The organism is Chitinophaga sp. OAE865 (assembly GCF_040546735.1).
In the GTDB taxonomy this organism is placed as follows: Bacteria; Bacteroidota; Bacteroidia; order Chitinophagales; family Chitinophagaceae; genus Chitinophaga; species Chitinophaga polysaccharea_A.
The window spans coordinates 822,400-937,742 of record NZ_JBEPOF010000001.1; the positions used below are offsets into that span (position 1 = coordinate 822,400).

Below are 115,343 nucleotides of genomic sequence, written 5' to 3' on the forward strand. Positions count from 1 at the left end.
CGGCAATGATATGCGTCAAGGGGGAATATGATATTTGTCAGGAACGCGGTGTTAATCCTGAAGATTGGCAGTTCTGATGATCTCGTCCATATCCAGTAGGCGGATCTTTTTACCTTCCAGCTCTATCATGCCGTCTTTTTTGAATTCAGAAAGCAGACGGATAGCGGATTCTGTGGCGGTGCCTACCAGGTTGGCGATCTCTTCACGGGAGAGGCGGACGCTGAGGGTATGGCCGTCTTCTTCAAGCCCGTAAGTTTCCTTTATAAAGAGCAGTGTTTCGGCAAGGCGCTCTCTTACCGGTTTTTGCGCAAGGTGGGTGATTTTCAGTTCAGCTTTGCGCAGCTCGCTTGATAAAATGCGCATCATTTCAAAAGAAAGGGATGCGTCTTTTTGCAGAATATTGAGAAACAGATCTTTAGGTATAAAACAGATGGAAGAGTCTTCCAGTGCAGTAGCCGTAGCCGTATATCTCTCATTACTCAGCAGGGCTTTGTAACCCATGATATCCCCGGCTTTGACCAGGCGTATAATCTGTTCCCGGCCGTCATCTCCGCTGTGCGACAGTTTTATTTTGCCATCGTTTACGCAGTATACGCCAAAAGGATAGGCGCCTTCGTGGAAAATCACCTGGCCTTTCCTGTATACAGAGCATACTTTGGCATCCGCAATCTGATCGAGATTGCATTGTTCCGCCTTGCAGAATATTGACGAGAAACGATCCTTGCAATGATGACATGAAGGATTGTGGAACGGTGTAGCCATAATCAATTTGCAAAAGTACTAAATTACGGCTCCTTAACCAAAGCAAAAGCATTCGTGGCGCTTTATTATTATATTATTTATAAACCATATGAGGTGTTAACCCGGTTTACGCCGGAAGGAAACAAGGCCTGCCTGGCAGACTATTTTAAAGTGCCTCCGGATGTATACCCGGTGGGCCGTTTGGACTATGACAGTGAGGGGTTGCTGATTCTTACAAACGACAAAGCGTTGAATCAGCAGTTGCTGTTGCCGCAACATGCCCATGAGCGGGAATACTGGGTGCAGGTGGATGGCGCTGTTACGCGGGAAGCTGTACAGCAGCTGGAGGTTGGTGTGGAGATCAATGTGGATGGTAAGCTATACCGCACCAAAAAGTGCCGGGCAGAGATATTTGATGAAGAACCGTTATTACCGCCACGTAATCCACCCATCCGTTTCCGTAAATCTATTCCCGCACCCTGGATCAAAATGGTACTGCAGGAAGGTAAAAACAGGCAGGTGCGGCGTATGACAGCCGCTGTTGGTTTTCCTACGTTGAGGCTTGTCCGTTACCGAATCGAACTTATCACGGTTGCAGGCATGCAGTCGGGCGACATTATGGAACTGGGCAGGGAAGAGATCTACCGGAAATTGAAATTGAAGGCACGCTGACTATTGTATGCCTGGCGTAAAGAGATCCTCCCGGTTGACTGCGGCTCCTGCTTTTTGCTTTAAGCTTTATGCTTTCAGCTTTTTTAACTAGGTTTGTCACCTACAAATTTGTATTATGCTGAAATCAATGACCGGCTTCGGAAGGGCAGAAAGCGCAAGAGGCGAAACTAGTATCGTAGTGGAGATCAAATCGCTGAATGGAAAGCAGTTTGAGGTGAATCTGAAGTTTTCTCCTTTGTTAAGACCCTATGAATTTGACATCCGTACCCTTATGCAGCAAACCTTGCAGCGCGGAACCCTGGATGCAACAATCAATATCCGCCAAAATGGCGCCACCCGCCCGGTTGTGATTAATACAGACCTTGCAAAATATTACTATCAATCTATTACCATGCTGGCCAACCAGCTGGAGCTCCCCCAGGGAGATATGCTCAATGTACTGATGAAACTGCCCGAAGTGGTAAGTCCCGCTACAGAACAAATGACCGAAGAAGAATGGAAAGATGTGGAAGACACATTGCGTGAAGCACTGATAGACCTTGATACGCATCGCCAGGATGAAGGGCTGATGCTGGAAGCCGATCTGCAGCAACGCATCGATAATATAGACGTATATATGCAGAAGGTCCGCGAACTGGACCCGCTCCGCAAAGACCGTATCCGCCAGCGTCTTGAAGGGCTGCTGGCTGAGCATGTTGGAAAGGAGAATGTAGATGCCAACCGCCTGGAACAGGAACTGATCTTCTACCTGGAAAAACTGGATATCTCGGAAGAACTGTCACGCCTGGAAAACCACCTCCGGTATTTCAGGGAAATTCTGAAAGACAGCGATTCTGCCAAAGGAAAGAAACTGGGCTTTGTATTACAGGAGATAGGCCGTGAAATCAATACTACCGGCTCCAAAGCCAATGATGCCGGTATACAGCAATGGGTGGTGCTGATGAAAGATGAACTGGAAAAAGCCAAAGAACAAGTATTAAACGTTTTATAGTAAGGCGAACACCGTATGAACAAACTTTTCATGGTCACAGCAGGCTTGTTTCTTTTGGCTGCAGCCTGTAAGCCACCTAAAATGGACACTTACGAAAAGAACCTGGAAATTCCCGGGCATGAGTGGACATATGATTATAAACCATCTTTTGAAGTAAAAATACAACCGGAAGATACTGCGTACCTTTACAATATCTGTGTAAACGTCAGGCATACAGACGCCTATCCTTACAGCAATATATGGATGTTGATAGGCACACAGTATCCTGGCGACAGTACAGCAAAGGAACAACGGGTAGAACTGCCGCTTGCTGATGTAACCGGCAAATGGTCCGGTTCCGGCCTGGATGATATTTATGAGCATCGTATCTTCATCCAGCAACGTGCTATTTTTAATAAACCGGGTACCTACAGGTTTACCTTTGAACAAAATATGCGGCAAAATCCGCTCCCCTATGTGATGAATGTTGGCTTGCGGATTGAGAAAGCCGGCACAAGGCCATGATGAAAAGAATTTTCAATAAAATGCAGGAAGGAAAGTCCGTTTCCTTCGTTTATTTTTTAGTAATGGCGTATACAATTGCCGCACTGGTATGGTGGGGCATTTTGCTGTTCAGACAAAGTGAACAGATCCGCGCCTTCGAACAACAAAACCTTTCCCTCAGGGTAGATAGTCTTGCCCAACCGGTGGAGCACCAGCTGGAACTACAGCGGATCAATAAAGAAGAGCGTATGCGCGCTTTCAAATACCTCGGTGAAGGCCTTATCTTTTTAGGGATCATTTTACTCGGTGCGCTCTTTGTATACAGGGCGGTGTGGAAATATATGAAGCTCAGCAGGCAACAGCAGAATTTTATGATGGCAGTTACACATGAACTGAAATCGCCTATCGCTGCAGCCAAGCTGAATCTCGAAACTATCCGCAAACACAGGCTCGATGAAGAAAAGCAACTGAAGCTGATCAATAACACCATCCGGGAAACCAACCGTCTCGACCAGCTATGTAATAACATCCTGCTGGCAGCGCAGCTGGAAACACACAAGTACCAGGTATTTAAAGAGCCCCTGGATTTTTCAGCGCTGGTGGAAAACAGTATCAAAGATCTCGGCGGCCGCATTGGCACCCACCAGATCATAGCAGACATATTACCGCACGTGTGGATGGAGGGTGATAAGCTGACCTTACAAATTGTGCTGAGCAACCTGGTGGAGAATGCAGCAAAATATGCCCCTAAAAATACCACTATCTTTGTAAAACTCTTTGAAAGCAACCAGCAGCTGAAATTACAGGTGATCGATGAAGGCCCGGGAATCCCGGAAGAAGAAAAACTCAGGATCTTCCTGAAATTTTACCGGGTAGGTAATGAAAATACCCGGAGAGCAAAAGGCTCCGGCCTCGGCCTGTTCCTCACGGCCAAGATAGTGGAACAGCACCGTGGCAACATTGAAGTGAAAGATAATGTACCCACCGGCAGCTGTTTTGAAATATCATGGCCTGAATATTCCGTGCAAACGGCGTAAATTAGATAACGGATTGATGAATACCGGGATCCGGATTCGATGTAAAATCAAACAATAACACATGAAGGAAGCGACAAAGGCATCAATACTGCTGGTGGAAGACGAGGAAAATCTCCAGGAAGCCCTGAAGCTGAACCTGGAGCTGGAAGGTTACGAGGTTACCGCAGTGGACAACGGCACAGCTGCACTGAAAGCAGTTAAAAACGAATATTTTGATCTCATTATACTGGACATTATGCTGCCTGAAATGGATGGTATCGCCGTATGCGAAAACATCCGTATTCAGAATAATGAAATCCCCATTCTTTTCCTGAGCGCCAAAAACAGTAGCGCCGACCGCGTACTGGGCCTCAAAAAAGGAGGCGATGACTACATGACCAAACCCTTTAACCTGGAAGAACTCCTTTTAAGGGTGGAAAAGCTCATCGTAAAAAATAAAAAGATCCAGGACAAAGACAGTGTACCCAATGTATACCGCTTTGGTGATAACGTAATAGATTTTGCCGCACAGGAATGTGTAGGTAAAGATGGTAAACATTATGAACTGAGCAAGAAAGAAGCCATGCTGCTGAAGCTGCTCATCGAAAATAAAGGGGAAGTGGTTACCCGTGAGAAGATCCTCCAGGTGGTTTGGGGTTACAACGTGTATCCTACCACGAGGACCATCGATAACTTTATCCTCAATTTCCGTAAATATTTTGAAGAAGACAGCCGGAACTCCCGCTACTTCCACTCCGTAAGAGGTGTGGGCTATAAGTTTACGGAAGCCTGATACCAGCGCTGGGCAAATGCAGCAGTAGATAAGTATAATCATCTCCGCTGTATTTGCTTAAAGCTGAGGGCCCATTTTCCCAACAGCCACTTTTCACCCCATTCTCCCCAGTTTCCGGTAAAAACCCGCCTCATAGTAAATCCCACTTTCTATTGGAGATTAATTAGCCGATATTTATTGCGCTTATAAGAGTAGAGAAGTATACTTCCTATAAACCTAGTTAGTGGCACATTATACTGATATCGTCTTTGCTGCGGAGTGGCCTTTCTGGCTGTTTTTTTTGTTAAGTCTCGTTACCCTAATAGTATTTTTTACCCTGCGGGAAAGAAAAATCAGGAGAGCCTCAGCGAAAGAAATCACCAAAACCCATGCGTTGATTAACCTGGAACTTCATGCTTTCCAGGCGCAGATGGATCCGCATTTCATATTCAACAGCCTTAATGCCATCCACCATTATATTCTTACCACCAGTACAGACATGGCGTCCCTGTATCTTACCCGGTTCTCCCGGCTCATGCGGTTGATGATCGGCAATTTCAATAAGGAATGGATTTCCCTCCAGGACGAGCTGGATGCCCTGGAACTGTATATCCAGCTGGAACAGTTGCGTTTTGATGAACAGTTCAACTACCAGCTGATTGTAGGCCCGGAAGTGAATCCGCAGTTCACCCTAATTCCTCCCCTGATCATCCAGCCCTATGTGCAATACGCCATCTGGCACCGGATCCTGCTACGACCCGAAAAATCTGGGGGGCAACTCAGGATCACCCTCTCAAAAGAAAACGACCGGCTCCAGATCCAGCTGGAAGACAATGGCATCCTGATCACCGAAATGCTTGATGGCACCGGCGAGCGGCAGGCCTCCGGGATAGATATCGCCTCGGAGCGGCTATATATGATGAGCGAAAAATACCAGATGAAAGCCAGTATAAAGTCTTTACAGGTATATAATGAAGAACGGGAACCTTCCGGTAACCGCCTTATTATCAGTATGCAACATGTAGCCGCCCGTCAATCCCTGGCAGGCTAGGCTTTAATTGGTAATGTCCTGTAAATTGCTTAATTTCTACATGGATAATGGAATCAAAGACCATATACTTTTACCCGCAACATAAAATCTGAACTACCTTTCATAATCTGATCCTACATGCGTACCATTATCGTGGACGACGAGAAGCACAGCCGGGATGCACTGCATATGATGTTGGAGAGGTATTGCCCGCACGTTACCGTACAGGCTCTTTGCAGCAGTGGCCCCGAAGCCCTGACTGCCATTGAACAGCTACATCCCGATCTGGTATTCCTCGATATCGAAATGCCGGGAATGGATGGGTTCCAGGTACTGGAAGCCTGTAATTACCACTCCTTCGTTGTTATTTTCATTACTGCTTATGATCAGTACGCCCTCCAGGCTATCCATCACAGTGCATTGGATTACCTCCTTAAGCCTATAGACAGCAGTGAGCTGAAAGATGCAGTAGAGAAAGCCGGTACCCAATCCACCATTGTAACAGCAGGGAAAGTAGATAACCTTCTTCATTTCCTGCAGGAACACCTGAGCCAGGACGAACGGTTGGCGCTGCCCACCTCAGACGGTTTGCGTATGGTTACAGCCAGAAATATCATTTATTGCAAAGGTGCAGGCACGCAAACCCGGTTGCAGTTACAGGAGCCGGAAAAGCCGGTGATGGTATGCCGCACCCTGATGGAAATGGAGCAATGGCTGGCAGATAAAGGATTCTTCCGCGTACATAGCAGTTTCCTCATCAACCTGTCTTTTATGGAAAAATATATTAAGGGAGATGGCGGGGAGATTATTATGAGCGATGGTTACAGCGTACCACTGGCGCGGGATAAGAAACAGGATTTCCTGCAGCGTATCGAAAGACTATAACCGTTTGATATAGTTACAACTGATCCATCCGCTTTTACCATCTGCCAGCTCAATTTTACAGAACTCGCGGGTAGCATCTGTAATCCGCACTTTCATGCCCTCTCCCACCTCAAAGGCATCCCGGCTGTTTTCATCAGGGGAGGTTTTTGCCCTGATATTACCGTTCATTACAATACCTGCTTCATGGTTGTTGGACCACAGGTAAGTATCTACAGACATGATGAGGTACAACGCACATAGCACACCCAGTACATAAGCGCCCCAGCGTAAAAATTTATTCCTCCACCCGGGAAGGTATACATTGAGCACAATAGCGGCAACAAACAACCAGAAAAGGATAACCGTACCTGTTGCCCAGCCGTTGGCTTTATGGAGATGTTGTAGTTGTAACCACCACTGCTGGAAAAACACCATCGGCAGTTCTTCCACAAAGCCATTTACTTTCTGGTTGGCTATGGCAAGGTTATGTTTTACAGCCCCATCGTTGGGTGATAGCTGCAATGCCTTCTCGTAGTTATAAACCGCCTGCCCGGTTTTTCCTGCTTTGTACCAGGCATTACCTGCATTGAAGTAAAGTGCTTTCTGCATATGGCCTTCATCCAATAATTGCTGGTAAACCCTGGCCGCTTCTGTGAACTTGCTTTGATTAAAGAGCTTGTTCGCTTCTTCAAACCGTTGCTGCTGGTTCTGCGATGGCGTTTGCGCATGGCTTACTGTAAACGTCAGCACGCATATTGCAGTTAATAGTACCGGTTTAATTTTTCTGTAGTTCAGCATTTCGCCTTTCGTTAAGTAATTAATTCTTTAACGCGTCTTCCAGGTTGGTGATAATGCTCACCGCCTGTTCGTAAGTTCCCTGCATTTTCCGGTTATCCTGCCCCGGTGCATACAAGGCCACTTCGCAGTTATCGATCAGGTTAAACAGGTCGTGCGTATTACTGCCATTAATATGGCGGGCGCTCAGTTTATCCTGTATCAGTTGTTTGCTCAGATCGGCCATTGGTATTTTCAGTTTGGAACTGAGGTAACCCCAAACAGCACGTGATGTTTCTTCATAAAAAGCTTTATCCTTGCCTTCTTTCAGGTAACGGGCAGCCAGTTCCAGCCTTTTCAGCGCTACTTTATTAGCGTAGCGGTGTTTCAATACTGCGGCGTTGGTAGTATTGTAGTCCCTGCGACGCTTGTAAAAAATAATACCAGCGGCTATCAGCAATGGTAATAACAGCAACACATAGAACCAGGGGCTGAGGATAAACCAGCTGTGATTCCGTGTCCAGTCGAGGATACCGGTTTCATTTTTTACCAGCTCATTTTTGCCGGCGCTGAAATCCTGTTTATCCTGCTTAATATGTTTGCCCTGTTCAATCTGGACGTTGAAAGGCTGGGAGCGCAATGTTTTATAGCTGTTGGCTGCCGGGTCGAAGTAAGAAAATTCCACCGCAGGTATGGTATGATCGCCGGCTTCCTGTGGCATCAGCACATATTCAAAGGTACGGCTGCCTGACAGCGGATTGCTGTTTTTCTCTATATCGTCGGTTACTTTCGGATCATATTTTTCAAAGCCGGTAGGCGTTTCCACCTTGGGGGAGTTCAGCAGGTTCACATTACCCTGCCCGCTGATGGTGACCTTCAATGTGAGGGCATCATCGGTGGTAAGTTTCTTTTTATCCACCACGGCAGTCATGTTAAAGTTGCCTACGGCACCATTGTAACTGATCGGGCGCCCATCTAGGGGAACGGGTTTAACCGTGATCTTTATCGGGTTGCTCTGGATTTTGTAAGGAACATCCTGGTATTCCACTTCCGGGCGATTGAAGAAATCGTCAAAGAAAGGATCCCTGAATGCAGGATCGTTGAAGAAGTCTTCAAAAGGATCCCTACCCCTGCTGCTGCCTCCTTTTTTACTTACCATTTTCACCAGGCGCACCTGGTTGTCCACCTCCACAGGGTCCAGTTCCAGGGTGCCCGACTGCAGCGGGAACAGCAATGTTTTCCGGATGGTGAACACTTTATAGGGAATACCATTCACCCTTTCTTCAGTGGCCTGTGGTGGATTAGGCAGTTCAATATCTTTGGCGGAAAATCCTTTAAAAGCCGGTACTTTGGTAACGCTTGAATTTGTAGGGAGACGGGTAAAAAGTTTATACGTGGCCGTTAGTTGTTCTCCTTCGTATAAATTGGTTTTATCTACTTCTACTTTCAGGAAAACATTCTTCTTCAGTTTTTCATTGATGTCTTCTCCTTTTTTGAGGATACCTTCCATATCATCATTGCCACCGGAAGATCCGCGGTGTGGTGGAAAGCCGGACGACGGAGACGCTGCCTGCTGCTGTTGTTGTGCGCTGCCTTTCCTGACTTCAATTAAAACCGGGTTTGATTTAACGAGATTGCCATTTACACGCGCCTGCGCGCCGGCAATGGTGAAACTGCCCACGTGTTTAGGTTGCAGCAGGTAACTTAACGCAATATACTCAGAACGTTTTCCATTGAAAATGGATTGCCCCTGCATCTGGGAAGGTCCCTGCAGTACTTCAAAGTCTTTGAAACTGGGGGGCGTAAAACTTGAGATATTCACACCATTCTCCAGCATAAACTGGATCTGGAATGGTTCATCCAACGTCACGGCATTATTGCTCACAGTGGTAGTAAAGCGGAACTCCTGTGCCTGGGCACAGGCTACCGATCCTATACAAATCAAAATGGCGTAAATACACTTCCTTATGCAAAAACTGTACATCATAAATTATGTCAACAAATTTAACCAAAGCCGCGCCGGAAGCGCTGTAAGACCCCGTTAAAAGTTAGTTAAATCATTCTAATATGTTCTTATTTTGTTATCCTGATAAAGAACATTTTCTGCCGGCTGAAGAATCCAATATAATAAGATGTTTAAATATCTCCCAGCATGGGTCTCAGTATAATCTCCTCCACTACAGTTTGCTTTGCCATGGTCCAGGCAGCCCATATTACAGTGGCAATATCTTCGGGGGGCATCATTCTGTCGGGAGGGGCCTCAAAGCCTTCCCAGGAAGCGGTTAAGGTAGGGCCGGGACTAACTGCTGAAACCCCGATATAGTGTTGTTTCAGCTCTTCCCGCAGGTTTTTCGTAAAGCCCAGCAAGGCGTATTTCGTGATGCTATAGGCCCCGCCATTGGGATAGGCCCGGTAGCTGGCGGTGGAGCACATGTTAAAAATATATCCCTTACGCCGGGTGATCATAGCGGGTAATAATGCGCGGGTGAGATGATAAGCGCTGTATACATTTACAGCCATCATCTTTTCAAGTAACCCCTCTTCTTCCTGGTGAAGCGCCCCGGGTACGAAAATGCCGGCATTGTTCACCAGGATATCCACCTGCGGGAATGCAGCAGTCACTTTATTGGCAAATGCCAGCACCTGCGATTGATCTCCCATATCCACCACTTCCGTCAATACCGTTACTGCAGGGTTTTTCCGCTGGATATCCGCTTTGGCCAAAGCCAGTGTGTCTGCATGTCTCGCACAAATCGCTACATTGAATCCTTCCAGCGCCAGTTTTTCTGCTATAGCCTTTCCGATGCCCTTGCTGGCGCCCGTAATTACTGCATTCATAGTTTCTTTCATTAATGCAGTAAAATAAGGAATTTACTTTGGAATACACCAGCGCGATTCTCCCATCTCTGTGGTATTTTGTACCTTTGCGGCGTCATGAAATACAAACATCTTTTCTTTGACCTGGACCATACACTCTGGGACTTTGAAACAAATGAACAGGAAACACTGCTGGAGCTGTACAACAGCCATGGCCTGGAAAGCAGGGGGATACCATCTTTTGAAGCATTCTCCGTTTCTTACGTGGAACATAACGAACGCCTGTGGGACCGCTTCCGCAAAGGATTCATTACCCGCCGTGAGCTACGCGACAAACGCTTTCGTCTTACGCTGGTCGATTTCAAAATAGGAGATGAAAAACTGACACAGAAGATCAGCGATGAATTCCTGGAAATACTACCTTATAAAAAAGCATTGTTCCCTGAAACGAAGGAAACGCTGGAATACCTGGCTGCAAAGGATTATCCCATGCACATGATCACTAACGGCTTCGAGGAAACACAATTGCTGAAAATGAAGAACGCGGGGATTGATCACTACTTCACGCACGTGGTTACGTCGGAAGCGGCAGGCAGCTTAAAACCCTACCGGGAAATTTTTGACTACGCTATCACGAAAGCCAATACCAGCGCAACAGAGAGTATTATGATAGGAGATGCCATGGAGCTGGATATCAAAGGGGCCCATGGTGTGGGAATGGACCAGGTATATTTCAACCCTGGCAAACCGCCGGTCGACTTTCAACCTACTTATGTGATCGGGCATCTGGGGGAGCTGAGAAATATTTTGTAAGAAAAAAGGAGATGTGGACTACCACATCTCCTTTTTTCTTTATACCGGAACAAGTGAGGCTCCTGTATTAACAGGCATTCATCACTGTGCTTTCGCTTTTGTTTTGTTTGCCGCAGCCATTCTCAGGCTGGCAGTTTTCGACGGCTGCTTACAGCAGCTTTTACCTTTAGCGGTGGTTTTACAGGTGGCAGCGGAACAATCTTTTTTGGATTTGGGAGCTGCTTTGGTTTTCTCCTGTGCCAATGCTACGCCAGCTATCAACAGTAATGCGGCTGCGCCGGTAAAAGCTTTCTTTATCATGAGAATTGCCGTTTAGCTTTTAAAGATACTAGATTTTGGCAACAACTGTAACACCGCCCTGTACCACCTGTTCCAGCTGAACGGTCACTTCTGTACCGATAGGCAGGTAAAGGTCTACCCGGGAGCCGAACTTGATAAAGCCCATTTCCTCGTTCTGGCTTACTTCCATGCCTGGTTTCAGGTAGTTTACAATCCTGCGGGCGAGTGCGCCGGCAATTTGTCTTACCAGGATATCTGTTTTGCCGTTGCCGATTACCACGGAATGCCTTTCGTTTTCTGTGGATGATTTCGGATGCCAGGCTACCAGGTATTTACCGGCGTGGTATTGCGACAGCTTCACGTTACCGCTGATAGGGTTACGGTTTACATGCACATTGGCAGGGCTCATAAAAATAGACACCTGCAGGCGTTTATCCTTGAAATACTCCGGCTCATATACTTCTTCAATTACCACTACTTTACCATCGCAGGGAGAAATCACCAGCGAGTCACCAGTTGTATATTGCCGGGAGGGAATACGGAAGAATGAAACGATGAACAGGAAGAACGCAAGGGAAATAATGGATACTGTCCAGCACAGTGCCGGCGCGTTACTGAACCAATAAAATACTGCTCCGTTTATTAACGCCAGTACCAGGAATACAAGGGAAATAGTAGCAAATCCTTCACGATGGATCTTCATTGTTTTTTTATTAGATGATTGATGTATGTGTTTATATCTGGGTGCAAAGTTACTTTAATTCAATTTTTTTCGAATACGAATGTTTTGTTAACGCATCATAAAAAACTGAACATAAATCCAGGCGAAAGGAGCTGCCAGCAGTAAGGAATCGAACCGGTCCATAAAACCGCCATGACCGGGCATGATCTTACCGGAATCTTTTACGCCGGCCATCCGTTTCAGCTTCGATTCTATCAGGTCCCCGATGGTGCCGAATATAGCGGCAATGAGAGCCAGTACAATCCAATGCTGCAGGGCCAGGTACCGGTAGCCCCAGAAATGTCCGTAAACGCCGGCCGTGGCCACCGCGAGGATCATTCCGCCCACTGTGCCTTCAATGGTTTTCTTGGGTGATATAGCCGGGGCAAACGGAGTGCGCCCGATCAGGGAGCCCACAATATAGGCCATGGTATCATTGATCCAGATGAATATGATAAGCAGTAGGGGAATCAGCCAGCCGGGTGCAGTACCCACATTTTCGGGGGTGTAATGAATATTGATGGCATTTACCCGGATATGGATCAGCAACCCAAAGGGAATGATCACATATAGCAACCCGATGGCCGAGTAACCAATATTCTTTAAAGAAAAGTCCTTACTCATCAGCACTTCTCCTAAAGGCATCACCAGCAGGAAAATTACGGCCGTCCACCAGCCCAGCAGTCCTGTGGGAATACCGCCTATTGCAAAATTATCTCCGGTAAAAGTAAGCAGGATAGCCGCTCCCGCTATGGTAGCGCCCCATTTGTGCCAGGATGAAACACCGGTATAGTCGGGGTCAATCCCGCGAAGCAGCCTGAAATATTCCTGGAGGGCAAAACAGCCGATCAGGAAAAAAAGCAGGAAAAAAGTATAGTCGGCCCATAGGATCCCTCCCAGCATTACTGCCACAAACACAAGCGCCGAGGCAGTGCGGGTGAAAAATGTCTTCATTATGGTTGTATCTGTTGATTAAATTCTACCCGCAAAAGTGGATAAAAATACCCTACAGAGCAAATTCCCTTCAGGGAAGCCACCTGGAGGGCACTATCTGCGGGATCTCACTATTCTTCTTCCTCCAGCTGGTTCGGATCGCCGGTAGGAAGATTATTGTGATTATGCACCAGGTCTTTGGCTATTTTTTCCTGTGACTCATGCACATATAATTCCACCTGTCCGGGCAGGGTGATATTATAAGACGAGGATTGCCGGTTGAGTAAAACCGCTTCAATATCATTATCCAGTAACATTCCCTTTACTATTTCGGCTTCAAATGGCCGGTCGCTTGAGAAAATTTTCACCCAGTCTTTTTCCATAATATTTGCTTTAATGTCTTTATAAAGATTAAAAATTTTCGTCTGCTCCAATTTCTTCAACCTCTTCCCCGTCTTTTCTCTTCTCCGGGTCTGTCATCACCATAGGGACCGATTTCCTGCTTAATGCCCAGAACAGCCCGATGGTTACAGGAATGCTCAAGGCTACATAATACCATTCCACGGGCGTATTTTTCATCGGGTCTTCTTTTACCATGCCATGCTGGAACAGGTAAAGCATTGTTACCTGCAGCCCGTTGTTCAGGATATGCGCCAGGATGCTCAGCCAGAGATTGCCGCTGAGAACATAAATAGCACCCAGTGTGAACCCCATTACCACGCGGGGCAGAAAGCCCAGCATTTCGCCATGGATAGCGCTGAACAGGATAGATGTAATAAATACGCTCAGCCACACCTTTCCTGTAGCTTTGATGATAAGCCGCTGAAAAACACCGCGGAAAAAAAGTTCTTCTGCTATGGCCGGCACAATGGCCACCAGTACCAGGTTGATGAACAGATCCTGAAGGGTAGGCATTTTCAGCATAACGCCCAGCAGCTTTTCAGCCATATTCTGCAGGTCGCGGGCCGATTGTGAAATTGGCCAGGTTTCGTTCCACTGGCCCAGCAGATTGGCAAAAGGTAAACAGCCGTACATGACCAGTAATGCCAGTATTACCTGCAAACCGGAAGGCGTTTTCAGGCCCAGGTATTTTACCGGATAAGGCTGCCACAGGTAGGCAAAAAGTGCCGCCGGCACAAAGAAGGCTATGATAGTGTAAAGGAATTGTGTTATTTTCAGATAGCCGATCGAGTTAGGATCGGTAAGTGTGCCCGACTGAAGCGCTTCCAGCGTTTGACCGGTTACACCCGGTGTAATCGCCTGAAGCCCATAAAGGTACAGGGCAAAGAACCCAAAGGCAAAGCCCAGGAATGTTACAAACTGCAATGAAACGGGTGACTGCTTCAGATAACCGGACATAAAAAGATACTGTATTTTTTGCGTAAATTTACAGCGCGAAATTAAGTTTTTGCAGATGCTTACGCTTACCGCAGCTGCTGAACGATAGCCGTTACTGCAAAGAAATCCTGCTTGTAAAAGAAATAGTATATAAAATATTAAAATAATAACTCCGGCAAAAGCTGCTCTGGTTATATAAATTATGGTGAAGATAGGAAATATTGAACTGGGAGAATTCCCTTTATTACTGGCGCCCATGGAAGATGTGAGCGATCCGCCTTTTCGCGCGGTGTGCAAAGATAATGGGGCTGATCTCATGTATACAGAGTTCATATCTTCTGAAGGATTGATACGGGATGCTATCAAAAGCCGGAAAAAACTGGACATCTTCGATTACGAACGACCGGTAGGTATCCAGATTTTCGGGGGAGATGAAGAATCCCTGTCGCTGGCCGCACAAATTGTGGAAGCCACCAATCCCGATCTGCTGGATATCAATTTTGGCTGCCCCGTGAAAAAGGTAGCATGTAAGGGCGCCGGCGCCGGTATCCTGAAAGACATTCCTAAAATGGTTAAACTTACCGCCGCTGTGGTAAAGGCCACCAGGTTGCCGGTAACCATTAAAACCCGTTTGGGCTGGGATGAGGAAACAAAAAATATTGAGGATGTAGCCGAAAGGCTCCAGGATGTAGGCATTAAAGCCCTTACCATTCATGGCCGGACACGGACCCAGATGTATAAAGGCAGCGCCGACTGGACCCTTATCGGAAAAGTAAAGAACAATCCACGCATACAAATCCCTATCTTTGGTAACGGTGATATATGTACGCCGGAACAGGCAATCGCCGCCAGGCAGAAATATGGCGTGGATGGCGTAATGATCGGAAGGGCCGCCATCGGGTATCCGTGGATTTTCAGGGAGATCAAGCATTTTATGAAGACCGGCGAACATTTAGCCCTGCCAACTGTTTTGGAGAGAGTGGAAGTCTGCAAAAAACACCTTCACCAGTCAGTTGCCTGGAAAGGAGAAGTGGTAGGCATACTGGAAATGCGCCGGCATTATACAAATTACCTCAAAGGGTTACCGCATATAAAAGAATTCAGACAACAATTAGTAACTTACAATACATTAGCTGAGATTGAGGAAGTACTAGACGCGGTTGTGTTACAATACAAGGACCATATATTCGAAAGGGCCGCTCCACAGTTAGCTGCACACGATTTTCTGCCGGCTGATAATGAAATGGCCGGTTGTAACGTTTACGGATAAACGGATAAACCCCGGGGATATAAAAAAATAAAAATTACTTTCACATGACCACAATTAAAAATCTGAAAAATGAAGTCTGGAAAGACTTACAGATTAAAAACAAATCTGCCCTGCGTAAAAAATACGCTGTTTCAAACATGGGGAGAGTGATCAGTTATCATGAAAGTACCGAAGATGGTAAGCTGCTCACGGGGTCTACCGTGGAAGGCTATACGGTATTAAACGTAAAGCCGGCAGACAGCTACCAGTCACTCTACCTGCACCGGGAAGTGGCCAAACTTTTCAGTAAAAAAGGAGGACGGGCACATAAGTATGTGATTCACCTGGACTACGATAAAAAAAACAATAAAGCCTCCAATCTTCAATGGGCCACCAAGGAGGAAATGGAAGAGCATCAGCAAAAGAGCCCGGCTAAGCTGGCCTACAAGGAAAAGCAGCGTAATCGTGTAAAAGGGCTGAAATTAAACGTTACCAAAGTTAAGAGTATCAAACGCCTGCTCAGTAAACCTGGCAAGAAAACAATGAAGCAGATCGCCGAACAGTTCGATATCAGCGAAATGCAGCTCTACCGTATCAAAAGCGGGGAGAACTGGGGGCACGTAACACTGGATTAAAGCCTGGTTTGCCAGGACTGATCATATATGATGTTGTCTGACAATGGCCATACTAATCGTATGGCCATTGTTACTTGGCTTAAGCCGGCTTTACGTATAGCGGCTCCCGTTAGAGTACTCCCCGTATCATTTCTCCTAACACTTTCCGGTAATGTTTGCTATCCTGCAGTACTGGTTCATAACCCAGCAGTATCACCTGTTTTCGTGCACGCGATAACGTTACCAGCAGCTTCCTGTCTACCTCTATATCTTCTTCCTCCCATTGAAACTGCCCCAGGCATTGCAGTGTTTGCACCTGCGCAGCATGATATACTGCCAGCGATACAATGATAATATCGTTTTCGGAACCCTGGAACCGCTCTACAGTATCAATATTAATATCCTGCAGCACTTCATCGTCTGCAATCAGCTCCCGGATAAGGCTGATCTGTGTGCGCCAGGGCGTTACTACCCCTACGGTGTCTTTACTAAAGCCGGCGCCGTAACGGGCTTTCAGATGATGCAGCAGGGAAGCTACCCACTTTGCTTCGGTTCTGTTCATTTTGGAGCTTGCCTCGTATGGGCTGCCAATAAATATTTTTCTTCCTAAAGACAGGATCCGCTCCCAGCCCAGGTGTTCATGAACGGGAAACGGGCCAAAACCGGCTTTCTGGTCTTCCTTGCCGGAAGATAATTGTCCTGCGTAATAGTGATTGACCAATGCTGCAATGCTGTCGTGCATCCGGAAGTGCGTGTTCAGCATGCCCCAGGCATGACGCCAGTGACTTGTTTTGCAGCGTTGTATCAGCCGCTCAAAAATAGATGTCCGCAGATCACGGATGCCCAGCTCCTGCAAACAAGGGGCTTTCACCTGGCAAAACCAGGCTTCCTGCGCTACAACCGGGGGTAACTGGTTCTGATCACCTATCAGGATAAATTTCCGGAAAGGCATCAGCAGTCCCAGCAACTGCGGCTCTGTTAACTGAGAGGCTTCATCTACAATTAAGGTATCGGAAGGAATCCCCATCATCGTGAGCTGCTCCAGCCGCGTAGCCATAGTAGCCACAGTGGCTACAAATACCCGGTGCCCGGTAATATAATTCCTGGCATCGTCCAGTGATCCTTCCATGCAGTATTGCCGCAACATAAGCGCAGCATCGGAATTTCGCCCGCCCATACGCAGGTGCCTGATATCTTTTGCCGCCAGCTTATGGCATATTTCTTCTACTGCCTTGTTGGTAAAGGCAACAATGATCACATAGTGATCCCGTTTTACCATCTCTTCTACTATGGTGGTAAGCATAGAAGATGTTTTACCGGTACCTGGTGGTCCCTGCAACAGGTAATAATCCTGCGCTTCCAGGGCCTGTTTCACTATCTGTTCCTGGTTAGCGTTAAACATGGCCGGTGTGGGGTGCTGCAGAGGGTACCATCGTGGCGTGGTAAGCCCCAGCAGCATATTGGTACGCTCCCGGTACAACGGGGAGATCACATGAAAAAGCGATGCGGTGGCTGTCCAATAGTTGGATTCATAAATGTCGTGTTCAATGATCCATTCATCAAATTGCCGGAAGAAATCAAGGGTCATCTGACGGTTATTCAGGGAAAATGCCAGCTGGTTTTTTCCCAGATCCTCTATCCTGCCTTTCAGCAGCTGTTGTTGTAAAGGTTGTAATTCCGTACTGGTACGCGGATAAATAATAGCCGTATCTCCCTTGCGGAAATTGTGGCTAACGGGCACGACTATATCAAAAAGCACGGAGCTGTTAACGGAATCAAATTCCCGGAACCGCAGCCCGGGGATGATATTGAAGCGCGACAGCTTATCTTTTTCCTGTTGCAGCCACAGCGCAGCAAAACCGTCGGCATCTTCCTCCCGGTTAATTTCCGAGAACATGCCACACTTTGCCTGCAGGTATTCCCTTAACATAAAGGCAAGGAACTCGTGGTAATAAGCTTTGGCTACAGGGGGCGCTGTTTGCCATGCCTGTTCAAAGGTGGTGAAATGAGCTGCACTGAAGGAAGGCAGGCCCTGCGCAGCTGCCGTAGTAATAGAGGAAAGTACTTCAAACTCCCCTCCTGCAAGTCGCAGCAGCATGGCTACTACCTCATTGCGTAACAGCAGCAGGTCGTTTTCCGTATGGTGTGTACTGCTTACATTACGTAATGGAGAGGTGGTTGCGGCGGAGTACAGTATGGCTGAACCGCCTTTCCGATGCCGTCCAAAGGCTGAACGCAGCAGGAGGTTATACCCTACTACCTGCATTTCATGATTCTTCCATGTATTGAAATCGGGGCATTTCCCGCTTTTTAGCTCAAAAATTTCCTTCCGGTATTCGTCGCTATCGTCTTCTGCCATCAGGTCCAGTCGCCCTTGTAATCCGTATTGGGCGGAGAAGAAGGTGGGTTCTATTCTCACCGGTTTATCCTGCAGCTCCTTTACCGTATTGTGCAGGTTACCCCAGTGTTGCTGCCGGATATCGCGGAACATTTCATTGATCTTCTCCCGGCCATAGGCGGCTGCCTGTAGTACATTTTCAGCCACCGCCTCTACAAACGAGCTTTTGAAATCTATGTCCCGGTTGCGGAGCATTTCGTCCAGCAGGGCATTTACCAGGTTCCCCTTGAATGCTGCGGGGCTGGAGGCCTGGGGAGTAAGTTTTTTAACAAGATATAATAACCGGTTGGGTCCTTTATGGGTAAAACACTCGGCCAGGTCGCTGATGTCTATGAGGAGGTCCGGTTCCAGCACTACCTGGCTTTCGCTGGTAGTCGTATATTCGTGACCGTTAATACTCTGCCGGCAGTGAAGTACATGAATGGTGTCGTATGGGCGCAGTAAGCCATGCAGGGATACAACCGCGGCAGGATCCATGTGTTCCAGCAGGAGCTGGAAATCGCCCTGTTCATCATTTTTAACATCCAGCAGCAAGGTATATTTACCCAATGTATTGGTATTGAGCGCGCCAACGGCGGTTACCATGCATTTCAGCAGGGCGAGGCTGCCCGGGCGGTGCTGCCAGGCAAGCGATAGTTTGTGTGAGCCCGCAGGGGCATATAATGCAGTAAGTTCAGGCGGCGGCGTGGCCTGGTAACACCATGCTACAGATTCGGTAAGGGCTTTGATACACAACAGGTGTTCTGCTTCCTGCAGGGGAAACATTCCCCTTGTAGCTTTGTTGGTGAGTATACGGAGCGCAGTCAGCTGCTGGTGGATATCCGGGGGAACAGTTTGCCGGTCGAAATAAAACTGCATGCGTGCAAACAGGTTCCCGAAAGAACGGGTTTCTTTCCGGGTCAGATCCCGGAAAAGGATTTCCAGTATCTGTTTATAGTGACGGGTTTTATCTTCCGTATCTGCTATACTATGGGCTTCTTTTATCCTCGCGTAAAACGCAGCTGCTGTGTGTAATGCCTGCATGCTGCAAGATAATGAATCGTTGCCGTTTGCATGGATGCGGCATTTGTTATACCTTTCTTACGATTTATAATGTAATCTTCATTTTTTATGTCAGCCAAAAAAATAGCCATTATAGGTGGAGGAAATCTGGGCTCGGCCATTGCCCGGGGATTGTTGAAGAGCGGATTTTCAAAGGCCGGCGATATCATTGTTACCAAGCGTAACACCACTACCCTTACAGATCTGCGTGACGCAGGTGTGCAGATAGAAACGGATAATGATATTGCCATCCGCGGAGCGGAAATAATTGTGGTAGCGTTAAAGCCCTACAATGTGCGGGAAATATTGCAGGAGTTCAAAGGTTCCTTTGACCCCGCAAAGCATATACTGATCAGCGTGGTGACCGGTGTAAGCATCGACGATCTGGAGCATGTGGTGCCCGGTATGCCGGTGGTAAGAGCCATGCCTAATACGGCTATAGCCATACAGGAATCCATCACCTGTATTTCTCATAAGCATGCCACAGAAGAACAGATCCGGTATGTGAAAACCATGTTCGACCAGCTGGGAGCTACGGTAATGATAGATGAGAAGCTGATGGATGCTGCCACCGTGCTGGGGGCCTGTGGTATTGCCTTTGCGCTTCGCTTTATCCGTGCAAATATCCAGGGAGGTATTGAAATAGGTTTTGATGTGCGCACCGCCAGTTTAATTGCTGCGCAAACGGTAAAAGGGGCAGCGGAACTGCTGATCCGGGAAAACCGTCATCCTGAAGAGGAAATTGATAAGGTAACTACGCCCAAAGGCTGTACTATTGCCGGTTTGAACGAAATGGAACATCAAGGCTTCAGTTCTTCCCTGATAAAAGGAATAACAGCATCTTACGATAAAATTGTAAAAGACTAGTCTTTACGGGGATACTCGAAGAAGAGGAACTTCTTTTTTGCCAGGTCAAAATCTTTCCAGCTATCGGTATCTGCCTGGATGCCAAAGATGCCGGTAGTAGGTACATTGTCGATCCTGATCTCTTCAGTGAGGTAATTGGCAAAATCGGTGATGCCGGGGTTATGGGCAAAGATGGCCACAGCGCTGAAGTCGTCGTCAATTTTGGTGATTACCTTGAGGAAAGTGGCAGCATAGCAGAGATAAAGTTCTTCTTCCAGCAGGATAGCCTGTTTGGGATAGTGCCATTCACTGGCCATTATTTTAGCGGTAGACCTGGCTCTTTTCGCAGGGCTGGAAATAATCAGTTCCGGCACCATACCCCTTGTAACGAGGCGTTGTGCCATTTCGGGCGCATTTGCTTTTCCCCGTTTATTGAGGGGCCTGTCAAAATCATCCATGTCCGGATCGGTCCAGCTGGATTTAGCATGACGTATAAGTAGTAATGTTTTCATGGGCTGAAAACCTATAATTAACTATAACGAAAATACAGATTTTACAGGAAGTTAACTTGTTAGACTTATACTGTCTGAACGGGCGGGGTTATTTAAGATAAAATTAACATGAAAACAAATAGTCATTCAAATAATAAGAGATCTGATCGTCCGGTTCAAAAGATGGACTTTTTGAATGCCGGATGACCAGATCCCTGGCTATTTACACGATTAATATCCTCTTTCGTTCTTACCTTCCATATAGTTCATGAATGCTTTATTCACAACACGGTTACCGCCCGGAGTAGGGTAATTACCGGTAAAGTACCAGTCGCCCAGGTTATTCGGACAAGCTTCATGGAGGCTTTCGATAGATTGGTAGATTACTTCTATTTCCGCTTTAATACCGCCCGGATTAAGGATTTCGGCAATTTTAGCAGAAATCTGTTCGGGGGTAAATGGCTTATAGATGTTCTTCACTACGTTTTGCGCGTGAAGGGTATTGGTGCGTTGCAGTTCTTTGCAGAGGCCGTAGGCTTCATTCAGGATATGTTCTTTACCATGATCTTTCAGGAGGCCGATGGCAGCCTGGAAGGCCACAAAATCACCCATTTTGCTCATATCTATACCATAGCAGTCAGGGTAGCGGATCTGTGGAGCTGATGATACAATGATGATCTTTTTGGGGCCCAGGCGATCCAGCATCTTCACAATACTTTCCTTCAGGGTGGTACCGCGAACAATTGAATCATCTATCACTACCAGGGAATCAATGCCTGGCCTTACCTTACCATAAGTGATATCGTACACGTGCTGTACCATTTCGTTACGGCTGGAGTCTTCAGTGATGAACGTGCGCATTTTCACATCCTTGGTGGCAATCTTATCGATACGGATACGGCGGTTCACCATTTCGGAGAGCTTTTCCTCATCGAAATCGTTACCCCAGGAGAGGATACGCTCTACTTTTATTTTGTTGAGATAAGCTTCCAGTCCTTTTAACAGGCCATAGAAGGCTACTTCAGCGGTGTTGGGAATAAAAGAGAAGATAGTATTTTTGAGGTCATTGTCGATGGCCTTCAATACGGTGCCGGATAAGTGTCTGCCCAGATCAGTACGTTCCCTGTATATTTTCTCATCATTACCACGGGAGAAGTAAATCCTTTCAAAGCTGCAGGCTTTGCGTTCTTTGGGTTCGAGGATCTGCTCAATACTGTAGTCGCCGTTGTTTTTCACGATCAGCGCTGTACCGGGCATCAGCTCCAGCACTTCATTTTCACCTACGTTAAAAGTGGTGCGGATGGCAGCCCTTTCAGAGGCGGCCACGATCACATCATCGTTAATATAATAGTAAGAAGGACGGATACCATGCGCATCACGGATCACGAAAGCGTCTCCCGAGCCGATCAGGCCGCAGGTGTGATAGCCGCCATCGAACATGGAAAATGACTGTTGCAGGATCTTTTTGATATCGAGGTCGTCGCTGCCTTCATTGTCTTCTTTGGCGAGGAAGTGATGCACTACTTCCAGCATAGCCGCCAGATCGCTGTTTTTATGTACTTCTCCGGGTTGAGCCTTGGAGAATTCAAACAGCTCATCCGTGTTTATCAGGTTAAAATTCCCTGCCATAGCCAGGTTGCGGGCAGGAATGGTATTGTAACGTACAAATGGGTGGCAAAGTTCCACGTTGTTTTTACCCTGGGTGGCATAGCGGATATGACCCATCATGAGCTCACCGAGGAAACGTACATGGCCTTTCATCAGGCCCGGGTATTTGGTGATTTCCGGTTGATATTTTTCTATCTCCTGGATCTCATCTCGCACTTTCCCGAAAATATCCCCGATAGCCTGGGGAGCCGCACTGCGGATACGGTGCATAAAGGGAACGCCGGGCTCGGTGTTTAGTTTCACGGTAGCTAAACCAGCGCCATCCTGGCCTCTGTTGTGTTGTTTTTCCATGAGCAGGTATAGTTTGTTCAGCCCATAGAAAACACTCCCATATTTTTGTTGGTAGTAGGAAAACGGTTTTCTTAACCTTATAAATGCCAGACCGCATTCATGTTTGATCGCATCACTCATGGCAGAAAATTGAAGTCGCAAAGGTACGCCAAAAAAGGAGAAAACCCGAAAGCTGTTGGTAAAGCTATCAGCCTTTGCCTATTCTGTATCAGAGCAAAAAAAGCGGGGATAAAAGCTTTCGCCCTTCTCCCCGCTTTAATGAATAGCTTTATGATTTTTATTGTTTGGCCAAGCCAGCCATCCATTGGCTGATGTGGTTACACTCTTTATATTGATCATCCACATGCACATAGAAAGTGGGGATCTTTTCGATGAGCCATTTGTTAATGGCTTCCGCGCGTTTGATATCCAGTGTTCTTTGCTGGATGCGCGAATAATCGTCGGTAAGATTTTCCCGGTGAGGCTGGGTGCGTGTTTTCAGGTAAACGATCCGTACTGCTGCACGGCCATTTTCGTCTGTAAACTGCACCGGTGCTGAAATCTGGCCTGGTTTCAGGGTATCCAGCATCATTACAATATCCCTTTCTGTAGGATCATCCAGCTGATCAATAGTGATCAGGGTACTTCCATCTCCGGTTTTAGACTGCATCATACCGCCGTCGAATTTGGCACTTGGCGCATCACTGTATTTTGCTACAGCTTCAGAAAAGGTGATTTTTCCCGCCAGGATACTTTTACGGATGGAATCCAGTTTAGCAGTATTGGCAGCCAGGTCCGATTTGGTTACAGCTGCTCTTACAAGGATATGCTGTACCGTAACATTATCGCCGGAGCGTTTCAGCATCATGATCAGGTGGTAGCCGTGCTGCGACTTCACAGGAGAAGACATTTCCCCTTCTTTCAAACGGAAAGCAGCTGCCAGGAAGTCGGGATCCCAGGTGTTTTTATCGTTACGGTTCAGTGTGTATACGCCTTTGTTATCCTTTACGCCCGGATCTTCGGAGTACAGGATAGCCAGGGAGCCGAAATCTGATTCTTTATTCTGAACACGTTTTTTGAAATCGAGGATACGATCTATGGCGTACTGGTCCATTTCGCGGGTAGCCTTTGGCTGTAACACCAGGGTACCTATTTCCAGTTCGGACTCGTAAAAATGGAGACTGTCTTTAGGAATAGCATCAAAGAAGCGTTTTACTTCTGAGGGTGTTACCTTAACCGGTTCAACGATCTTGTTGCGCATTGCCTGGGCCAGTAACCCTTCTTTAATAGGCTGGCGGAAGCGTTCGCGGAGCTGGTAAATGGAATAGCCGGTAATTTCCTTCATTTTCTCTTTACTGCCATACATTGATTCAAAGTACCGGATACGGTTTTCCATCTGGGCTTCCACATCGCCATCGCTCACGGGTAAGCTGTCTCTTTCCGCCTGTAACACCATCACTTTCTGGGAAATCAGCATTTCCAGTGTTCTGCAGGCTGCGTCCGGCGGCAGGTTGCCATCGGGCGAGTTATGCTGCTGGTCGCTGAGCGCTCCGTCCATATCGGATTTGAGGATAATTTTATCTCCTACAACCCCAATAATCTTGTCTGCCACCAGTTTTTGCTGGGCCGTAGAAGCCTGCCATAACAGCAAAGCGCCTGCGGATAATGCTAAAAGTTTCTTCATACAAAAGCGGTAAAAACCAAAAATAACCATTTAAAAGTCAGTAGTATAGGGAAAGTCGATGGATTTAACAAAAGTTTAGATAAGCTGCCGCCTTTTAGCCATAAGCATCTTAGCCAAAAAAAGCGAAGAAAATAACGATGCCAGGTTTTGCACGATGGATCATTATTTTCTTCGCTGTATGTTATCTTAAAGCGGGGTAGCAGAAGGCTACCAGCTTTTATAAAGTTCTCTTCACTTCTACTTCTTCGAACCCTTCGATGTAATCGTTAGGTCTCAGATCGCTGTATCCGCGCACGCTCAAACCACACTCCATATTGGCGGCCACTTCCTTCACGTCATCTTTATAACGTTTCAGGGAGCCGAGTTCGCCGGTATGAACCACGATACCGTCGCGCACCACGTTGATACGGGTGTTTCTTGTCAGCTTGCCATCAACAACGAAGCAACCTGCCACGGTAACCTTCTCGAATTTGTAAGTTTCGCGCACCTGTACGTTGCACACCACTTTCTTCTCGATTTTTGGTTCCAGCATACCTTCCATGGCGCTCTTGATTTCATCGATCGCGTCATAGATGATGGAGTAGTTACGGATCTCGATATTTTCTTTTTCCGCAAGCTTAGCTGCCTGGGAAGAAGGACGTACCTGGAATCCGAGGATGATAGCATCGGAGGCGGTTGCCAGCAATACGTCGGATTCTGTGATCTGACCTACGGCTTTGTGAACAATGCTGATCACGATTTCTTCGGTAGACAGTTTCTGCAGGGAGTCGCTCAACGCTTCCACGGAACCATCAAAGTCGGCTTTGATGATGAGGTTCAGCTGTTTGAAGTTACCCAGTGCCAAACGGCGGCCGATTTCATCCAGGGTGATATGTTTCTTGGTACGGATACCTTGTTCACGAACGATTTGTGCCCTGCGGTTAGCTACTTCTTTAGCTTCAGACTCATCGGAGTACATCTTAAATTTCTCACCTGCCTGTGGCGCTCCATTCAAACCGAGTACCTGTACTGGCATGGATGGTCCTGCTTCTTCCATTTTCTGGCCGCGTTCGTTGAACATGGCTTTGATTTTTCCGAAGAAGGAACCGGATACGATGGTATCGCCCTGACGGAGGGTACCATTCTGTACCAGGAGGGAGGCAACGTAACCGCGGCCTTTATCCAGGGTAGCTTCCACGATACTTCCGGAGGCTTCACGGTCGGGATTGGCTTTCAATTCCAGCAGTTCTGCTTCCAGCAATATTTTTTCGAGGAGCACATCGATATTTAACCCGCTTTTCGCAGATATTTCCTGGCTTTGGTATTTACCGCCCCAGTCTTCCACCAGGAGGTTCATGCCGGCCAGCTGTTCTTTGATCCGTTCAGGATTTGATCCTTCCTTATCCACTTTATTGATAGCGAATACCATTGGCAGACCAGCGGCCTGTGAGTGGGAGATGGCTTCTTTGGTTTGTGGCATGATGGCGTCATCAGCAGCGATCACGATAACAGCGATATCCGCTGCTTTGGCACCACGGGCACGCATTGCGGTAAACGCTTCGTGACCGGGAGTATCGAGGAAGGTGATCTTTTTACCGCTGGCTGTTGTTACCTGGTATGCCCCGATGTGCTGGGTGATACCACCGGCTTCACCGGCTACTACGTTCGCACTGCGGATATAATCGAGCAGGGAGGTTTTACCGTGATCGACGTGACCCATGATAGTTACGATCGGTGCACGTGGAACCAGGTCTGCAGGGTCATCTACTTCATCTTCATCATCAGTTTCCTCCGCATCTTCCAGCCCAATGAATTCAACTTCGTATCCGAATTCGCCGGCAACCAGTTCTATTACTTCCGCATCGAGGCGTTGGTTGATAGATACCATGATGCCGAGGCCCATACATTTAGAGATTACTTCTGCGAAGCTTACATCCATCAGGTTGGCCAGTTCGGATACAGAAACGAATTCTGTTACCTGGAGTTTGCTTTCTCCGTCGCCCTGGTTAATTTTCTGATTGGCTCTTTCCTCGCGTTTTTCCCTGCGGTGTTTGGCTTTCACGTTTTTACCGCGACCGCCGCCACCGAGTTTGGCCATTGTTTCCTTGATCTTATTCTGGATCTCGTTCTTATCGATTTCTTTTTCTTCGGTAGTACGTTTATCCTCGCCGCGGTGCTGACCTGGTCTGTTGAAGTTGCCGCCCTGGCCTGGTCTGTTATAGCCACCGCCTTGTCCGGGTCTGTTACCTCCTCCACCTTGTCCGCCGCCCGGACGATTGTAACCGCCGCCCTGACCGGCTGGTCTGTTAGCACCGCCTGGACCACCCTGTCCGGCAGGCCTGTTATAGCCTCCGCCCTGGCCCTGTCCGGCTGGTCTGTTGTAGCTACCGCCGCCGGTACCTGTGTTGGCACCGCCGCCTGGCCGGTTGTGTGTCCGGTTATCGCCCTGGGGACGATTACCGCCCTGGTGTCCGCCGCCGCGGTTATCATGATGGGGGCGGTTGCCGCCTTGTCCGCCATGCTGATGTGGGCGATGTTCGCCGGGAGCGCCGCCTTCTTTGCGGTCGCCTTCTTTAAAGTCTTTAGGCTGAACAGGCTCAGGTTTCTTTTCTACGATGATACGCTTGCGTTTGCGTTTCTCGTCCCTGCTAAAGTTGCTGTTCTTATTATTATCGCGTCTGTCAGACTGAACTGGCAGCTCAATTTTACCGATTACTTTAGGGCCGGTTAATTTTTCGGCCTGGATATTTTCAATCACAGCAGCACCTGAAGCCTCGTCCTGTCCCTGTGAGGCGGCCGGAGGAGGTGTAGGTGGGGTGTTTTCGGCAGTAGAGGGTTTGCGATTTTCCGGTTTTACAACATTTTTAACAGGAATTTGCGCCGGTTCTTTGACTGCAGCGGGTTTTGCCTCTTGTAATACTTCTTCCACTTTTTTAACTACAGGTTTATCTTCAACCGGTGCGGCTTTTTCCGTTTTGTCTGTCGTATCGGTTTTGTCTGTTTTCGCTACTTTCTCTGCCGGTGTAGTGGTTTCGGCTTTAGGAGCCTGCTCCACTTTATCAGCCTTGTCAACTGTTTTTTCAGTTGGCGCTGCAGTTGCCTCTTGTGCAGGAGCAGGTTTAGGCTCCGGTTTTTCAGCAACTGGAGGAGCAGGGGTAACCACAGGTTTTTCTTCTTTTACCGTAGGTTTTTCTGCTGCCTGTTGCGGAGCCGGGGTTTCTTCCTGGTCCTTTTTGGCAACTGGTTTTTTATTGCGGTTTAGTGCGTCCAGATCGATAGTGGTGATTACTTTAGGGCCGTTTATTTTCGGCGACTCAGCTTTCTTCACTGTGTCTGGTTCTGCCGGAGGAGGCGTTGCCGGCGCTTTGGGAACTTCCGCAACAGGGGGAGCTGTAACAACGGGTGGTTCAGGCTTCGGTTCAGCTTTTTCCTTTGCGGGTGGCGGAGTTGCCGGGGCAACGTTCGCCTGTGGTTGTGGTTCTGGTTTAAGGGTTTCCTTAACCGGTTCCGGTTTAGTTTCAGGCTTTGCTTCCTGTTTGGGAGCAGCAGCCGTCTCTTCTTTTTCTTTAGTGGTATTCTTTTTAGCCGCCGCTTCCGCTTCCTCCTTTTCTTTCTTCTTCATCGTTTCTAACACGCTTCCTTTAGGCAGGGCTATCTGGTCGCTTTTGCGCTTGTTAGCCTTGTCCTGCTGGAACTCCGACTGCAGTGCTGTGTACATAACAGCCGTAAGACGGGCATTTGGAGAACCAAAGCCGTCCATATCAAAGCCTTTATTGCCAAGGAAATCGATGAGGGTTTCCTTACCAATATTAAACTCTTTGGCTGCAGCCAGCAATCGTGGTGTGTTGTTTGTTGTTTCAGGCATATCGTATTTCGGGCCTCCCCTGTTTCCCGTTTCTTCAAAACGGGATGTTTTTTTACGTTTAAACAATAACTCGAAAAAATCAATTCCCTTTCTAATAAGGCCTTTACCTGGGAAGGGTTGTGGCTCGGCTTTATTCTTTGTCAAACTCTTCCTGTAATATTCTTCTTACATCCTGCACTGTCTCTTCTTCCAGATCGGAACGGCGAACCAGTTCTTCAACGGTCAGCTCCAATACGCTGCGGGCAGTGTCACAACCTATTCGTTTAAGCTCATCTATTATCCATTCTTCGATTTCATCCGAGAATTCTTCCAGATCGATATCAAATTCTGACTGTTCCTGTGCTTCATCACGGAATACATCAATTTCAAAGCCAGTCAGTTCGCAAGCCAGCTTTATGTTTACTCCTTTTTTGCCGATAGCCAGTGATACCTGGTCGGGATTAAGGTAAACGGAAGCGTATTTGTTCTCATTATCCACTTCCATGCGGCTGATCCGGGCAGGTGTTAACGAACGCTGGATCAACAATTGAATGTTGGTGGTAAAGTTAATGATATCTATGTTTTCATTTCTCAGTTCGCGTACGATTCCGTGTATACGGCTTCCTTTCATACCCACGCAAGCTCCAACCGGGTCTATACGGTCATCGTAGGATTCAACAGCCACTTTGGCTCTTTCACCCGGTTCGCGAACAATTTTCTTGATAACAATCAGCCCGTCAAAGATCTCAGGCACCTCAATTTCCAGCAATTTAGCCAGGAAGGATGGATGTGTACGGGAGAGAATGATGAGTGGCGCGTTGTTTTTCATTTCAACTTTCTTCACCACCGCTCTTACGTTCTCCCCTTTCTTGAAATAATCTGTGGGGATCTGTTCAGATTTAGGCAAAATTAACTCATTCCCCTCATCATCAAGCAATAAAACTTCTTTTTTCCAAACCTGGTATACTTCGCCATTTACAATTTCACCTGCTTTATCAGCATATTTCTTTACCAGGATGTTCTTTTTGAGGTCGCCGATACGGGCGGATAAAGTTTGCTTTGCCGCCAGGATAGCCCTGCGGCCAAAGTCCATGATCTCTACTTCCTCATATAAATCCTCTCCTACCTGGTAATCCGGCTCTACCAGGATTGCTTCAGAATAGGCGATCTGAGCGTTGTCATCTTCTACTTCCCCATCATTTACAATGGTTCGACGGCGTAATATTTCAAGGTCACCTTTTTCGGTATTTACAATCACGTCAAAATTCTCATCTGAGCCATATTTTTTCCGCAGAAGCGTTTTGAACACATCCTCCAGGACCTTCATCAACGTAGGACGGTCAATGTTTTCCGCCTCCTTGAACTCAGTAAATGACTCAATCAGGTTAATACTAGCCATGTTTAGTTGTTATATTTTAAAACACGATGCACACCTTTGTGTGCTTTATTTCATTAAGTTTTAAATCAGTTGACTTTTTTTCTTTCTTCTTCCCGATCAGTTCCTCGATGTTAATAGCATCCTCGGTAACCGTTTGCAGGGTACCCTCCTTTACGGAGCCATCCAGCAGCGTAACTTCCACTTTCCGACCAATATTTTTAAGGTATTGTCTGTGTAGTTTGAGCGGTTCATCCAGGCCTGCGGACGAAACTTCCAGGGAGAAATCATTATTCGGGAACAGCTCAGCCGCTTCCAGCAAAGGATATAACTGGCGGTTGAATGATACCAGTGTAGCCACCGGCACCCCTTTATCCCCGTCTAAAAAGAGCTTGATATTGTTAGTGGGCTTAATTCTGATGTCTACCAAAAAATTGTCGGGATCATTCACCAGCAGTCCTTCTGCCATTTCCCGGATCGTTTTTATCACGTGTTCGTTTGCCATACAAAAAGCGCGAAGGGGACAATATCTCGTCCCCTTCGTTTGAATCATTTTTCCTCATACAAAAGTAGGATTTTATTTTGATTGAAAAACTATTTCTTTAACTTGTATTTAAATATTTATGGGAGATGCACCACCATCTTTCATATATATTTTAAAAATATCTGACGTGGCAACCCCTTTCTGGCGAAAAATAAATATTGAGCTGCTGGCATGGCCCCTGGGCCTCACCCTTTTGTATTTGATGACTCCTGATGAAAATGCCGGCAGTTTATGTCTGTTTAAAAATATTGGGATTCCTATTTGCCCTGGCTGCGGATTAGGCCATGGGATCCATTATTTTTTACATGGGCAGTGGAGCGCTTCCATCCATCATCATTGGTTTGCTCCCCTGGCAGTAGCTGTGCTGCTGTACCGTATAATACAACTGGCAAGGGATCAATATGCTGATTTCAAACAATTATAAACCCAACACGATGAACGATTTTTCATTTGCGATGCTCCCCGGGATCGAAACCGAGGAAATGATGTGGCTACAGGAGCTTACCAAGAGCTACTCTGCGGAGAACAAACAAAGATTCCTGGCAGTATACCAGGGCAGACGCAAAGATCCACAAACAATTCTTATCTGCAGCCTTATCGGTTTCCTGGGCTTTGCGGGTGTTCAACGCTTCCTGCTGGACCAGGTCGCCATGGGAATTGTATACTTTATCACCCTTGGTTTTTGCGGTATCGGTACTATTATAGATGCCATCAACGCCCGAAAAATGGCGTGGCAGTTCAATAAGAAAGAAGCCCTGGCATCCGCGGCCCTGCTCGGACTTTAATCTCCTCCCGAAAGTTAAAAAAACCTTAAAATGAAGTGATTTTCAGGAAGTCGGAATGTATATTCCGCTACCTTCGTGTCATTATGTTAAGATTTTTTGTTTCTATATTTCTGGCCTGGCTGCTCTACAAACTGGTATTCGACCTGATCATACCAGGCTACAGGGTTACCAAGCAGGTACGCAGACAAATGAGCGATATGCAGGATCATATGCGCCAGCAGTATGAACAGCAAAATGGCGGGCAATCCGGCACTCCGCCCCCTCCTCCTCAGCAACCGAAAAAATCTGATAAAGGGGATTACATCGATTTCGAAGAAATTAAATAGAAAAGGGCCGGTAGATCACCGGCCTTTTTTATAAAGCCTTTTGGGGCTGAAAAATATCCATGATCGTCCGCGGCGCCTGCAGGTGGATGGTTTGTAATCCGACTGCCTTCGCCCCTTCTATATTCGGTAACGTATCATCTATAAATAACGTTTCCTCCGGTAACAGCCCGTTTTCCTCCATTACCATGAGGTATGATTCCTTATCCGGTTTGCGGTGACCCATGAGATGGGAATAGTAAGCCTTATCGAAAAAGCTGCCCAGCGAAGGAATGCCCCTGCTCTCCTGCAATAACCGGTTGAAAGCTTCCAGGTGGATGGCATTGGTATTACTCAACAGATACAAATTATAATGCTGCCGCAATTGTTGCAGTAGCTGCAGTCGCTGTAAAGGAAAATCCAGTAACATAGCATTCCATGCTGCTATTATCTGTTCGTGGGTAACCCCCTCAGGTACATGCTGCTGCATTTGGGCCAGAAATTCTTCCACTGAAACATGCCCTGTTTCCAGGCCGTTAAATAAGCTGGAGCCATGAAACTGTGAATACAGCTCATTAAAATTCTTTACTCCCAACTGGGTAAATGCCTCACCGGTAAGCTGGTAGTTGATGTTCAGAATAACGCCGCCTAAATCAAAAATAATATTCTTTATGCCTTGCATGCGGCAAATTTATTAATGATAAACGAAATTTTTTTAGGTTAATTCAATAAAATAATTAATTTTGCCGTCCCCTGAAAAGGGGAATCAGTTCTTCGGAACAGGTCCTATAGCTCAGTTGGTTAGAGCACCTGACTCATAATCAGGGGGTCCCAGGATCATGCCCTGGTGGGACCACGCAGTAGAAAAGGCTTTCAGCGGATTAGCGCGGAAAGCCTTTTTTTCATTTGATACACTTACCAGCAATTGCGCCAGTTTGGCGGCGGTTTCCGCATCAATGAGGGAGGACGCCGGCAGCCGCAGCTGATGTAACGGCAACGCCAATACGTTGCTGAACCTGGCATATGGGTCGCCAAAAGCAGACAGCATCCTTCTCTCAATATCTTAACAACCGGAATTCCCCCTCACTAAATTTCTTAACAGGTGTTTATTACGCAAATAGGATACATATTCCACCTCTACATTTGAGGAAATCTTTTGTTAACCACAAACCTTATATATGACAGTTACATCCATTAATGCCCTCAAAAGCCTGAGTACCCCGCAGGCAAACACTATTTACCATGTTTTAGGTTATGAAACAGCTAACGACGGTGGCGGTGGAGAATTCTACTGGGACAGCAGCGATACCACGTCTCCTGAAAACGGAGGAACAATTTTCATTGCCACAACAGGGCGTTGGAAAAGACTATATGATGGAGAGCTGAATGTGAAATGGTTTGGCGCCAAGGGAAATAATTCAGGCGACGATTATCCGGCAATCAGTAAATGTATCGACTATGCCAAACAGGTATTTACCAATGGGGGTAAATTGTTATTCCCCCGTGGACGCTATCGTATTTCTTCAACCCTGAATATTACTAATGGAGTTTTCTGGCAGATTATCGGAGAAGGAGCTACCATTGCTCCGGCCAGTGCTATTACAGCTATCAATATACAGCTCAGCCGGTCTACTTACACTGGTTTAAATATCAGCTATGAGTCCCTGAATTTCGAGCAGATAAACGAAAACTGTGTTGCCATCTGGCTGCATAAAGGTGGCAGTACAGAAAAGGATCAGGTGAACAATACCACTTTTGAGTCTTTTACTATTATTGGTGCTCATACTGGTATCAAATCTACTCCCAATACCGGCCTGATTTGGCAATTGGATTTTAAGTCCATTTTCTTCGATATTTATGAAGGCGTTTCTCCAATAAAGGCAATTGGATTCGATATTGCCAGTGGTTTTAACCAGGGAGGCAGCACCACAATCAGGATCTCAAAATGTTGTGTCCAAAGTTTTATTGTAAACAGGTTGAATAGTGATGGAGAGCCGATTTATCCCAAAGGGGTTGGATACAGAGGATATAGGCTTTATTATTCTACAGATGTTTATATTGTCGATTCTTCCTATGATGGTTATTTGGGCACAACCATTCAGCTGAATCTAAATGGACAGGTCATGGATATTTTCTCGAAAAATATACATATCGATGGATTCCATTGTGAGGCACTGACCAATACTTTAAATGCCAATAATGGCGTGGCGCCGTTCCGAATCAATAGCACGGGATTCCTTGATATCAAGAATGTGGTAATATTGGATTCTTTTATGAACTGCGGAGGCCCCACAGCAGCAGGCGCATTGTTCCTTTTCTTTGGCGGTGGCGTTTTTAATTTTGGAACGTATAACGATAACCACATTAATTCTGCAGATAATACCCCCGTTTACATTATTACCCTCAGTAACCTGCTGGATGGTGATGATGTTACCAATAAAAGATCACAGATCAATTTATCCAATTCAATTCAACCATCCCAGGTGCACCTGTTAAACAGGAACTATAATAGTATCCATTTTGATACGATAGAGGTAAATGGATTGGTTACTTCTGTTACAGGAACAGCCCCGGTTACAATTTTAACAATACCCACTACACGAGCTTCTTTTATGATTGCTGTAAGGGGGTTTTCACAGATAGATGGAACATCCTATTTTATCGATTATTTGGTAATATCCCGCTCCCGAAACAATGTGGTAAAGATAAAATCATTGCTTAACGATAATAATAATTATGTAAGTGTGGTTAATGCTTATAGTGTTACACCTGATGGAAATATTCAACTTGCCAGAAATATTTCCACAGGCTTTTGGGTGACAGCTAAAGTAGTAAACATGATCTGATGAGAAGCCAGGCAAGGCTATAAGTCTTTGCATGGCTATCTATCTTCCCTCTCTAAATTAATAAGTGGTGTCTGTCTGTGCGCTAGGGTTTAGCTATATAAAAAGATGAAAAATTTGATGAAAAGAACCAGTAAAAAGGATAATAATTGCATAGCACCTTTGGGAGGTGGTTAATGCCTGATAAATCCATTCCATCGCTTGGTGATAAGGAGCCCCTGTGGCATTAAGGGGTTTCTTATTTCCATACCAGAGAAAGATAAAAATTTAAGCCCTTACCGTGCCGCATTCTTTATCATCTGCTCAATGGTTAACTCCAGTAAGTGTATCGGCATGGTTAAATTACACGCATGGGGTCCTTCAATAGCAACATCCCTGTCTGGCTCACCAAATTGATAATAATATTTATGTTTTAGAGCAGCGGACAAATGCCAGAAGCATTGATTATGGTATATTTTATCACGCCTGAACTCAAGCACAGATCCACCCTCTTTCATAAATAAGGCATTTGTTAATCCGGCGCCATGTATACTCGCAAGCATAGATGAATGATAGGTTTCTATTATTTGCTCCTTCAGGGACATATCCTCATAAGCAATTATCCCGAAACCATAACTTTTAAACAAAGCCGTTACTTCCTTTTCGTTGAGTACTTTCCGGTATGCAGCCCCTGCTCTGCTTATGTATTGGCGCTTATTTTGGCTGGCATCCAAATTTAAAGTTGTTTCCAGCCGTTTGCGTATTTCTGGAATCAAATCATCATGACAGCGCCCCGTTAATACACTATGTGTCACCAGGTCCAGTTGATCACATTGTATTCTTTCTCCCGGCGCAATCCATTCAATGTTTGCCGGGAATAATTGCAGCAGGTTTAAACTCTCTACCCCTACTCTTCTTACATACGGAGTATCGGGAAGTAATAAAGTATAACCAGAAAGACGTGATGAAACAGCCAGAAGTCTCGGAAGAAAATCGACAAACCAATGGTAGTGGGCAGTACTCCATTCATCAAAACAAAGCAGGTATCTTCCACTTTTGGGCAACCGTCTTTTCTTTTTTGTATAAGCAATTTTTAACCGCCGTATCAGTGGAATAGGCTTAAAAATATGTGGTAGTATCAGGGACTCAGTTACCACCTGCATCTTTGAGTTAAAAAGGCGCCCGTAATGATCAACTATAACATTCGTATAGCTCAAGAGACGAATATCCTTTGTATCATAAGTGAATTCTGCTTTGCAAAAGTCCAGTTCACCTGGTATATAATTGGTTGGAAATTCCCTGGTTATTTTCCTGGCCGGAATGATTAACATTATATGTACTGTTTTTTTCCATTAACAGCATTAGTGGCTTCCGCTTATTATAGCAATAATGCTGTCGTAGTTTTAATCATTGCAAAATTACTTTAAACCATGGAAAGATCTATTTCTTTTACGAAAAAACAGGCACTAATATTAGCCAGATAAGATTAATTCCTCATGTAAAGCGATGCTATTATGAAAGTGGCTGGATGTAGAATACCTGTCTGCGAAAATGATTGTCATAATAGAGTAGCTCCTTTGTTTAATAACAGACCGGGGAGCCATTAAAATTTACATCGTAACCGCTTTCTTTATTTTCTCCACTTCAGCATTATAATCTTTCATACGTAACGACAGGTAATAATGCCACAATATCATTGTAGCAACGGTGCGGTAAGGCTGCCATGAGGCCGATATCTTAAGCAATTGTTCCGGGGCAGTGTCTTTGGGAAGTTTTTTCACTTTCTTAAGTGCATTTACAGCTGCGAGGTCTCCAATCGGGAAAATGTCTGCCCGCTGAAGTACGAACATCAGGTAAACATCAGCGGTCCAATTGCCGATCCCTTTCAGCGCCACCAGGTTTTTACGCACTTCTTCGTCAGGTAGGCTTTCCATTGCTGCAGGACTGAATTCCTTGTTCTGAATGGCCTGGGCCAAGGAACGGGCATACGACATTTTCTGACGACTAAAATAACATGCCTTTAGTTCCTCATCTGTTAGTTTAAGTAGCCTGACCGGTGTTATTTTAGTGAGCTTTTCCCGTAATTTATTAAGTGCCGCCAAGGCGGAGGCCAGAGATACCTGTTGCTCCAGTATGATATGTACCAGGCTTTCGAATGTATTAGGCCTTGTCCACATTGGTGGGTAGCCATACGTTTTTACTATGAAGGCTAACTCCGGATCCTGCCGGCATAGCTCATCACAGATGGAGTGAAAGTTTTCCGTTGAGAAAGTATGCAACACTTGTATTGGGTTTCCGGAAAGATAGTATAAACTCCGAACCTCAGCAAGTAACTAGAATAATGTTGGGTTGACTTTATTTTCTAACTGAAGTAAAAGATTCTTGTTAGCCAGTCCTCCTGCAAACCCGGTTAATTTTCCCGAAGCTCCTATAACCCGGTGACAGGGAGCAATAATAGAAATAGGATTTTTGTTGGCTGCACCTCCCACAGCACGCACAGCTTTCGGCTCACCGATTTGTTTTGCGATCTGCCCGTAAGTTCTCGTTTCACCGAAAGGTATTGTTAGCAATGCCTGCCATATCTTTTTTTGAAATTCAGTTCCCGAAAAATCCAATTCAATGGAAAAGGAAGTACGTTTCTGCGCAAAATATTCATTGAGTTGTTCTTCTGCCTGGCAGAGTACAGGATGATGTATATCAGGTATACTATTGCTGACAGGTACACGGCCAGGAAGATCATTTTCCCACAACACCGCTGCCAAACCTTTATCACTCGCTATCAGTGTTAGCTGCCCAACTGGAGATGCCATTGTTTTATGATAATATGTCATTGTTTTATTTTTTAGTCAGATAGATACTGTTTCTGTTCAGTACACAAATTTACTGTTGGCATGTACATAAAAGAACCCGTTTCTTGCGCCTCACATTAAATTGCCATCTGGGGAACATATCCTGCCCTGAAAGCATTCACTATAGATGGTGGTGTTAGAACAGATAATTTGCCGCCTTCAGGTACATGTATTTCTGTTGCATAACCAAAAGGAGACCATAAATAAAGTAATCCTTTTCTAAGAAGATAAGGGGCTCCTTCTATATTCACAAAGGTGCCATCAGGCAATGTCTGCGGGTTTTCTTCATAAGTAACTTTTAAATGATGTTTATCTATTCGTTCTGTATGAAGAATATTATCTATTTCCCCGATTGGCGTTTTTTCGTTCAAACCTTTATCAGGATTACCTTGTAGCCACAGTAATTTAAACTGCTGAGCAGCTGCTTTACGGCATTCAAAACAGGGCCGGTGACCTGCAGCAAAAGAGGTGGCCTCATCCATAAAGAAAAGCTCTGTATACCTGTTGGGCGCCATTACTGTTCTCCTTCTGTTTTTAAATGCCAGTACGCAGGTGATCCAGGTTTTTATCTTATATGAACGGATAATTTCCTGGTTTTCATTGTGTAAAACTCCCCGGTTACCCATGAAAAGGCCCCTGGCGGACGTTCTAATGATATTGCCAAATGGATCAACTCTGTTTTGTAACATGGTGATATGTTTTGCTGATCAGGAGATTAAAATTACGTTTTCCAAAACGAATAAAATATATAATGATAATTAAGAGATAACCGGATTACTAACGTTAACGGTAATACGAAATATATCTTTATACTTCCTTCTACCGCTGTCAGAATTGCTATACGATTTATCACTATTATTTAATTACACATTGTTGGGAATAATATTGTTAAATTACTAATTAATTTAGTATTATTGCTAAATAAATTAGTTTTGATATTAAAACAGCTGTTGACTATGCCCGCAGAAAGAGCAGCTATCATTGCCGGCCTGCAAAGGGATATTCTCCTTTTACAAGGCTTTAAACAAGCCAATAGTACGAGTGTGGATATGGGGCTTGGGCGGATCACAGCAGCTTTTCCAAATGAAACATTTCCAACCGGTGTGATACATGAGTTTGTGAATACTGAAGCAGAACATGCTGCTGCTACCGCAGGATTTATAAGCGGATTGCTGAATACATTAATGAAAAGTGGCGGCGCCTGCATATGGATCAGTACCTGCCGTACACTTTTCCCTCCAGCATTGAAAGCTTTTGGTATTGCGCCTGAACGGATCATTTTTGTAGACCTGGAACGTGAAAAAGATATATTATGGGCAATGGAAGAAGCATTGAAATGTGAAGGATTGGCGGCTGTTATCGGAGAGGTAAAAGAAATCAGTTTTACCGCTTCAAGGCGCTTGCAGCTGGCCGTAGAGCAAAGCAGGGTTACAGGATTTATCCTTCTCAGGAAAGCTGCCACTTTGAGTAATACTACCGCCTGTGTTGCCCGCTGGCGTATTACCCCATTGGCAAGTGAACAGGAAGAAGGCCTGCCAGGTGTAGGATTTCCCCGTTGGAATGTGGAATTGCTGAAGATCCGTAATGGTAAGCCCGGCGAATGGCAGATAGAATGGTTTTCCGGCGGGTTCAGGTTTGCAGATGAACAATTGCCAATGGTGCAGCCAGTGTTGATCCGCAAAATCGGGTAGTATGTCGAGGCGCTTTATCTCTATATGGTTCCCCCACCTGATGACGGACTGGTTAATCCGTTGCCGGCCGGCTTTGAGGGATCAGCCTTTTGTGTTGGCCCTGCCCGATCATGGGCGCATGATTGTTACAGCAGCCAGTATGACTGCCCAGGCACAGGGGATTACCAAAGGAATGGCGGTGGCAGATGCCCGGGCACTCATAGGCAGCCTGCAGGTAATTGATGATAAGCCAGGACAATCAGGCCGTATCCTGAATGCTCTCGGGGAGTGGGCTATCCGTTTTACACCTGTAGCGGCAACAGATCTTCCCGATGGGCTTATACTGGATGTTACAGGCTGCGCACATCTCTGGGGTGGCGAACAGTTATACATGGAAGATATAGTGAGCAGGCTTACTCGCATCGGGTACCAGGTACGTGCCGGAATGGCCGATACCATAGGAGCCGCATGGGCTGTAGCCCGGTTTGGGTCAATACCTGCAATAGTACCTGCCGGAGAACAATCTTCAGTATTAATGGAAATGCCTCCCGCTGCATTGCGACTGGAGCCAGGCATCTGTGAACGATTGATAAAATTAGGGCTACGCCAGGCAGGAAGTTTTGCAGGAATGCCTCGTGCCGTACTGCGCCGCCGCTTTGGCCAGGAGCTACTGATGCGTCTTGATCAGTTTACAGGACTGGAAAATGAAGTGATTCAGCCCTTGCTGCCGGTTGAACCTTACCAGGAGCGACTGCCATGCCTGGAACCTATTGTTACCCGTACAGGTATTGAAATAGCGCTTGGCCGATTATTGGAAACCCTTTGCCGGCGACTTTGCCAGGAAGAAAAAGGGCTACGTCGCGCGCTGTTTAAATGCTATAAAATAGATGGTGGTGTTGAACAATTGGACATCGGTACAGGACATCCATCACATAATGTGAACCACCTGTTCAGGCTGTTTGAACTCAGTATAGCAGCGATTAAACCGGATCTTGGGATTGAACTGTTTATCCTCGAAGCTCCTGTAGTGGAAGATGTGCGCCCGTTACAGGAAACATTCTGGAATGCTGCAGGAGGACTGGAAGATGTAAACATTGCTGAACTGATCGACCGGTTAGAGAGTAAAACCGGTAAAGGAACAGTTCACCGCTACCTGCCTGCTGAACATCACTGGCCGGAATGGTCTGTTAAACCAGTGAACAGTCTTAGCGAAAAAACAACAGCTTTATGGAAAACAGGCCGCCCCCGCCCTATTCAGCTGCTTCCTGAGCCCGAACCTATAGAAGTAGCGGCGCCCATACCTGACTATCCGCCTATGCATTTCCGTTATAAAAACAAAGTGCATACAGTGAAGAAAGCAGACGGGCCTGAGCGGATTGAAAGCGAATGGTGGTTACGGGAAGGGCAGCACCGGGATTATTATGTAGTGGAAGATGAAGCGGGCAACCGTTACTGGCTCTTCAGACTGGGGCATTATACCGGGCATAAATCTTATACCTGGTTTATACATGGTTTTTTTGCGTGAGAAAATGAGGAGATATGAGTTATACGGAATTGCAGATTACCACTAACTTCAGCTTTTTAAGAGGTGCTTCACATCCGGAAGAATTGGTGGAACAGGCTGCAATACTGGGTTACAAGGAAATAGCCATCACCGACCGAAATAGTCTGGCGGGTATTGTCCGTGCCCACGCTGCAGCAAAGATGAGGGGTATACGTATTATACCTGCATGCAGGTTGGATCTGCTGGATGGACCATCATTACTGGCCTATCCTACAGATGCGCAGGCGTATGGGCGCCTTTCCACGTTACTTACCAAAGGCAACCTGAGAGCAGAAAAAGGTTTGTGCTATTTGTATAAAGCAGATGTATTTGAGCATGCTGCCGGAATGAAATTTATTGCTCTACCCCCCACTACGCTGGATGAACGGTTTGAATTCGATATTTCTTTTATCGGGGCCATGAAAGAATATAAGGAGGCGTTGGGAACAGATCTGTATATCTCAGCAACCCGCTCTTACCAGGGAGATGATTTTAAAAAATTATATCGCCTGTCACAGTTATGCTCAAAGTATAACATTCCTTTAGTGGCTACAGGCGATGTGCATTATCATATCCCTGAGCGCCGGCAGCTGCAGGATATTGTAACATGCATAAGAGAAAAATGCACCATTTATACAGCAGGTTACCGGTTGCATGAAAACGCTGAAAGATATTTAAAGCCTCAGCAGGAAATGATACGGCTCTTCCGGCAATATCCTGATGCCATTTTACGTACAACAGAGATAGCAGAGAGTTGCCGGTTTTCACTTGATTCACTTAAATATATTTACCCCGAAGAAATCACCAGCGATGGCCGTACCCCGCAGGAGGAACTTACTCATTTGGCATGGCAGGGAGCCAGGGAATACTTCGGGGATGATATCCCCGAAAAAATCAGCAAGGCTATTATTCATGAACTTTCGTTCATAGAAGAGATGAATTACGCCTCTTATTTCTTAACCGTATATGATATTGTACGATTTGCCCGGCAGCAGAGAATCCTTTGCCAGGGCCGGGGCTCAGCAGCAAATTCCACCGTATGTTATTGCCTGGGTATTACGGCAGTAAACCCTACAAAAATTGATTTGCTCTTTGAACGTTTTATTTCCTCAGCCCGGAATGAACCACCCGATATTGATGTGGATTTTGAACATGAGCGGCGTGAGGAAGTGATTCAATATATCTACGAAAAGTATGGCCGCGACCGTGCTGCTATTGTGGCTACCGTTACCCAGCAACGGCAGAAAGGCGCTATCCGTGATGTAGGTAAAGCAATGGGATTATCTGTAGACACCATTAGCCGTCTTTCCGGTTCAGTATGGGAGTTTACAGATGAGCCGGACGCGGAAGCTTTGTCTGAACAGGGATTTGACCCACGTGATCCGCACCTTCAGAAAATGCTGGAGCTCACACGGCAGTTTATCGGGTTTCCCCGTCAGCTGGGTCAGCATACCGGTGGATTTGTTATTACAAAGGGAGCGCTCTCCAACCTGTGCCCTATTCTGAATGCGCGAATGGAAAACAGGACCTGTATTGAATGGAATAAAGATGATATTGATGTACTTGGATTTCTTAAGATAGATGTGCTGGCATTGGGAATGCTTACCTGTATCCGCAAAGCTTTTGATTTGGCAGAAAAACATCATGATCATCCCCTTACCTTGGCAACTGTCCCGGAAGATGATGAGAAGGTATATGAAATGATAGGCCATGCAGACACCATTGGTGTATTCCAGATCGAAAGCCGTGCGCAGCAATCCATGCTGCCACGGTTAAAGCCTAAAAAGTTTTACGACCTGGTCATTGAAGTAGCTATTGTACGCCCCGGGCCTATCCAGGGAGATATGGTGCATCCTTATCTCCGACGCCGTAATGAGGAAGAGAAACCGGATTATCCTTCTCCGGAGCTGGAGGAAATTTTAAAAAGAACATTGGGCGTCCCATTGTTCCAGGAACAGGCTATGCAGATAGCCATCGTTGCTGCCGGGTTCTCTCCTGCTGAAGCCGATGAGCTCCGCAGAAGTATGGCCACCTTCAAAGCGCCTGGCCAGGTAAGCCGGCTTCGTGATAAATTGGTAAACGGTATGGTGGCCAAAGGATATGAGGCGGAATTCGCCCAGCGTGTTTTTAAACAGCTGGAAGGTTTTGGCAGCTATGGTTTTCCTGAAAGTCATGCTGCCAGTTTTGCCTTGCTGGTATACGTTTCCAGCTGGCTCAAATGTCACTACCCCGATGTTTTTGCCTGCGCGTTGCTTAACAGTTTACCAATGGGTTTTTACCAACCTGCACAAATTGTTACTGATGCAAGGAAACATGGAGTAGATGTAAAACCGGTAGATATAAATCTTTCCCTCTGGGATAATACACTGGAAGAAAAAACTGGCGATTATTGCCCCCTGCGCCTTGGCTTTCGCCACATAAAAGGAATCAGACAGGAAGATGTAGAGCAACTTATAGCCTGCCGCAATACCGGCTACACCACCATCCATGCATTGAGAGAAGCAGGGGTTAGCCTCATCACCCTGGAAAAACTGGCGGATGCAGACGCTTTCCGGTCTATGGGGCTTGATCGCCGTAAAGCCCTCTGGGAGGTTTCAGCACTTCATGACCGTCCTATTGGTATTTTCACTGGCCAACCATCTGAAAGCGCTGTAGAAGCCCCGGTACAGCTACCTGAAATGTCTGTTTCAGAACATGTAGTGCAGGATTACAGTACTACTTCCTTATCTTTAAAAGCGCACCCCGTAAGCTTTATAAGAGAAAAATTACAATTGTTGCATATCCTCTCTGCAAAAGAGCTGGAAGGCGTAGGGAATGGCATGGCTGTAAAGATAGCTGGCCTTGTGCTGGTTCGCCAAAGACCCGGTACTGCAAAAGGTGTTTGCTTTATTACTATCGAGGATGAAACAGGCTGCAGTAACCTGGTGGTGTTTCAACAGCAGTTCACCAGGTATCGCAAGGAAATCCTGCAGGCCAGGCTCCTGATGGTGGAAGGCACGCTGCAACGGGAAGGAGAAGTGGTTCATGTTATTGTAACGTGCTGCTACGATCTGTCTAAATTCCTGCGCCAGCTATTGCCTTCCAAAGCAACTGGCATGGCAATGCAACCACCTTCAAAAACAGATGAAATAGCAGCAACGCTCTTTTCTGAAGCAAGAAATTTCAAGTAAAATTTGTATGGCCTATTACGCTCCCTCCACACTCAACGCATGCCGGAATATCCCGAGCGGATCCCATTTCCCCTTTACGCGTTGCAGCCGTTTGTAATTATCCTGGTAATAGAATACATGCCACGGCATCCCTGATTTATTGAATTGCCCATCGGCCAGATCCGCGTCAGGATGGGCAATCAGGCATCCGCCTGCCTGTCCGCCCGGTACAGGCAATCCACTTGTTTCGGCAAACAGTTCCTGGTATACCCCCCGTGCCCATGCCAACGATTTTGCTTCATCAGCCGGATCCATCCACCCTGCATTACAGGCGGTAGCCATAATGGAATCCCGTTGAGGAAATGCTGTAGCATCTGTTGTTACCGCATTCATTTTGCCACCGAAAGTAGCCAGGCCTACAGCGCCTCCGGGTACATCATTATGTGTTGTCAGATAACGGTATATAATTCCCGTTTGTGCCGGTGTATAAGGCGTCCGCAACAATGCATCCTTAACCTTAAAGGCCGCCCGCTGTTCTACAAAAATATCCGGAAACGGCTGTAATGCAAATTCCAGCCAGCGCATGGGTTTTCGTATGGCCCTGCCAGTTATACCAAGATTAGCGGAGATCGTAGCCGCAAATTCTTCTGTTATTTCTTCCGGGCAATCAGATAGTACGGCTTTCAGCATAATTTTACCGGTTACTTTGTTAAGCAGGTATAGTGTCGCAAACAGGTTGCCCGCTTCTGTGTCTGCACCGCTATGCGTTTTACTCCATTCCCCGAAATTGTCGAGCAGTTGTTTGAATACCCGTTCATCTATCTGCTTCCAGTCCCACTCCATTTCCATTGTTTCCAGTACTTCCGGCGATTTAGGCAATAACAGCGAAGGATCGCGCTCCTGCACACCGGCAGCGCGAAACCAGTACCGGGTCACAATTCCGAAGTTGCCGGTACCTCCACCAGTATGCGCCCACCAAAGCTCGCGGTTCGGATCATCCTCTTCTCTTGTGGCAATTACTTTCTCTACCTGTCGCTCATTGTTCACCCAAAGTATTTCCACTGCATACAAATAATCTGCTGCCAGCCCATGCTGGCGGTGGAGAAACCCAAAAGCACCTCCGGATATATGTCCGCCTATACCAATAGCCGGATGCTGCCCGGCAGGCAACAGGGTTCCCCACTGGCGGTCCAGTGTTTCGAGTACTTCTCCTACTGTTGAGCCTGCGGTTACTTCAATCGCGTTCATTTCTTCATCATAGCGTATGCCTTTTATCGGGGAAATATCAATCACTATCTCAACAGCCGGATCCACTACAAAATTTTCAAGGCAGTGGCCGCCACCCCGAACCACTACACGCTTATCATTGTCCACTGCATATTGCAGGGCTTCTTTCAGTTCTTCTGTAGTACTTACAGGAATAATTCCGGAAGGATGGCCCTTCCATCTCAGGTTAGCACCACGGTTGTTCCACTCTTCATATCGGGCATCTGCAGGAGTAATGATATCAATGTTCATAATGAAGGTTTAAGATGATCGTGAAGACAGGGATCAGGACATCTCAAATATAACAGTTAAAAAATTCCGGTAAAAAGAAACACTGATTTTTCTTCCAGGGGAGAGGTAGCTATTATAGGAGATGGTGATCATTGTACGCCATTGCAACGGCATCTTCCAAAGCCACATACATGGCCCGACGACTGCTGTGGGGAATGGTATAACCAGGCACTTTGGGTCAGCGCGCCGCTGGTATCGCCCAATTCTTCTGCCGGTTTCATTTCAAATGAAAAAAAGACCCCCTGGAAAATCCAGGAGGCCGTTCCTATTATTACAAATCCACGTTAATTAGCTGATTACCGTTATCAAAGGTTGCCTGTTGAACTGTGCAACTTTCTGCGGGAATCGAGGATCCTTGCGGATCAAAACGTGATATAGGTGAAAGGAAAGAATAACCGGTTGATGCTAATGGTACCATACTACCGTTGACGGATACACGTTTTTGGCCATCAAATCCGTGGAGTAATAATTTAATGTGATGAAACCGGGAAACATAACTGCCATCAGCTTTCTCCAGGATGATTTTTTTATCGGCAGGATGATAGCTGATCTTCCGCTGATAATACACTCCTTTCTCATTATCAAAACTTTCCCCGTCATCTTCATAATAAACAAAGGAATTTTGCTGATCTCCTTTGTAGATGTGCAGAAAAAGTGTATCTGCTGGCTTTTCAGAAGTATTCTGTATTAATGATTGCATAGGAATAATGCTGCTTTCTTTTACATATACCGGCAGCGTTTTTATGTCCAGGGCCGTAATCACCGTTTGTTTACCTGTGGTAGTGCTGTCATTATAAAGGTTGTACCATTTCCCTTCGGGGAAATAAATCGAACCAAATTCCTTTGTACTCTCAAAAGGCGCTATCATAAAGGCATTTCCGTAGCCATATTGGTTCTGGAAACGCGTGTCATAAACGTTGTTGTCGAAAGTATGGGTGAGCGCCAGGGTGCGCATAACGGGCATACCTGTACGGGTAGCTTCATACATGGAACTGTATAGATAAGGCAGCAAACGGTAACGCAGGTTAATGTAATTGCGGGAAATTTCCAGTACTTCTTCCCCGTAGGCCCATGGTTCCGACGATTTGGTATTTACACCTGTATGATTACGGTAATACGGAATGAATGCTCCTATCTGCATCCAGCGGGCATACAGGCTCACGGTGGGGTTCCCGGTAAAGCCGCCAATGTCCATACCGGAGAAAGGCATACCGCTGATACCCAGGCTGTTCAATAAACGGACACCCAGCAGCATATGGTCTTCTTCGGCCCTGTTATCGCCGGTCCAGATGGCGCTGTAACGTTGAGAGCCTGCATAAGCCGCCCTGGTTAACAGGAACGGGCGTTTCTTTAATTCTTCCCTGGCGCCTTCATAACTGGCGCGCACCATTTCCAGGCCGTATACATTGTGTGCCTGCTGGTGTGTTACGGGGTGTCCTTCATAATCAAAGATCACATTATTGGGCATTTTCTGCCCCCAGGTTGCTATTTCATTCATATCATTCCATATACCACGTACCCCATCCTGCAGGTATGATTTTATTTGTCCTTTCCACCAGCTGCGGCCTTTTACACTGGTAAAGTCAGGGAAGTGGCACCAGCCGGGCCATACCTGGCCGGTATAGTTTTTTCCGTCATTGTATTTTATGAAGATGTTTTCTTTCTTCCCGCTTTCGTAAGCTGCATACCCTTCTTCTACTTTTATTCCGGGGTCTACGATCACCGTCATTTTAAAGCCCATGTCACCGAGCTGCTTTGTTAGCTGTTGCGGATTAGGGAAGCGGTCTTTGTTCCAGGTGAACAGTTTGTAGGCATCCATGTAGTGGATATCGAGTGTAATGCCATCTGATGGGATCTTTTTCTCCCGCAGGGTTTGTGCTATCCGCAATACTTCAGTGTCGGGATAATAGCTGTACCGGTTCTGCTGGTAGCCAAGGCTCCATAATGGAGGCATAGGCATGCGGCCGGTGAGTGAAGTATAGGAAGTAATGATATCCGCCATTTGCGGATGATAAATGAAATAATAATTCATTTCTCCTCCCCTGGCGCCGAAAGAAGAAAAGCGGTTGTTGCTGGCGCCGAAGTTAAAGTCGCTCTGGAAGGTATTATCGAAGAAAATACCGTAATTAAGATGGTGATGTATACCCACATAAAAAGGGATGGTGGCATAAATCGGGTCCTGGTTGGTGGCATAGCCAAATTTATCCGAGTTCCAGTTCGTATAGGCTTCACCTTTACGATCGAGGTTACCGGTTTTTTCACCAAGACCAATAAACCGTTCTCCATCCTGCATCTTTTTGTAGGTGGTTACTTCATCGCCGATCCATGAGGTGGTTAATCCTTCTTCATCTTCATTAATTACTTCTCCCGAAGGGGTAAGAAAATGAAGGGCAAAAGGATTTTTGGAGATGCGTAGTTGCAGGGAATCGGTGATTATATTGATTTCGTTGTTGTTTTGTGTAGATTGTAGGCGGGTGGTAGCAGGTTTTGCTGTCACCGCGTAAGAAAAATCTGCGGTAAGCGGGTGCTGATCCATTCTTACACGAATTACAGAGGGGCTATATACAGTGATTTCCGCGAAGGCATTTTCTGCACTGATTTTTACTTGTTGCCCTGAGATGCTGACCGTGTTTACTTTACCGATCTTTTTTACCTGGTTTTGTGCCTGGGCAGTCAGGCAGGAAAGCATTAACAGCCATCCTGAGCGCCTTAGCAGAGCTTTTGTATACATAAGAAAGATTGATTGGCTACGCAAAGAACTCCCCTGTCGCATTAGCAGTGTAATGCGGAGCAGATACAGATATCAACAGGGAGAGGGTTTTGCTGCGGGGCAGGACTGGTTAAACCCTGCCCGCAACAAAAGAATAATTATCAGTAACCCGGGTTTTGTACCAGGTTTGGATTTACAGCAAGATCGCTGGTGGGAATCGGGAACAGCAGGTATTTCGGATCGCTGGCGCTTTTCAGCTGCCATGCATCCAGGTATTTACCAAAGCGGATCAGGTCTTGTCTTCTCCAGCCTTCCCAATACAACTCACGACCTCTTTCTGCCAGCATTTTGGTGAGATCCATTGTTAACAGTGGAGTAGCGCCGCGTTTAACACGAAGATCATTTACTATCAGAAGTGCTGCGGGAGCATTACCGGTTCTGATAAGGGCCTCCGCTTTCATGAGCAATGCATCCGCGTAGCGGAAAAATACAAAGTCGTTGGTTGCTTCACTTCCGCTGGAACCCATATCAGGCGGATATTTTACCACCCTGATACCAGACATTTCCACCTGGTCGCCGGTAGCCCTGAGCTCTACTTCACGGGTAAAAATGAGTGGGCGCTTGCTCCTGTCGAGGATCTTTTCTCCGTTCTGGTTGTATTGCTGACCAATCAGGAAGCCTACTTTTAAACCAGAAACATTGGTTACACCCGGATAGTCGCCACCTCTGCGGGTATCTGTTGCTTCAAATGAATCATAGAAATCAGACAAAGTGGTAAACCCGTTCCATCCGCTTGGGTTCTGGCTGTAGTGCAGGGTACACATCCAGCGGCAGTATACGTTATTGCCGTTACGGATATTGCTGATACCCGGGCCATTCTGTTGGGTAAAGATATTTTCTTTGGATTTCGCATCGTTGTCCTTTGCGAAATTGTCAAAGTAGTTAGTTGTAATAGTATAGCCGCTGGCGGTCAGTTCATCTGCCAGTGTGATCACCTTTTGCATATCTGCTGCATCAAAGGTGGGTGCTTTCCTGTTCAGGAAGGCGCCTTTGTTCAGGTATATTTTCATCAGCAGGAAGCGTGCTGCATCCTTACTTGCCACAAAAGCGTCTTTGGCAGTAACCCTGTCTGGCAGATTGGGCAGGATGGCATTCAGTTCTGATATAATGAAATCCAGTCCGTCTGCTGCCTTAAATACTTTAGGTGGTTTCAGCAGGTTCTCGCCTGGTTCACGGTAAGGCACCTGGCCGTAAAGGTCAATCACCGCATACATGGAGAAGGCGCGCAAGAAACGTGCTTCTGCTTCCTGCCTGGGCGTAGGATGGAAATTCAATACGTTGGTGGCACTGAACTGTTCCAGCAGCAGTGCACTGAAAGTGTTTTGGATATGTGAGTGGTCCGGGGTCCATTGATGTTGGTGCAGGGCGCGCCAAACGCCGTTGTCGTCCCAGTCGCCGCCGCGGGTGGGGCCTACGGCTTCATCTGTACTTATTTCACACATGCCCCACGTTTGGGAGAAGTCCTGGTAGGCATTCTGCAGGTTATCATAAGCGGTTCCCAGCAATTGGGATGCTTTGATAAGTGAGTCGGCCTGTTCCTGGTTCAGGTTACTCCCAAGGTCTTCATTCAGGCTGCAGGCCGTAAAACCAACGGTGCAGGCTACTACTATTGCTGTTTTAATGATATGTCGAGTCGTCATTGTGATCTTTTTTAAGAAGTAGATTATAAGGTAAACTGTACACCGAGCATAAAGGTCCTGGCAGTTGGATACGGAGAGTATTCAATACCGAAGGAGCTTACGCCATTAATGTTTTTATCTGTATTTACTTCCGGATCAAATCCTGTATATTTTGTAATAACGAAGAGGTTCTGGCCGGTCACTGATACGGTGGCAGCTCTGAACACTTTTCCTACCGGGCCCAGGTTGTAGGCGATGGTGAGGTTATCCAGTTTAAGGAAGTTACCGTTTTCAAGATAACGGGAAGAAGCAGCAGGCGAATTCGTTTGGGCTTCTCCGTTACCTACCAGGGCTTTGGCAATATTCCTGGAGCCCAGGTTACCAATGGGTAATACAGTGTTGGCGGTGTTGTTATATACCTGGAAGCCGAAGGCGCCATGTGAGCTGGCTGCAAGGCTCCATTTTTTATAGGCTACTGATGTGTTGACACCCAGTAATACTTTCGGATTAGGGTTGGTCATATAATAAAGGGTGTTTCCATTATCTGAATACACACTCATCCCTTTATCATCAAAACCTTCAAATCTGCGGAGATAGAAAGTGTTCAGCGGGTAGCCGTTGGCCAGGCGCTGTGAAGTTACACCGGATACGCCTTGTCCGTCGATAGAACCTGTATTAACAGTAGGGCCGGAATAACCCGACATTTCATTTTTCAGCCAGGTAGCGTTTACGCCCAGGTTCCACAACCAGTTTTTCGATTGGATGATATCGCCTCTTACAGACAGTTCCACGCCGGTATTCATTACCTTACCCGGTAAGTTGATCCAGTAGCTGGAGGCCGGGGCCGGTTGGATGGCAGGGAAGCTGAACAACAGGTTGGTGGTGTTTTTCAGGAAGTAATCCACAGTACCGCTTAACCGGCCTTTGAGGAATCCGAAGTCCAATCCGACGTTCAGTTGTTTGGATTCTTCCCATTTCAGGTCGGGGTTAGGTACGTTGATCAGGCTGGCTTTACCACCGGAAGCAAGGAAATACTGGGCTTGTGCGGCGCCGGCAGGAAATTCCTGGTTACCGGTAATACCATAACCAGCTCTCAATGCGAGGTTACTGAAAAGATTGCCGCCTTTCATGAACTCTTCACTGGAAACATTCCATTTGGCGGCAAAGGAAGGGAAGTATCCATAACGGTTGTTTGCACCAAATTTACTGGAGCCATCTGCTCTCATAGTGGCCGTAAGGAGATATTTGTCTTTTGCGTTTACTGTTACCCTGCCGAAGAACGACTGCAGCTCAGAACTTGGGTTACGGAAAGAGTTGATATTGGTATTTACCTGTGTAGGAGTCTGGAAGATGTCTGTATAATCTACGGCATTAGTGGGAAAACCTTTGGCGCCGATGCCCACGCCGGAGTATGCGAACTTCTGGTATTCATAACCCACCATGGCATTCAGGTTCCAGCCACCGGAAAATTCCTTGGTATAATTTAATGTGTTGTTGAATAACTGCGTAGTCAGCTCAGCGGTGTTGTAGGCAGCTATACCTACGCCTAATACCTGGTCGATGTTAATAGAGGAATCCAGGGATGCCCTTCTTTGTCCTACCTGGTGATTTACGCTGTACATCATGCGGTATTCCCAGTTGTCGTTGAATTTGAAATAAGGAGAGATGCTGGCAAGTATATAGCTGATGTTAGCTTTATCGTTGTATCCTTCCGACATGTTCATTGGATTGATCGCCTGGTTTTTAGCGAGGATGTTCAATGAGCCGTCGGGTTTGGTTAATGGAACTGTTGGGTTCCATTGCAGGGCCTGACCGATCAGGCTTCCGGTGAAACCGGCGTTATTGGAAATGGGAGCCAGTTGTTCACTGGTTTGCGCCGCCATAATGCCGTAATCGATACCCAGTTGTTTGCTTTCCAGGAATTTATTCTGTCCACTGAGGGAAGCGGTATATTTCTTCATGCCAGTTTTCTTCACAATACCCTGTTGGTCCTGCATACCGAAGGAGGCCCTGTAGCGGCTGGTTTCATTACCACCGCTCATAGCCACCTGTACGTTCTGGGTAACGCCGGTTCTGAGAATGGAGCCAAGTCCATCGGAGTTACCGCCGCCATCGCCGGTGAGGTTGTATTCCTTCAAGGCAGCACGGTATTCATCTCCATTCAATACATCAAGTTTCCTCATTATGTTGCTCATGCCTACGGAGTAGTTAACATCTACCACGGTAGGACCGGCTGTTCCTTTTTTGGTATTGATAATGATTACGCCGTTTGAGCCGCGGGAACCATAAATGGCGGTGGCGGAAGCGTCTTTCAATACTTCCATGGTAGCAATATCGTTACTGTTGATAAAGTTAAGCGGGTTAGCGTCCGGTGTTTGTCCTAATCCTGTGAGGTTCAGGGAAGGGCGTGCCACGCGGCCATCCAGCGGAACTCCATCCACCACATACAGTGGCTGGTTGCCGGTGCGAACAGAAGATACGCCCCTGATCCTTACTGTAGCCGAGGCGCCGGGAGCGCCGTTGTTATTTAATATCATTAAGCCTGATACCTTACCCTGGATCAGCTGATCGGGGGCGGAGGTGATACCCTTATTGAAATCGGCGGCTTTCACCTGGGCAATAGCGCCGGTAATGTCCTTTTTACGGGAAGTACCATAACCTACTACCACTACATCCGTAAGGGTTGTATTTTCCTGAGCCAGTTGTACGTTTACACTTGTTTTGCCGGTAATGCTCACTTCCTGGGCGGTATACCCGATGAAACTGACGATCAGCGCGGTAGCTTCCGGAGGCACGGATACTTTAAAAGCGCCCTCAGCATCAGCAGAGGTACCGCTTTTAGTGCCTTTTATCTGAATAGTGGCGCCCGGGATAGCCACCCCGTTCTTGTCTGTGATCTTACCGGTAATGGTCTTATTCTGCGCGGCGGCAATACCTTGTATTGCCAAAAGCAATGTGCACAAAAAAAGATGCTTGATGGATCTTGTTTTAAACATAAAGTGGATTTTTTGGGCAGTCGTGTATACTGCTTCCGTGGATTAAATGTTTTTCATTAAATTTTTTGTGAACGGAAAATAAGGTGTTGCTTGCCGGGTATGCCCGGCAGTTTTGTCAACGTGGATAATCTTTGTTTTTTGAACCGACCCTGGTCGTTCTGTCTTCTTTTAGTGGTTTTTAGTTCTCCAGTTAGAATTTAGAGTTTTGGTATTATCATTCTACTGATCCAAAGTAAAAAATGAATCAGCAGGGCAACAAGTTTTACAGTCAAAATATAGAAAATAAAGGCGAATAATCCAAAATTATCTGCTAAATAATATTGATTATCAGCCGGTTATGTTAGTATATAAATATTTAACATATTAATAGTATGAGACGGTTTTCAGCGTTTTTACAGGGCTCTAATGTTCATAATATGCGCTTCGAACTCTTCACTGGGGATCCGTGCGCGCTTTTTGATCCGGGTTTTATAGGCGTAAATAGTATTTACTGAATACTCAAGTATGCGGGCAATTTTTTCATTATCACTGATACCGATCCGGATCAGCGCAAAAATCCGGATGTCAGTATTCAACAGTTCGTTTTCTTTCAGCACTACCTGGTTTTCTTTATCAAAAAGTGCATTAAACTCTGCCACGAAGTGTGGGAATATTTTAAGGAAGACCCGGTCGAAATTGGTGAAAAGTTCGTCCCTTTCCTGGCGGATGTTAATATTATTTACAAGAAACCTCAGTTCTGCCGGTTTATTGTCGGTTAACTTCTGTTCAAGGTTCTGTTTCAGCTTCTCTATTTTTCCAATGTAGGTAGCATTAATATTAAAGCAATAACCTACATACTCCTCCTTAATTTTATTGGCCTCCAGCAATTGGCTGTTGATTTCCTGCTGCTTCAGGTTAGCTGCGGTAATAATGCGTTGTGCGGTTTTGAGTTTTTGTACCTGCCGGAATACAGTGATGGCTAATATTACCAATGCCACCAGCAACAGGGTAACAATAGCGGCATAAATGAGTAAGGACCTGGTTCTTTCTTCTGCTGTATTGATCCGTTCATGCTCAATAATGGGTAAAATACTACTTACCATTACTTTTCTTTGCCGGGCGCCATAAAACACGGCTTCCGAAATAGCCCTTTCAATACAATGGGAGGCGTTCTTTACATCGCCCTTTTCAAAAAGCAGGGTAGCCAGGCTGTAGGCGGCCATGGTTTCTTTCGTGGAGGTCAGGATATCCGCAATCGCGGATCTGATCATCAGGCAAATGGCGGTATCCTTGTTACCGGCGGCATCATATATGGAGCCCAGGGTACAGGCCGATATAGCCAGTTGCCGCCCTGAAAGTCCCGGCTGGTCCAGGTTGGGGAAAATGGCCAGGGCGCCCGGGATATCCCCCAGTTTGAATAACTGTAATCCTTTGTTATACTTATACTCAAATGAACTGGGCGCCATCAGGTGAAGCGCGGAATCAACATATATGCTGGCCTGTTTAATATAAGCGGGGGTATAATATTTATCCTGGTTATAATCAGCCAGGTCAAAATACAGGCGGCTCTTCATCAGGAAAAATTCAACCCGGATACTATCCGGCGCTCCGGCAGGATCAATGGTATTAATAAAGGCGAGTGTTTCGGTAAACATGCCTGACGACAATAAAACATATCCCAGCTTGACCCGCGCATCTGCTATCAATACCGGGTCGTGCAACTGCTCCGCCAGCACCTGCAACTGCCGGGCATATGTAAATGCAGAATCGAAGTTGAATACCTTGTAGGCGGTGTAAAGTTGCCTGCAGATAAGATATTGCTGTGCAATATCATTGCCTGCCGCCTGCCGGGTGCTTTTTATACTGTCAATTCCATGGAGTTTGATGGAATCATAAACAGCCGATTTTGCCATCGTCCTGTTCAGTTCCTTCAGCAGGCTGTCGGCCGGTGCTTTACCATAGGCATTTATAGAAAAGAGTAAGCATAAAATCAGATAGCCCGGAATGCGATTCATAATAAGTCAGAATGATAAAAGGTCACAGGTCACCGCTAAATTTAAGCGACTTTTTTGATATAATACCCGGGAGCTGACTAAAAAGTAAAATGAAGGCTTGGGGAATCGCTTAAATAATAAGAAGCCTTATATAAACCGGACGGACCACTACTTCCGGGGTGGCCTTCTTACTTCTTTTATCCTCTTTTAATACTAAAGCACCTTTTTCAGGGTATAATTATGCCCGCTTTGTATAGTTTTCTGATCGGCATCCAGCAATAGCAATTCGTTATCATTTACCTGCTGGTAATAACGTTGAAGGTTTCTGTCTTTATCAGGATTCAGATGGATCACAGTAGCTCCGGGATCAGCCGGGGTTCCGTGCACAATTGTGTAAGTGCCTTCGCTGGGAAATGTCTGGTTTTTCCCCTGGTAGGTTTCTTTCAGGATGAAATGGTTCTCCGGCAGCCTTTGCAGCGTAAGTTCTGTTACAATACCTTCACAGTCTGCACATGGCAGGGTGCCTGAATAGGTAACCGTTGTTGCGGTGTCTGAAGCGGGATTCACTGCTGTATTATCCGACTGGCCGGCTGTTGTACCGGAACTCTGGCAGGCAGCAAAGACTACAGGCAGTAACAATAATGGCAAGTATTTCATAGAGCAGTTTAATGATCATAACAACAGATGCCCGTTATTGTTTTTTAGGGGATGACCTCGAAGAGGAAAAACTGGTTTTCTTCTTTCTCAGAAAAATTATTATCCGCAACAAATATCAGGCTCCGGTGCCCGTTAGGCAATACAGGGCCGAAAGTAACGCCTTCAATGTTATCTATATATTTTCCCAGGCTTACGAAGTCCAGCAACAAAGTTTTGGTAGCCGCTTTAAAACGGGTATCTGTCTGCAGGGAATTAATATTGCTTATATCAGTGGCATTATGAAGGTCCGTGATATATACCTTGATAGTACAATCCCTTACACCACTGGAAAAGGATCTTTCAATAGTTAATAATTTATTATCTCCCAATACCAGGATATCCGAAATACCATTCACTTTAAACGCATTTTCCGGAATTGCAGGATATGCTACAGGCTCCAGTTTATACGCATATTGCGCTACCGGCTGCAGTGTATTGTTATCAAATTTGAGGATACGGGTATAAGCGCCCTGCCCTGGCTCTGCTCTTGGTCCGTCTTCATAACGGGGTTCTTCCTGGCTTACATACAGGTATTTGTACCCTGGCGTAAATCCCAGGCCTTCAAATACGCCGTTTCGCCGTGGCCCGTTATCAGTAGCCTGCATCCTGAACTGGGGCGGCAGTGCAAATGAGTCGATGTATTGTCCTTTCATACTGATCTCATAAATACCGGGATTGGTAAGAATGGTATCTTTCTCAGTTACAATGCGTTCCCCTTCACTGCTCCATACCAGCAGTCGTTTTTGGGCGTTGTAACGCATGGCTTCCGGATCAGGAGTAAGCCGTGGATTGGTTTTGGTATCGGGATAAGGTTGTCCACCCGTCTGCAGTAAAGTGGTTACGGCAGTAAATTTCACACTGTCGAACGATTGATCGGAGAAATAAAGCCGGGCTGTATAAAAACGTGCAGGGCTCAGTGCAGAGCGGTCGTCGCAAATAAGATAATACTGCCCTGCTGTGGCATCATAGTCTATACCAGATAAACCGCCGGTAATGGTTCCATTGAAAGGAAAGTTATGTGGGACGATATATTCGCCGATAAATTTTAACCGGCCAATGCCACCGGCATCAGTACCAGCCTTCCGGGTGGATGAACAACTGAAGAAGCCCGCCAGCATAGGCAGGACCAGGAAAAGCAGGTGTTTTTTCATGAGAGCAAGTTAGGAAATCTCCTGCATTCAGATGACCGCCTTGCATGAAGGATCTGTTATATGTACGGGAAGACGGACCAGGAGAACCAGCCTTTTTCCATCTGACCAACTATGTATAGTGTACTTAAGATTTTATAAACAAAGAAACAACGGGCAATACCTGCGTAAAATATTTTAATGCAGTAAAGAGAGATGTGATAAATAAAAAATTCCCTGTTCAACCAAAGACTTATAGCCGGTTAAACAGGGAATAATGAGTTGCAGCGTAATCCTATAAGGCCCTGCCTCTGATTATATTTACAAGGATAGCAATAATAGCCAGCACAAGCAAGGCATGTATTAAACCACCTGCTGAATAAACAAAGAATCCAAGTATCCATCCTATAATGAGAATTACGGCAATTAAATAAAGAAGGCTGTTCATGTCTTAAGGATTTGATTCAGTTTTTATACTAGAAAATTTATGCCAATAAAATAATGTCTTTATATACAGCTGTTTTTCGTTGCAGACAACGCTTTGTTGTGGAACCTTCTCCACCATCCGAGAAAAAAAAGGACGGGAAATAGCAGGCTCTCCTTCCGGAAACACTTTATGACAAAGGATTTTGAAGTATGGACACATTTTTGAAAATAAAATAGATATATCTCATACGACTATTTTTTTTAACCATAAATTTTTGATCATGCTACAAGAGGAAAAGTTAGTCACACTTTTAAGCGATCTCGTAAAAATCAATAATGACCGGATAGAAGGATATAAGCAGGCACAAGACGCAAGTGATGATGCAGATGTGAAAGCGCTGTTTCAACATATGATCAATGACAGCTTGAAATATGTAGCAGAATTAAACCTGCTGCTAAGGGCACAGGGGGCAAGTGAAGAAACAGATACTACTATCAGCGGAAAGTTATACCGTACCTGGATGGCCATAAAAACCACTTTTACGGGTACAGACAGGTATTCTCTTTTCTCTTCCTGTGAATATGGGGAAGACGCTGTGCAGCGGGCCTATTCAGATGCCCTGAGCATGGACGTGGCCATGCCCTACAGCATGAGAGAAATCATTGGTAATCAACAGGCAAATCTCAAGGAAGCGCATGACACTATTAAAAGCTACCGCGATGTGGTGAGCCAGTAATACTCTGTGCAGACGGTAACGGCCTGTTCTTTTTGTTCAAATCAACACATTAAGCGGTTGTTCAGGATGGCCATATTATTTTTGAATTCATGAAATTCCAATCATACTTATATTGATAAGTAATATGGCAACTACGGGATTTTCGGTACAGGGCTGCTTCCTCATCGTTTGAAGCAGCCCTTTTTATATAATGGATGTAGCAAATCCGGTTACTTCAGGGCCTTAAAAAGACCATATAAGCAACTGTTTTGTTCAACGGGAACATGCCTGTTCATTTTGTTCAGTTTGTCCTGATCCTTCTGCAATTAAAAGATCTATATTATTTTTGACAGGATTGAGAGAAGTATCTCTTGTATTACTTTTAACCTCCCCATGAAAAACAACAATAACTATCAGGTGGCCTAACCAACCACCTTTTTTATTTCCCCTGAAAAAGAAGCATCCCAGTCTTTCCAAACCGGCTCAAAGCCCTGTTCCTTCAGCATTCCAGCCACGTCTGCTGCGCTTCTGTCATCGGATATTTCAAATTGCTCCAGCGACTGCGGATCTACGGTATACCCACCGGGATTGGTTTTAGAGGCTGCGCTCATGGCTGTAATTCCCAGGTGTACAACATTGTTCCTGAACTGTTCTTCTTCCCGGGTAGATAAACTCAGCTCAACTTCCTGGTTAAATAATCGGTAGGCGCAGATAAGCTGTACCAGCTCCCGGTCACTCATCACCACTTTGGGCGTTAGTCCACCGGAGAATGGCCGCAGCCGGGGAAAGGAAATGCTATACCTCGTTGCCCAGTATTTTTTTTCCAGGTAGGCCAGGTGCAGCGCTGTAAAGAAACTGTCTGTACGCCAGTCTTCCAGCCCTATCAGCACTCCCAGCCCCATTTTATGAATACCCGCACGTCCCAGCCGGTCGGGGGTATCCAGCCGGTAGTCAAAGTTGGATTTACGCCCCCTGGGATGGTGCTTTTTATAGTCGTCCCGGTGATACGTTTCCTGGTACACCAATACCGCATGCAGCCCCAGTTCTGCCAGTTCGCGGTAATCCTGTTCATCCATCGGCTGTACCTCCATCGATATATTGGCAAAATGTGGCCGGAGCAGCTGCAAGGTCTTTTTGAAATAGTCGGTACTTACCAGCTGATGGGCCTCCCCTGTTACCAGCAACACGTGCTCGAAACCCATCGCCTTGATGGCAGCCGTTTCCAGTAATATTTCCGCGGGACTGAGGGTTTTGCGCCGGATCTTATTATCAAGACTGAAGCCGCAATAGGTGCATATATTCTGGCATTCATTAGAGAGATACATGGGGATGTAAAGTTGCATCGTATTCCCAAACCGCTGCCGGGTAAGCACGTTACTGATAGCAGCCATCTGCCCCAGATAAGGCGCTGCTGCCGGGGAAATCAGCGCTGCGAAATCGTCCAGGGAACGGCGCTGGTTATGCAGGGCCTGTTCTACATCCCTGGCTGTTTTAGCATAAATACCGGCTTTTACCTCATTCCATTCATACTGATCAAATATGCTTTTAAACATAAGGAAGGTTTAATAAAATGATTAAATAGGTCAGGCTTCATCCAGGAATGCGATCAGCGGGCTGGATGCCACCGCATGTTGACTGCTGGCGGGCAGGCCGGCTTCATACGCCATACGCCCCGCCTCTACTCCTGCCTTAAAAGCAGCAGCCATTTGTATGGGGTTCCGGGCAATGGCAATGGCGGTATTTACCAATACCGCTGCTGCGCCCATTTCCATGGCCTGGGCGGCCTGGGAAGGACTGCCAATGCCTGCATCCACTATCACTGGTATGTTGCTTTGTGCAATAATGATCTCCAGGAAGTCGAAGGTCTTCAATCCCTTGTTACTCCCGATAGGCGCACCAAGAGGCATTACGGCAGCAGTGCCTATATCTTCCAGCCGCTTACAGAGCACGGGATCCGCGTGCACATAGGGAAGCACCACAAATCCCAGTTTTACCAGTTCTTCCGCCGCCATTAAAGTTTCTACCGGATCGGGCATCAGGTACCGGGGATCCGGATGGATTTCCAGTTTGATCCAGTTGGTTTCCAGGGCTTCACGGGCCAGTTCTGCAGCGTATACCGCTTCTTTGGCGGTGCGCACACCGGATGTATTGGGAAGCAGATGTATCCTTGAATGCGACAGATGACGCAGCATATTATCTGCTTTATTATCCATGTCTATCCGCTTCAGCGCTACGGTAACCAGCTCGCTGCCAGAGGCCAGCAGCGCGTTTTCCATCATCTCAGGGGAAGAAAATTTCCCGGTACCGGTGAATAAACGGGAATGAAATTCCCGTCCGGCAATAACTAATGGCTCCATGTGGATAATTGTTTTAACTGTTGGTGAATGAGATTAACAACGGCCTGTTTATCCGTTGCATGTGTAATCACTCCGCTGACTGCGATACCGTGAATGCCGGTTTCCATCAGCCCGGCAATATCTTCCGGCATAATACCGCCAATGGCGATAACGGGAATGGATATATGTTTTTCTTTCAGGGACTGTAATATAGACTGGTACCCACTAAGTCCCAGTATGGGGCTTAAGTTTTGCTTGGTAGTGGTAAACCTGTACGGACCTACGCCTACATAACTGGCGCCGTCCTGCTCATGCTGCAGGATATCTGCAAGAGTATTGGCGGTACCGCCAACAATCATATTGCTGCCGGTAATAGCACGGGCGGCAGCTACCGTCATATCCAGTTTCCCTACGTGTACGCCCGCCGCTTCTACCGCCACTGCCACCTGCGGATAATCATTGATGATAAGTGCGGCCTGGTAACGGTCGCAGATTTTTTTTGCGGCTTCTGCCACCGGCATTACTTTATCCGGTGTTTCGTTTTTAATACGGAGCTGAATCCATTTACAGCCTGCATCACAGGCTGCCTGTATATTATCTGTATGTGATGGTTGTGATATGTAATGTAAGTTGCTGATCATATGTGATGATATCCTGTTAATGATGAATGACTGGCCAGTAATTTTTCCGTATATGCTTTGCCGTTAGCGCATGCTTCAGGCAATGATACCCCCTTTGCCAGACCTGCAGTAATAGCGGCAGATAGTACACAACCGGAGCCATGCTTGGGGAATACTTCCTTCAGTACCGGTGCAAGGGTGTGGATCACATCGCCGGTATAAAGTATATCATAACCCGGCTTGCTCTTATGGTGGCCTCCTTTTAGTAACACTGCACATCCTGCAGACAATTGCCGGGCTGCCGCTTCTCCGTCTGTAAGGCCTGACAGCAACAGCGCCTCGTCGTAGTTCGGCGTTAGCAGGTATATTTCGGAGAGCAATTCTTTCCAGGCCTGCTGATGAATACTGCTATGAAAAGAGAAGCCTGCAGATGCTTTCAGTACCGGATCCACAATGATGCGGATGCCAGGGCATAATTGTTTTATCTGTCGTACCAGTTCAAGCAGCGACTGTATATCCGGCATGATCCCGATCTTGCAGTATTGCAGGCGGTTGTTGCACAGCAATGGTTTTGCCTGGGCCAGTATATGCGTAACCGGTAGCCACTCTACCGATATAAACTGCTCCGGTGTCTGAACCGTGATGGCTGTGCAAACACCCATTCCGTTTACCATGTGTTGTTCAAATGTTTTGATATCTGCCAGTAAACCCGCACCACCGCTGGGATCCAGGCCGGAAAAGCTCATTACATTAGGTCGTTCCTGTTCCATATTTGTTGTATACGGCAGTAATTTTCCACGGCCTGCGCCGGTGCTTTCCAGACAGCTCCGAGCAACGCTGCGCCATCAAACTGCCGGTTTTTTAATAAGTGTACATTAGTATGATCCACACCGCCTAAAGCAAGCACCTGCCGGTTGTCTTTTTTCGGGAGCACTCCTTCCAGCCGGCCATGATAGCCAGGTTTGGAGATACTGTTGAATACAGGGCTCAGCAATAATGTTTTGAAGCGTATGTCCGTTAACGTTAGCTCTTCTATGGAATGTATACCTGTGCTGTTTTCTTTAAAATTTTCAGGAGATGTATACCAGTGCTGTTGCTTCCCCGGGCCGGTAGCAGGAACCGCTTTCCCGGTGCCTGTATTTTCCCTTTCTGTTAACATTGCATCGCCACCGGAAATAAAGGGCTGCATCAGCCGGCGGGCAGCCCCGCTCCAATGCACACCAGCAAGTTTATACCTGGAAGCAAGCAGTGGCTCATCCCTGATCAGCAGCCGGTTGTAATATTCAGAAGGGATCGCCTCCAATAAGCCGGCATACTGTTGGGTGGACCATCCGGGTTTCCTTAACAGTACACGTGAGGCGCCTGCCGCCAGCAACGCGCTAACGACAGACGCTTCTTCGTATATACGTTCAGGTGATGTGATTATCCAGATCAAGGCATTAATTTTCTTATGAAATTTCAACGGGAAGTATTACAAATAGATCTCTCCTCCCTGTTCTGCAAAGGCCGCCGCTTTTTCTTTCATGCCGGCGCTCATGGCGTCTTCCTCTTCCAGTCCTTTCTGCGCGGCAAAGTCACGTACTTCCTGCGTGATCTTCATAGAGCAGAAGTTGGGTCCGCACATAGAGCAGAAGTGCGCTATTTTGGCGCCGTCTGCCGGCAAGGTTTCGTCGTGGTATGAGCGGGCCGTTTCAGGATCGAGAGCCAGGTTGAACTGGTCTTCCCAGCGGAATTCAAAGCGAGCCTTGCTAAGGGCGTTATCCCTGTGTTGTGCGCCGGGGTGGCCTTTGGCCAGATCCGCAGCATGGGCGGCAATTTTGTAGGTGATCACGCCTTGCCTTACATCTTCTTTATTTGGTAATCCCAGGTGTTCTTTAGGTGTTACGTAGCATAGCATGGCGCAGCCAAACCAGCCTATCATAGCGGCGCCAATACCTGAGGTGATATGATCATAACCAGGTGCTATGTCGGTAGTTAAGGGGCCCAGCGTATAAAAAGGCGCTTCATGGCAATGCTCCAGTTGCTTGTCCATATTGGCTTTGATAAGGTGCATAGGCACATGTCCGGGGCCTTCAATCATCACTTGTACAGAATGCTTCCAGGCAATTTTGGTAAGTTCCCCGAGTGTTTCAAGTTCTGCAAACTGGGCGGCGTCGTTGGCATCGGCAATGCTGCCGGGGCGTAATCCATCTCCCAGGGAAAAAGAAACATCATAGGCTTTCATGATCTCACAAATTTCTTCGAAATGTGTATACAGGAAATTTTCTTTATGATGCGCCAGGCACCATTTAGCCATGATGGAACCCCCACGGGATACAATACCGGTTACGCGTTTAGCTGTTAATGGTATATACCTGAGCAATACGCCGGCGTGGATGGTGAAATAGTCAACGCCCTGTTCGGCCTGTTCTATAAGTGTATCGCGGAAAATTTCCCAGGTGAGGGCTTCCGCTTTTCCATTCACTTTTTCTAATGCCTGGTAAATAGGTACAGTACCAATAGGCACAGGTGAGTTGCGGATGATCCACTCCCTGGTTTCATGGATATTTTTGCCGGTGCTCAGGTCCATAATAGTGTCTGCGCCCCAGCGGCAGGCCCATACTGCTTTTTCCACTTCTTCTTCTATACTGGACGTTACAGCGGAGTTGCCGATATTGGCATTTATTTTCACAAGAAAGTTGCGGCCAATGATCATTGGTTCACTTTCCGGGTGGTTGATATTGGAGGGAATAATGGCCCTGCCGGCGGCAATTTCCTGGCGCACAAATTCAGGCGTAATAAATTTCACGGGAGTATTGGCGCCGAAGCTCTGGCCTTTATGCTGATGCCAGAGGGCATTGTTTTGTTCAAACAGCTGGTCGGCCAACTGGTTTTCCCGGATGGCGATGTACTCCATTTCCGGTGTGATAATACCTTGTTGTGCATAATATAACTGGGTTACATTCTGCCCTGCCTTGGCGCGCAGGGGTTTATTGGTGTGGCTCATCAATGGCATTTTACCGCCATCCTTCATCAGTTCCCTTACAAACGGGCTGGAATATTCGGGGAGTTGTTCCACATCTTTACGGCCGCTGATCCATGTTTCGCGGATGCGGGGAATGCCGGTGCTAACATCTATATGGATATCCGGATCGGAGAAAGCGCCGCTGGTATCATATACTACTACCGGGTTGTTAGGAACAGCCTCACCTGCTTTTCCATGAATACGTGTATCCGTAAGCGTTATTTGCCGCATGGCTACCTTTACAGGGTGGATGGTTCCGTTTACATATATTTTCTGCGAGGCAGGAAATGGTGTGCGGCTGAGCGCCACAGGTTGATTATGCATGATGTCTGGTTTTTTAGAGATAGAAATACCTGTCCGTAATGTTGTATTACGGAAAAGACTATACGAAAAATAAATGCAGGGTTTAACCGCCCTGGGTAGCCCGGATAATAGTAATGTTATCGGCTGCGGACAGTGATTGGTTTTCCCAGGATGATTTCGGTATCACCTGGTTGTTGACGGCTACTGCAATGCCTTTTTGAGCAGAGATCTGAATAAACTGTAAGAGTGCAGCAATGGTTGTCCCTGGCTGCACCGCATAAAGTTTATTGTTTACATGCACTTCCATGTTAATTGGAATTTAAGTGAAACAATAAACTTTAAGGATGTGGAAGATGAGAAAGGTTCAGTTACTTTTCCCTACGGCAGTATGAGCTGCTTCAGGTACTGAGGGTATCATCTCAGTTTATCCGTTTAAACTTATATCGGATAAACACCCCTAAAGTGTAGATGTAAAAGTAATGGAAATATTTAAAAATTGCATTACAAATGATGAATTGTGTATTTTTAAATTATGGTACGATTCAGTTTACTGTGTTTATTGATACTGGCGGTTGCCTGTAAGGGGAGCAAGAAAGAAGTGGAGAAGGAAGAGTTACAGGACGACAGCAGCCTGGTTAGTATGATCGCAGACAGCAGTAATGCCGGCATTACTGACAGCATTGCTGCTGTTGCGGATACGCTGCATATTGATGCAGCTAAGCTCATAGGAAAGTGGATACAGCCCGTAGCGGGCCTGGATAGGGAAACTCAGGGTTTTCAGCTAAGAAAGAACGGAACTGCCAGATCCATTAATATGTACACACTTGTATACGAAAAATGGGTGCTGACACACGACACCTTATTGTTATGGAATCACTCCGAGGGCGTAAAAGACACCTCCACAATTGTGGACACAACTATTATAAAAGAACTTTCTGATACCTCACTGGTACTGTTTCCGGTGAAAGCCGCCGAAGGCTACGTGGAAAAATACCATAGAAGCAATTAATTATAAAGCTGCCAGAGCCCTACCAGGCAGGCTACCACGGCCATAAATACGCCGGCAGCAGCCAGCTGCATGTCGTCAATATTTTTTCTTCCTATATACAGGGAAACAAGACCTATTACTATAGCTATTGAACCGGCGGTAACTGCATAGGAAGGAGTATGGGTACTGAAAGCGAATGCTGCCGACAGTACACCAATGATGAGCGCTGATATACAGGCCGTTTTTGTTAATGCTGTTGAGTGTTGCATATGTATTCGAATTTTAAAAGACAGGTGAAGGAATAATTGTTTTGTAAACAGGTACCTATTTATGTTGACTACTGATCTTTTCCTTCATCACGTTATCATGTTCCCAGGGCACTTTTAACAGGGATCCTATTTCCTGGTAACGGGCGTCCTGGTATTCATCCAGTCCGTATCTGATCGCCAGCGTATCCGGTACTTTTACAAAAGTGCCAAAGAGGCGATCCCATATAGAGAATATATTAGCATAATTAGCGTCTGTTTCCGGCTGGTAATGGCTGTGGTGTACCTTATGCATATCAGGCGATACAATCACCCAGCTAAGCGCATTATCCAGCCATTTGGGCAAATGGATATTGGCATGATTGAACTGCGACATAAAAGCCGACAGGCTTTGGTACAGCATTACCATCCAGAAGGGTACTCCGAGGATCATAATAGCGGCAAAAAGGGCTATTACTCTCAGGAGGCTTTCCACCGGGTGATGTCTCAGGGCGGTGGTGGCGTCTATCTGTGTATCTATATGATGGATCTTATGGAACTGCCACATCCAGGCTGTTTTGTGCTGCACCCAATGTATGAGCCATGCCCCGATAAAATCCAACAGTAATAGTGCCAGTATGGTGTGCAGCCACAACGGAAGCGGCTTCAGGTAAAGAAGGCCGAATTGCTGGCTGCTTGTCCACCTCGAGGCCTTAACAATCAGGAATGCCAGTCCGGTGTTTACAATCACCGTAGTTAATGTAAAAAAGAGATTGGTACCGGCATGCCGGTAGCGGTTGCTGCCAAAACGGAACCGGGGCGCCATACCCTCAATGATCCATAACAACAAGAGTCCGCTTATCAGGATGGCAGTACGGTATACTGATGGAATATTTTCAAAAAAACTTACCATGTGCTGGTAAAATATTTATAACGGTGTTTTACGCTCTGATGTGGTTCTCCTTAACCAGGCCAACAATATCTCTGCAGTGGATATGGGGTAAGTGGATTTATTTATAATACACAGTAAAACATTTATACGTTACTGTTATTATCCTTGCGTTACTGTCCTGGATCTCTGATGGATTTCATCATTGATCCCGGATAAAAATTACGACTATTTGGGGAATATAAAAAGGGCTCTTTCAGGCCACAGACAAAGAAAAAAGCAACCTCTTTGTCAGAGATTGCTTTATGTATAAGATTTTAGCTATAAGTATTTGTCATTTTAGCATTTGCTAACACCTGGTTTTAGTTGTTCAGCATAAGCGGCATTACCAGCATCAGGAGATCTTCATTTTCTTCTTTTTCGGAAGGCCTGAGGATACCTGCTTTGGTCGCGGTAGCCAGATCGATGGAGATCTCATCCCCTTCGGCTGCATTCAGCATTTCGATGAGGAACTTCGCATTAAAGGCTATCTGCATATCATCACCGGTGTACTGGCAGTTCATGCGTTCGTTACCTTCAAAGGAGAAGTCTACATCCTGGGCAGACAACTGGAGTTCGCTGCCGGTGATGCTCAATGCCACCTGGTTAGTGCTTTTATTGGCGAAAACACCTACCCGTTTCAGGGCATTCTGGAAATCGCTTTTTACCACGGTGAGACGGTAAGGGTTATCTTTTGGTATTACTACCTTATAGTCCGGGAACCGGGCGTCAATGAGGCGGCAGATCATCTGTGCGCCTTCGTGCTGCACAAAGAAATGGTTCTGGCTATAGGCAACTTTAATTTCAGTATCGTTATCAGGCAGCGCTGCTTTCAGCAGGTTCAGCGGTTTTTTAGGTACGATGAAACTATCGGCCTGCGGGCATTTTGCGTCTGTTCTTACATATTTTACCAGCCGGTGTGCATCGGTGGCAACAAAAGTAAGGCTGTCTGGCGCCAGTTCGAAGAATACGCCTGTCATAGCCGGGCGCAGATCGTCGTTGCTCACGGCGAACAGGGTTTTATTGATGGCAGTAACCAGGCCGGTAGCGGCCATTGTGAAAGAGGTAGTGTCATCGGCAGCCGGTTCTTTCGGGAAGTTTTCCGGGTTTTCCCCCATCACTTTGTATTTACCATTGTCTGAAGTGATTTCCACCGCGTAGGAGTTCAGGTCAATGTGGAAAGTCAGCGGCTGGTCGGGCAGATTTTTGAGAGAGTCCATCAGGATCTTCGCCGGGATACAGATCCGACCGCTTTCCTTGGCTTCCACCTCCAGCTTCACCCGCATAACAGTTTCCAGGTCAGTTGCAACTACAGTCAGTTCGTTTTTGTCAATCAGGAACATAAAGTCCTCCAGTATAGGCAATACCGTATTTGAATTGATAACCCCGCTGATCTGTTGTAATTGTTTTAATAAAGTAGAGGAAGAAACAATAAATTTCATGGTTTATATAAGTTTGCTTATCATTTTTTGTTGAAGGGTATAACCTTTAGGGCATGCTGCCCTGATTTCACCTGTCCCTCACATAAAAGGTCAAATGTAATGTAAACAAAGATAGAAAGTTTTGTTGTTCTCCGTAATTTCATCACATCTTATACACTAAGATAACGTGGTTTTACACAACGATTTGCAGTCATTCATATATTTCTGTTTAATATAATACTAAACGGAAGTAATAAAAAACCCCCTCTTGATTAGATGAGATGCAATAACCTGTATCATTTATTAGCGGAAGTGAAAAGAATTTCCCTATTCTTTTAAATTATCTTCAAATCGGTTACTTTTGCCGCGCTGAAAAATTATTACAAACCAACAAAAAAAAGCAGGTTATGAAACTGTCTCATTTAGCCGAAACGTTGATTGGATCCGAAATCATCAAGTTAGCAGCTGAAATAAAGGAGAAACAGGCCAAGGGTGAGAAGATATACAACTTCACAATTGGGGATTTTGACCCGAAGGTATTTCCTATCCCGGTTGAATTTGAACAGGAAATCATAACAGCCTATAAGGAACATCTGACCAATTATCCTCCTGCCGATGGTATTGCGGAGTTAAGACAGGCAGTAGGTGGCTTTATAGCTGAGCGTGAGGGTCTCTCCTACGATCCTGCAAAGGAAATCGTTATTTCCTGTGGTGGTCGTCCCATCATTTATGCCACCTTCAGAACCATTGTTGACCGTGGCGAAAAGATAGTATATGCTACGCCATCCTGGAATAACAACCACTATACCCACTTCCTGGAAGCGGAGCATGTAGTGCTGGAAACCAAAGCGGAAAATTTCTTCATGCCTACAGCAGCTGAACTGAAGCCGCTTCTGAAAGGCGCAACACTCCTGGCTCTCTGTTCTCCGCAGAATCCAACGGGTACCGCTTTCGGTAAACAGCAGCTGGAAGAGATCTGTGACCTGGTACTGGCTGAAAACAAAAGCAGAGGCGCAAACGAAAAGCCCCTCTATGTGTTGTTCGACCAGATGTACTGGGTGCTCACTTTTGGTGAAACCCACCACCATAACCCGGTTAGTCTCCGTCCTGAAATGAGGGATTATACCGTGTTCATTGATGGTATGAGTAAGGCTTTTGCTGCTACTGGTGTTAGAGTTGGCTGGGCCCTGGGACCGGCTCATGTAATTGGTAAAATGAAATCCATCCTCTCCCACGTTGGGGCCTGGAGCCCGATGGCAGAACAGAAAGCTGCCGCCCGCTACCTGGTTCAGAAAGAAAATGTGGATAAATACCTGCAGCACTTTAAAGGTGAAATCGAAGAACGCCTGGTAAAGATCTACGAAGGCTTCGATAAACTGAAAACTGCCGGCCATAAAGTAGAAGCCATTGCCCCGCAGGCTGCTATTTATCTCACCGTTAAGTTTGACTTGGTAGGCAAACAAACGGCTGATGGTACTACCCTCGCGGATCAGGCTGCGGTGACCTCCTACATCCTGAATGAAGCTAAAATAGCCCTGGTGCCGTTTTATGCTTTCGGATCTGCTAAAAACTCCCCATGGTACCGCCTGAGCGTGGGCACCTGCGTGAAGGAAGAGATCCCTGGCATGTTTGAGAAATTGCAGGCAGCGCTCGAAAAACTGAAATAAATGTCGCGGACTTTGTCCTGAAGCATGATTAGCTGATTTTACTGATTAGTCTGATTTAATCGGACTTCATTTAATATTCAGGGGGAGACGGAAGTGAGGTATTCACTTCTGTTTTCCTCTTTTAACTTCTCCTGAAGAACTGGCGAAACCAGTGTAACCAGCCGGTTTCGTCTTCCACTATTTTATACATCCCGAAAATAAAAACCAGTACCGTTAGCTGGTCTATCTTCCGTTATGATGCGATGGAGGTAAAAACTGTAATTAGCGTAATCAACTGGTTCCATCTTCCACAGAATCAAAAAAAGCAGCATAGTCTGTCGCTTTCATCTTCCCTAAAACAACAACCTATATAATCAATTGCTTACATCTCCCTGATTCCCCGAAAATCAAATCAGTATAATCATCATAACCCTGAAAAAAGAACAATAGCCGAAGGCCATCCCTCCGCTTGGCCCTGACTTTCTGACTTTTTTCTTCAAAAAGTTAAATGGATGTTAAAAGGTCAACTTTAGTTACTATTTCAAAAAAAGTCCCTAATTTTGACTCTGAAACTAAAAAAGTCAAAAAGTTAATGCATACAGAAGCTAAAGATGAAATGAGGGATAGGATCCTGGAGGCGGCTCTGAAGCGTTTTACTCATTATGGCGCTTCTAAAACTACGATGAACGAAATAGCAGATGATCTTCACTGCTCTAAAGCGTCGTTGTATTATTATTTCCCGGATAAAAAGGCAATGCACATTGCCGTACTGGAAAAAATTGCAGAAGCATATTTCCAGCAAATGGAAAAAGAAGCAGTACAGGTGAAATCGGCCGCTAAAGCCCTATATAATATCATCGATCTCCGGAAAGATTTTATCAGCAAATTCTGCCGGCTCGAATTATTCCAAATATTACAGGACAACTCAGCGCTTTTCCTCGCGGAAAAGAAAAAAGCAAAACAACGGGAATTTGATATTCATACCGCTATTATCAAAGCAGGAATTGAATCGGGGGAATTTAAAGTAAAAGATCCTGCCCAGGTTGCGGAATTGCTGGTGCTCACCACTATGGGATTACGTTTTTCGGTGCCGGATCATATCCGGGAAGATATGGATATGGATGAAGAAATGATGGACCAGGTGATAGAAAAACAAAAGCAATTACTTGAAATTTTCATAAAAGGAATAAAAGCTTAAACGGAAATCATGGTGGTGAGAGAAAGGATATTGGAAACAGCACTGAAAATGTTCAGGACTTATGGTGTGAAAGGAGTAACTATGTTTGATATCGCCCGCGATTGCGGGATCTCCAAAAAAACAGTTTACGAGCATTTCCAGGATAAACAGGCGCTGATAGACGAAGGGATGCAACAGTTGCTGACAAACCATATTAACTACTTCCATGAATGTTTGCAAACCACAGACAACGCTATAGAAGAACTGGTGCGCAACATGAAGTACATTACCAATATGGCTAAAACAATGAACCCGGTAATGCTGCATGAAATTCAGAAATACCATCCGGATACCTGGCGCAGTATTGAAAGTTTCAAGTCGGATAATGTGCTTTGTAACATCAAGAAGAATTTAAAGAGAGGAATGGCGGAAGGCCTATACCGCCAGAACCTTCACATCGATATTGTAGCACGCATGCGCCAGCTGCAGCTGGAGGCAGCTTTCGATCCGGAACAATACCCCGCAGATCAATATGAAATGCACGAGGTAATGGAACAGGTAACCGCCCACTTTATACTGGGCATCGCTACCATCCGGGGACATAAACTGGTAAACCAGTACCTGCAAATAAAAGAAGAAGAATAAAACTACTACGCTAACAGATTTATTTTTATGAAGCGATTAAAGTTAACGCTTGTCCTCCTCATGGGGATAGGGGTATATAATGGCTATGCCCAAACGCAGCTAACCTTACAGGAAGCGCTGAAGTTTGCATTGAACAATAATAAACAACTGGCCAGAACCAAAATGGACGAGGAAATGGGAAAGTTCAAAACCCAGGAAGTCCGCTCCCAGGCCCTGCCTCAGCTGAATGGTAACGCCTCCTATACAGATAACCTGATGCTGCAGAAATCGCTCATACCAGGTGCTGTATTTGGTAAGCCCGACAGCTCTATACTGGTGGCTTTTGGGGTGAAGTATAATGCTACCGTTGGCGCAGAGCTTAGTCAGCAGATCTTTAACCAGGCTGTGTTCACCGGCCTGAAAGCCTCCAGGGCAGGAGAAGAATATTATAAGATACAAACAGAACAATCTGTTGAGAATGTGATCTACAATGTATCGCAGCTTTATTACCAGCTGCTGGTAACACAGGAAAAGATCATCACTATCAATAGCAATATCGAAAAGCTTACACAGCTGGTAAGCGCCACTAAATCTCAGTTTGATAACGGACTGGCAAAGAAAATTGACCTCGACCGCATCAAAGTGAACCTCATCAACAATATGACGCAACGCACGCAGTTGCTGAACCAATATGCCACGCAAACCAATAACCTGAAAAAGGTAATGGGTATGCCGCTTCAATCCACTTTCCTGCTGCCGCCGGCATCCCTGAAAGACATTGAAGCCAAAGCCGCAGGCGTATTACAGTACGATGATATGAACCTTGCCAACAGAACGGAATACAGGTTACTGAAGAAACAGGAAGAGCTGCAGTTGTTCCAGAAGAAGGCTTACCAGGCGGAAAATTATCCATCATTGTCGCTTTTCGGAAGATATTCCTATAACGGGATGAGCCAGCAATGGGCCTTCTCAAAAGACCCTTCCAATTCTACCAGCTGGTTTGGTGCAGCTGCCATCGGCATATCCCTGAAAGTGCCCATCTTCGATGGTTTTGGCCGCCGCTCCAAAGTAAGCCAGGCTAATGTAACCCTCCGTCAGCTGGGCAAACAACTGGAAGATACTGAGCTTACCCTCAACACAGATTACGAAAATGCCAAGCTGATGATCCGTAGCAATTTATCTACCATCACCACGCAAAAGGAAAACATGGACCTCGCCAACGAGGTGTATTATTCCACACAGAATAACTACAAGCTCGGACTGGCAGGTTTAACGGATCTGCTGAATGCGGAAACATCCCTGGCAGATGCACAAAACAGTTACAATGAAGCCCTGCTGCAATACAAACTGGCAGAGCTGGAAATCATAAAAAGCAAAGGAAGTTTAAAAGAACTCCTAAACTAAACGTATAAACGAAAACAAGGATAGAACACACAAACTATTTGCAGATGAAAAAGTTTATAATCTGGGGCCTGGTGACAATAGGTGCAGTAGTACTGATCATGTGGAAACTCAACGCCAATAAAAAAGCGAATGAGGCTAAAACAGAATTCGTAAAACAAAGCAATATCGGCGACATCCCTGTGCTGGTACAGAAAGTATCCCGCAACGATTTTTCCCAGGGATTCCTGGCCAACGGTAATTTCGCCCCAGTACGCGAACTGACGTACCTCGCGGAAACGGCCGGCCGTATTACCAAACTGCTGGTAGATGAAGGCAGCGTGGTAAGACAAGGCCAACCCATTGCCTATATTGATGGTCAGCTGCTCAACACCGACCTCGAATCTGCAAAAGCAAATCTCGACCAGCTGAAGGTAGACAAAGAAAGATATGAAAGCGCTTTCAAAACAGGAGGTGTTACCCAGAAACAGATGGATGATGCCCGCCTGCAGTACGATATCGCAAAAACACGCTACGAGGCCGCCAGCCGCAGGGTAAGCGATACTTATGTGAAAGCTCCTATCTCCGGAATCATCAATAAAAAATATATAGAACAGGGCGCTTACCTTTCTGTAGGCAACAAAATGTTCGACATCGTAGATGTGTCCAGGCTGAAACTGGCGGTATCTGTACCGGAAGGACAAGTGGTGACACTCAAAAAAGGCCAGAAAGTACAGGTTACTTCCAATGTTTTCCCTGAAACACAATACGAAGGTACCATCACCTTTATAGCAGCAAAAGGTGATAACTCCCTCAACTACCCGGTAGAAATGGAAGTAAATAATATTGAAGGAAAAGATCTGAAAGCCGGTATGTACGGCACAGCGCACTTTGTGGATCCGAATGCTGTTCAAACAATTTTCATTGCACGTACTGCATTTGTGGGCGGTGTGAACAGTAATACGGTATACGTAATGGAAGGCAATGTGGCAAAGAAGCGTAAAGTGGTGGCCGGCCGCATTGTTGGCGACCAGGTAGAAATACGGGAAGGACTGAAAGAAGGAGAAACTGTGATCACCAACGGTCAGATCAACCTGACAGAAGGTGCGGCAGTAACAGTTCAGAATGATAAAAAGTAAGCAGGGAAATGTATCTGGTGTTTGACCAAATTTTTGCAACATGAAGATTACTGAAGTATCAATAAAACGACCTACGATCGTGGTGGTGGTGTTCACCATCCTCACCCTCCTGGGCGTGATGAGCTATAAATCGCTGAACTATGAGCTGCTGCCAAAGTTTAGTTCCCCAATGGTAACCATTTCCACGGTATACCCGGGCGCCTCCCCCAACGAGGTGGAAAGTACAATTACCAAGAAGATTGAAGATGCCGTAGCATCTATGGAAAAGATCAAAAAGATCATCTCCAAGTCTTCTGAAAGTCTTTCTGTTATTACCGTTGAACTGAACAGTGATGCAGACGTGGACATTGCGCTGCAGGATGCACAACGTAAGGTAAACGCTATACTGGCCGATCTGCCAGGCGATGCCAAACCGCCATCACTCAATAAATTTTCCCTGGATGACCTTCCGATCATGACACTGTCTGCCACCGCAAAAATGGACGACAGGCAGTTTTATGACCTGGTAGATAAAAAGCTGCAGCCTTTATTATCCCGTTTACCGGGCGTGGCCCAGGTTTCGCTGATAGGTGGCCAGGAACGCGAAATACAGGTAAACGTAGATCCGAAGAAGCTGCAGGCTTTCAATTTATCTATCATGCAGGTGCGGCAGTTGATCACCAATGCCAACCTCGACTTCCCCACCGGTAAGGTGAAAACTGCCAACGAACAGATCCTGATCCGTTTGGCGGGTAAATATAAAAATGTTGACCAGCTGCGCAACCTGGTGCTGAAAACAACGGAAGATGGTACACAGGTACGGCTTGCGGATGTGGCGGATGTACAGGATGCCCAGAAAGATGCAGAACGTATTGCACGTGTAGATGGCACAGGAGCGATCGCGTTGCAGGTGCAGAAACAAACGGACGCCAACGCGGTAACCGTGAGTGAGGAGATGAAGAAGACCATCAGCAAAATAGAAAAAGACTATGCGGCGAATGAACTGAAGATGACGGTGGTTAATGATTCCTCTGATTTTACGCTGGAATCTGCCGATTCGGTTATACATGACCTTATCCTGGCGGTAGCCCTGGTGGCCGTTGTTATGTTGTTGTTCCTGCATAGCATCCGCAGTGCATTGTTTGTAATGATATCCATCCCCGCTTCCCTTGTTGCTACATTCATCGGGATGAAATTAATGGGCTTCTCGCTCAACCTCATGTCGCTGTTGGGTTTGTCGCTGGTGGTGGGTATTCTTGTGGATGACGCCATTGTGGTGCTTGAGAATATTTACCGGCATATGGAAATGGGTAAGAACCGTGTTCGTGCTGCCTTCGATGGGGTTAAAGAGATAGGCTTTACCGTTACCTCCATTACGTTGGTGATTGTGGTGGTGTTCCTGCCTATTTCATTAACCAACGAACTGGTGTCAAAGATTGTTCGTGAGTTCTGTGTGGTGGTGATGATTTCAACGATGCTCAGTTTACTGTCGTCCTTCATGATTGTACCGTTGTTGTCGTCCCGTTTTGGCAAGCTGGAACATATCACCGGCAAGAACCTTTTTGAGAAATTCATTCTCTGGTTTGAGGCACAGCTGCAGAAATTCACCAACTGGATGACCGTTATCCTGAAGTGGGCGCTGGGTCATAAAAGGATTACCATCGCGCTGGCGGTTGTTTTATTGATTGCCTCTTTTATGTTGATAGGTAAAGGCTACATTGGCGGTGAGTTTATCCCTAAGGGCGACCGCGGCCAGTTTATCGTGATGCTGGAAATGCCGAAAGATGCGTCTGTAGAGCAAACCAACCTGGCTACCCGTACAGCAGAAAAATATCTTAATAAAAAGCAGGAAATCACCCGTTTGATCACCACAGTAGGGCAAACAAGTGAAGATGGTTTCGGTAACTCACAGTCGACCGCTTATAAATCAGAAATCACTGTGATGCTGGTAGATCCTGAACACCGTGCGGATGCTTCAGATATTTATGCGGCTAAGATCAAGAAAGAACTGAAAGCCATTTTACCCGGAGTAAAAGTAAAAACTACAGATGTAAGTATCCTGGGTACTGCAGAGCGGGCGCCGGTAGAGCTGGTGGTAATGGGTACTGAGCTGGACAGCGTAATGAATTACGCCAAAAGGGCAATGGATACTCTCAAAACCATCAATGGGGCTACGGAAGTAAAATTGTCTGTAGAAGATGGTAACCCGGAAATTAATGTGCAGGTAGACAGGGATAAAATGGCTGCACTTGGCCTCACACTTGATGCCGTGGGTGGTACCATGCAAACGGCTTTCAGCGGTACTGCCGATGACTCCAAAGTTAAATTCCGTCAAGGTGATTATGAGTATGATATCAACATCCGTTTTGATGATTTCAACCGTAAGAACCTCGAAGATGTTTCCAATATACAGTTCATTAATGATAAAGGGCAGCTGATCAGGTTGTCGCAGTTTGCTGCGATCACAGAAGGCTCCGGCCCCAGTCACCTGGAAAGAAGGGACAAGAATACTTCTGTATCTGTACAGGCACAGGTGATGGGTCGTCCATCCGGTACGGTTACACAGGAGTTTGCAGATAAGCTGGCAAAAATGGATAAGCCTGCCGGTATCAGCTACCTGTTTGGTGGGGATGCCGAAAACCAGGGTGATTCATTTGGTACAATGGGTGCGGCATTACTGATCTCTATCGTGCTGGTATATCTTATAATGGTGGCGTTATATGATAACTACATTTATCCTTTCGTGGTGTTGTTCTCCATTCCGCTGGCCATCATTGGTGCATTACTGGCACTGGCGCTAACCAACAATACACTGAACATCTTTACCATATTGGGTATGATCATGCTGATAGGTCTGGTGGCAAAGAATGCGATCATGCTGGTAGACTTTGCCAACCAGATGAAGGAGCAGGGGCAAAGTACTTACCAGGCACTGATCCATGCCAACCATGCACGTTTGCGCCCTATCCTGATGACCACTATTGCGATGGTAATTGGTATGTTGCCAATTGCGTTGGCAACAGGTGGTGTGGCTTCTACTAAAAATGGGTTGGCGTGGGTGATCATCGGTGGCCTGATGAGTTCCATGTTCCTCACCCTGATCGTGGTACCGGTGGTATATATGATTATGGATATGGGTATGGCCAGGCTTGGAATTGGTAAATTATCTGCCAAACGTTATATCAGGCAACGTATGGTGGCTTCTTATGAAGAGGTGCCTTTAAATGAAATTCATTCGAATTAAGATATGTTACTAACAGTGTAACAGTTGTAGGTTTAGGTAACAGCCGGAGTAGTCATACTCCGGCTTTCTTTTTCTTTGATATTAACAAGAAATTCTTTCCTTTTCACATTCCCGTATGTTTTTCTGCGGACTATATTTGCAGCAAATACTCTTTATGAGAAACTATGTTCCCCTGTTAATATTACTGTTGACCCCTCTTTTTATTCATGTCCGGCAAACGTTTAACGGATTAACCCTTCCGGAAAGTGCAGTTGCTTATAATGGTGGTTATTTCGTATCGGGTATTGGTGCTAAACTGGCGCCGGTTAAGGATGGGGATGGTGTTATTTCTCATATAGGCAGTGATGGGAAACTGGTGTTAAAATATTTTGAAGATACACTTCATGCTCCTTCGGGCTTGCAGCTTATGAATAACATACTCTATGTGGCTGATCTTGACCATTTGAAAGGATATGATGTTGTAACGAAGAAAAAGGTATTTGATTTAAATCTGGAAGGAAAAGAAGGAATGCTTAATGATGTATGCCGTGTGAATGACAGCTTATTGCTGACAACGGATTCATTCAAAGGGCATGTATTGATGGTGAATATTTTTACAGGCACTTATACTGTGCTGAAAGGGAATATGGCTGCGCCAAACGGGGTTTGCTATGATGCGGCCGCTGACAAAGTATACGTGTGTGCAATGGGGCCCAATTATGACGGAGCTGGCAAGGTATACGCTAAAAAACTGCATGACGGTAATGCTGCTTTTGAGCCACTGGAAGGAGCTCCTGTTGGTTTGCTGGATGGAATGATATTGTTAGATGATCATCGTTTGCTGATATCCGATTGGATAACGCTCAGTAACCCAACAGCAGGAAAGCTGCATGTATATGATCTCAATAAAAAACAATATACCACGATCAATACCCAACGCGCCCCGGCAGATATTGCCCTGGATGCAAAACAGCAGGTATTGCTGATGCCGCAGATGCTGGATAACCTGCTGAGAATAATTCCACTGAAAGAGTATGGATTATGAGAGGTACCGGGAAGCGATTTACAGCCACTCCCCGGTGACAGATCATTTTCTTGCTAAAAGCAGCATATGCGAAACAGGAAAAGGGATAGGTAAGGGTACACCATTTTTGCACGGGCGCATCAATTGTACCTTACCTTCCAGCCTGTTATTTACAATCCATTCATTACGCCAGGTAGTAGAGAGGTTATCCAGCCGAAGGCCGGCTTCTTCGAGAGCAGTTTTCCAGTCTTCGTAATTCCAGAAGCAAAATGTTTCATGCATTTCACTCAGCCAGTTATCATGATAATCTTTTTTGAAAAGAAATTCACATGCATTTTGCATGGATAACTGCGCATAGGTTTGACCTTCAATGGTTACCCATTCATGCGGCAGCTGAAATCCTTCGTGATGGCGAAAATCTTTCGCAAATTGTTTAAACAGCGCCATAGTAGACAGTTTCCCCAGCCATGCGGCCAGTTCCTGCGTAGTGGCATTTTTGGGTAAGGTTAGATCATTTTCCCCATCGGCTTCGTTGAGCCAGAGGAGGATAGTTTCTTCTTTGTTTTCCGGGCCTACAACATCGCGGTTAATCCAGACGCCGCCGGGTACCAGTTCATTATAACGGTTGCGTATAAACGCAAGCAGGTCTTCCCTGCTGCCATATGATTCAATTTCATGGGTAAGCGAGGAGGTATGAATGGTATTCATGCTGCCTGCTTCAAATACGAGGCTGGTCACTGCATTTTTTTGTGAGAAGAACACTGATGGGTTGGCGAATTCACCATTGTGTTTTCTTTGAAGACAGATATCATACAGGTGCCGGGATACTTCAATCCCGTAGAAGTCGCATTCATGCAGGCGATCATCCCCGCAGGCCATCTTAATCCACGAACCCACCGCACAACCGATATCACCGATATTGCCGGGTTGTATGTAAGGCGCCGTTTCCCGGTATTTCTGCACCGCGATGTCGTCCATTTGTTTTACGTATACGTTGTAATCACGGGTAGCGGTTAGATCGCCGTCGGCCCCGATGATGGGATCTTTGAGAATTTGCTGCACCTTCTCTCCTACATTGTAGAGCGACCATATTTTAAAAGATGCCGGGTGCATCTGGTCGAGAGCAGTTTTATTTTTGCGCCAGTCGCCGGCTTGCGCTACCAGTTTTACCACGTCCCATGGCATGGGCTGTGTGAATTGCCTGCTTACCGGGTCCCACTCTGCCGGCAATATGGTGAAGCCATGCTTTATGTACATGTCTTTAACGGCGGTGGAGCAAATAACCAGTGTATTGGCAGGGGTAATTGAGTGAATGCCTTCACTGGAATGCCGTATTGTTTTTATTGTATATTCCGTGAAGTCACTGATCACTCCTACATCGTCGATCCCGTATACATATACCGGAACATCCAGGGAGTTGGAAAATTCCTGGATAATCATAGCCCGGAGATAGAATGGTACCGGGTTTCGTTTGGTGCCCAGGTGATTGGCGGAGGTAACTGCGAAAATCACGCCTTCTATATCCTGTGTGGCTAACGGTTGGCCATATACGTCTTTTTCGCCTTCCAGTTTGCATTTGATCAGGCGGTTCAGGTATTTGAACTGAAAATCTGTGAGCAGGTGATGCCGGCCGGGTATGAGTAAATACATGGCATGAAGTTAAGGAATGCGTTGATTTTTTTGTATACAGGTTAATCAAAAATAACAGAGGGTGTATCGTGGATCAGATACACCCTCTCTGAGGTAACATGCTTGGAAGAAATAAGAATAATTTACAGAGCTGCTGTTTTCCTAACCTCCTCGAAAGTGTAGCTAAGCGTTACTTCACCATTTTCGAATACGGTATGCAGAAGATCGGCGGATGCCGGGGCTTCTCTTTCGGTTACAGTTTTAAATGTGTTATTATCTTTAATAAGCCTGAGTTTTCCGGCTTTGGATTTTTTGAAAGAAGTACGCAAATGGCCGCTGGCATCCAGTTCTACAGGCATTTTTTGTACGTTGATGGATTTTCCGTTTACAATAGCGTATGCGCATTTGAGAGCAAATTCCTGCGTATCGCGGTTTACGCGTTGAAGCAACGCGCCACCCATGCCCAATACCAGGTTTTCTGCGCTGATGCCGGCCTGCTTTAATGCTTCGAATATGCCGGGAATAGAGGAATAGCTGATGCCGTCGCCCTGGATCACCCGTACCTGTGGGGGCAGTACTCTATATCCCTTTTCGTTGACAGTGTAACCGAATTTGTCCATGAGGATGGTAAAGATGCGGAGCAGGGTTTGTACCGGATCTCCGCTGTCGGGGCGGATCACCAGGGTACCCTCTCTTTTCAGGATCTGTTCTTTTAAAGCAGTGCCCCAATATTCTTCACAGGCTCTGAAAATATTGTAGGAGTCTGATACGCAGGCAATGGTACCGGTAGGATAACTATCCAGTATGTGTTTGAATATTTCCAGTTCTCCTTCTTCCCCCAGGAGCGTAACTACAGAATGTTCTGTGGCGGGGATAGATAAGCCCGGGGCCGCAGGCGCATTGTAATATTTTTTTGCAAATACGGAACCTGGAATGGTATCGCTGCCGGTAAAGCTTACCAGATGGGCACTTCCGCCGATACCGGCGCTTTCCACGGAGCTGGCGCCACGGAAGCCAAAGTCGTTCAGCACAAAGTCGATGCCCGCAAAAGCCTCAGCACTGGCAGTTTCGTCATAATATTTCCTTACCACTTTTTTTATTTCCCTGGATACGGAAGCTACGGTGCATGGGTACCATACCTGCATAAGTAATGTTTCAAGGAAGTTGGTGAGCCAGAAACATTCAGGGTCGGTATTTTCGATGGTCATCAGCACATTTCGTACAGGCACTACTGTACCTTCTGCTACTGCTTTGATGCGCACCGGAAGTTTACCTCCGTATTTATCAATAATATATTCAAAGCGGCTGCGGTCAAATACATCTTTCCTGCCAAACACCTCTGTGAGTATGGTTTCGGCCTCGTCCAGCTTTTCTTTTGTGAATACTACTCCGCTCAGGTATTCTTTTAAGAAATATTGCAGGCCATAAAAAACGGTTTCATCAAATTTGCCGCCCCGGCTTTCCAGGTAGGAGTATATAAATTGAGTGCCGGGGACATATAATTTATGGTGGGAGTATTTATAAGCATCGGCCAGGAGGATAAGATTTTCCTTTGTCATATCTCAATATTTTAGTCTTAGGCAATATATTTTTCAGTCAGTTTTGCCAGTAAGGGAATATGGGTATCATTGATCTCTCCTTTGGCAATTAAATTGGGTATATCTGTCACCGTTACCCAGCGTACTTCCTGCAGATCGTCGCCAGCGGCGGGCTCGCCATAAAGCAGGTCGGTGCTGAACAGGGTGGTAATAATTTTATTCACTTCGCTGCGATAGCGCCAGTCGTTTACTTTCAGGGAAGCTACGTATTGCATGGGACCTGTTTCCACGGTGCCGCATTCTTCCTGCAATTCCCTGGTGGCGGCCATTTCAAAGTTATCGTCTGTTGGATCGGAAAACCCGCCTGGCAGGCGCCATACATTTTCATTGGGTTTGCGGCCCAGCAGCAGTTCAGTTTTGTTATTCCTGAAGAGTGCGATATCTACAGTAGCATATACGGAAGGAAAAAGATTATAGGTATTGTAGATGATACCGGCACGGAATTCTTCTGTATCAAACACCTTATCAGATATAGCTTCCCGCATGGCGGTAGCGTTATAGTCCTGTACCGGAGGAAGGGCCTCAGTTTTAAATTTACCGGAATAGGTGTCCATAAAACTGTTGCGGCTGCCGTACAATAAGAAAGTTTCATGGGGAAAATTACTGTGAAGCAGTTCATCCAGTTTTTGTGACCATATGGTATCACTTTTCTGATCGCTCAGGGGGAGCACAATAATTTCGGGGAACTGTTGTTTGATCATCCGTTCGCGGGTATAGTAATCCAGCGGATTTTTTCGGCTGCCCCGTACAGGACTAACGCCAAGTATAATGATCACACGGTTGTGCTTTTGTTTCACCTGGCGGATGAGCTCCAGGTGCCCTTCGTGGAGGGACGGTGTCTGGAACCTGGCGATAATAACTCCTGTGGGCTTTGTGTTTTGCATGTTGAGCTATTTTGTGTAATTGTTACACAAATATAGAAACCCTTTTCGGATTTCCAAAATATTTCTTGTAAAAAATACACAAAATAAGAAACAGGCTAGTGATCAGATGCTAAAACACTGCAGCTACTCTGATGCATTTGCATTACAGGATTGCTGACGGCTTGCGAAGAGGCTCTAAAACACTGTAACCAGCCGCGTTCCATAATATGGTTGTTGTGGCGGGCTGTCTCATGTACTGGCCACAACCTTTTCATCGCATCCTCATTGTAGAGGGACTGGTATTAGCTATGCCGGAACCAGGTTTCTGCCTTGGAATGCGCAGCAGCATTGCGGGAAGCGGCCATGCCGGAGCCCAATACCTGCGTTGAAATACAGCCCCGGTTATACTTCCGACATCTCTCTGTCTGCAACAAACAGGGCAGTGGTGCTGCAATGCATCTATATCTCAAACGTCATTCCTTCTTTTTTCAGTTTAAAATACCGGGCTTCATCGAAGCTGAAAAGTTTGGCTGGCCTCCCCTGTGATACCTGTTTTTGCTTTTCGTTATGTGCAATCAGTATTCCCAGGTGATTGATCTTCTTCTGGAAGTTACGACGGTCGATAGGCCTGTCAAGCAACGTTTCGTAGAGTTTTTCCAGGTCGGCGATGGGGAATTTGTTATCCAGCAGTTCAAATCCGATAGGTTCATAGCGGATCTTACTGCGGAGGCGCTGTACCGCAATATCTATAATAGTTGCATGGTCAAAGGCCAGCGTTGGCAGGTTTTTGATATTGAACCATTTGGCGTCTTCTGCATCAGAACTGGCGGCGAGCTTGAAATTAGTTGGATTTACCAGCCCGAAGTATGCGATAGACACTACCCTTCCCCGCGGATCGCGGCCGGGCAGGCCAAAGGTATACAGTTGTTCGAGGTAGTTGATATTTACACCGGCTTCGGTAAGCAGTTCACGGGTAACGGCTTCTTCCAGCGCTTCTTCATCCAGCACAAATCCGCCGGGCAGTGCCCAGCTGTGCAGGTAGGGCTCTATGGTGCGCTTGATCAGCAGTACCACAATGCCTTCTTTTGGAATATATCCAAATACGACTGCATCTACAGTTAGTCTGATGTTTTGTATGATCGGCAAACTCTTATATGATTATTTTGCTTGAATGTAATGTTCCAGTTGGGCAGTGCCTTTGTGCAAATTTACGAACAAAGGATTTTTCAGCGGGTCAAAAACAATGATGGTGCTTTGCTCCCAGATATCCTGCGGCACAGGCAGCTCAATGATCACTTCCTGGCCGTTTGCGCGGCGGAAAAGCAGGCTATCCTTGCCGGCCATATGTCTTTTGTACTGATGCTGGTCGAGGTAATCGGTCAGCTCTTTTCTCAGCTGCAGCACGGAATCGGTCAGCGGGTTGGAGGCTGGTTTGAATTCGCGGTACACGTAGCATTTTTCAGTTATAACATCGTAGGCCGATCTGTCGGTGTTGCGTTCGTCATTACGGGTATGGTTACACGCGAACAGTAACAGGGAAATACCCAGGAGTGATAATATTTTTTTCATGATCTCATAGCTTTAATGTTCGTAACAATCATAGTTGCGCTGGCGGTAAATTTTTCCGTCGCGGAATTCTATGATAGTGCAAATGAATGCTTTCATTATTTGTCCCCGGCGGAACTGTCCTGCATCTACACCTATTTCCCCGGTCCATTTAGCTTCTACTACCAGGGTATTCCCTGATTCCACCACTTTCAGCACGCTGAAATGCTGTGCTTTCAAAATTATTTTATTCGTAGCCATGCTTTCCAGCATGATGTCAAAGTTCCGTTGTTTAATTTCATTCGAGAGCTGGTTTGGGTATTCAGTCTGAATAATATTTGGATGAAAAATCCTGGCAAATTCAACGGGATCTGCTGAAAAGCTTTCCAGCAGCTGGAAATACCGGTATATAAGCGCCAGTTTCTCTTCCATTTAAAGGGATAAATTGAAATTTTGCGAATTACGTATTTATGCGAAAATATACATTTCGTACTTATATGTAAACCGCAAATTTTGAAGTGGTCTTAATCCGCGTGCCTCATTGAATGCTGCTAAATGCAAGTTTGTCCTTGTTATTTGTTTTGTCGATGATGTTATACACCAGTTTCAGCACATGTAGTGTGCCGTCGTAATTTACTTTATCTGCGGAGGCGGGAGTGTTTTTACAGAAGTAGAGTACCGGTATATTTTTTTTGTAGAAAGATGCGTGATCAGAGTTGCTGATACCACTGGAGTCATATACCAGTGGCAGCTCTTTGGTAGCGGCCTGCTGGATGATGGCTGACCATCCCGGGGAAGTACCGGTACCGCCGATCTGCAGCGCCGTACCCGGGCTCAGGGTACCAATGCCATCCATATTGATCATGTAGTTCACCTGTGAAAGGTCTACCTTACTATGGGAGGCGAAATAAGAGGAACCGGACAGGCCCTGTTCTTTTCCTGAAAAGGCAATAATGATATAGTTGTTGTTATGGAGACGGGAATTCTTCAGCAAGCGGGCTATTTCCAGCATGGCAGCGGTTCCGCTGGCATTGTCTTCGGTTTTATCGGTGGCGTCCCAGCCGGGGTAGTCGTAATGGGCGCCGATCACGATGGTCCTGGGCGCTTTGTTATTGATATAGCCGATCACGTTGGTACCGTTGCGCTGAATATTTTTAAAGGCTATCTGCATCTGGATAGGGAATCCATCGGCATCATCTGCTCCCAGTTTTTTACTGATATCGGCATTCACCCAAACCGCTGGTATGCCTGTAGCTTTGGGCCGCTGGTCCAGCCATTTCATTACTTCGGCGGCGGTTTCTTTACCATTATAAAATACCACGCCGGTAGCGCCGGCTTTCTCGGCAATCTGCGTTTGTTGCAGGTACTGCGCTACCATGCTTTTGCGGGTATCCGTATCCAGTTCTGCCACATTGATCAGCCAGATATTATCCGGTTCATTAACTCCCGGAATAGCCTCTCCCCTGGCTGTTTTGCCGGCACTGAAGGGAAGTGGTACAAATTGCCTGCCCGCTTCCAGTTTATTTCCGCTAATAGTCATCTGGCAATCGGCCGATGGCTCACGGGTCTCTTTCACGGTAAATGCCTGTAAAAAGCCATCTTCACCCATAGGCGTTAAACCTATTCGCTGCATTTGTTCAGAAAGATAGGTTGCGGCCAGCCGTTCGCCGGGAGCGCCTGTGCTGCGGCCTTCCAGCTTATCGCTGCTCAGGTAACTGATATGCGCTTGCAGGTTTCCAAGTGTTTTACGGTCTTCCTTTTTCTGTCCATAAATGCAGGTGGTTACAACTACCAATGGTAACAGCCAGGTTATCTTTTTCACAGCGAATCTGTTTTTGGGTGTTGGTGCAAAATTACGAATTACAAACAGCTAAAGCGCATTAACGTACCAATTCTTTTGACTATATCATTGTATTTTAAGTATTTATAATGTATACCTTCGTCTTAAAACAGTCATACGCCGTTTTATGTTGGCCGTTCATAATTCTCAAATCGCTATTTTTGCCCCGTTTTAAAAACAAAGTATGAAAAACACGCCTTTTACAGAGAAACACATTGCGCTGGGCGCCAAGATGGCCGCCTTTGCAGGTTACAACATGCCTATTTCCTACACTGGTATTAACGATGAGCACCAGGCGGTGCGTACCAACGCCGGTGTGTTTGATGTAAGCCACATGGGCGAATTTATTTTAAAGGGTGAAAACGCATTGGATCTGATCCAGCGAGTTACCAGCAACGATGCTTCCAAACTAACCGCTGGTAAAGCCCAGTACAGCTGCCTGCCAAACAATGAGGGCGGTATTGTAGACGACCTGCTCGTTTATTGCATTGAAGAAAACAAAGTATACATGCTGGTGGTAAACGCCAGTAATATTGAAAAAGACTGGAACTGGATCTCAGGGTTTAATACCAAAGGAGTGGAAATGCACAACATTTCCGATAAAACCTGTTTGCTGGCTATCCAGGGCCCTAACGCTACAAGTATCCTGCAACCGCTTACAGAAGTAGACCTGGTAAACATGAAGTATTACACCTTTGCCAAGGGAACTTTTGCTGGTGTGGATAACGTAGTGATCAGTGCAACAGGTTACACCGGCGCCGGTGGTATTGAAATATATTTTGAAGACAAGGACGGAGCTGCAGATAAGATCTGGAATGCCATCTTCGCAGAAGGTGGGCCTAAGGGTCTTAAGCCTATCGGTTTGGGAGCCCGCGATACGCTTCGCCTCGAAATGGGATTTTGCCTTTACGGAAATGATATTGACGACACTACTTCCCCGCTGGAAGCCGGTTTGGGATGGATCACCAAATTCACCAAACCATTTACCTCCAGCGAGTTATTCGCAAAACAAAAAGCAGAAGGCGTAAGCAAAAAACTGGTAGGCTTTGAAATGATAGATAAGGGCATTCCGCGCCACGACTATGAAATTAAAGATGCTGCAGGTAACACAATTGGTCGTGTAACCTCCGGAACCCAGTCGCCATCTATGCAGAAGGCTATCGGCCTTGGCTATGTGAAAACGGCTTTTGCTGCATTGGATACTGAAATTTTTATCGCAGTAAGGGACAAGCTCCTGAAAGCAAAAGTGGTAAAAGTGCCTTTCCTGGGCTAGGAATATGTATGAATAGCCGGTTAAAGTTGTTAGTTTCGGTGCCTGGAAAGTTTCCGGCGCACCGGAATTTTTGTATTTTATTGCCATATCTATGCCTACTATTCATTTAACTACCGTTATCTATGCCCCGCTGGAAAGGGTTTTTGACCTGAGCAGGAGCATTACGCTACACAAGCGAAGTATGTCGCACCGGCAGGAAGATGCGATAAAAGGCCGCACCAACGGCCTGATATCCTATAATGAAACAGTGACCTGGAGAGCAAAGCATCTTGGGAAAATGAGGGAACTAACCACTAAAATCACCGCTATGCGTCAGAATGAATCATTTACTGACCAAATGACTGACGGGGATTTTACCCATTTGAATCATGAACATTATTTTAAACAGATAGAAAATGCCACTGTGATGATTGATATTATGAACTTTGGCACTCCTTATGGCTGGTTTGGAAGAGTATTTGAGCGGTTCTACCTGCAAAAATATATGACCAGGCTCCTGCAGGAAAGAAATAATACCATTAAGGATTACGCAGAGAGTGAGAAGTGGAGGGTGATCCTTGATTAAAACAAAACGCAACTGAATGACAGAAAGCAACAAACCCAGCCTGGAAGTATGTTTATCTCCGGCCTTGTTACATTTATTTGATGTAAAAAACAGCATTGTAGTTATTATAGATGTATTGCGCGCTACTTCTACTATTTGTACTGCCCTGTATAACGGCGCTTCCCGTGTAATACCGGTAGCCAGCGTGGAAGAATGTGTGAATATAGGCCGTGCCATAGGTGGTATCACCGCTGGTGAAAGAGATGGCAGGATCGCGGAAGGGCTGGCATACGGCAACTCTCCTTTTGAATATCCCCGTGAGTTTGTGGAAAATAAAACGCTGGTACTCACCACCACCAACGGTACCAAATTATTACACATGGCCAAAGATGCCATACAGATCATCACCGGCTCCTTCCCTAACATCAGCGCTGTTTGCGATTACCTGGTGGCGCAAAACCAGAACGTGATCCTGGGCTGTGCTGCATGGAAAGACCGCGTAAATATGGAAGACACGCTGTTTGCCGGCGCCGTGGTAAGCCGTATCAAACAACATTTTGACGTAAACTGCGACTCTGCCATTGCAGCTGAAACCCTTTATCACTCGGCCAAAAACGACATCTATACCTTCATGAGGCAGGCCTCTCACTATAAGCGCCTGGCGCAATATGGCCTGGAAAAAGATATACATTACTGTCTTACTGCCGATGGAGCGAGTGTATTACCTCTGTTCAGGGATGGGGAGCTTATTGCTCACTCCTGATAATATATAAAAATTCCGGAGAGATGAAAGCGGCCTCCCACTTTTATCTCCCCGGATTAATTTAAGACCTGAAGCGTCTAAGGTGCGTGGCGCTTCTCTTTTATTGCGGCCGGCACGCCAATTACTGTTACCTCATCAGGCACATTTTTCAAAACGAGGCTGGCAGCACCCACAATACTGTTGCTACCAATAGTTCTGTTCTCTAACACGGTGGCCTTCACTCCAATGAGATTGGTATCGCCTATTTTAACAAATCCAGAAATCGCTACTCCGGGATTCAGGAGATTGTAGTTACCAATAACTACATCATGGCCAATAGTGATGCCCGGATTAAAAATATTAAAAGAGCCGATGGTTATAAATGTAGTGAGAGAGCAGTTAGCGTTTATAATATTACCACGGCCCAATACGATATTTTCAAAATCCGCTACTACATTAGGATGTATGAGATTAGGGAAATCAAAGTCCGCCTCAAGGGTAGTTGCCAGTTTCTGAATGACAGCCGGATTTCCAATAGCAATGGCAAGCGATGCTCCTTTTATAAGAGGCAGATCCTTTTCTCCTAATACCGGTACTTCTTTTCCGCTTATTTTAATGGAGGCGCCTGCAACAATGTCAACAAAACCTTTAATGTAATAGCCCCCAATCTGGCGGATTAGAAAATAGACTTCTTTTGCAAGCCCGCCGGCACCAAGGATATAAATGTTTTTCATTGGTGTTTTATTAATTTATCTGTTCAAAGCATCTGCTATTACATTGTCTAGTGCCTGGCCCAGCAGTTTTACCCTTGCGGCAGATACTGCAGCTAATTGTTCATCGTTTACAACATAATGTTCAGCCTGGTATCCGTGGAGCACCTGTAACATCTTCTCCGAGAGGTCCCTTTCGTTACCTACTTGGAAGAAGGTAACAAGTGGATTGTCGATTTCTTTGTTAATATCAATATCAGAAATAATAGCCTGTTTACCAAATGCAATAGCATCATAAGTAGCTCCTCCGCCAGGCCCTCCTTCAAATAAGGTCGGCTGAATAAGCGCAATCGCCTGTAATAATATTCCGATCTGCTCCTTTTTGGAAATGTATCCCAGAAAGTGAACCCTGTTTTCAATCCCCATGCGCCGGATTTCCTCTTTTAGCGAAGCAAAGTAGGCTGCATCCCTGCTGTCTTCGGTATTACCGGTGCAAACCAGCGCTATATTTTCCGGGGTGTTGTCACTTAGCATTTTCAATGCACGGAAAGCTGTAAGGTGCGATTTATGTAACCAGAACTGGTTAGATATAATAAAATACTTTTCAGGGAGACCATACATAGTTTTTAGCTCGTCATAGTTATCTGAGAGCAACTTTCTGTTATATACTGGCGTAAAAGGCAGACAGACTATTTCACTTTCATGACCCGGATAAAACTTATCTGCGTCACTTTTTACCGCTCTGGAATTCACAATGATTTTTGGGGCGGCATCCAGCATTTTTTTAAAATACTGGTCTCTTCGTTGTATTTCCTCCTGTTGGAAGAATTGGGGAAGATATTTATGCTGAAAATCGTATAGATAGCCGATCCATGATATTTTTACCTCATCAGGCAATACGTCCAGGCACGGAATAAGTAAGGCAATATGATGTTTTCTGATAGCGGTATTCAGGCCAGTTATGCCCCTGTATACCACCATCTTTATTTCAGATGCGAATTCACTGAAGTGAGTTCGTTTGTCGTCAACAGGCAGTGGTTTACTTTTTAATCCCAGCTTATAAAGCAACCGGTTGAATTTGCTGGTCCGGGGGCTATTATCCGGGATTAATAGAATGACTTCATATTTATCGGTTGCGAGAATCCCCCGCATGATCAGCTTAAGAAAATCAATTCCTCCGCCCCACCCAATAAATCCCGTGGCATGAATGCCAATCTTTTTCTTATTCATATCACAAACTGCAGCGAGTTATTTTTGATAGTAGGAGAGAATTGTATTGACAATAAGGGTAATTTCCGCTTCGGTAAGGTCAGGAAAGCTGGGTAGGTTAATTCCTCTCCAGCCAAGATCCTCACCTGTTTTATGCCTTTCATATTTTGATGAATACATGGGCATGGTATGCACAGGATAAAAGAGCGGTCTTGTTTCAATCCCCGCTTGTTTCAATACCTCTCTTAATTCGTCCCGTTCGTCAGCACTTTTTACCAATATAGAACACATCCAGTATGAATGAAAAACGTTCTCACCTTCTTTATGGAAAGACACAGGTGTTCCCTCAAATGCCTTTTGATAGGTATGGGCAATTTCCCTTTTCCTTGCAATAATTTCCTCTATCCTTGATAACTGTGCAATGCCGATGGCAGCACATATATTGGTCATCCGGTAGTTATAACCAATTACATCATGCCAATATTCCCGGTGTTTAGCGAGTCCCTGGCCTTTAAAATGAACCAAGCGGTCGTAGAGTGTCTGGTCGTTGGTAACTACCATGCCGCCTTCGCCGGTCGTAATAGTTTTGTTGCCAAAAAAACTGAAGGTAGACACATCGCCAAAGGTGCCCACATACTGACCTTTATATTTGCTACCGATGGCTTCTGCACAATCTTCTATCAGGAAGATGCTGTTTTCCCGGCAGATGCCTGCCAGTGTATCCATTTCGCAGGGGTGCCCATATAAATGAACAGCCATTACCGCTTTGGTTCTGCTGGTAATTTTCTTTTTCACATGTCGGGGGTCCATCTGCCAGGTATCTGCCAGGGAATCTACAAAAACCGGGGTAGCACCGGTATAAGCAATGGCATTAACGGAAGCGATATAGGTTAGACTGGGCACTATTACCTCATCTCCAGGGCCAATACCAAGTGCCACTAATGCCAGATGCAGTGCTACTGTACCATTGCATACAGATGCTGCATGATCAACACCAATATATCTGGCGAATTCCTGTTCAAATGCTGTAATAAATTTTCCTTTGGAAGAAATCCAGGTGGAGTCAAGGCACTCCATTACATTCTTTTTTTCCTTTTCTCCCAGGGTTGGCTTATAAACAGGAATAGTATAATTATTCATAATCAATATTATTATCCCGGCAACCTTTTACGTACTGTCAGGTGCAGTTGACTGCTAACCGCTAACTGTAAAAGAATAGGTCAAGGACTTGAATAAATAAAAAAGACGTTAGTATTAAGGTGCTAACGTCAGGGGAAATTAATTTCCGCCACAATTTTACAGCAAATAGCTGGGTTAAACAAACCAGTTGTCCTAATTGAAGATGGTTTGTTGACTTTGTTTCGGTCCCGGAGTCATCATTGGCGCCAGGCCGGCATTTTTCAGGGCTGTCGGCCACTGGGCAAGCCTCGAAGGGTCTTCAACTCCATATTTAACCAAAAAATCCTATATTCTGTCATCTAAAAGATAATGCCATGATACACTATCTGTGCAGTACCTGCGGTGTGCAATATGATGCCGCCAGCCAGGCGCCGGAACATTGCCCTATTTGTGAAGATGACCGGCAATACGTTAATCCCAATGGCCAGAGCTGGACCACCCTGGAGCAGGTGCAGAAAACCCACCGGAATATTATAGAAATGGTGGCGCCCGACCTGTACGCCATTTACACCACGCCCGATTTTGCCATTGGGCAGCGGGCGCATTTACTGATCACCCCTTCGGGGAATATCCTCTGGGATTGCATTGCTAACCTCGACGCCTCTACGATAAATATTATTCGGCAGCTTGGCGGCATAAAAGTCATTGCCCTTTCCCATCCGCATTATTTTTCCACCATCGTGGAATGGAGCCATGCTTTTGGCAATATCCCCGTTTATGTGCATCAGCTGGATGCCGGGTGGTTGCAACGCCATGATGACGTGATCAAACTATGGGATGGCGGAGAGTTGCCGCTATGGGATGATATCAGACTGGTACTGTGCGGTGGTCATTTCCCGGGCGGTAACGTGTTGTATGCTCCTGCCGGAAAAGGCTGTTTGCTGGTGGGAGATGTTATACAGGTATCTTCCGACAGGAAAACAGTATCGGTGATGTATAGCTATCCAAATAATATTCCCGTATCAGCAAAGGAAATCAATGCCCTGCATGCCGCCATAAAACCGCTGAATTATGATGCGATGTATGGCGCTTTTGGAAAATATATTAAAACAGGAGCCCGGGAAGCGGTAGATTTTTCTCTGGAAAGGTACCTGCGTCATATACGGTAAATAGTTGATAAACAGGCATCTATATTTAAAGAAAATTATATTGAAAAATGGGCGTTGCAATGACCGCGCAAATGAACGGCGATTAACGGGTTGTTAATGGCCTGGCTGCGGGTTATTAGAAATTTTCTGCTTACTTTTGTGGATTGCCTTTTTATCAGCTGTTAAGTTTTTTTGATATATCTATTAACCCTTTTGCTGATAATAAAAGCGGGCAACAACGTATAGTATGTCGCTACCCCATTTGCTAAAATATGTTTACAACAACGGCACTGATGAAGTGATCCGCAGGGGGAAGCGTATTTTTTCTTCCGGGGGCGTTGAACTCATCGAGGCAGACCCGGTGCTGAAAACAGCTACCTTCCGCGTAAAGAGCGACACACATGCCAATTACTACCGCGTTTCCATCAACAAGTATGGGGAAACAAGCGGTATGTCTATCCGGTGTCAATGCCCTTACAACCTGGGCGACATCTGCCGGCACGAAGCCGCAGCGCTGTTCCAGCTCCAGGAAATGCTGGACAAAAATCATTTCGAGAGCTTCGACACACAGTTTGATCAGCAGCATACGCTGATTAAAATGAAGTCTATCGATATTAAATCCATTAAACTGCTTACCTCCGGTACCATACTGGCAGAGGCAGAGGAAATTGCCAAAAAACATCCCGCCAAAATAAACCTGGCTAAAGATGAAAAGGTAGAAGCTGTACTAACGCTTAACGGGAAAGAGTTTCCGCTGATTATCCAACGGAATGAAGAACGGTTTTTTGATACGCATTGCACCTGCGACGAAACAGAACATGCGCTATGCGTTCACAAAACAGCCCTGTTCCTGCAACTCCTGCAGAAAAACGGCCCGTTCTATTTCGATACACTCCGGAACTGGGACAAGGAAAAGAATAAGCTGCTATCACTATACGGCTATTCCCTTACCGATGACCTCGACGGAAAATTTGCCTTCTCTTACATGGATGGTAAACCCTTTCTGCGCGTACTCGACCCTTCCATCAAACGCGTAGATGGCGCTGCCGCAGGCCGGCAACCGGTTACAGCCCCACCGCCACCGGAAGAGACCATCACCATTACGCAAAGGCTGGCAGCAGTTTTCAACGCCAATGAAACACTGTATCCTTATTTTAAAATAGACCTGGTAAGCGGCGAAATAAACGAAGAACAAACCGCCTTCGTATCACTGGCCAGCAAACTGGATCTTACCAAATACATCGACTTCTACCAGTTCAAGGAAAAAGACCGTGAACTGATAGCGCCTATACGAAAATTACAGGGCACTGAAGTCAGCAAATTCCTCAGCAAAAATTCCCCCTTTGCCGGTATATGGGAAAATATTACGCATGAAAATGCAGAAGAGCTCCCTACCGAAACAAAAGAACTGATGCTGGAATACCTCCATCCCAAACTCGCCAAACTGTTCCCACAGCTGGCAGAACACGGACTGGTATTTGAACTGCCCAACAGGCAGGCCTTCAAAACAAAGAACCTGCAGCAACTGCAGATTGGCGCCGACAGGCTCAAACTGATCATAAAAACCAATACGGGTGATACTCATGTAGACATCAACTGCTATGTGAACATTGAAGGAGAACTGGTAAATGTATCTGAAAATGAATGGGAAAGCCCGTTAATGTTCCTGTACAAACAAGTGATCTATTTGTTTGAAAGCCCGCAGGATGCCCTCCACGTAGAGCTTTTCCGCCAGAACGGGCAGCTGCGTATCGCTAACCGGGAATGGCCGGCCTACCTGAAAGATTACCTGCTGCCGCTGAGCCGCCAGTACGATATACAGTTCGATAAAGGACTGCTCGCAGAACTGAAGGATGTAATGCCGGAACCACGGGTATTCCTGAAAGAACTCGGTGAAACATTTATCATACAGCCCGGTTTTGCTTACCGGGGCCAGGAAGTAGAGTGGAACGACGAAAGCAAGATCACCGTGCAGGAGGGAAATAAAGTGCTCGTTATCCACCGCAATAAAGATGCGGAAGATGCTTTTGTAAATAAGCTCCGCACTTTACATACCAACTTCGCACAACATGATAACCATAATTATTTTTATCTGCGCGCGAAAGAGGCGCTGAAAAATAACTGGTTCTTCCTGTTCTTCGATGCACTGAAGGAAATGAATGTGCGGGTGTTCGGATTCGATAACCTCCGCAACTTTAAATTCAGCTCGCATAAACCGGTCACTAACCTGCAGATCAGCTCCGGTATCGACTGGTTCGATGCACAGATCGAAGTACTGTATGGCGATCAGAAAGTAAGTATCAAGGATATTAAGAATGCGCTGGCCAACAAACAGAATTATGTTCAGCTGGCAGACGGCTCCCTGGGTCTGCTGCCGGAAGAATGGCTGCGCAAATACTCCCTGCTGTTTAAAGTTGGGGAAGAAAAAGATAAAGGACTTAAACTCAGCAAATACAACTTCAGCGTGATTGATGAGCTCTATGAGTTTATTGATGATGAAGCCGTAGTGCTGGAACTTGAACAGAAGCGCCGCAAACTATTGCAGTTCGATGAGATCCGCAGTATTGCCCTGCCGGAAAACCTGCAGGCAACTCTTCGCCCCTACCAGGAAAGCGGCTTCCAGTGGCTGAACTACCTCGATGATATCAAATGGGGCGGTATCCTGGCAGATGATATGGGGTTAGGTAAAACCATCCAGGCCCTCACCTTCCTGCAGTATTACAAGAATAAGCACGAAGGCAAAACAATGGCGCTGATCGTTTGTCCTACCACATTGATCTATAACTGGGAAAATGAGATCAGGAAATTTACACCGGATATCAGGCATCATATTCATCATGGCCCAGCGCGATTAAAATCCTCCGAGGAACTGGGTAAATTTGATGCTATCATTACCACCTATGGTACGCTCCGCAGTGATATTCAGCTGCTGATGAAGCTTGAATTTGACTACGTCATCCTCGATGAATCGCAGGCTATCAAGAACCCGCAGTCGAAAGTAACCAAAGCGGCACAACTGCTTCAAACCAAGAACCGGCTGGCGCTGAGCGGTACCCCCATGCAGAACAATACCTTCGATATTTATGCCCAGATGAACTTCCTGAACCCGGGTATGCTTGGCAGCGTAGACTTTTTCCGCAACGAATTTGCTACGCCCATCGATAAGTTCCAGGATGAAGAAAGAAAGGAACATCTGCGTAAACTGATCTATCCGTTTATTCTTCGGCGTACCAAGGAACAGGTGGCGAAAGATCTGCCGGAAAAAATAGAAACCGTGATCTTCTGCGAAATGGATGCGGAACAACGGCATATTTATGATGCCTACCGTAACACCTATCGCTCTAAGATCCTTGGTGTTATTGAAGACCAGGGTATGGAACGTTCCCAGCTTACCATCCTGCAGGGCCTCATGAAGCTGCGGCAGATATGCGATTCGCCCGCTATACTGAATGATACGGAGCAGTATCCGAATCATTCCGTGAAGCTGCATGAGCTTACCCGTGAAATTTCCGAAAACATCGGTAATCACAAAGTGCTGATCTTCTCTCAGTTCCTGGGAATGCTCGGATTGATCCGCGACCGGATGCAGCATCTCAAAATACCATATGAGTATTTTGATGGAAGCACTTCCACCGTTGATCGTGAAAAGGCTATCCAGAACTTCCAGCACAACGACGAATGCCGTGTATTCCTTATTTCACTGAAAGCCGGTGGCGTAGGTTTGAACCTCACTGCTGCTGATTATGTATACATCGTAGATCCATGGTGGAACCCGGCTGTAGAACAACAGGCCATTGACCGTACCCATCGTATCGGGCAAACCAAGAATATTTTTGCTTACCGCATGATCTGTAAAGATACCGTGGAAGAAAAAATATTGCAGTTGCAGGAACGCAAAAAGTCACTGGTGAAGGAAATTATTTCTGACGACAGTGGTTTTGTGAAAAAGCTGACGAAAGAAGATGTATTGTATTTGTTTAGTTAGAACAACAATAAACGATTCAGAAAAGAGCGGTTTTACGAAAGTAGAACCGCTTTTTTTTTTACAACATATTTTAAAAGATGTTCCTGGCCAGCACTTTCATTTTCTGCATACACCCTACCATTTCTGCATGGTTTGGCCATTGAGCACCTTCTCCACATCTCCCCTAAATATTATTTAATACACTGGTTATTAGTTAATTAAGAGAGAAATGAAGCCTTCTTGTCAATGCTGGCACTTCGCTGGCATTACCCTGTTTGTATCAAAACAATTGATCACATGCTACCAGATTCAAAAATCTCCCAATTGATAGGTTTACAGATTCCGGGCTTAACATTTCCCGCAGAACAACAAAAAGGAGCGATCAGCAAAGTGATTCACACCTTTGCCGGTTATACCGGCCGGATGATCAGAAGCGGGCAGCTTCATGAGGTAAAACGTTGTTTTAACGTGGCCGCTGTATTGTATCACAATGGGAGCAGTGCCCTGCGTAACGCTATAGAGGGCGCATTTATGTACACGCTCTCACCCCTCCTCTGTGGAAAACATAAGGAGCTGCTTCCTTTATCACTGAAGAATGTAAGGATTCAACATTTACAAACTATAGCTATTTAAAACACTTTTTATGATGACTATTCTCCTGGTACTGGCGGGATTGGCCTGCTTCGCGGTATTCTTCAAATCAGTCGACTATTTTGAAAAGATCTAAACACTGTTATTTATGAACGCATTATTTATTCTGTCACTTTTCGTTTTCGGCTATATGATCTATGTACTGTTGAAACCTGAAAAATTTTGATCGTAGATATCACTCCAACGCCTATACGCAAAGTTTATTTAACTGATTATAAAAATGACAACAGAAATCTCAGGCGTCATTGCCACCTACGGCATCACGCTATTACTTGCCTGGCCACTGTCGAGGTACATTGTAAAGGTATTCAGGGGCGATCGGACCTGGTCCGATTTTATGTCGCCGCTGGAACGCCTCATCTTTAAAATTTCCGGTATCAATCCTGCTGAGGAAATGAACTGGAAACAACACATGAAGGCATTGCTCACCATCAACCTTGTATGGTTTGTATATGCCTTCTTTACGCTGCTCTTCCAGGATAAACTGCCACTGAACCCCGATGGAAATCCCGGGCAGTCGGCTGACCTGGCGTTTAATACCGCCATCAGCTTTATGGTGAACTGTAACCTGCAGCACTACTCCGGCGAAACGGGTGTTACTTATTTCACACAATTATTTGTACTTGCCTTTCTGCAGTTTGTGAGCGCCGCCACCGGCATTGCTGCACTTATAGTGGTTTTCAAAGCCATGAAAGAAAAAACCACTACTAAGCTTGGAAATTTCTGGGATATTTTCCTGAAAACAATCACCCGTATCCTCTTACCAATAAGTATTGTAATTGCGCTGATCTTTGTTTTTAATGGTATGCCAGCCAGTTATGCCGGCAAAGAAGCTATTGTAACCATGCAGGGCGATACAGTGAATGTTTCGCATGGCCCTGTGGCGGGCTTTGTAGCGATCAAACATCTCGGTACCAACGGTGGCGGATGGTTTGGAGCCAACTCTGCACACCCGCTGGAGAATCCTAACTATGTGACCTGGATGACGGAAATGGTAGCACAGGTACTTATTCCTATCGCGATGGTATTTGCACTGGGAACGTTTATACAGCGAAGAAAGTTTGCGATGGTCATCTTCGGGATCATGACCATCGGGATGATATGCCTGCTGATCCCTTCCATGCAGCAGGAAATGGCTGGTAACCCTGCCATAGCCCATATGGGCATTCAACAGGCCACGGGGGCAATGGAAGGTAAGGAGGTGCGTTTTGGCGCTGCAGCTACGGGTTACTGGAGTACGGTCACTACTATTATTTCAACCGGTTCTGTATGCGGCTGGCACGATAGCACTATGCCTATGACCGGTATGATGCAACTGCTGGGTATGATGCTGAATTGCTTTTACGGCGGTTGCGGCGTAGGTATTCTCAATTATTACATCTTTATTATTATCGCTGTGTTTATATCGGGCCTGATGGTGGGCCGTACGCCTGAATTTATGGGTCATAAACTGGAGGCAAGGGAAGTAAAGATAGCTGCCATTATTACGCTGCTGTCGCCATTCCTGATACTGGCAGGTACTGCTTTATCGTCGTGGGTATTATCACATCACCCGGATGCCAACTGGGCGGTGAAGCCATCGGCCTGGTTAAATAATCCCGGCTATCACGGTTTTTCTGAAATGCTCTATGAGTACACTTCTTCCAATGCCAATAATGGTTCTGGTTTTGAAGGTTTGGGAGATGGAAACGTTTTCTGGAATGTATCTACCGGTTTTGTGCTGATCCTGGGCAGATTCCTGCCTATAATCGGACCGGTGGCTATTGCCGGGCTGATGGCCTCCAAGAAATACATACCTGAATCTGCCGGTACGCTGAAAACAGATTCACTCACTTTTGGAGCGATGACCTTTGCGGTAATCATTATCCTCACTGCCTTGTCTTATTTCCCGGCACTGGCACTGGGCCCGATCGCAGAGTATTTTTCCCTGTAATTTTTTTAATGACTGACTACCATGAAGCATGATAATAAATTGTTTCCGAAAGAACTGGTGATGGAGAGCCTGAAGCAGTCTTTCGTAAAACTGAACCCAAAATTAATGTTCAAAAACCCGGTGATGTTCACCGTGGAAATAGGCACTGCCGTAATGCTGATCGTAGCGCTGTATGCGATCTTTACCGGTAACAGGGAACAAGGCAGCGCGGCATATAATGTGGCTGTTTTTGTGATACTGTTCTTTACCGTGCTGTTCGCCAACTTCGCAGAAGCTATTGCAGAGGCACGTGGTAAAGCACAGGCAGAAAGCCTCCGCAAAACAAGGGAAGAAACACCCGCCAAAAAAGTAGAGCTGGTAGGCGAAATCTTCACCAATGAAATAAAAATTATTTCTTCCTCTTCCCTGCGCAAGGGCGACATCTTCGTATGCGATCCGGGCGATATTATTCCCGCCGATGGTGAAATAGTACAGGGTTTGGCCAGTATCGACGAATCGGCCATCACCGGTGAAAGCGCGCCGGTGATCCGGGAAGCCGGCGGCGACAAATCCAGTGTGGTGGGCGGTACCAAAGTATTGTCCGACCATATTAAAGTAAGGGTAAGCACAGAACCGGGAGAATCTTTCCTTGATAAAATGATTGCCCTGGTAGAAGGCGCCAGCAGGCAGAAAACACCAAATGAAATTGCACTGACGATCCTGCTGGCCAGCTTCACCCTGGTGTTTATTATTGTATGTGTAACGCTGAAACCATTTGCTGATTATGCACAAACGCCCATCACTATTGCGGCTTTTATCTCTCTCTTTGTATGTCTTATCCCTACTACCATTGGTGGTCTATTATCAGCCATCGGTATTGCCGGAATGGACCGCGCACTGCGTGCAAATGTGATCACCAAATCAGGGAAAGCCGTGGAAACTGCCGGCGATATTGATGTGCTGCTGCTGGATAAAACCGGTACCATCACTATCGGTAACCGTAAGGCCACTAACTTTTATGCTACCAATGGTATTCCTGCTGCAGAATTTATCCGCCTCTGCGCACTCAGCTCCTTATCGGATGAAACGCCGGAAGGCAGATCTATCGTGGAACTGGCAGGCAAAGAAGTAGTTAGTAAATTATCTGTAAGTGGTGCCAGCCTGGTGAAATTCACCGCAGAAACCCGCAGCAGCGGTATAGACCTGCCCGATGGAAGCCGTATCCGCAAAGGTGCTTACGATGCTATACGCCGGCTGGCAGAAAAGGAAGGGTTTACTTTCCCCGCAGAAACACTGGCTAAAGTGGAATCTATTTCAAAAGACGGCGGTACGCCACTGGTGGTAGCGCTCAACAGCAAAGTGCAAGGGGTTATAGAATTGCAGGATATCATTAAACCCGGTATCAGCGAGCGTTTCGACCGCCTGCGTAAAATGGGCGTGAAAACGGTGATGGTAACCGGTGATAACCCGCTTACTGCCAAATACATTGCCACCAAAGCCGGTGTGGACGACTTCATCGCGAAAGCTAAACCGGAAGATAAAATGAGCTATATCCGGAAGGAGCAGAATGAAGGCCGCCTTGTAGCCATGATGGGCGACGGTACCAATGATGCGCCTGCCCTGGCCCAGGCCGATGTAGGCGTAGCCATGAACAGTGGTACCCAGGCTGCCAAGGAAGCCGGCAACATGGTGGATCTTGACAACGATCCTACCAAACTGATTGAAATCGTGGAAATCGGAAAACAGCTGTTGATGACACGCGGCACCCTTACCACCTTTTCCATCGCCAATGATGTGGCGAAATATTTCGCTATCGTTCCCGCCTTGTTTGTGGCGTCTATACCTGCATTGCAGGGCATCAATATCATGAAACTGCACAGCCCCGAAACGGCCATCCTCAGTGCGGTGATATTTAACGCTATCATTATCCCGATGCTGATCCCGCTGGCTTTACGCGGGGTGGCTTACAAACCCATCGGCGCCAGTGCATTGCTTCGCCGTAACCTGCTGATCTATGGCGTTGGCGGTATCATAGCGCCGTTCATTGGTATCAAGCTGATTGATATGCTGATCGCGCTTTTGATGTAATTATAAACTGATAAAATTTAAAGAGATGAAAAAATATCTTTGGCCTTCTGTAAAACTCACATTGTTACTCGTGGTATTACTGGGAGGGTTATACCCACTGCTCATTGCTGCTGTTGCTAAAATGGCTCCCGGCGCAGGCGATGGTATCAAAGTAACACATAACGGAAGAGTAGTGGGTTATGAAAACATTGCGCAGAAATTCAGTGACGATAAATATTTTCAGCCCCGCCCTTCTACCGTGGATTATAATGCTGCAGGCTCCGGTGGCTCCAATAAAGCGGCCGGTAACCCCGACTACCTGAAAACAGTGCAGGAAAGGATCGACTCCTTTATGGTACACAATCCTGATGTTAAAAGAGAGAACATCCCCACAGAACTGGTTACCGCCTCTGCCAGCGGGTTAGACCCACACCTCACCCCTGCTGCCGCCTATGTACAGGTGCCGCGTGTAGCGAAGTTAAGAGGTATCTCCGCCGGTAAGCTGAAACAACTGATCGACGCCAATACCCAGGAGCCTTTAATGGGGCTGTTTGGTTTATCTACTGTGAACGTATTAAAACTGAACATAGCGCTCGATGATATGAAATAGGGCGCTGTCCTTTTATTCCTTTAACCTGTGAACGTCTTGTGAAAAAACCTTAGCTGGTAACCTGTCGCAGCAGGTTACCAGTAACTCAACTCACGCGAACCTGTATATTTAAAATGAAGAAGATTTTATTACTGGCCGGCGCCCTTGCAGCAGCTACTACTATGTTTGCCCAGGATGCTCCGCCACAAGAAAAAGAGAAAGGAAAAATAACCTTTTCCGGCTATGCTGAAGCATATTACAGCTATGACCTGAACAATCCGGAAAATCATACAAAGCCCGGGTTCCTGTACAACTATAACCGTCATAATGAATTAAACCTTAACCTGGCAATGGTGAAAGCCACCTATACATCAGACAGGGTCCGGGCCAACATAGGACTAATGGCAGGTACTTATCCGCAATACAACCTGGCCGCAGAACCTACCCTCATGCAATATGTCTACGAAGCCAATGTTGGTATCCGTGTAGGTAAAAATGTTTGGATCGATGCAGGGATAATGCCTGCGCATATCGGTTTTGAAAGCGCCATCGGGAAAGACTGCCCTACCCTTACCCGGAGCATCCTGGCAGAGAACTCACCGTATTATGAAACCGGCGCCAAAGTAACCTGGACGCCCAACGATAAATGGTCGTTTGCCGCCATGTATCTGAATGGATGGCAAAGGATCAAAAAAGTGGATGGCAATCAAACCCCTTCCTTTGGTACACAGATCACCTTTAAGCCAACAACAAAAATATTGCTCAACTGGAGCACTTATATCGGTAATGATCTGCCAGACAGTGCACGCCAGATGCGCTACTTTAATAATGTTTATGGTACCTTTAGTATAACAGATAAATTCAGCCTCATTGCAGGATTCGACTACGGATTGCAGCAGAAAGCCAAAGGATCGTCGGACTTCAACAGCTGGTACAGCCCCGTTGTAATTGCCAGGTATGCATTTACAGATAAATTTGCAATGGCAGGCCGTGTGGAACACTATAATGATCAGAACGGTGTTATTATAGGTACCGGTACACCGGAAGGCTTTCAAACTACCGGGTACTCGCTTAACCTTGATTTCACACCGGTAAATAACGTCATGTTTAGGCTGGAAGGCAGAACATTTAACGGAAAGGATAAAACATTCATGAAAGGAACAACGCCGGAAAACACCAATACTGCTGTCACAGCTTCACTGGCAGTATGGTTCTAACCAGATAATAATGACAGAAAAAGAACACTCCGTACAACAGTTTCTTAACCTGGCCAATCGCGCCGGCAGGGGAAAGTTTAAGATCTATATCGGTATGAGCGCCGGTGTAGGTAAAACCTACCGCATGCTGCAGGAAGCGCATACCATGTTAAGAAACGGGGTGAATATCCAGATTGGGTATATCGAAACCCACGGGCGTGCGGAAACGCATGCCCTGCTGGATGGCCTGCCCCAGATACCCCGCAGGCAGGTATTCTATAAAGGGAAAATGTTGGAAGAAATGGATCTTTCTACCATCCTGCTCCTGGCGCCCGACTGGGTAGTGGTGGATGAACTGGCCCACAGCAATATACCCGGCTCCAAAAATGAAAAACGCTGGCAGGATGCGGTAGACCTGCTGAATGCAGGGATCAATGTTATTTCTGCAGTAAACATACAGCATATTGAAAGCATTAACCAGGAGGTGAAATCCATCACCGGCGTGGAAGTGCAGGAGCGTGTTCCGGACCTGGTGCTGCAAATGGCTGATGAAGTAGTGAACATCGACCTCACAGCTGATGAGCTGATCACCCGTCTGAAAGAAGGTAAGATCTATGACCGCTCCAAAGTAGAGAGCGCACTGAGTAATTTTTTTCAGGCAGATAAGATCCTGCAATTGCGGGAACTGGCATTGAAGGAAGTAACCACACAGGTGGAAAGAAAAGTGGAGATACAGATCCCCCGTAACCTGCAGATGCGCCATGAAAGCTTCCTGGCCTGTATTTCCACCAACGATGAAGTAGCCCGGAAGGTGATCCGCAAAACAGCCCGGTTGGCTGCCTATTATCATGCCGATTGGTTTGTATTGTATGTGCAAACACCTGCCGAGAGCGCTGATAAAATTGCACTGGCTGCCCAACGTCATCTTATCAATAACCTGAAACTCGCTACAGAACTGGGTGCTGAGGTTATACAGGAGCATAACGCCAAAGTATCGGAAGCTATTATTAACATTGCATTGGAAAAACGGGTCACCACAATTTGTATGGGAAAACCGCATATCAATCTTTTCCGGATCATTTTGCGTACCAACCTGTTTAATCAATTGTTGAAAACGCTTTCTTCCAACGATATTGATATTATCATATTATCATGAGCACGTTCAGATTAAAAACAAAGATTACGCTTGGGGTATTGTTCCTGTACATCATGCTGCTGGTGGTGAGCATACTTGGCTATTACTATCTGAACCGCCTGAACGAAAAGGCGAAGTTTATTCTGAAGGATAACTATGAATCACTGGAGTACGCGAAAAATATGCTGGCAGCTCTGGAAGATCTGCCGGCACATCGTGCTGCTGCCATGCAAACTTTTTCCCTTAACCTCAAAAAGCAGCAGGCAAACGTAACAGAAAGAGGCGAGAAAGACGCTACTGCAGCAGTTACCCGTATTTTTGAACTGCTGCAAAAAGATTCTACCGTAGAAATAAGCGCCATAAAAAGGAATATCTATACCATCATGGATGTTAATATGGCGGCCATTGTGGGTAAAAATGAAAAGGTAAAGAAAACGGCGGATAACGCATTGCTTTATATCGCTATTATCAGCGGTCTTTGCTTCGTGCTGGGCTTTACTTTTGTTTATAATTTCCCGGGATATATTGCCAACCCAATAGGTGCGCTCACACAAGGCATAAAAGATATCGCCAACAAACAATATGGGAAAAGGCTCTACTTTAAATCCGGTGATGAGTTCGGCGATCTGGCCACTGCTTTTAATACAATGGCCCAGCGGCTGGATGAATACGAACATAGTAACCTGGCGCGTATTGTATTTGAAAAGCAGCGCGCAGAAGCCGTGATCAGCAGTCTGAAAGACGCCACCATAGGATTTGACGTGAATAACGTTATCCTCTTTGCCAACACCCCTGCATTACAACTGCTGAATATGCAGGAGAAAGACCTGATAGGGCAGGCGGCGGAAGAAATCTCCAAACGGAACGACCTGCTGCGTTTTCTTGTGAATACAAGCGAAAATGCCCCCCTAAAGATAGTAGTGGATGGAAAAGAATGTTTCTTCACCCGGGAAACAACAGATATCCGGCATGAGGAAAAACGTATAGGCTATGTAGTGATCCTCCGGAATATTACCACTTTCAAAGAGCAGGATATTGCGAAAACACATTTTATCGCTACTATTTCGCATGAGCTGAAAACGCCATTGGCAGCGTCCGACTTCAGTATTAAGCTCCTGGAGGATGAACGCACCGGAATGCTCAGCGATGAGCAGAAAGAGTTGCTGGATAGTTTGAAGCAGGACAACCGCCGCATGATAAAAATTGTGAGCGAACTGCTTGACCTGTCGCAGGTGGAAAGCGGTAATATACAGCTGCAGCCACAACCTGTTGCAGCTATGAACATTGTGCAGTATGCCATGGATACTGTTCGGAAACAGGCGGCCCAGCGGGAAATTACCATCCGCACCCAGGTACCCGATACATTACCAAAGGTGCTGGCTGATGTGGAAAAAACCGCCTGGGTACTGGTGAACCTGTTAACCAATGCTATCCGCTATTCCGCTCATGGCGCTGCTATAGACCTGGCAGTGACTTCTACCGGAACAGAAATGTTATCATTTGTGGTACAGGACTACGGGAAAGGTATACCTGAAGCTTTCAGGGGAAAGATCTTTGAAAGATTTTTCCAGGTACCGGGAATGAAGGGCCAGGGAAATGGGCTGGGACTGGCCATTTCGAAAGAATTTATTGAAGCCCAGGGAGGCATTATTGGTGTAAACAGCGAGGAAGGAAAAGGAAGCCGGTTTTATTTTACACTTCCGGAGGCATAAATTTTTCAGGCTTGATCAATATGTGCTTTTACAAGATGTACGTGCCGGTAATAGATGTTCATAATTTCCTGCAGCCGGTCAGGTATGCTGTCCAGGTGCTCTTCCAGCCTTGCATCCCTTTCAATAGACCAGGCAACTTCCGATGCATACTGCATACCTGCCATGTTCAGGTTAAATTTCATCTGGTGAGCCAGCATATAAAGTGGCTGCCAGTCTTTTTCTGCCACCAGCTGGCTCATCTCTGAAAATTTCTGGGGAATGCTATCCATGAGCTCTTCCAGCATTATTTTTACATGCTCTTTCTCGCCCGACATCATACTGTATACAGCAGAAAAATTCAGTTCGCTGAGCGGTGTAATTACCGCCTCTTCTTTTACGGGAGCCGGTTCAGGCGCCTGTTCCCCCAGTCCTTTCAGGATCTTATGAAACAGGTCGGCACGGTCAAATGGTTTTGAGATGTAATCATTCATACCTGCTTCCAGGCAGCGTTCTTTTTCGCCTTTCAGCGCGGAGGCAGTCATAGCGATCATATAAGTTTGAATACCTTTCGCGCGTATGGCCTGTGTAGCCTGGTACCCGTCCATTCCAGGCATCTGTATGTCCATGATAATACAATCGTATTGTTTATAGTCCAGTATTTCAAGTGCCCATTTGCCGCTGTTAACCACGTCTGTTCTGGCGCCTGCGTTGCGTAGTGTATGGAATACCACCTGTTGGTTAATGTCATCATCTTCCACTACCAGTATGGTTTTTCCCTGTAGTGGTTTTTCTATGTGATGCAGGTGCCCTTTCTCATCCTTACCGGCAATGTTTTCATTGTTCCGGTCGAATGGCAGTTCAAAGTAAAAGGTAGCCCCTTCGTTCAATTGGCTGTTCACCCGGATAAAGCCATGTTGCAGGGTAATGAGCTCCCGGGTGATGGCTAATCCCAGGCCGGTACCGCCATACTTGCGGGCATTGTCTGCATGTGTTTGGGAGAAACTTTTAAAGATCAGCTCATGCTGTGCCGGATCAATGCCAATGCCGGTATCTTTTATCTCAAAGCCCAGCCGTAGGGCGTTGGCGTCTTCTTTTACCAGTGATACTTTCACGCTTATTTTTCCGGCAGGCGTGAATTTAATGGCGTTTTCCACGAGGTTGGTGAGTATCTGCTGGAGTCGTACCTCATCTCCCAGCAGGTAGGGTGTAACAGCTTTATCTATCTCATCAAAGAACGATAGTCCTTTTTGCTGTGCCTGAAGTTTCAGGGGAAAGAGGGCATTGTCCATTACCTCATAGATATCAAATGGTTCCCGGAGCAGCAGCAGTTTACCGGCTTTTATTTTTGAGAAGTCGAGGATTTCGTTGATGATCACCAGCAGGCGGTTAGCGGATGTTTTAATGGCGCCGGTGTATTCCAGTTGCAGGGGCGACAGCTGGCTTTGCTGCATCAGGAGGTTGGTCATGCCGATAATACCGTTCATGGGCGTACGAATTTCGTGGCTCATATTGGCCAGGAACATTTCCTGCGCGCTGATGGCTTCCTGTGCCAGGTTATTGGCATTTTCAATGGCGGCGATATAGTTGTTCTTTTCCGTGAAATCCTGTCCTATACCGCAGATGCCGATCATTTCACCCTCTGCGTTCCTGAGCGGGAATTTGGTGATGAGGAAGTGATAGATTTTATCATTAACGGTAAAGCTCTGTTCAGATTTAACCCTCGTGCCGGATGTAATTACCTCCCGGTCAAGAGCGGTATACCGTTGTACCCAGTCGTAAGGCAGTTCTGCATCTGTTTTACCGATAATATCCTTTTTATCTATGCCGTGTACTTCGGAGAACCGGTTGTTCACAAGCAGGTATTTTCCGGGCATATCTTTTATGAACATCATTGATGGCATATAGTCGATAATTGCATCCAGCCGTTCCTGGAGATACATTACCTGGTCTTCGCTTCTTTTTTCCTTGTCGATATCCCTTACAATGCACTGGAATTCTTTTACCCGGCCGTCTTCCCCATAAACCAGGGCGGCCATCTGCTCCACCCATTTTTTTGTGCCGGAACGGGTAATGATTTCAAACTCCTGGGAGGTATAGTCGTCGCCGGTTTTAACCTGATTCATATAAAAAGCTTCCAGTCGTTTCCAGGTGGGCTCGTCAAGGAACATGGAGTAGTGTTTGCCAACGAGTTCCGTATTGGTATAGCCCGTCATTTCAGCGGCGCGTTTGCTCACGTAGGTAAAGATGCCATCTACCTGCGATTTATACAGGATCAGCTCTGTTTCTTCTGCCAGTCGCAGGAAAGATTGCTCTCTTTTGTACAACTGGTTATTTCTCTGCTTCTGTTTTTTGAACATCCGGTATAAATAGCGTGATTCGCCCAGTAGCAGTACCAGGGTGAACAGGCTGATGGTAATGGTTGTCCAGAAGGAGTACAGCGTATAGCGGTTGTCTTTATCTATCCGTGCAATCAGTTTGGTCCGGTTTTCCCGCATGAAATCATTTACTTCTTTCCTGATGCTGTCGCGGAACAGGGCGTTTTCAGGTGCAATAGCCAGTTGCCTGGCCAGTGCCGGTTGGGAGGAGGCCAGGTCAAGGATACGCCTGTTGTAATTAATCTTTTTCCGGAGAAGTGTACTGAAGTTATCCAGTATTTTTTGAGAAACCGTATCACCGGGCATGCTGGCGGCAACAAATTGCAGAATGTGCAGCATACTGTCTGGCAGGGCATAGTTGGCTGCCGGAATAGTAGCCTGGTTCATCAGCAGCATATCGCGGATGCTGTTGGTGTAATTATTATCCAGCATCGCCGCTTGTCTTACTTTATCGATCAGAAGGTTGGTTTGTATCATGCTCTCAGCGGCGCTCCTGCTTCTTTTTTTTATCACCCAGGCGTAGTATACAAAACCGATGAGCGCCATAAGTACTACCAGGATAAGTACGAGAACCGTATTTACAATTTTTTTCATGCGTACATTTTCAACGACTCTTTAATAGCATTGGCAGGGGTTATGGGGGTGGTGATGGATTATTTATTCAAATTAGGATATTTTGCGGCAATATTGCTGTTCATCTTGTTCAGTATAATGTGGAGATCAGGAAAAGATTATGGTGGCCGATATTTGTTTTTCTGTTACTTTCGGCCTGCGAATGTATTATCGGGATGAATGTTTTTGCAATATTTTAACCAATTGTGTTACAATCATTCCATTATATTTGCCTAATATTCTTTTTCCTAAGTATGTATAATATATGAAGAAAATAATTTTTACCCTGGGTCTGATAGCTGTTTCTATTGGAGTTTTTGCGCAGGATGGTGGCTCGCCGATGAATAAAGCGGTTAATAAGGTTACCCATTCCAACGACTTTTTGATGGTACAGTTATCATACGATGGCTGGGCTGGTGCGCCTGACAGTATTAAGAGCGGCCTTAACAGGGGTTTTAATATCGCCCTGATGTACGATTTTCCGTTCAAGAAGTCCAAATTGAGCATGGCAGCAGGTTTAGGCTTCAGTACCAGCGGTGTTTACCTGAAAGATCATACGATGGATATACAGGGGAAGCTGAATCCCAACCAGGTATCTTTCCCCACCTCTACTGCAAAAAAGAATAAAGTAGCCACCACTTACCTCGAAATTCCTATTGAATTAAGATACCGCAGTGTGCCTGATAACGCCAATAAAGGCTTTAAAGCCGCTATAGGTGTGAAAGTGGGCGCCCTGGTGGATGCTCATACCAAGATTAAATATACCGGCGCCAACGGCAGCAAGGATATTGATAAAGATGCCAACAGGGGATTCTTTAACCCATGGCGCTTTGCGGCAACCGGCCGTGTAGGTTATGGTAATTTTGCCCTGTTCTGTGCATATTCCCTGAATCCGTTGCTGAAAGATAATGCCAGCAACAACCTGGATATCAGGCCTTACCAGATCGGTATTTGCTTAAGCGGATTGTAACAGCCTCAGGGCTTTTATATAAAGGGAACGGCCCGGGTATTGTACCCGGGCCGTTTTTATTGGAAGATGATCTGAGCGGTTGGTTTACTCACCTTTAAATACAGGCTTTCTTTTTTCGAGAAAAGCCTGTATGCCTTCAGCATTATCCGTGGAGTTGCCTGCAATTTCCTGGCAATAAGCCTCGTACTCAAGCACCTCATCCAGGTTGTCTGTCATGCCTTTGGTGAGCATTTTTTTCATGAGTGCAATGGCTTTCGTAGGTGCGGCAGCGTAATAAGCGGCTTCCGCCTGCACGGCAGCATCCAGTTCTGCTGCGGGCACTACTTTGTTTACAAGTCCCATTTTCAACGCTTCCGCCACGGGTATCTTACTGGCTTTGGTAGCCAGTTCAAACGCCCGGTGGTAGCCTACAGTACGGGGCAGGAAATAGGAAGACCCGGAATCCAGTACCAGTGCAATGTTCACAAAGATCTCTATCATGGTGGCTTCTTCGCTGGCAATAATCATATCACAGGCCAGTGCAATGGAGCATCCTGCGCCGGCGGCCACGCCATTAAGCCGGCAGATAACCGGCTTGGGCATGTTGCGGATGGCGCGTATAATAGGGTTATAGCGCTTATGCAAAGATTCGCTCAGGTCGCGTTTCCCAGACTCCATAGATGCCTTGAGATCCTGCCCGCTACTGAAAGCCTTTCCGGCGCCGGTTAACACTACTACCCGCACTGCCGGATCTTTTTCTGCTTTTTTTAATGCGTCCTGCAGTTCATAGCTGAGCGGGTCATTGAAGGCATTGTATACTTCAGGTCTGTTTAAAGTAATGGTAGCAATACCATCCCGGATATCCAATAATAAGGCAGTCATGGTAATATGATTTACAGGGTTTCTTTCAGCCAGTTAAAGAATTCACGTTGCCATACAATGGCGTTCTGCGGTTTTAATACCCAGTGATTTTCTTCCGGGAAATACAGCAGCTTGCTTTTGATCCCTTTCAGCTGTGCCAGCTGGAAGGCCTGCAGTCCCTGTTCAATAGGAACGCGGAAGTCGATGCCTCCCTGGATGATAAGAATGGGTGTATTCCATTTATTGGCGTATTCACTTGGATTAAAATGCTTGTAAGTGTTGGCATTGGCAGCATCCCAGTAAGCGCCGATGTCCCAGTTGGCAAACCACAGTTCTTCTGTAGTGCCGTACCAGCTTTTCAGGTCAAATAAGCCATCGTGGGCAATAAAGCTTTTAAAGCGGTTTTCGTGTACGCCTGCCAGCATATATACGGAGTAGCCGCCATAACTGGCGCCTACAGCGCCCAGGCGGGCTTTATCCACATAGCTTTCCTTGCTTACGTCATCAATGGCGCTGAGGTAATCTCTGATGGGTTGTCCGCCCCAGTCCTTGCTGATGGAAGCATTCCATTCTACCCCATGCCCCGGCATGCCCCTTCTGTTTGGCGCCACTACTATGTAGCCCTGGGATGCCATCAGCTGGAAATTCCAGCGGTAAGAATAGAACTGGGATACGGCAGATTGAGGGCCGCCCTGGCAATACAGCAGGGTAGGATATTTTTTTGCAGGATCAAAATCCGGCGGGAAAATCACCCAGGTAAGCATATCCTTGCCATCAGTGGTTTTTACCCAGCGCTTTTCAATTTTGCACATACCTATTTTATCGTAAGCGGCTTTATTTACACTGGTAAGCGGGGTAACGTCGCCTTTCTTCAGGTCTACGGTAAACAGTTCCGCTGCGTGGTTCATATCCGTGCGCGATACTACCATCGTATTGCCGGCCTGGGCCAGCATGTCGTTGATGTCAAAATCGCCGGTGGTTACCTGGCGTATATGCTTTTCCGTTGTTTGCGCAATATTTTTCTGCAGGGTAATTTCCAGCAGCTGTTCGGTGCCTTTAATCACTGCAAGGAAGTATATTTTTTTCCCGTCGCTGCTGAAGCGGGAGGAAGCGGCCGTACCATCCCATCCTTTGGTGAGGTTGGTAATAACGCCGGTAGCGCGATCCATAATGATCACATCATTTTTGTCTGCTTCATAGCCATCGCGGGCCATGCTTAACCAGGTAAGGTATTTGCCATCCTGGCTGAAAGCCGGCGCCACATCATAGCCCATCATTCCTTCGGAAAGGTTGCGCGTGGTTTTAGTGGCGAGGTTATATTCGTAGATATCAGTATTGGTGCTGACAGCGTAATCTTTCCCGGATTTCTTCTTACAAACATAGATCACACTTTTGCCATCGGGGCTCCAGATCATATCTTCAGGGCCACCGGAAGGCATTTGAGGGCAGTCATAGGGCTCTTCCGCCATAATGTCTATGGGTGTGCCTACTTCGCCATTATTGTAAGTAGCATAAAAAACGTGTGAAAAACTGCCGTCCTCCCAGGTATCCCAATGGCGGTAGTTCAGGTTATCATAGATCTGTACATTGGATTTTGGAAGATCCGCGTAATGATCGCTGCCGGAAATTTTCTTTATTTTCACATCTTTTGAAAATAAAATATGCTTCCCGTCGGGGGAAATACGGATATTCTGCATACCGCCTTCCACGTTGGTTTTCTGTACCGGGTCGGAACCATCGGCATTCATTTCATACCATTGCCCTTTCAGGGAAAACCCGATCCTATTCCCGGGTAAAACGGCTACATCGCCTTCTGCACCGGGTGTTTGGGTAAGCTGTTTCGCAGCGCCACCCGACAGTGGAATAGCGTAGAGGTTCTTCTCGCTTTTGTTTTCCGTCATATTGACCTGGGATACGCCATAGATAACGGTTTTCCCGTCAGCGCTCAACGCCTCCCCGCTCACCCGTCCAAGTTGCCATAGCAATTCGGGTGTCATCTTATCCTGGGCTACTGCCATAGTTGATATTAATAGTCCTGTCAGTAAAAAAGGTTTAAACATGATATCGAAAGGTTGTTTTGGATCGGGTAAATGTAGGAAGAAATGGCTTAGCGATTAAATTCTGTGTAAATTTGCTCCAAATTCAGAAATAACTTGATTGAGAAAAAACAGGTAGTACAAAAAGAGGAAAGAGCCGTTATAGTAGGCGTTATCACTAAAGACCAGACAGAGCGCCAGGTAAATGAGTTCCTGGATGAGCTGGTGTTCCTGGCGGAAACCGCAGGTGCTGCTACTGTTAAGCGCTTTACCCAGCGGCTGGCCCATCCCGACAGGGCCACCTTTGTAGGAAAAGGAAAGCTGGAAGAGATCCAGCAGTTTATTGCAGGCAGGGATATATCACTCGTTATATTTGATGATGAGCTAACGGGCTCTCAGATCGCTAATATTGAAAAGGTGCTTAAGGTTAAAGTAATAGACCGTAGTGACCTGATCCTGGATATTTTTGCACGGCGCGCACGCACAGCCCAGGCCAGAGTACAGGTAGAGCTGGCGCAGTACCAGTACATTTTACCCCGGCTGCGTGGTATGTGGAGCCACCTGGAAAGACAGGGGGGCGGTATCGGCAGCAGAGGCCCGGGTGAAACGGAAATTGAAACAGACCGCCGTATTGTGAAAGATAAAATAGCGCTCCTGCGTAAACGGCTGGAGGATATAGACCGGCAATCCCTTACCCAGCGTAAGGAACGCGGCGAATTTATCCGGGTGGCGCTCGTAGGTTATACCAACGTGGGGAAAAGCACCCTCATGAACCTGCTCAGTAAAAGTGAAGTATTTGCGGAAAACAAACTGTTTGCCACATTGGATACTACCACACGCAAAGTGGTATTCGATCAAACGCCTTTCCTGCTCAGCGATACCGTAGGTTTTATCCGTAAACTCCCCCATCACCTGGTGGAAAGCTTCAAATCAACGCTGGATGAGGTGCGTGAAAGCGATATCCTGATCCATGTGGTAGATGTATCCCATCCGCAGTATGAAGAACAGATTGAAGTGGTGAACCGCACGCTGCAGGAACTGAAAGCGTTTGAGAAACCTACTATCATGATCTTTAACAAGATGGACCTGTATGAAGCCAACACCTTTGATAAATGGCTGGAACCGGAAGTGAAACAAGACATCCTGGATAACCTGAAACAGCAATGGGAAACAAAAACACAGGGAAACTGTGTATTCATATCCGCGCTGGAAAAAAGGAATATCGAAGAATTGCGTAAAACGATCCTTGATAAGGTAACCCAATTGTACAGAGACCGCTTCCCCTACAAAACAGAATTCTTCTACTAATGGCCAAAGAATATTCCTGGTATAAACTGGAAGAAGGCCGTTTACCCTTTGCAGAGAAGGAGATCAGCGTATTGGAGGTAAACGGAAAGAAGATCTGCTGTACCCTGTACGAAGGGCAGCTTTTCGCCTTTGCATTTAAATGCCCCCATGCCGGGGGGATTATGGCCGACGGCGTAATAGATGCCGCTGGTAACATTGTATGCCCCCTGCACCGTTATAAATTCAGTCTTAAGAATGGCTATAACAGCAGCGGTGAAGGATATTACCTGAAAACATACCCTATTGAACAGCGTGAAGACGGGCCCTGGCTGGGCATGGAGAAAAGCGGCTGGTTCTGGTAAAGCAATTATCTTTTTGTTAAGTGTGATCGTCATATTTGAAGTAACCGGTATATGCCTGTAACTTTTCGTTATGCTGACTACAACTGTTACACGCTCATTTGTTCTTTCTGAGAAACAAGTATGGCGACTCATTATTGCCATGCTGGTACTATTACAATTCAGTGCCCTGTTTGTGCCGATCCTGGAGCCCGACGGCGCCCTGTATGCCGGTATCGCCAAAACTATGGTGATTAAACACGACTATTGGAATCTCTACGCCGATGGCCACGACTGGCTGGATAAGCCTCATTTCCCCTTCTGGATGGCTGCAGTTAGCTTCCGGCTTTTTGGGATTCACACCTGGTCATATAAATTGCCCGCTATTCTTTTTTTACTGATGGGAGCCTGGTATACCTACCGCTTCGCCTTTCATTTGTATGATGAAAAAGTGGCCCGTTGGGCAGTGTGCATCCTGCTTACCGCTGAACATCTTGTGATTTCCAATAATGATGTGCGTGCAGAGCCTTATCTCACCGGGTTGATCATTGCTGCGGTATATCATTTTTATCGCCGTCGCATTTTGCCTGGCGCCCTTTTTACTGCCTTTGCCATCATGACTAAGGGAATGTTTGCGCTGGTGCCTGTTTGCGCCGCTATTGGCGGCCATTTGCTGTTTATGCGCAATTGGAAGGAACTGTTCCACTGGCGCTGGGCATTAGCAGCCATATTAATTGCCCTTTTCATTACCCCGGAACTATATGCCTTGTACCGGCAGTTTGACCAGCACCCGGAGAAAATTGTATTTGGTGCTACCGGTGTATCGGGTATCCGCTTTTTCTTCTGGGACAGCCAGTTTGGCCGATTTATGAACACCGGTCCTATCAAAGGCTCCGGCGATCCGTTCTTTTTCTTTCACACGCTTCTCTGGGCTTTTCTCCCCTGGTCGGTAATGCTGTACGCGGCAGTTATCATCTTTATAAAAAAATGGAAACAACAAAAGGAGTATTACTGCATTTGCGCAGCCCTAGCCACTTTTGCGCTGTTTTCGCTCTCCCGTTTCCAGCTTCCGCACTACCTGAATATCATTTTCCCGTTTTTTGCGATTCTGACCGCACAGTATATTTTATCGCTGCACACGGAAAAAGGGCTGAAATTCTTCCGGGTTACACAGTATACCATCATTATCCTGATAGCTGTTGCCGGCGTGGTGATCGATCTTTTATACAAGCCAGCCATGCATTATGCCTGGCTGCTACTGGCCGGAGCCCTGCTCCTGCTATACCTGTTGCTGCATTACTGGCTGGATAAATCTACTCGGCAGGCCGTATTTTATCGTACCATTTCCATCAGCATTTTGCTGAACCTGTACCTGAATACCATTTTATACCCCGATATGATGCAGTACCAGAGCGGAAGTACGGCTGCTGCTTATGCCAATACGCATCTTCCGGGTAAAAGTATAGGGCTGTACCAGGCCAATTCCTACGCCTTCGATTTTTATTTGCAGGCTCCTGTGCTTCGTCCGGATTCAGCATCAGGGCTCATTTTCACCACCCCTGATGCAGTGGCTTCGTTGCAGCGGCAGGGATATACCTGTACTATTATCCGGTCGTTCCCGCATTTTTATGTGAGCAAACTGGATCTGCCTTTTGTCCGGAGGGCTACGCGGGCGGGGGCTTTAGGAGAAAGGCAGCTGGTGGCAGTAAAAAAATGAAATTGTCCTAAGCCTTATTGGAGGCGGATTTCGGGGAGAGGTTCAAAAAAATTTTTAGAAAAGTGAAATAAGATTTTGCAAAAATGAAAATTTCCCTATTTTTGCAATCCCAAATCGCGCAAACGATACGGGAAACACTCCTCCTTAGCTCAGTTGGTTAGAGCATCTGACTGTTAATCAGAGGGTCGCTGGTTCAAGTCCAGCAGGGGGAGCGAAGAAAGGGCCTGGCAATTTGCCGGGCCCTTTCTGTGTTAATAGATATAGGGATAACTTGTCAGTTTACAACATTGACATGGTTTTGGCAATTATGGTAGCTGTATTTCCGCGGATTAATACCAGGTTATTATTGCCTATTGTATAGGTATTGAGGGGCGATTAATTTTTTTAGTTGGAAAGTCATAATGCTGAAATTTGGGGTTAAGAGATATTTCACAACAAAGTAACGGGCAGGCTACGCAT

Annotated in this window: 97 protein-coding genes, 2 tRNA genes and 1 riboswitch; of the genes, 47 read left to right on the forward strand and 52 right to left on the reverse strand. The window is 46.2% G+C overall.

Going from position 1 to position 115,343, the window contains the following annotated elements; translation table 11 throughout:
• Positions 1–51: 51 nt before the first annotated feature.
• Positions 52–762, reverse strand: a complete 711-nt coding sequence (locus tag ABIE50_RS03490) for a Crp/Fnr family transcriptional regulator (protein WP_142684479.1) — start codon at positions 760–762, stop codon at positions 52–54.
• A gap of 54 nt (positions 763–816) precedes the next feature.
• Between ABIE50_RS03490 and ABIE50_RS03495 the strand changes: the two genes are divergently transcribed.
• The 7 genes from ABIE50_RS03495 to ABIE50_RS03525 all read left to right on the forward strand — a co-directional run bounded on the left by ABIE50_RS03495 (position 817) and on the right by ABIE50_RS03525 (position 6,590).
• Entirely contained in the window at positions 817–1,413 is a 597-nt protein-coding gene (locus ABIE50_RS03495; RefSeq protein WP_209855816.1) for a pseudouridine synthase, read from the forward strand.
• A gap of 115 nt (positions 1,414–1,528) precedes the next feature.
• Positions 1,529–2,404, forward strand: coding sequence for a YicC/YloC family endoribonuclease (locus tag ABIE50_RS03500; RefSeq protein WP_142684477.1), 876 nt, complete (start codon positions 1,529–1,531; stop codon positions 2,402–2,404).
• Between the two features lie 15 nt (positions 2,405–2,419).
• Positions 2,420–2,908 carry a gliding motility lipoprotein GldH gene (locus tag ABIE50_RS03505; protein WP_209855814.1) on the forward strand — a complete coding sequence of 163 codons (489 nt, stop codon included), beginning with the start codon at positions 2,420–2,422 and terminating at the stop codon, positions 2,906–2,908.
• The gene (locus tag ABIE50_RS03510) at positions 2,905–3,924 is read left to right on the forward strand and encodes a sensor histidine kinase (RefSeq protein WP_209855811.1); all 1,020 of its coding nucleotides are present in this window, start codon (positions 2,905–2,907) and stop codon (positions 3,922–3,924) included. The genes ABIE50_RS03505 and ABIE50_RS03510 overlap by 4 nt, the downstream gene beginning before the upstream one ends.
• Positions 3,925–3,985: 61 nt before the next feature.
• Positions 3,986–4,696, forward strand: coding sequence for a response regulator transcription factor (locus tag ABIE50_RS03515; RefSeq protein ID WP_079471554.1), 711 nt, complete (start codon positions 3,986–3,988; stop codon positions 4,694–4,696).
• Positions 4,697–4,919: 223 nt separating this feature from the next.
• The gene (locus ABIE50_RS03520; protein WP_209855808.1) at positions 4,920–5,726 is read left to right on the forward strand and encodes a sensor histidine kinase; all 807 of its coding nucleotides are present in this window, start codon (positions 4,920–4,922) and stop codon (positions 5,724–5,726) included.
• 117 nt (positions 5,727–5,843) lie between these two features.
• Complete coding sequence (locus tag ABIE50_RS03525; RefSeq protein WP_209855805.1) at positions 5,844–6,590, forward strand: LytR/AlgR family response regulator transcription factor; 747 nt, start codon at positions 5,844–5,846, stop codon at positions 6,588–6,590.
• Here the strand turns inward: ABIE50_RS03525 and ABIE50_RS03530 are convergent.
• The 3 genes from ABIE50_RS03530 to ABIE50_RS03540 form a co-directional block, all read right to left on the reverse strand.
• Positions 6,585–7,319, reverse strand: coding sequence for a tetratricopeptide repeat protein (locus tag ABIE50_RS03530; protein ID WP_209855802.1), 735 nt, complete (start codon positions 7,317–7,319; stop codon positions 6,585–6,587). The genes ABIE50_RS03525 and ABIE50_RS03530 overlap by 6 nt on opposite strands.
• A gap of 67 nt (positions 7,320–7,386) precedes the next feature.
• Positions 7,387–9,288, reverse strand: coding sequence for a BatD family protein (locus ABIE50_RS03535; RefSeq protein ID WP_209855799.1), 1,902 nt, complete (start codon positions 9,286–9,288; stop codon positions 7,387–7,389).
• A gap of 191 nt (positions 9,289–9,479) precedes the next feature.
• Positions 9,480–10,181, reverse strand: coding sequence for an SDR family oxidoreductase (locus ABIE50_RS03540; protein ID WP_209855797.1), 702 nt, complete (start codon positions 10,179–10,181; stop codon positions 9,480–9,482).
• Between the two features lie 96 nt (positions 10,182–10,277).
• On the opposite strand from ABIE50_RS03540, the gene ABIE50_RS03545 reads away from it, so the two are divergent.
• A complete protein-coding gene (locus ABIE50_RS03545) occupies positions 10,278–10,973 on the forward strand; it encodes a YjjG family noncanonical pyrimidine nucleotidase (protein ID WP_209855794.1) in 696 nt (231 codons plus the stop codon).
• 81 nt (positions 10,974–11,054) lie between these two features.
• Here ABIE50_RS03545 and ABIE50_RS03550 read toward each other — a convergent pair whose 3' ends face one another.
• The 5 genes from ABIE50_RS03550 to ABIE50_RS03570 all read right to left on the reverse strand — a co-directional run bounded on the left by ABIE50_RS03550 (position 11,055) and on the right by ABIE50_RS03570 (position 14,265).
• Positions 11,055–11,273, reverse strand: coding sequence for a hypothetical protein (locus ABIE50_RS03550; protein WP_209855791.1), 219 nt, complete (start codon positions 11,271–11,273; stop codon positions 11,055–11,057).
• Between the two features lie 28 nt (positions 11,274–11,301).
• Positions 11,302–11,955 (reverse strand): phosphatidylserine decarboxylase family protein, encoded by a 654-nt coding sequence (locus tag ABIE50_RS03555; RefSeq protein ID WP_209855788.1) that lies wholly within the window; start codon positions 11,953–11,955, stop codon positions 11,302–11,304.
• Positions 11,956–12,042: 87 nt separating this feature from the next.
• Entirely contained in the window at positions 12,043–12,927 is an 885-nt protein-coding gene (locus ABIE50_RS03560) for a phosphatidate cytidylyltransferase (protein ID WP_142684466.1), read from the reverse strand.
• A gap of 110 nt (positions 12,928–13,037) precedes the next feature.
• Complete coding sequence (locus ABIE50_RS03565; protein WP_209855785.1) at positions 13,038–13,289, reverse strand: putative signal transducing protein; 252 nt, start codon at positions 13,287–13,289, stop codon at positions 13,038–13,040.
• Positions 13,290–13,317: 28 nt separating this feature from the next.
• The gene (locus ABIE50_RS03570; RefSeq protein WP_209855782.1) at positions 13,318–14,265 is read right to left on the reverse strand and encodes a CPBP family intramembrane glutamic endopeptidase; all 948 of its coding nucleotides are present in this window, start codon (positions 14,263–14,265) and stop codon (positions 13,318–13,320) included.
• Positions 14,266–14,446: 181 nt separating this feature from the next.
• On the opposite strand from ABIE50_RS03570, the gene dusB reads away from it, so the two are divergent.
• Positions 14,447–15,514 carry a tRNA dihydrouridine synthase DusB gene (gene dusB / locus ABIE50_RS03575; protein WP_209855773.1) on the forward strand — a complete coding sequence of 356 codons (1,068 nt, stop codon included), beginning with the start codon at positions 14,447–14,449 and terminating at the stop codon, positions 15,512–15,514.
• A gap of 44 nt (positions 15,515–15,558) precedes the next feature.
• Positions 15,559–16,128, forward strand: coding sequence for an NUMOD4 domain-containing protein (locus tag ABIE50_RS03580; RefSeq protein ID WP_142684462.1), 570 nt, complete (start codon positions 15,559–15,561; stop codon positions 16,126–16,128).
• 109 nt (positions 16,129–16,237) lie between these two features.
• On the opposite strand, the gene ABIE50_RS03585 is transcribed toward ABIE50_RS03580, so the two are convergent.
• Positions 16,238–19,528 (reverse strand): AAA domain-containing protein, encoded by a 3,291-nt coding sequence (locus ABIE50_RS03585; protein ID WP_209855770.1) that lies wholly within the window; start codon positions 19,526–19,528, stop codon positions 16,238–16,240.
• 87 nt (positions 19,529–19,615) lie between these two features.
• On the opposite strand from ABIE50_RS03585, the gene proC reads away from it, so the two are divergent.
• On the forward strand, positions 19,616–20,413 hold the full coding sequence (gene proC / locus ABIE50_RS03590) for a pyrroline-5-carboxylate reductase (RefSeq protein ID WP_142684460.1): 798 nt from the start codon (positions 19,616–19,618) through the stop codon (positions 20,411–20,413).
• Here the strand turns inward: proC and ABIE50_RS03595 are convergent.
• The 6 genes from ABIE50_RS03595 to rimP form a co-directional block, all read right to left on the reverse strand.
• On the reverse strand, positions 20,410–20,904 hold the full coding sequence (locus ABIE50_RS03595) for a SixA phosphatase family protein (protein ID WP_209855768.1): 495 nt from the start codon (positions 20,902–20,904) through the stop codon (positions 20,410–20,412). The genes proC and ABIE50_RS03595 overlap by 4 nt on opposite strands.
• 210 nt (positions 20,905–21,114) lie before the next feature.
• Positions 21,115–22,842 carry an amidophosphoribosyltransferase gene (locus ABIE50_RS03600; protein WP_260607380.1) on the reverse strand — a complete coding sequence of 576 codons (1,728 nt, stop codon included), beginning with the start codon at positions 22,840–22,842 and terminating at the stop codon, positions 21,115–21,117.
• A 277-nt stretch (positions 22,843–23,119) separates the two neighbouring features.
• Complete coding sequence (locus ABIE50_RS03605; RefSeq protein ID WP_185937140.1) at positions 23,120–24,505, reverse strand: peptidylprolyl isomerase; 1,386 nt, start codon at positions 24,503–24,505, stop codon at positions 23,120–23,122.
• A 217-nt stretch (positions 24,506–24,722) separates the two neighbouring features.
• The gene (gene infB, locus ABIE50_RS03610) at positions 24,723–28,493 is read right to left on the reverse strand and encodes a translation initiation factor IF-2 (protein WP_354027860.1); all 3,771 of its coding nucleotides are present in this window, start codon (positions 28,491–28,493) and stop codon (positions 24,723–24,725) included.
• The gene (gene nusA, locus ABIE50_RS03615; protein WP_142684456.1) at positions 28,480–29,727 is read right to left on the reverse strand and encodes a transcription termination factor NusA; all 1,248 of its coding nucleotides are present in this window, start codon (positions 29,725–29,727) and stop codon (positions 28,480–28,482) included. Before nusA ends, infB begins: the two co-directional genes overlap by 14 nt.
• 16 nt (positions 29,728–29,743) lie before the next feature.
• Positions 29,744–30,208, reverse strand: coding sequence for a ribosome maturation factor RimP (rimP, locus tag ABIE50_RS03620; protein WP_260607378.1), 465 nt, complete (start codon positions 30,206–30,208; stop codon positions 29,744–29,746).
• A gap of 166 nt (positions 30,209–30,374) precedes the next feature.
• Here rimP and ABIE50_RS03625 point away from each other — a divergent pair, with 166 nt between their 5' ends.
• From ABIE50_RS03625 to ABIE50_RS03635, 3 genes are all read left to right on the forward strand, one after another.
• On the forward strand, positions 30,375–30,671 hold the full coding sequence (locus tag ABIE50_RS03625) for a DUF2752 domain-containing protein (RefSeq protein WP_209855765.1): 297 nt from the start codon (positions 30,375–30,377) through the stop codon (positions 30,669–30,671).
• Between the two features lie 10 nt (positions 30,672–30,681).
• A complete protein-coding gene (locus ABIE50_RS03630; protein ID WP_209855762.1) occupies positions 30,682–31,032 on the forward strand; it encodes a TM2 domain-containing protein in 351 nt (116 codons plus the stop codon).
• 83 nt (positions 31,033–31,115) lie between these two features.
• Positions 31,116–31,358 carry a hypothetical protein gene (locus ABIE50_RS03635; protein WP_142684452.1) on the forward strand — a complete coding sequence of 81 codons (243 nt, stop codon included), beginning with the start codon at positions 31,116–31,118 and terminating at the stop codon, positions 31,356–31,358.
• 28 nt (positions 31,359–31,386) lie between these two features.
• On the opposite strand, the gene ABIE50_RS03640 is transcribed toward ABIE50_RS03635, so the two are convergent.
• Positions 31,387–32,016 carry an HAD family hydrolase gene (locus ABIE50_RS03640; RefSeq protein ID WP_209855759.1) on the reverse strand — a complete coding sequence of 210 codons (630 nt, stop codon included), beginning with the start codon at positions 32,014–32,016 and terminating at the stop codon, positions 31,387–31,389.
• Positions 32,017–32,116: 100 nt separating this feature from the next.
• Here ABIE50_RS03640 and ABIE50_RS03645 point away from each other — a divergent pair.
• A tRNA-Ile gene (locus ABIE50_RS03645) sits at positions 32,117–32,190 on the forward strand.
• Between the two features lie 322 nt (positions 32,191–32,512).
• A complete protein-coding gene (locus ABIE50_RS03650) occupies positions 32,513–34,180 on the forward strand; it encodes a putative phage tail protein (protein WP_209855757.1) in 1,668 nt (555 codons plus the stop codon).
• 272 nt (positions 34,181–34,452) lie between these two features.
• Here the strand turns inward: ABIE50_RS03650 and ABIE50_RS03655 are convergent, their stop codons facing one another.
• From ABIE50_RS03655 to ABIE50_RS03670, 4 genes are all read right to left on the reverse strand, one after another.
• Positions 34,453–35,487, reverse strand: coding sequence for a glycosyltransferase family 61 protein (locus ABIE50_RS03655; protein WP_209855753.1), 1,035 nt, complete (start codon positions 35,485–35,487; stop codon positions 34,453–34,455).
• A 279-nt stretch (positions 35,488–35,766) separates the two neighbouring features.
• Entirely contained in the window at positions 35,767–36,438 is a 672-nt protein-coding gene (locus ABIE50_RS03660; RefSeq protein ID WP_209855750.1) for a DNA-3-methyladenine glycosylase family protein, read from the reverse strand.
• Between the two features lie 51 nt (positions 36,439–36,489).
• Positions 36,490–36,987: a methylated-DNA--[protein]-cysteine S-methyltransferase gene (locus ABIE50_RS03665; protein ID WP_209855748.1), complete on the reverse strand. Its 498-nt coding sequence runs from the start codon at positions 36,985–36,987 to the stop codon at positions 36,490–36,492.
• A gap of 95 nt (positions 36,988–37,082) precedes the next feature.
• Positions 37,083–37,694: a hypothetical protein gene (locus tag ABIE50_RS03670; RefSeq protein ID WP_209855745.1), complete on the reverse strand. Its 612-nt coding sequence runs from the start codon at positions 37,692–37,694 to the stop codon at positions 37,083–37,085.
• 267 nt (positions 37,695–37,961) lie between these two features.
• On the opposite strand from ABIE50_RS03670, the gene ABIE50_RS03675 reads away from it, so the two are divergent.
• Genes ABIE50_RS03675 through ABIE50_RS03685 form a run of 3 tightly spaced genes read left to right on the forward strand, consistent with a single transcriptional unit; the run spans position 37,962 to position 43,388 of the window.
• Positions 37,962–38,696 (forward strand): ImuA family protein, encoded by a 735-nt coding sequence (locus tag ABIE50_RS03675; protein ID WP_209855742.1) that lies wholly within the window; start codon positions 37,962–37,964, stop codon positions 38,694–38,696.
• A gap of 1 nt (position 38,697) precedes the next feature.
• A complete protein-coding gene (locus ABIE50_RS03680) occupies positions 38,698–40,200 on the forward strand; it encodes a Y-family DNA polymerase (protein WP_209855739.1) in 1,503 nt (500 codons plus the stop codon).
• A gap of 14 nt (positions 40,201–40,214) precedes the next feature.
• Positions 40,215–43,388 carry an error-prone DNA polymerase gene (locus ABIE50_RS03685; protein ID WP_209855735.1) on the forward strand — a complete coding sequence of 1,058 codons (3,174 nt, stop codon included), beginning with the start codon at positions 40,215–40,217 and terminating at the stop codon, positions 43,386–43,388.
• A gap of 15 nt (positions 43,389–43,403) precedes the next feature.
• On the opposite strand, the gene ABIE50_RS03690 is transcribed toward ABIE50_RS03685, so the two are convergent.
• The 8 genes from ABIE50_RS03690 to ABIE50_RS03725 form a co-directional block, all read right to left on the reverse strand.
• On the reverse strand, positions 43,404–44,885 hold the full coding sequence (locus ABIE50_RS03690; protein ID WP_209855732.1) for an FAD-binding oxidoreductase: 1,482 nt from the start codon (positions 44,883–44,885) through the stop codon (positions 43,404–43,406).
• A gap of 310 nt (positions 44,886–45,195) precedes the next feature.
• Positions 45,196–47,655, reverse strand: a complete 2,460-nt coding sequence (locus ABIE50_RS03695; protein WP_209855728.1) for a glycoside hydrolase family 31 protein — start codon at positions 47,653–47,655, stop codon at positions 45,196–45,198.
• Between the two features lie 140 nt (positions 47,656–47,795).
• A complete protein-coding gene (locus ABIE50_RS03700; RefSeq protein WP_209855726.1) occupies positions 47,796–49,334 on the reverse strand; it encodes a RagB/SusD family nutrient uptake outer membrane protein in 1,539 nt (512 codons plus the stop codon).
• A 23-nt stretch (positions 49,335–49,357) separates the two neighbouring features.
• Positions 49,358–52,309 carry a SusC/RagA family TonB-linked outer membrane protein gene (locus ABIE50_RS03705; protein ID WP_209855713.1) on the reverse strand — a complete coding sequence of 984 codons (2,952 nt, stop codon included), beginning with the start codon at positions 52,307–52,309 and terminating at the stop codon, positions 49,358–49,360.
• Positions 52,310–52,701: 392 nt separating this feature from the next.
• Positions 52,702–54,303: a SusR family glycan utilization regulator gene (susR, locus tag ABIE50_RS03710; RefSeq protein ID WP_354027862.1), complete on the reverse strand. Its 1,602-nt coding sequence runs from the start codon at positions 54,301–54,303 to the stop codon at positions 52,702–52,704.
• A 192-nt stretch (positions 54,304–54,495) separates the two neighbouring features.
• Positions 54,496–54,939, reverse strand: coding sequence for a copper resistance protein NlpE (locus ABIE50_RS03715; protein WP_209855698.1), 444 nt, complete (start codon positions 54,937–54,939; stop codon positions 54,496–54,498).
• 44 nt (positions 54,940–54,983) lie between these two features.
• Entirely contained in the window at positions 54,984–56,129 is a 1,146-nt protein-coding gene (locus ABIE50_RS03720) for an esterase-like activity of phytase family protein (protein WP_209855695.1), read from the reverse strand.
• A gap of 271 nt (positions 56,130–56,400) precedes the next feature.
• Positions 56,401–56,553 (reverse strand): lmo0937 family membrane protein, encoded by a 153-nt coding sequence (locus tag ABIE50_RS03725; RefSeq protein WP_142684433.1) that lies wholly within the window; start codon positions 56,551–56,553, stop codon positions 56,401–56,403.
• A gap of 259 nt (positions 56,554–56,812) precedes the next feature.
• Between ABIE50_RS03725 and ABIE50_RS03730 the strand changes: the two genes are divergently transcribed.
• Positions 56,813–57,268 carry a ferritin-like domain-containing protein gene (locus tag ABIE50_RS03730; RefSeq protein WP_209855692.1) on the forward strand — a complete coding sequence of 152 codons (456 nt, stop codon included), beginning with the start codon at positions 56,813–56,815 and terminating at the stop codon, positions 57,266–57,268.
• Between the two features lie 401 nt (positions 57,269–57,669).
• Here ABIE50_RS03730 and thiH read toward each other — a convergent pair whose 3' ends face one another.
• The 7 genes from thiH to thiS all read right to left on the reverse strand — a co-directional run bounded on the left by thiH (position 57,670) and on the right by thiS (position 63,817).
• On the reverse strand, positions 57,670–58,800 hold the full coding sequence (gene thiH / locus ABIE50_RS03735; protein ID WP_209855690.1) for a 2-iminoacetate synthase ThiH: 1,131 nt from the start codon (positions 58,798–58,800) through the stop codon (positions 57,670–57,672).
• Positions 58,801–58,830: 30 nt separating this feature from the next.
• A complete protein-coding gene (locus ABIE50_RS03740) occupies positions 58,831–59,604 on the reverse strand; it encodes a thiazole synthase (protein ID WP_209855688.1) in 774 nt (257 codons plus the stop codon).
• Positions 59,592–60,224, reverse strand: a complete 633-nt coding sequence (locus ABIE50_RS03745; RefSeq protein ID WP_209855686.1) for a thiamine phosphate synthase — start codon at positions 60,222–60,224, stop codon at positions 59,592–59,594. Before ABIE50_RS03745 ends, ABIE50_RS03740 begins: the two co-directional genes overlap by 13 nt.
• A complete protein-coding gene (locus ABIE50_RS03750; protein WP_209855683.1) occupies positions 60,221–60,973 on the reverse strand; it encodes a hydroxymethylpyrimidine/phosphomethylpyrimidine kinase in 753 nt (250 codons plus the stop codon). The genes ABIE50_RS03745 and ABIE50_RS03750 overlap by 4 nt, the downstream gene beginning before the upstream one ends.
• A complete protein-coding gene (locus ABIE50_RS03755) occupies positions 60,949–61,638 on the reverse strand; it encodes a thiamine phosphate synthase (RefSeq protein ID WP_209855680.1) in 690 nt (229 codons plus the stop codon). The genes ABIE50_RS03750 and ABIE50_RS03755 overlap by 25 nt, the downstream gene beginning before the upstream one ends.
• A gap of 36 nt (positions 61,639–61,674) precedes the next feature.
• Positions 61,675–63,531 carry a phosphomethylpyrimidine synthase ThiC gene (thiC, locus tag ABIE50_RS03760; protein ID WP_209855677.1) on the reverse strand — a complete coding sequence of 619 codons (1,857 nt, stop codon included), beginning with the start codon at positions 63,529–63,531 and terminating at the stop codon, positions 61,675–61,677.
• An 82-nt stretch (positions 63,532–63,613) separates the two neighbouring features.
• Positions 63,614–63,817 (reverse strand): sulfur carrier protein ThiS, encoded by a 204-nt coding sequence (thiS, locus tag ABIE50_RS03765; protein WP_142684425.1) that lies wholly within the window; start codon positions 63,815–63,817, stop codon positions 63,614–63,616.
• A 51-nt stretch (positions 63,818–63,868) separates the two neighbouring features.
• Positions 63,869–63,979, reverse strand: a riboswitch (TPP riboswitch).
• Between the two features lie 63 nt (positions 63,980–64,042).
• On the opposite strand from thiS, the gene ABIE50_RS03770 reads away from it, so the two are divergent.
• Entirely contained in the window at positions 64,043–64,519 is a 477-nt protein-coding gene (locus tag ABIE50_RS03770; protein WP_209855674.1) for a lipocalin-like domain-containing protein, read from the forward strand.
• On the opposite strand, the gene ABIE50_RS03775 is transcribed toward ABIE50_RS03770, so the two are convergent.
• The 3 genes from ABIE50_RS03775 to dnaN form a co-directional block, all read right to left on the reverse strand.
• Positions 64,516–64,767 carry a hypothetical protein gene (locus tag ABIE50_RS03775; RefSeq protein WP_142684423.1) on the reverse strand — a complete coding sequence of 84 codons (252 nt, stop codon included), beginning with the start codon at positions 64,765–64,767 and terminating at the stop codon, positions 64,516–64,518. The two genes, ABIE50_RS03770 and ABIE50_RS03775, sit on opposite strands and share 4 nt — an antisense overlap.
• Positions 64,768–64,822: 55 nt before the next feature.
• Positions 64,823–65,656 (reverse strand): sterol desaturase family protein, encoded by an 834-nt coding sequence (locus ABIE50_RS03780; protein ID WP_209855671.1) that lies wholly within the window; start codon positions 65,654–65,656, stop codon positions 64,823–64,825.
• Between the two features lie 338 nt (positions 65,657–65,994).
• Positions 65,995–67,113 carry a DNA polymerase III subunit beta gene (gene dnaN, locus ABIE50_RS03785; protein WP_142684421.1) on the reverse strand — a complete coding sequence of 373 codons (1,119 nt, stop codon included), beginning with the start codon at positions 67,111–67,113 and terminating at the stop codon, positions 65,995–65,997.
• A 386-nt stretch (positions 67,114–67,499) separates the two neighbouring features.
• Between dnaN and ABIE50_RS03790 the strand changes: the two genes are divergently transcribed.
• The 7 genes from ABIE50_RS03790 to ABIE50_RS03820 all read left to right on the forward strand — a co-directional run bounded on the left by ABIE50_RS03790 (position 67,500) and on the right by ABIE50_RS03820 (position 77,305).
• The gene (locus ABIE50_RS03790) at positions 67,500–68,759 is read left to right on the forward strand and encodes a pyridoxal phosphate-dependent aminotransferase (protein ID WP_209855668.1); all 1,260 of its coding nucleotides are present in this window, start codon (positions 67,500–67,502) and stop codon (positions 68,757–68,759) included.
• Positions 68,760–69,330: 571 nt separating this feature from the next.
• Positions 69,331–69,936 carry a TetR/AcrR family transcriptional regulator gene (locus ABIE50_RS03795; RefSeq protein ID WP_185937137.1) on the forward strand — a complete coding sequence of 202 codons (606 nt, stop codon included), beginning with the start codon at positions 69,331–69,333 and terminating at the stop codon, positions 69,934–69,936.
• 9 nt (positions 69,937–69,945) lie between these two features.
• On the forward strand, positions 69,946–70,560 hold the full coding sequence (locus ABIE50_RS03800; RefSeq protein ID WP_209855665.1) for a TetR/AcrR family transcriptional regulator: 615 nt from the start codon (positions 69,946–69,948) through the stop codon (positions 70,558–70,560).
• 27 nt (positions 70,561–70,587) lie between these two features.
• On the forward strand, positions 70,588–71,943 hold the full coding sequence (locus ABIE50_RS03805; protein ID WP_209855662.1) for a TolC family protein: 1,356 nt from the start codon (positions 70,588–70,590) through the stop codon (positions 71,941–71,943).
• A 44-nt stretch (positions 71,944–71,987) separates the two neighbouring features.
• Positions 71,988–73,058 carry an efflux RND transporter periplasmic adaptor subunit gene (locus ABIE50_RS03810; RefSeq protein ID WP_209855659.1) on the forward strand — a complete coding sequence of 357 codons (1,071 nt, stop codon included), beginning with the start codon at positions 71,988–71,990 and terminating at the stop codon, positions 73,056–73,058.
• A gap of 40 nt (positions 73,059–73,098) precedes the next feature.
• Positions 73,099–76,281, forward strand: a complete 3,183-nt coding sequence (locus ABIE50_RS03815; protein ID WP_209855642.1) for an efflux RND transporter permease subunit — start codon at positions 73,099–73,101, stop codon at positions 76,279–76,281.
• 154 nt (positions 76,282–76,435) lie between these two features.
• On the forward strand, positions 76,436–77,305 hold the full coding sequence (locus tag ABIE50_RS03820; RefSeq protein WP_209855637.1) for an SMP-30/gluconolactonase/LRE family protein: 870 nt from the start codon (positions 76,436–76,438) through the stop codon (positions 77,303–77,305).
• Between the two features lie 42 nt (positions 77,306–77,347).
• Here ABIE50_RS03820 and ABIE50_RS03825 read toward each other — a convergent pair whose 3' ends face one another.
• From ABIE50_RS03825 to ABIE50_RS03835, 3 genes are all read right to left on the reverse strand, one after another.
• The gene (locus ABIE50_RS03825) at positions 77,348–78,934 is read right to left on the reverse strand and encodes a class I SAM-dependent methyltransferase (protein ID WP_209855634.1); all 1,587 of its coding nucleotides are present in this window, start codon (positions 78,932–78,934) and stop codon (positions 77,348–77,350) included.
• Between the two features lie 122 nt (positions 78,935–79,056).
• Positions 79,057–80,472 (reverse strand): nicotinate phosphoribosyltransferase, encoded by a 1,416-nt coding sequence (locus tag ABIE50_RS03830; RefSeq protein ID WP_209855631.1) that lies wholly within the window; start codon positions 80,470–80,472, stop codon positions 79,057–79,059.
• Between the two features lie 17 nt (positions 80,473–80,489).
• On the reverse strand, positions 80,490–81,395 hold the full coding sequence (locus ABIE50_RS03835; RefSeq protein WP_209855628.1) for a pantoate--beta-alanine ligase: 906 nt from the start codon (positions 81,393–81,395) through the stop codon (positions 80,490–80,492).
• A 215-nt stretch (positions 81,396–81,610) separates the two neighbouring features.
• On the opposite strand from ABIE50_RS03835, the gene ABIE50_RS03840 reads away from it, so the two are divergent.
• Positions 81,611–81,763 carry a hypothetical protein gene (locus ABIE50_RS03840; RefSeq protein WP_209855625.1) on the forward strand — a complete coding sequence of 51 codons (153 nt, stop codon included), beginning with the start codon at positions 81,611–81,613 and terminating at the stop codon, positions 81,761–81,763.
• Between the two features lie 70 nt (positions 81,764–81,833).
• Here ABIE50_RS03840 and ABIE50_RS03845 read toward each other — a convergent pair whose 3' ends face one another.
• From ABIE50_RS03845 to ABIE50_RS03860, 4 genes are all read right to left on the reverse strand, one after another.
• Positions 81,834–82,520 (reverse strand): NUDIX hydrolase, encoded by a 687-nt coding sequence (locus ABIE50_RS03845; RefSeq protein ID WP_142684409.1) that lies wholly within the window; start codon positions 82,518–82,520, stop codon positions 81,834–81,836.
• 12 nt (positions 82,521–82,532) lie between these two features.
• Complete coding sequence (locus ABIE50_RS03850) at positions 82,533–82,943, reverse strand: hypothetical protein (protein ID WP_209855622.1); 411 nt, start codon at positions 82,941–82,943, stop codon at positions 82,533–82,535.
• Between the two features lie 12 nt (positions 82,944–82,955).
• A complete protein-coding gene (locus ABIE50_RS03855) occupies positions 82,956–83,351 on the reverse strand; it encodes a nuclear transport factor 2 family protein (RefSeq protein WP_142684407.1) in 396 nt (131 codons plus the stop codon).
• A 106-nt stretch (positions 83,352–83,457) separates the two neighbouring features.
• On the reverse strand, positions 83,458–84,741 hold the full coding sequence (locus ABIE50_RS03860) for a M28 family peptidase (protein WP_209855620.1): 1,284 nt from the start codon (positions 84,739–84,741) through the stop codon (positions 83,458–83,460).
• Positions 84,742–84,943: 202 nt separating this feature from the next.
• On the opposite strand from ABIE50_RS03860, the gene gcvT reads away from it, so the two are divergent.
• The 3 genes from gcvT to ABIE50_RS03875 all read left to right on the forward strand — a co-directional run bounded on the left by gcvT (position 84,944) and on the right by ABIE50_RS03875 (position 87,339).
• Positions 84,944–86,032 carry a glycine cleavage system aminomethyltransferase GcvT gene (gene gcvT / locus ABIE50_RS03865; protein WP_209855617.1) on the forward strand — a complete coding sequence of 363 codons (1,089 nt, stop codon included), beginning with the start codon at positions 84,944–84,946 and terminating at the stop codon, positions 86,030–86,032.
• Between the two features lie 91 nt (positions 86,033–86,123).
• Positions 86,124–86,597, forward strand: coding sequence for an SRPBCC family protein (locus ABIE50_RS03870; protein WP_142684404.1), 474 nt, complete (start codon positions 86,124–86,126; stop codon positions 86,595–86,597).
• Positions 86,598–86,613: 16 nt separating this feature from the next.
• Positions 86,614–87,339, forward strand: coding sequence for a 2-phosphosulfolactate phosphatase (locus ABIE50_RS03875; RefSeq protein WP_209855614.1), 726 nt, complete (start codon positions 86,614–86,616; stop codon positions 87,337–87,339).
• A 77-nt stretch (positions 87,340–87,416) separates the two neighbouring features.
• On the opposite strand, the gene ABIE50_RS03880 is transcribed toward ABIE50_RS03875, so the two are convergent.
• The 3 genes from ABIE50_RS03880 to ABIE50_RS03890 are packed head-to-tail and all read right to left on the reverse strand — an operon-like array spanning position 87,417 to position 90,377.
• Positions 87,417–88,052: an acetyltransferase gene (locus tag ABIE50_RS03880; RefSeq protein WP_209855611.1), complete on the reverse strand. Its 636-nt coding sequence runs from the start codon at positions 88,050–88,052 to the stop codon at positions 87,417–87,419.
• Positions 88,053–88,067: 15 nt separating this feature from the next.
• On the reverse strand, positions 88,068–89,258 hold the full coding sequence (locus ABIE50_RS03885; protein WP_209855609.1) for a glycosyltransferase: 1,191 nt from the start codon (positions 89,256–89,258) through the stop codon (positions 88,068–88,070).
• An 18-nt stretch (positions 89,259–89,276) separates the two neighbouring features.
• The gene (locus tag ABIE50_RS03890) at positions 89,277–90,377 is read right to left on the reverse strand and encodes a DegT/DnrJ/EryC1/StrS family aminotransferase (RefSeq protein ID WP_209855606.1); all 1,101 of its coding nucleotides are present in this window, start codon (positions 90,375–90,377) and stop codon (positions 89,277–89,279) included.
• A gap of 353 nt (positions 90,378–90,730) precedes the next feature.
• Here ABIE50_RS03890 and ABIE50_RS03895 point away from each other — a divergent pair, with 353 nt between their 5' ends.
• From ABIE50_RS03895 to ABIE50_RS03940, 10 genes are all read left to right on the forward strand, one after another.
• Positions 90,731–91,525, forward strand: a complete 795-nt coding sequence (locus tag ABIE50_RS03895) for an MBL fold metallo-hydrolase (RefSeq protein ID WP_209855603.1) — start codon at positions 90,731–90,733, stop codon at positions 91,523–91,525.
• Between the two features lie 226 nt (positions 91,526–91,751).
• Entirely contained in the window at positions 91,752–95,489 is a 3,738-nt protein-coding gene (locus tag ABIE50_RS03900) for a DEAD/DEAH box helicase (RefSeq protein WP_209855600.1), read from the forward strand.
• A gap of 276 nt (positions 95,490–95,765) precedes the next feature.
• Positions 95,766–96,101: a DUF7674 family protein gene (locus ABIE50_RS03905; protein WP_142684400.1), complete on the forward strand. Its 336-nt coding sequence runs from the start codon at positions 95,766–95,768 to the stop codon at positions 96,099–96,101.
• A gap of 106 nt (positions 96,102–96,207) precedes the next feature.
• Positions 96,208–96,285, forward strand: a complete 78-nt coding sequence (locus ABIE50_RS03910; protein WP_142685518.1) for a potassium-transporting ATPase subunit F — start codon at positions 96,208–96,210, stop codon at positions 96,283–96,285.
• A gap of 54 nt (positions 96,286–96,339) precedes the next feature.
• The gene (gene kdpA, locus ABIE50_RS03915; protein ID WP_209855596.1) at positions 96,340–98,052 is read left to right on the forward strand and encodes a potassium-transporting ATPase subunit KdpA; all 1,713 of its coding nucleotides are present in this window, start codon (positions 96,340–96,342) and stop codon (positions 98,050–98,052) included.
• A gap of 21 nt (positions 98,053–98,073) precedes the next feature.
• A complete protein-coding gene (kdpB, locus tag ABIE50_RS03920; protein ID WP_209855593.1) occupies positions 98,074–100,119 on the forward strand; it encodes a potassium-transporting ATPase subunit KdpB in 2,046 nt (681 codons plus the stop codon).
• Between the two features lie 25 nt (positions 100,120–100,144).
• Entirely contained in the window at positions 100,145–100,708 is a 564-nt protein-coding gene (gene kdpC / locus ABIE50_RS03925; protein WP_209855589.1) for a potassium-transporting ATPase subunit KdpC, read from the forward strand.
• A 113-nt stretch (positions 100,709–100,821) separates the two neighbouring features.
• Complete coding sequence (locus ABIE50_RS03930; protein ID WP_209855587.1) at positions 100,822–101,904, forward strand: porin; 1,083 nt, start codon at positions 100,822–100,824, stop codon at positions 101,902–101,904.
• 10 nt (positions 101,905–101,914) lie between these two features.
• Entirely contained in the window at positions 101,915–103,039 is a 1,125-nt protein-coding gene (locus ABIE50_RS03935) for a sensor protein KdpD (protein ID WP_209855585.1), read from the forward strand.
• Complete coding sequence (locus ABIE50_RS03940) at positions 103,036–104,730, forward strand: sensor histidine kinase (RefSeq protein WP_209855583.1); 1,695 nt, start codon at positions 103,036–103,038, stop codon at positions 104,728–104,730. The genes ABIE50_RS03935 and ABIE50_RS03940 overlap by 4 nt, the downstream gene beginning before the upstream one ends.
• Before the next feature lie 5 nt (positions 104,731–104,735).
• Here ABIE50_RS03940 and ABIE50_RS03945 read toward each other — a convergent pair whose 3' ends face one another.
• Positions 104,736–107,678 (reverse strand): hybrid sensor histidine kinase/response regulator, encoded by a 2,943-nt coding sequence (locus ABIE50_RS03945; RefSeq protein ID WP_209855581.1) that lies wholly within the window; start codon positions 107,676–107,678, stop codon positions 104,736–104,738.
• 283 nt (positions 107,679–107,961) lie between these two features.
• Between ABIE50_RS03945 and ABIE50_RS03950 the strand changes: the two genes are divergently transcribed.
• Positions 107,962–108,666, forward strand: a complete 705-nt coding sequence (locus ABIE50_RS03950; protein WP_142684392.1) for a porin family protein — start codon at positions 107,962–107,964, stop codon at positions 108,664–108,666.
• Between the two features lie 84 nt (positions 108,667–108,750).
• Here the strand turns inward: ABIE50_RS03950 and ABIE50_RS03955 are convergent, their stop codons facing one another.
• Both ABIE50_RS03955 and ABIE50_RS03960 read right to left on the reverse strand, forming a co-directional pair.
• A complete protein-coding gene (locus tag ABIE50_RS03955; protein ID WP_209855579.1) occupies positions 108,751–109,527 on the reverse strand; it encodes an enoyl-CoA hydratase-related protein in 777 nt (258 codons plus the stop codon).
• 11 nt (positions 109,528–109,538) lie between these two features.
• Positions 109,539–111,524: a S9 family peptidase gene (locus tag ABIE50_RS03960; RefSeq protein ID WP_354027863.1), complete on the reverse strand. Its 1,986-nt coding sequence runs from the start codon at positions 111,522–111,524 to the stop codon at positions 109,539–109,541.
• Positions 111,525–111,659: 135 nt separating this feature from the next.
• On the opposite strand from ABIE50_RS03960, the gene hflX reads away from it, so the two are divergent.
• From hflX to ABIE50_RS03980, 4 genes are all read left to right on the forward strand, one after another.
• Positions 111,660–112,850 (forward strand): GTPase HflX, encoded by a 1,191-nt coding sequence (gene hflX, locus ABIE50_RS03965; protein ID WP_142684389.1) that lies wholly within the window; start codon positions 111,660–111,662, stop codon positions 112,848–112,850.
• Positions 112,850–113,191, forward strand: coding sequence for a Rieske (2Fe-2S) protein (locus tag ABIE50_RS03970; RefSeq protein WP_142684388.1), 342 nt, complete (start codon positions 112,850–112,852; stop codon positions 113,189–113,191). The genes hflX and ABIE50_RS03970 overlap by 1 nt, the downstream gene beginning before the upstream one ends.
• A 70-nt stretch (positions 113,192–113,261) precedes the next feature.
• Positions 113,262–114,884 carry an ArnT family glycosyltransferase gene (locus ABIE50_RS03975; protein ID WP_354027864.1) on the forward strand — a complete coding sequence of 541 codons (1,623 nt, stop codon included), beginning with the start codon at positions 113,262–113,264 and terminating at the stop codon, positions 114,882–114,884.
• Between the two features lie 138 nt (positions 114,885–115,022).
• Positions 115,023–115,096: transfer RNA gene (locus tag ABIE50_RS03980), tRNA-Asn, on the forward strand.
• Positions 115,097–115,343: the final 247 nt, after the last annotated feature.

Bases quoted from the DNA above. Each gene is read 5' to 3' on its own strand.
- ABIE50_RS03490 (WP_142684479.1), bottom strand. From the start codon at position 762: ATGGCTACACCGTTCCACAATCCTTCATGTCATCATTGCAAGGATCGT.
- ABIE50_RS03500 (WP_142684477.1), top strand. From the start codon at position 1,529: ATGCTGAAATCAATGACCGGCTTCGGAAGGGCAGAAAGCGCAAGAGGC.
- ABIE50_RS03505 (WP_209855814.1), top strand. From the start codon at position 2,420: ATGAACAAACTTTTCATGGTCACAGCAGGCTTGTTTCTTTTGGCTGCA.
- ABIE50_RS03510 (WP_209855811.1), top strand. From the start codon at position 2,905: ATGATGAAAAGAATTTTCAATAAAATGCAGGAAGGAAAGTCCGTTTCC.
- ABIE50_RS03515 (WP_079471554.1), top strand. From the start codon at position 3,986: ATGAAGGAAGCGACAAAGGCATCAATACTGCTGGTGGAAGACGAGGAA.
- ABIE50_RS03525 (WP_209855805.1), top strand. From the start codon at position 5,844: ATGCGTACCATTATCGTGGACGACGAGAAGCACAGCCGGGATGCACTG.
- ABIE50_RS03540 (WP_209855797.1), bottom strand. From the start codon at position 10,181: ATGAATGCAGTAATTACGGGCGCCAGCAAGGGCATCGGAAAGGCTATA.
- ABIE50_RS03545 (WP_209855794.1), top strand. From the start codon at position 10,278: ATGAAATACAAACATCTTTTCTTTGACCTGGACCATACACTCTGGGAC.
- ABIE50_RS03550 (WP_209855791.1), bottom strand. From the start codon at position 11,273: ATGATAAAGAAAGCTTTTACCGGCGCAGCCGCATTACTGTTGATAGCT.
- ABIE50_RS03555 (WP_209855788.1), bottom strand. From the start codon at position 11,955: ATGAAGATCCATCGTGAAGGATTTGCTACTATTTCCCTTGTATTCCTG.
- ABIE50_RS03560 (WP_142684466.1), bottom strand. From the start codon at position 12,927: ATGAAGACATTTTTCACCCGCACTGCCTCGGCGCTTGTGTTTGTGGCA.
- ABIE50_RS03565 (WP_209855785.1), bottom strand. From the start codon at position 13,289: ATGGAAAAAGACTGGGTGAAAATTTTCTCAAGCGACCGGCCATTTGAA.
- ABIE50_RS03570 (WP_209855782.1), bottom strand. From the start codon at position 14,265: ATGTCCGGTTATCTGAAGCAGTCACCCGTTTCATTGCAGTTTGTAACA.
- dusB (WP_209855773.1), top strand. From the start codon at position 14,447: ATGGTGAAGATAGGAAATATTGAACTGGGAGAATTCCCTTTATTACTG.
- ABIE50_RS03580 (WP_142684462.1), top strand. From the start codon at position 15,559: ATGACCACAATTAAAAATCTGAAAAATGAAGTCTGGAAAGACTTACAG.
- ABIE50_RS03585 (WP_209855770.1), bottom strand. From the start codon at position 19,528: ATGCAGGCATTACACACAGCAGCTGCGTTTTACGCGAGGATAAAAGAA.
- proC (WP_142684460.1), top strand. From the start codon at position 19,616: ATGTCAGCCAAAAAAATAGCCATTATAGGTGGAGGAAATCTGGGCTCG.
- ABIE50_RS03595 (WP_209855768.1), bottom strand. From the start codon at position 20,904: ATGAAAACATTACTACTTATACGTCATGCTAAATCCAGCTGGACCGAT.
- ABIE50_RS03600 (WP_260607380.1), bottom strand. From the start codon at position 22,842: ATGGAAAAACAACACAACAGAGGCCAGGATGGCGCTGGTTTAGCTACC.
- ABIE50_RS03605 (WP_185937140.1), bottom strand. From the start codon at position 24,505: ATGAAGAAACTTTTAGCATTATCCGCAGGCGCTTTGCTGTTATGGCAG.
- nusA (WP_142684456.1), bottom strand. From the start codon at position 29,727: ATGGCTAGTATTAACCTGATTGAGTCATTTACTGAGTTCAAGGAGGCG.
- rimP (WP_260607378.1), bottom strand. From the start codon at position 30,208: ATGGCAAACGAACACGTGATAAAAACGATCCGGGAAATGGCAGAAGGA.
- ABIE50_RS03630 (WP_209855762.1), top strand. From the start codon at position 30,682: ATGAACGATTTTTCATTTGCGATGCTCCCCGGGATCGAAACCGAGGAA.
- ABIE50_RS03635 (WP_142684452.1), top strand. From the start codon at position 31,116: ATGTTAAGATTTTTTGTTTCTATATTTCTGGCCTGGCTGCTCTACAAA.
- ABIE50_RS03640 (WP_209855759.1), bottom strand. From the start codon at position 32,016: ATGCAAGGCATAAAGAATATTATTTTTGATTTAGGCGGCGTTATTCTG.
- ABIE50_RS03650 (WP_209855757.1), top strand. From the start codon at position 32,513: ATGACAGTTACATCCATTAATGCCCTCAAAAGCCTGAGTACCCCGCAG.
- ABIE50_RS03655 (WP_209855753.1), bottom strand. From the start codon at position 35,487: ATGTTAATCATTCCGGCCAGGAAAATAACCAGGGAATTTCCAACCAAT.
- ABIE50_RS03665 (WP_209855748.1), bottom strand. From the start codon at position 36,987: ATGACATATTATCATAAAACAATGGCATCTCCAGTTGGGCAGCTAACA.
- ABIE50_RS03670 (WP_209855745.1), bottom strand. From the start codon at position 37,694: ATGTTACAAAACAGAGTTGATCCATTTGGCAATATCATTAGAACGTCC.
- ABIE50_RS03675 (WP_209855742.1), top strand. From the start codon at position 37,962: ATGCCCGCAGAAAGAGCAGCTATCATTGCCGGCCTGCAAAGGGATATT.
- ABIE50_RS03680 (WP_209855739.1), top strand. From the start codon at position 38,698: ATGTCGAGGCGCTTTATCTCTATATGGTTCCCCCACCTGATGACGGAC.
- ABIE50_RS03685 (WP_209855735.1), top strand. From the start codon at position 40,215: ATGAGTTATACGGAATTGCAGATTACCACTAACTTCAGCTTTTTAAGA.
- ABIE50_RS03690 (WP_209855732.1), bottom strand. From the start codon at position 44,885: ATGAACATTGATATCATTACTCCTGCAGATGCCCGATATGAAGAGTGG.
- ABIE50_RS03695 (WP_209855728.1), bottom strand. From the start codon at position 47,655: ATGTATACAAAAGCTCTGCTAAGGCGCTCAGGATGGCTGTTAATGCTT.
- ABIE50_RS03700 (WP_209855726.1), bottom strand. From the start codon at position 49,334: ATGACGACTCGACATATCATTAAAACAGCAATAGTAGTAGCCTGCACC.
- ABIE50_RS03705 (WP_209855713.1), bottom strand. From the start codon at position 52,309: ATGTTTAAAACAAGATCCATCAAGCATCTTTTTTTGTGCACATTGCTT.
- susR (WP_354027862.1), bottom strand. From the start codon at position 54,303: ATGAATCGCATTCCGGGCTATCTGATTTTATGCTTACTCTTTTCTATA.
- ABIE50_RS03715 (WP_209855698.1), bottom strand. From the start codon at position 54,939: ATGAAATACTTGCCATTATTGTTACTGCCTGTAGTCTTTGCTGCCTGC.
- ABIE50_RS03720 (WP_209855695.1), bottom strand. From the start codon at position 56,129: ATGAAAAAACACCTGCTTTTCCTGGTCCTGCCTATGCTGGCGGGCTTC.
- ABIE50_RS03725 (WP_142684433.1), bottom strand. From the start codon at position 56,553: ATGAACAGCCTTCTTTATTTAATTGCCGTAATTCTCATTATAGGATGG.
- ABIE50_RS03730 (WP_209855692.1), top strand. From the start codon at position 56,813: ATGCTACAAGAGGAAAAGTTAGTCACACTTTTAAGCGATCTCGTAAAA.
- thiH (WP_209855690.1), bottom strand. From the start codon at position 58,800: ATGTTTAAAAGCATATTTGATCAGTATGAATGGAATGAGGTAAAAGCC.
- ABIE50_RS03740 (WP_209855688.1), bottom strand. From the start codon at position 59,604: ATGGAGCCATTAGTTATTGCCGGACGGGAATTTCATTCCCGTTTATTC.
- ABIE50_RS03745 (WP_209855686.1), bottom strand. From the start codon at position 60,224: ATGATCAGCAACTTACATTACATATCACAACCATCACATACAGATAAT.
- ABIE50_RS03750 (WP_209855683.1), bottom strand. From the start codon at position 60,973: ATGGAACAGGAACGACCTAATGTAATGAGCTTTTCCGGCCTGGATCCC.
- thiC (WP_209855677.1), bottom strand. From the start codon at position 63,531: ATGCATAATCAACCTGTGGCGCTCAGCCGCACACCATTTCCTGCCTCG.
- thiS (WP_142684425.1), bottom strand. From the start codon at position 63,817: ATGGAAGTGCATGTAAACAATAAACTTTATGCGGTGCAGCCAGGGACA.
- ABIE50_RS03770 (WP_209855674.1), top strand. From the start codon at position 64,043: ATGGTACGATTCAGTTTACTGTGTTTATTGATACTGGCGGTTGCCTGT.
- ABIE50_RS03775 (WP_142684423.1), bottom strand. From the start codon at position 64,767: ATGCAACACTCAACAGCATTAACAAAAACGGCCTGTATATCAGCGCTC.
- ABIE50_RS03780 (WP_209855671.1), bottom strand. From the start codon at position 65,656: ATGGTAAGTTTTTTTGAAAATATTCCATCAGTATACCGTACTGCCATC.
- dnaN (WP_142684421.1), bottom strand. From the start codon at position 67,113: ATGAAATTTATTGTTTCTTCCTCTACTTTATTAAAACAATTACAACAG.
- ABIE50_RS03790 (WP_209855668.1), top strand. From the start codon at position 67,500: ATGAAACTGTCTCATTTAGCCGAAACGTTGATTGGATCCGAAATCATC.
- ABIE50_RS03795 (WP_185937137.1), top strand. From the start codon at position 69,331: ATGCATACAGAAGCTAAAGATGAAATGAGGGATAGGATCCTGGAGGCG.
- ABIE50_RS03800 (WP_209855665.1), top strand. From the start codon at position 69,946: ATGGTGGTGAGAGAAAGGATATTGGAAACAGCACTGAAAATGTTCAGG.
- ABIE50_RS03805 (WP_209855662.1), top strand. From the start codon at position 70,588: ATGAAGCGATTAAAGTTAACGCTTGTCCTCCTCATGGGGATAGGGGTA.
- ABIE50_RS03810 (WP_209855659.1), top strand. From the start codon at position 71,988: ATGAAAAAGTTTATAATCTGGGGCCTGGTGACAATAGGTGCAGTAGTA.
- ABIE50_RS03815 (WP_209855642.1), top strand. From the start codon at position 73,099: ATGAAGATTACTGAAGTATCAATAAAACGACCTACGATCGTGGTGGTG.
- ABIE50_RS03820 (WP_209855637.1), top strand. From the start codon at position 76,436: ATGAGAAACTATGTTCCCCTGTTAATATTACTGTTGACCCCTCTTTTT.
- ABIE50_RS03825 (WP_209855634.1), bottom strand. From the start codon at position 78,934: ATGTATTTACTCATACCCGGCCGGCATCACCTGCTCACAGATTTTCAG.
- ABIE50_RS03830 (WP_209855631.1), bottom strand. From the start codon at position 80,472: ATGACAAAGGAAAATCTTATCCTCCTGGCCGATGCTTATAAATACTCC.
- ABIE50_RS03835 (WP_209855628.1), bottom strand. From the start codon at position 81,395: ATGCAAAACACAAAGCCCACAGGAGTTATTATCGCCAGGTTCCAGACA.
- ABIE50_RS03850 (WP_209855622.1), bottom strand. From the start codon at position 82,943: ATGAAAAAAATATTATCACTCCTGGGTATTTCCCTGTTACTGTTCGCG.
- ABIE50_RS03855 (WP_142684407.1), bottom strand. From the start codon at position 83,351: ATGGAAGAGAAACTGGCGCTTATATACCGGTATTTCCAGCTGCTGGAA.
- gcvT (WP_209855617.1), top strand. From the start codon at position 84,944: ATGAAAAACACGCCTTTTACAGAGAAACACATTGCGCTGGGCGCCAAG.
- ABIE50_RS03870 (WP_142684404.1), top strand. From the start codon at position 86,124: ATGCCTACTATTCATTTAACTACCGTTATCTATGCCCCGCTGGAAAGG.
- ABIE50_RS03875 (WP_209855614.1), top strand. From the start codon at position 86,614: ATGACAGAAAGCAACAAACCCAGCCTGGAAGTATGTTTATCTCCGGCC.
- ABIE50_RS03880 (WP_209855611.1), bottom strand. From the start codon at position 88,052: ATGAAAAACATTTATATCCTTGGTGCCGGCGGGCTTGCAAAAGAAGTC.
- ABIE50_RS03885 (WP_209855609.1), bottom strand. From the start codon at position 89,258: ATGAATAAGAAAAAGATTGGCATTCATGCCACGGGATTTATTGGGTGG.
- ABIE50_RS03890 (WP_209855606.1), bottom strand. From the start codon at position 90,377: ATGAATAATTATACTATTCCTGTTTATAAGCCAACCCTGGGAGAAAAG.
- ABIE50_RS03895 (WP_209855603.1), top strand. From the start codon at position 90,731: ATGATACACTATCTGTGCAGTACCTGCGGTGTGCAATATGATGCCGCC.
- ABIE50_RS03900 (WP_209855600.1), top strand. From the start codon at position 91,752: ATGTCGCTACCCCATTTGCTAAAATATGTTTACAACAACGGCACTGAT.
- ABIE50_RS03905 (WP_142684400.1), top strand. From the start codon at position 95,766: ATGCTACCAGATTCAAAAATCTCCCAATTGATAGGTTTACAGATTCCG.
- ABIE50_RS03910 (WP_142685518.1), top strand. From the start codon at position 96,208: ATGAACGCATTATTTATTCTGTCACTTTTCGTTTTCGGCTATATGATC.
- kdpA (WP_209855596.1), top strand. From the start codon at position 96,340: ATGACAACAGAAATCTCAGGCGTCATTGCCACCTACGGCATCACGCTA.
- kdpB (WP_209855593.1), top strand. From the start codon at position 98,074: ATGAAGCATGATAATAAATTGTTTCCGAAAGAACTGGTGATGGAGAGC.
- kdpC (WP_209855589.1), top strand. From the start codon at position 100,145: ATGAAAAAATATCTTTGGCCTTCTGTAAAACTCACATTGTTACTCGTG.
- ABIE50_RS03930 (WP_209855587.1), top strand. From the start codon at position 100,822: ATGAAGAAGATTTTATTACTGGCCGGCGCCCTTGCAGCAGCTACTACT.
- ABIE50_RS03935 (WP_209855585.1), top strand. From the start codon at position 101,915: ATGACAGAAAAAGAACACTCCGTACAACAGTTTCTTAACCTGGCCAAT.
- ABIE50_RS03940 (WP_209855583.1), top strand. From the start codon at position 103,036: ATGAGCACGTTCAGATTAAAAACAAAGATTACGCTTGGGGTATTGTTC.
- ABIE50_RS03945 (WP_209855581.1), bottom strand. From the start codon at position 107,678: ATGAAAAAAATTGTAAATACGGTTCTCGTACTTATCCTGGTAGTACTT.
- ABIE50_RS03950 (WP_142684392.1), top strand. From the start codon at position 107,962: ATGAAGAAAATAATTTTTACCCTGGGTCTGATAGCTGTTTCTATTGGA.
- ABIE50_RS03955 (WP_209855579.1), bottom strand. From the start codon at position 109,527: ATGACTGCCTTATTATTGGATATCCGGGATGGTATTGCTACCATTACT.
- ABIE50_RS03960 (WP_354027863.1), bottom strand. From the start codon at position 111,524: ATGGCAGTAGCCCAGGATAAGATGACACCCGAATTGCTATGGCAACTT.
- ABIE50_RS03970 (WP_142684388.1), top strand. From the start codon at position 112,850: ATGGCCAAAGAATATTCCTGGTATAAACTGGAAGAAGGCCGTTTACCC.
- ABIE50_RS03975 (WP_354027864.1), top strand. From the start codon at position 113,262: ATGCTGACTACAACTGTTACACGCTCATTTGTTCTTTCTGAGAAACAA.